At 66.0% G+C, this 111,198-nt stretch carries 106 protein-coding genes, 3 tRNA genes and 1 riboswitch (2 of these 110 only partly in view); of the genes, 53 read left to right on the top strand and 56 right to left on the bottom strand.

Features of this window, described 5'->3' with window-relative positions:
- Together IB268_RS19480 and IB268_RS31195 are read left to right on the top strand one after the other, a co-directional pair.
- A protein-coding gene (locus IB268_RS19480) for a sugar kinase (protein ID WP_192354654.1) crosses the window boundary here: on the top strand, positions 1 to 314 show its 3' end. 619 nt of this gene lie to the left of the window's left edge; the window shows 314 of its 933 coding nt (coding positions 620-933); its start codon lies beyond the left edge, outside the window; its stop codon occupies positions 312 to 314.
- Positions 315 to 542: 228 nt separating this feature from the next.
- Complete coding sequence (locus tag IB268_RS31195; RefSeq protein ID WP_255423380.1) at positions 543 to 671, top strand: hypothetical protein; 129 nt, start codon at positions 543 to 545, stop codon at positions 669 to 671.
- A 90-nt stretch (positions 672 to 761) separates the two neighbouring features.
- On the opposite strand, the gene IB268_RS19475 is transcribed toward IB268_RS31195, so the two are convergent.
- Positions 762 to 1,730, bottom strand: coding sequence for a LysR family transcriptional regulator (locus IB268_RS19475; protein ID WP_119449706.1), 969 nt, complete (start codon positions 1,728 to 1,730; stop codon positions 762 to 764).
- Positions 1,731 to 1,954: 224 nt separating this feature from the next.
- Between IB268_RS19475 and IB268_RS19470 the strand changes: the two genes are divergently transcribed.
- The gene (locus IB268_RS19470) at positions 1,955 to 2,890 is read left to right on the top strand and encodes a glycosyltransferase family A protein (RefSeq protein WP_054457409.1); all 936 of its coding nucleotides are present in this window, start codon (positions 1,955 to 1,957) and stop codon (positions 2,888 to 2,890) included.
- A gap of 44 nt (positions 2,891 to 2,934) precedes the next feature.
- Here IB268_RS19470 and IB268_RS19465 read toward each other — a convergent pair whose 3' ends face one another.
- From IB268_RS19465 to IB268_RS19400, 14 genes are all read right to left on the bottom strand, one after another.
- Positions 2,935 to 3,684: an ABC transporter ATP-binding protein gene (locus IB268_RS19465; RefSeq protein ID WP_192354653.1), complete on the bottom strand. Its 750-nt coding sequence runs from the start codon at positions 3,682 to 3,684 to the stop codon at positions 2,935 to 2,937.
- Positions 3,684 to 5,477, bottom strand: coding sequence for an ATP-binding cassette domain-containing protein (locus tag IB268_RS19460; protein ID WP_192354652.1), 1,794 nt, complete (start codon positions 5,475 to 5,477; stop codon positions 3,684 to 3,686). Before IB268_RS19460 ends, IB268_RS19465 begins: the two co-directional genes overlap by 1 nt.
- Positions 5,474 to 6,514: a branched-chain amino acid ABC transporter permease gene (locus IB268_RS19455; RefSeq protein ID WP_192354651.1), complete on the bottom strand. Its 1,041-nt coding sequence runs from the start codon at positions 6,512 to 6,514 to the stop codon at positions 5,474 to 5,476. The genes IB268_RS19460 and IB268_RS19455 overlap by 4 nt, the downstream gene beginning before the upstream one ends.
- Before the next feature lie 238 nt (positions 6,515 to 6,752).
- Positions 6,753 to 7,904, bottom strand: coding sequence for an ABC transporter substrate-binding protein (locus IB268_RS19450; protein ID WP_054457402.1), 1,152 nt, complete (start codon positions 7,902 to 7,904; stop codon positions 6,753 to 6,755).
- A gap of 190 nt (positions 7,905 to 8,094) precedes the next feature.
- Positions 8,095 to 8,823, bottom strand: coding sequence for an SDR family NAD(P)-dependent oxidoreductase (locus IB268_RS19445; RefSeq protein ID WP_059371593.1), 729 nt, complete (start codon positions 8,821 to 8,823; stop codon positions 8,095 to 8,097).
- A 50-nt stretch (positions 8,824 to 8,873) separates the two neighbouring features.
- Complete coding sequence (locus tag IB268_RS19440) at positions 8,874 to 9,659, bottom strand: cyclase family protein (protein WP_054457398.1); 786 nt, start codon at positions 9,657 to 9,659, stop codon at positions 8,874 to 8,876.
- Positions 9,660 to 9,702: 43 nt separating this feature from the next.
- Positions 9,703 to 10,944 carry an SDR family NAD(P)-dependent oxidoreductase gene (locus tag IB268_RS19435; protein ID WP_175181118.1) on the bottom strand — a complete coding sequence of 414 codons (1,242 nt, stop codon included), beginning with the start codon at positions 10,942 to 10,944 and terminating at the stop codon, positions 9,703 to 9,705.
- Complete coding sequence (locus IB268_RS19430) at positions 10,941 to 12,107, bottom strand: thiolase family protein (RefSeq protein ID WP_192354650.1); 1,167 nt, start codon at positions 12,105 to 12,107, stop codon at positions 10,941 to 10,943. Before IB268_RS19430 ends, IB268_RS19435 begins: the two co-directional genes overlap by 4 nt.
- Complete coding sequence (locus IB268_RS19425; protein WP_175213829.1) at positions 12,104 to 13,738, bottom strand: AMP-binding protein; 1,635 nt, start codon at positions 13,736 to 13,738, stop codon at positions 12,104 to 12,106. The genes IB268_RS19430 and IB268_RS19425 overlap by 4 nt, the downstream gene beginning before the upstream one ends.
- A 9-nt stretch (positions 13,739 to 13,747) precedes the next feature.
- Positions 13,748 to 14,239 (bottom strand): aromatic-ring-hydroxylating dioxygenase subunit beta, encoded by a 492-nt coding sequence (locus tag IB268_RS19420; protein WP_054457391.1) that lies wholly within the window; start codon positions 14,237 to 14,239, stop codon positions 13,748 to 13,750.
- Positions 14,236 to 15,555 (bottom strand): aromatic ring-hydroxylating dioxygenase subunit alpha, encoded by a 1,320-nt coding sequence (locus IB268_RS19415; RefSeq protein ID WP_054457389.1) that lies wholly within the window; start codon positions 15,553 to 15,555, stop codon positions 14,236 to 14,238. Before IB268_RS19415 ends, IB268_RS19420 begins: the two co-directional genes overlap by 4 nt.
- A 23-nt stretch (positions 15,556 to 15,578) precedes the next feature.
- Positions 15,579 to 16,556, bottom strand: a complete 978-nt coding sequence (locus IB268_RS19410) for a PDR/VanB family oxidoreductase (RefSeq protein ID WP_054457387.1) — start codon at positions 16,554 to 16,556, stop codon at positions 15,579 to 15,581.
- A 26-nt stretch (positions 16,557 to 16,582) separates the two neighbouring features.
- The gene (locus IB268_RS19405) at positions 16,583 to 18,127 is read right to left on the bottom strand and encodes an indolepyruvate oxidoreductase subunit beta family protein (protein WP_054457385.1); all 1,545 of its coding nucleotides are present in this window, start codon (positions 18,125 to 18,127) and stop codon (positions 16,583 to 16,585) included.
- Positions 18,128 to 18,140: 13 nt separating this feature from the next.
- Complete coding sequence (locus tag IB268_RS19400) at positions 18,141 to 20,363, bottom strand: indolepyruvate ferredoxin oxidoreductase subunit alpha (RefSeq protein WP_192354649.1); 2,223 nt, start codon at positions 20,361 to 20,363, stop codon at positions 18,141 to 18,143.
- A gap of 370 nt (positions 20,364 to 20,733) precedes the next feature.
- On the opposite strand from IB268_RS19400, the gene IB268_RS19395 reads away from it, so the two are divergent.
- The 6 genes from IB268_RS19395 (at position 20,734) to IB268_RS19370 (ending at position 26,959) form a co-directional block, all read left to right on the top strand.
- Entirely contained in the window at positions 20,734 to 21,231 is a 498-nt protein-coding gene (locus IB268_RS19395; protein WP_054457381.1) for a MarR family winged helix-turn-helix transcriptional regulator, read from the top strand.
- A 188-nt stretch (positions 21,232 to 21,419) separates the two neighbouring features.
- On the top strand, positions 21,420 to 22,991 hold the full coding sequence (locus tag IB268_RS19390; protein WP_054457379.1) for an ABC transporter substrate-binding protein: 1,572 nt from the start codon (positions 21,420 to 21,422) through the stop codon (positions 22,989 to 22,991).
- 84 nt (positions 22,992 to 23,075) lie between these two features.
- Complete coding sequence (locus IB268_RS19385; protein WP_054457377.1) at positions 23,076 to 24,065, top strand: ABC transporter permease; 990 nt, start codon at positions 23,076 to 23,078, stop codon at positions 24,063 to 24,065.
- Positions 24,065 to 24,979 carry an ABC transporter permease gene (locus IB268_RS19380; protein ID WP_054457374.1) on the top strand — a complete coding sequence of 305 codons (915 nt, stop codon included), beginning with the start codon at positions 24,065 to 24,067 and terminating at the stop codon, positions 24,977 to 24,979. Before IB268_RS19385 ends, IB268_RS19380 begins: the two co-directional genes overlap by 1 nt.
- A 7-nt stretch (positions 24,980 to 24,986) precedes the next feature.
- Positions 24,987 to 25,967: an ABC transporter ATP-binding protein gene (locus IB268_RS19375; protein ID WP_192354648.1), complete on the top strand. Its 981-nt coding sequence runs from the start codon at positions 24,987 to 24,989 to the stop codon at positions 25,965 to 25,967.
- Complete coding sequence (locus tag IB268_RS19370) at positions 25,964 to 26,959, top strand: ABC transporter ATP-binding protein (protein ID WP_054457369.1); 996 nt, start codon at positions 25,964 to 25,966, stop codon at positions 26,957 to 26,959. Before IB268_RS19375 ends, IB268_RS19370 begins: the two co-directional genes overlap by 4 nt.
- Before the next feature lie 58 nt (positions 26,960 to 27,017).
- Here IB268_RS19370 and IB268_RS19365 read toward each other — a convergent pair whose 3' ends face one another.
- Positions 27,018 to 27,551, bottom strand: a complete 534-nt coding sequence (locus tag IB268_RS19365; protein WP_054457367.1) for a hypothetical protein — start codon at positions 27,549 to 27,551, stop codon at positions 27,018 to 27,020.
- 137 nt (positions 27,552 to 27,688) lie between these two features.
- Positions 27,689 to 28,486 carry a helix-turn-helix transcriptional regulator gene (locus IB268_RS19360; RefSeq protein ID WP_192352509.1) on the bottom strand — a complete coding sequence of 266 codons (798 nt, stop codon included), beginning with the start codon at positions 28,484 to 28,486 and terminating at the stop codon, positions 27,689 to 27,691.
- A gap of 100 nt (positions 28,487 to 28,586) precedes the next feature.
- Here IB268_RS19360 and IB268_RS19355 point away from each other — a divergent pair, with 100 nt between their 5' ends.
- From IB268_RS19355 to IB268_RS19340, 4 genes are all read left to right on the top strand, one after another.
- Complete coding sequence (locus IB268_RS19355; protein ID WP_192352510.1) at positions 28,587 to 29,507, top strand: DMT family transporter; 921 nt, start codon at positions 28,587 to 28,589, stop codon at positions 29,505 to 29,507.
- Between the two features lie 106 nt (positions 29,508 to 29,613).
- Positions 29,614 to 31,287, top strand: a complete 1,674-nt coding sequence (ettA, locus tag IB268_RS19350; RefSeq protein WP_054457363.1) for an energy-dependent translational throttle protein EttA — start codon at positions 29,614 to 29,616, stop codon at positions 31,285 to 31,287.
- Positions 31,288 to 31,411: 124 nt separating this feature from the next.
- Positions 31,412 to 31,945, top strand: a complete 534-nt coding sequence (locus tag IB268_RS19345) for an isochorismatase family protein (RefSeq protein WP_125471667.1) — start codon at positions 31,412 to 31,414, stop codon at positions 31,943 to 31,945.
- A gap of 191 nt (positions 31,946 to 32,136) precedes the next feature.
- Complete coding sequence (locus tag IB268_RS19340; protein WP_042796532.1) at positions 32,137 to 32,361, top strand: glycine zipper 2TM domain-containing protein; 225 nt, start codon at positions 32,137 to 32,139, stop codon at positions 32,359 to 32,361.
- Positions 32,362 to 32,445: 84 nt separating this feature from the next.
- Here IB268_RS19340 and minE read toward each other — a convergent pair whose 3' ends face one another.
- The 4 genes from minE to IB268_RS19320 form a co-directional block, all read right to left on the bottom strand.
- Positions 32,446 to 32,703 (bottom strand): cell division topological specificity factor MinE, encoded by a 258-nt coding sequence (gene minE, locus IB268_RS19335; RefSeq protein WP_006217654.1) that lies wholly within the window; start codon positions 32,701 to 32,703, stop codon positions 32,446 to 32,448.
- Between the two features lie 3 nt (positions 32,704 to 32,706).
- Positions 32,707 to 33,522 carry a septum site-determining protein MinD gene (minD, locus tag IB268_RS19330; protein WP_041652327.1) on the bottom strand — a complete coding sequence of 272 codons (816 nt, stop codon included), beginning with the start codon at positions 33,520 to 33,522 and terminating at the stop codon, positions 32,707 to 32,709.
- Positions 33,523 to 33,663: 141 nt separating this feature from the next.
- Positions 33,664 to 34,530, bottom strand: coding sequence for a septum site-determining protein MinC (minC, locus tag IB268_RS19325; protein ID WP_054457360.1), 867 nt, complete (start codon positions 34,528 to 34,530; stop codon positions 33,664 to 33,666).
- A 160-nt stretch (positions 34,531 to 34,690) separates the two neighbouring features.
- The gene (locus IB268_RS19320; RefSeq protein WP_054457358.1) at positions 34,691 to 36,457 is read right to left on the bottom strand and encodes a glutamine--tRNA ligase/YqeY domain fusion protein; all 1,767 of its coding nucleotides are present in this window, start codon (positions 36,455 to 36,457) and stop codon (positions 34,691 to 34,693) included.
- A 136-nt stretch (positions 36,458 to 36,593) separates the two neighbouring features.
- Here IB268_RS19320 and IB268_RS19315 point away from each other — a divergent pair, with 136 nt between their 5' ends.
- On the top strand, positions 36,594 to 37,937 hold the full coding sequence (locus IB268_RS19315; protein ID WP_054457356.1) for a cytochrome ubiquinol oxidase subunit I: 1,344 nt from the start codon (positions 36,594 to 36,596) through the stop codon (positions 37,935 to 37,937).
- Entirely contained in the window at positions 37,934 to 38,986 is a 1,053-nt protein-coding gene (locus tag IB268_RS19310) for a cytochrome d ubiquinol oxidase subunit II (protein ID WP_054457351.1), read from the top strand. Before IB268_RS19315 ends, IB268_RS19310 begins: the two co-directional genes overlap by 4 nt.
- A 30-nt stretch (positions 38,987 to 39,016) precedes the next feature.
- On the opposite strand, the gene recQ is transcribed toward IB268_RS19310, so the two are convergent.
- The gene (recQ, locus tag IB268_RS19305; protein WP_054457350.1) at positions 39,017 to 40,846 is read right to left on the bottom strand and encodes a DNA helicase RecQ; all 1,830 of its coding nucleotides are present in this window, start codon (positions 40,844 to 40,846) and stop codon (positions 39,017 to 39,019) included.
- Positions 40,847 to 40,940: 94 nt separating this feature from the next.
- Positions 40,941 to 42,245, bottom strand: coding sequence for a hypothetical protein (locus tag IB268_RS19300; RefSeq protein WP_054457347.1), 1,305 nt, complete (start codon positions 42,243 to 42,245; stop codon positions 40,941 to 40,943).
- 217 nt (positions 42,246 to 42,462) lie between these two features.
- Here IB268_RS19300 and IB268_RS19295 point away from each other — a divergent pair, with 217 nt between their 5' ends.
- From IB268_RS19295 to IB268_RS19275, 5 genes are all read left to right on the top strand, one after another.
- Positions 42,463 to 43,164 carry a response regulator gene (locus tag IB268_RS19295; RefSeq protein WP_054457345.1) on the top strand — a complete coding sequence of 234 codons (702 nt, stop codon included), beginning with the start codon at positions 42,463 to 42,465 and terminating at the stop codon, positions 43,162 to 43,164.
- A complete protein-coding gene (locus IB268_RS19290) occupies positions 43,164 to 44,726 on the top strand; it encodes an ATP-binding protein (protein ID WP_054457343.1) in 1,563 nt (520 codons plus the stop codon). Before IB268_RS19295 ends, IB268_RS19290 begins: the two co-directional genes overlap by 1 nt.
- An 88-nt stretch (positions 44,727 to 44,814) precedes the next feature.
- Positions 44,815 to 45,888, top strand: coding sequence for a Holliday junction branch migration DNA helicase RuvB (gene ruvB, locus IB268_RS19285; protein WP_054457342.1), 1,074 nt, complete (start codon positions 44,815 to 44,817; stop codon positions 45,886 to 45,888).
- Between the two features lie 109 nt (positions 45,889 to 45,997).
- Entirely contained in the window at positions 45,998 to 46,963 is a 966-nt protein-coding gene (locus IB268_RS19280) for a threo-3-hydroxy-L-aspartate ammonia-lyase (RefSeq protein WP_054457340.1), read from the top strand.
- Positions 46,964 to 47,065: 102 nt separating this feature from the next.
- Positions 47,066 to 47,974, top strand: a complete 909-nt coding sequence (locus IB268_RS19275) for a complex I NDUFA9 subunit family protein (protein ID WP_175181127.1) — start codon at positions 47,066 to 47,068, stop codon at positions 47,972 to 47,974.
- 7 nt (positions 47,975 to 47,981) lie between these two features.
- Here IB268_RS19275 and ruvA read toward each other — a convergent pair whose 3' ends face one another.
- The 6 genes from ruvA to IB268_RS19245 form a co-directional block, all read right to left on the bottom strand.
- Entirely contained in the window at positions 47,982 to 48,554 is a 573-nt protein-coding gene (gene ruvA, locus IB268_RS19270) for a Holliday junction branch migration protein RuvA (protein ID WP_013391723.1), read from the bottom strand.
- A 125-nt stretch (positions 48,555 to 48,679) separates the two neighbouring features.
- Positions 48,680 to 49,228, bottom strand: a complete 549-nt coding sequence (gene ruvC, locus IB268_RS19265) for a crossover junction endodeoxyribonuclease RuvC (RefSeq protein ID WP_054457336.1) — start codon at positions 49,226 to 49,228, stop codon at positions 48,680 to 48,682.
- A complete protein-coding gene (gene purH, locus IB268_RS19260) occupies positions 49,228 to 50,817 on the bottom strand; it encodes a bifunctional phosphoribosylaminoimidazolecarboxamide formyltransferase/IMP cyclohydrolase (RefSeq protein WP_192354647.1) in 1,590 nt (529 codons plus the stop codon). Before purH ends, ruvC begins: the two co-directional genes overlap by 1 nt.
- A gap of 101 nt (positions 50,818 to 50,918) precedes the next feature.
- Positions 50,919 to 51,158, bottom strand: coding sequence for a helix-turn-helix domain-containing protein (locus IB268_RS19255; protein WP_006217670.1), 240 nt, complete (start codon positions 51,156 to 51,158; stop codon positions 50,919 to 50,921).
- Positions 51,159 to 51,194: 36 nt separating this feature from the next.
- Positions 51,195 to 52,220 carry a tRNA dihydrouridine synthase DusB gene (dusB, locus tag IB268_RS19250; RefSeq protein WP_054457331.1) on the bottom strand — a complete coding sequence of 342 codons (1,026 nt, stop codon included), beginning with the start codon at positions 52,218 to 52,220 and terminating at the stop codon, positions 51,195 to 51,197.
- Between the two features lie 114 nt (positions 52,221 to 52,334).
- Positions 52,335 to 53,504: a UbiH/UbiF/VisC/COQ6 family ubiquinone biosynthesis hydroxylase gene (locus tag IB268_RS19245; RefSeq protein WP_175213835.1), complete on the bottom strand. Its 1,170-nt coding sequence runs from the start codon at positions 53,502 to 53,504 to the stop codon at positions 52,335 to 52,337.
- 79 nt (positions 53,505 to 53,583) lie between these two features.
- Here IB268_RS19245 and IB268_RS19240 point away from each other — a divergent pair, with 79 nt between their 5' ends.
- Positions 53,584 to 54,048, top strand: coding sequence for a hypothetical protein (locus tag IB268_RS19240; protein WP_054457327.1), 465 nt, complete (start codon positions 53,584 to 53,586; stop codon positions 54,046 to 54,048).
- Positions 54,049 to 54,071: 23 nt separating this feature from the next.
- On the opposite strand, the gene IB268_RS19235 is transcribed toward IB268_RS19240, so the two are convergent.
- Complete coding sequence (locus IB268_RS19235; RefSeq protein ID WP_054457325.1) at positions 54,072 to 55,415, bottom strand: aminopeptidase P N-terminal domain-containing protein; 1,344 nt, start codon at positions 55,413 to 55,415, stop codon at positions 54,072 to 54,074.
- 129 nt (positions 55,416 to 55,544) lie between these two features.
- A riboswitch (yybP-ykoY riboswitch) is annotated at positions 55,545 to 55,777 on the top strand.
- Between the two features lie 7 nt (positions 55,778 to 55,784).
- On the opposite strand from IB268_RS19235, the gene IB268_RS19230 reads away from it, so the two are divergent.
- The 5 genes from IB268_RS19230 (at position 55,785) to IB268_RS19210 (ending at position 62,923) form a co-directional block, all read left to right on the top strand.
- A complete protein-coding gene (locus IB268_RS19230) occupies positions 55,785 to 56,789 on the top strand; it encodes a sodium:calcium antiporter (RefSeq protein WP_192354646.1) in 1,005 nt (334 codons plus the stop codon).
- 441 nt (positions 56,790 to 57,230) lie between these two features.
- Positions 57,231 to 57,584, top strand: a complete 354-nt coding sequence (locus IB268_RS19225; RefSeq protein WP_054449923.1) for a hypothetical protein — start codon at positions 57,231 to 57,233, stop codon at positions 57,582 to 57,584.
- Between the two features lie 421 nt (positions 57,585 to 58,005).
- Complete coding sequence (mgtA, locus tag IB268_RS19220; RefSeq protein WP_192354645.1) at positions 58,006 to 60,804, top strand: magnesium-translocating P-type ATPase; 2,799 nt, start codon at positions 58,006 to 58,008, stop codon at positions 60,802 to 60,804.
- A 52-nt stretch (positions 60,805 to 60,856) separates the two neighbouring features.
- Complete coding sequence (locus IB268_RS19215) at positions 60,857 to 61,960, top strand: porin (protein ID WP_192354644.1); 1,104 nt, start codon at positions 60,857 to 60,859, stop codon at positions 61,958 to 61,960.
- Positions 61,961 to 62,047: 87 nt separating this feature from the next.
- Entirely contained in the window at positions 62,048 to 62,923 is an 876-nt protein-coding gene (locus IB268_RS19210; RefSeq protein WP_156337297.1) for a cytochrome c oxidase assembly protein, read from the top strand.
- A gap of 30 nt (positions 62,924 to 62,953) precedes the next feature.
- Here the strand turns inward: IB268_RS19210 and IB268_RS19205 are convergent, their stop codons facing one another.
- Complete coding sequence (locus IB268_RS19205; protein WP_125471652.1) at positions 62,954 to 63,802, bottom strand: MerR family transcriptional regulator; 849 nt, start codon at positions 63,800 to 63,802, stop codon at positions 62,954 to 62,956.
- A gap of 300 nt (positions 63,803 to 64,102) precedes the next feature.
- Between IB268_RS19205 and IB268_RS19200 the strand changes: the two genes are divergently transcribed.
- Both IB268_RS19200 and IB268_RS19195 read left to right on the top strand, forming a co-directional pair.
- On the top strand, positions 64,103 to 65,440 hold the full coding sequence (locus IB268_RS19200) for an FAD-binding oxidoreductase (RefSeq protein WP_225591415.1): 1,338 nt from the start codon (positions 64,103 to 64,105) through the stop codon (positions 65,438 to 65,440).
- Positions 65,441 to 65,525: 85 nt separating this feature from the next.
- Entirely contained in the window at positions 65,526 to 66,971 is a 1,446-nt protein-coding gene (locus IB268_RS19195; RefSeq protein WP_192329766.1) for an amino acid permease, read from the top strand.
- Positions 66,972 to 66,999: 28 nt separating this feature from the next.
- Here IB268_RS19195 and galU read toward each other — a convergent pair whose 3' ends face one another.
- Positions 67,000 to 67,851, bottom strand: a complete 852-nt coding sequence (galU, locus tag IB268_RS19190; RefSeq protein WP_119449691.1) for a UTP--glucose-1-phosphate uridylyltransferase GalU — start codon at positions 67,849 to 67,851, stop codon at positions 67,000 to 67,002.
- Positions 67,852 to 67,908: 57 nt separating this feature from the next.
- Between galU and IB268_RS19185 the strand changes: the two genes are divergently transcribed.
- Entirely contained in the window at positions 67,909 to 69,435 is a 1,527-nt protein-coding gene (locus IB268_RS19185; protein WP_054449936.1) for a M48 family metalloprotease, read from the top strand.
- A 36-nt stretch (positions 69,436 to 69,471) separates the two neighbouring features.
- Here the strand turns inward: IB268_RS19185 and IB268_RS19180 are convergent, their stop codons facing one another.
- From IB268_RS19180 to IB268_RS19165, 4 genes are all read right to left on the bottom strand, one after another.
- Positions 69,472 to 70,572 (bottom strand): YheT family hydrolase, encoded by a 1,101-nt coding sequence (locus IB268_RS19180; RefSeq protein WP_192354643.1) that lies wholly within the window; start codon positions 70,570 to 70,572, stop codon positions 69,472 to 69,474.
- 17 nt (positions 70,573 to 70,589) lie between these two features.
- Complete coding sequence (locus IB268_RS19175; protein ID WP_054449940.1) at positions 70,590 to 71,012, bottom strand: nuclear transport factor 2 family protein; 423 nt, start codon at positions 71,010 to 71,012, stop codon at positions 70,590 to 70,592.
- A gap of 37 nt (positions 71,013 to 71,049) precedes the next feature.
- A complete protein-coding gene (locus IB268_RS19170; RefSeq protein ID WP_054449942.1) occupies positions 71,050 to 71,265 on the bottom strand; it encodes a zinc-finger domain-containing protein in 216 nt (71 codons plus the stop codon).
- A gap of 77 nt (positions 71,266 to 71,342) precedes the next feature.
- A complete protein-coding gene (locus IB268_RS19165) occupies positions 71,343 to 72,263 on the bottom strand; it encodes a branched-chain amino acid transaminase (protein ID WP_192354642.1) in 921 nt (306 codons plus the stop codon).
- Between the two features lie 196 nt (positions 72,264 to 72,459).
- Between IB268_RS19165 and IB268_RS19160 the strand changes: the two genes are divergently transcribed.
- The 3 genes from IB268_RS19160 to IB268_RS19150 all read left to right on the top strand — a co-directional run bounded on the left by IB268_RS19160 (position 72,460) and on the right by IB268_RS19150 (position 75,340).
- The gene (locus tag IB268_RS19160) at positions 72,460 to 73,209 is read left to right on the top strand and encodes an AzlC family ABC transporter permease (RefSeq protein WP_059371643.1); all 750 of its coding nucleotides are present in this window, start codon (positions 72,460 to 72,462) and stop codon (positions 73,207 to 73,209) included.
- Complete coding sequence (locus IB268_RS19155) at positions 73,206 to 73,541, top strand: AzlD domain-containing protein (protein ID WP_054449947.1); 336 nt, start codon at positions 73,206 to 73,208, stop codon at positions 73,539 to 73,541. The genes IB268_RS19160 and IB268_RS19155 overlap by 4 nt, the downstream gene beginning before the upstream one ends.
- A gap of 323 nt (positions 73,542 to 73,864) precedes the next feature.
- Positions 73,865 to 75,340 (top strand): DEAD/DEAH box helicase, encoded by a 1,476-nt coding sequence (locus IB268_RS19150; RefSeq protein ID WP_156337298.1) that lies wholly within the window; start codon positions 73,865 to 73,867, stop codon positions 75,338 to 75,340.
- Between the two features lie 81 nt (positions 75,341 to 75,421).
- Here IB268_RS19150 and IB268_RS19145 read toward each other — a convergent pair whose 3' ends face one another.
- Entirely contained in the window at positions 75,422 to 75,805 is a 384-nt protein-coding gene (locus IB268_RS19145) for a thioredoxin family protein (protein WP_054449951.1), read from the bottom strand.
- A 63-nt stretch (positions 75,806 to 75,868) separates the two neighbouring features.
- Between IB268_RS19145 and IB268_RS19140 the strand changes: the two genes are divergently transcribed.
- The 3 genes from IB268_RS19140 (at position 75,869) to IB268_RS19130 (ending at position 78,560) form a co-directional block, all read left to right on the top strand.
- Positions 75,869 to 76,678, top strand: coding sequence for an EI24 domain-containing protein (locus IB268_RS19140; RefSeq protein WP_054449954.1), 810 nt, complete (start codon positions 75,869 to 75,871; stop codon positions 76,676 to 76,678).
- A 34-nt stretch (positions 76,679 to 76,712) separates the two neighbouring features.
- Positions 76,713 to 77,528 (top strand): molybdopterin-binding protein, encoded by an 816-nt coding sequence (locus IB268_RS19135; RefSeq protein WP_054449956.1) that lies wholly within the window; start codon positions 76,713 to 76,715, stop codon positions 77,526 to 77,528.
- Between the two features lie 168 nt (positions 77,529 to 77,696).
- Positions 77,697 to 78,560 (top strand): IclR family transcriptional regulator, encoded by an 864-nt coding sequence (locus IB268_RS19130; protein WP_119449688.1) that lies wholly within the window; start codon positions 77,697 to 77,699, stop codon positions 78,558 to 78,560.
- Positions 78,561 to 78,641: 81 nt separating this feature from the next.
- Here the strand turns inward: IB268_RS19130 and IB268_RS19125 are convergent, their stop codons facing one another.
- A complete protein-coding gene (locus IB268_RS19125) occupies positions 78,642 to 79,619 on the bottom strand; it encodes a tripartite tricarboxylate transporter substrate binding protein BugD (RefSeq protein WP_054449960.1) in 978 nt (325 codons plus the stop codon).
- 376 nt (positions 79,620 to 79,995) lie between these two features.
- Here IB268_RS19125 and phaP point away from each other — a divergent pair, with 376 nt between their 5' ends.
- Positions 79,996 to 80,574, top strand: a complete 579-nt coding sequence (phaP, locus tag IB268_RS19120) for a TIGR01841 family phasin (RefSeq protein WP_054449962.1) — start codon at positions 79,996 to 79,998, stop codon at positions 80,572 to 80,574.
- Positions 80,575 to 80,723: 149 nt separating this feature from the next.
- Here phaP and IB268_RS19115 read toward each other — a convergent pair whose 3' ends face one another.
- The 5 genes from IB268_RS19115 to IB268_RS19095 all read right to left on the bottom strand — a co-directional run bounded on the left by IB268_RS19115 (position 80,724) and on the right by IB268_RS19095 (position 84,906).
- Entirely contained in the window at positions 80,724 to 81,764 is a 1,041-nt protein-coding gene (locus tag IB268_RS19115; protein ID WP_119449687.1) for a quinone-dependent dihydroorotate dehydrogenase, read from the bottom strand.
- Positions 81,765 to 81,831: 67 nt separating this feature from the next.
- A complete protein-coding gene (locus tag IB268_RS19110; RefSeq protein ID WP_054449966.1) occupies positions 81,832 to 82,569 on the bottom strand; it encodes an arginyltransferase in 738 nt (245 codons plus the stop codon).
- 42 nt (positions 82,570 to 82,611) lie between these two features.
- Positions 82,612 to 83,385 carry a leucyl/phenylalanyl-tRNA--protein transferase gene (gene aat, locus IB268_RS19105; protein WP_054449968.1) on the bottom strand — a complete coding sequence of 258 codons (774 nt, stop codon included), beginning with the start codon at positions 83,383 to 83,385 and terminating at the stop codon, positions 82,612 to 82,614.
- On the bottom strand, positions 83,382 to 83,963 hold the full coding sequence (locus IB268_RS19100; protein ID WP_192354641.1) for an NUDIX hydrolase: 582 nt from the start codon (positions 83,961 to 83,963) through the stop codon (positions 83,382 to 83,384). The genes aat and IB268_RS19100 overlap by 4 nt, the downstream gene beginning before the upstream one ends.
- Before the next feature lie 10 nt (positions 83,964 to 83,973).
- Entirely contained in the window at positions 83,974 to 84,906 is a 933-nt protein-coding gene (locus IB268_RS19095) for a LysR family transcriptional regulator (protein ID WP_175213841.1), read from the bottom strand.
- Between the two features lie 130 nt (positions 84,907 to 85,036).
- Between IB268_RS19095 and IB268_RS19090 the strand changes: the two genes are divergently transcribed.
- On the top strand, positions 85,037 to 85,438 hold the full coding sequence (locus tag IB268_RS19090) for a DoxX family protein (RefSeq protein ID WP_125471643.1): 402 nt from the start codon (positions 85,037 to 85,039) through the stop codon (positions 85,436 to 85,438).
- A 97-nt stretch (positions 85,439 to 85,535) separates the two neighbouring features.
- Positions 85,536 to 86,000, top strand: coding sequence for a nuclear transport factor 2 family protein (locus tag IB268_RS19085; protein WP_156337299.1), 465 nt, complete (start codon positions 85,536 to 85,538; stop codon positions 85,998 to 86,000).
- A 9-nt stretch (positions 86,001 to 86,009) separates the two neighbouring features.
- Here the strand turns inward: IB268_RS19085 and IB268_RS19080 are convergent, their stop codons facing one another.
- From IB268_RS19080 to IB268_RS19070, 3 genes are all read right to left on the bottom strand, one after another.
- Positions 86,010 to 86,600 carry a DUF2946 family protein gene (locus IB268_RS19080; RefSeq protein WP_054449975.1) on the bottom strand — a complete coding sequence of 197 codons (591 nt, stop codon included), beginning with the start codon at positions 86,598 to 86,600 and terminating at the stop codon, positions 86,010 to 86,012.
- 2 nt (positions 86,601 to 86,602) lie between these two features.
- Positions 86,603 to 86,938 carry a hypothetical protein gene (locus tag IB268_RS19075; protein ID WP_225591437.1) on the bottom strand — a complete coding sequence of 112 codons (336 nt, stop codon included), beginning with the start codon at positions 86,936 to 86,938 and terminating at the stop codon, positions 86,603 to 86,605.
- Between the two features lie 101 nt (positions 86,939 to 87,039).
- The gene (locus IB268_RS19070; protein WP_054449977.1) at positions 87,040 to 87,951 is read right to left on the bottom strand and encodes a LysR family transcriptional regulator; all 912 of its coding nucleotides are present in this window, start codon (positions 87,949 to 87,951) and stop codon (positions 87,040 to 87,042) included.
- A gap of 98 nt (positions 87,952 to 88,049) precedes the next feature.
- Between IB268_RS19070 and IB268_RS19065 the strand changes: the two genes are divergently transcribed.
- Together IB268_RS19065 and IB268_RS19060 are read left to right on the top strand one after the other, a co-directional pair.
- Positions 88,050 to 89,024 carry a D-2-hydroxyacid dehydrogenase family protein gene (locus IB268_RS19065; protein ID WP_054449979.1) on the top strand — a complete coding sequence of 325 codons (975 nt, stop codon included), beginning with the start codon at positions 88,050 to 88,052 and terminating at the stop codon, positions 89,022 to 89,024.
- Complete coding sequence (locus tag IB268_RS19060; RefSeq protein WP_192354640.1) at positions 89,021 to 89,479, top strand: hypothetical protein; 459 nt, start codon at positions 89,021 to 89,023, stop codon at positions 89,477 to 89,479. Before IB268_RS19065 ends, IB268_RS19060 begins: the two co-directional genes overlap by 4 nt.
- Before the next feature lie 100 nt (positions 89,480 to 89,579).
- Here the strand turns inward: IB268_RS19060 and IB268_RS19055 are convergent.
- From IB268_RS19055 to IB268_RS19045, 3 genes are all read right to left on the bottom strand, one after another.
- Positions 89,580 to 89,653 (bottom strand) — tRNA-Cys (locus IB268_RS19055).
- Between the two features lie 55 nt (positions 89,654 to 89,708).
- Positions 89,709 to 89,784 (bottom strand) — tRNA-Gly (locus IB268_RS19050).
- Positions 89,785 to 89,934: 150 nt separating this feature from the next.
- Positions 89,935 to 90,573 carry a ProQ/FINO family protein gene (locus IB268_RS19045; RefSeq protein WP_192354639.1) on the bottom strand — a complete coding sequence of 213 codons (639 nt, stop codon included), beginning with the start codon at positions 90,571 to 90,573 and terminating at the stop codon, positions 89,935 to 89,937.
- Positions 90,574 to 90,628: 55 nt separating this feature from the next.
- Here IB268_RS19045 and IB268_RS19040 point away from each other — a divergent pair, with 55 nt between their 5' ends.
- Complete coding sequence (locus tag IB268_RS19040; RefSeq protein ID WP_175181143.1) at positions 90,629 to 91,012, top strand: hypothetical protein; 384 nt, start codon at positions 90,629 to 90,631, stop codon at positions 91,010 to 91,012.
- Here IB268_RS19040 and IB268_RS19035 read toward each other — a convergent pair.
- Positions 91,001 to 91,636 carry a hypothetical protein gene (locus IB268_RS19035; protein ID WP_125471636.1) on the bottom strand — a complete coding sequence of 212 codons (636 nt, stop codon included), beginning with the start codon at positions 91,634 to 91,636 and terminating at the stop codon, positions 91,001 to 91,003. The genes IB268_RS19040 and IB268_RS19035 overlap by 12 nt on opposite strands.
- 458 nt (positions 91,637 to 92,094) lie before the next feature.
- Here IB268_RS19035 and IB268_RS19030 point away from each other — a divergent pair, with 458 nt between their 5' ends.
- A complete protein-coding gene (locus IB268_RS19030) occupies positions 92,095 to 95,028 on the top strand; it encodes an autotransporter outer membrane beta-barrel domain-containing protein (RefSeq protein ID WP_192354638.1) in 2,934 nt (977 codons plus the stop codon).
- Positions 95,029 to 95,200: 172 nt separating this feature from the next.
- Here the strand turns inward: IB268_RS19030 and IB268_RS19025 are convergent, their stop codons facing one another.
- Entirely contained in the window at positions 95,201 to 95,815 is a 615-nt protein-coding gene (locus IB268_RS19025; RefSeq protein WP_054449988.1) for a hypothetical protein, read from the bottom strand.
- Positions 95,816 to 95,926: 111 nt separating this feature from the next.
- Positions 95,927 to 96,002, bottom strand: a tRNA-Gly gene (locus IB268_RS19020).
- Between the two features lie 321 nt (positions 96,003 to 96,323).
- Between IB268_RS19020 and IB268_RS19015 the strand changes: the two genes are divergently transcribed.
- The 10 genes from IB268_RS19015 (at position 96,324) to IB268_RS18970 (ending at position 104,841) form a co-directional block, all read left to right on the top strand.
- Positions 96,324 to 97,058 (top strand): succinate dehydrogenase/fumarate reductase iron-sulfur subunit, encoded by a 735-nt coding sequence (locus IB268_RS19015; RefSeq protein WP_054449990.1) that lies wholly within the window; start codon positions 96,324 to 96,326, stop codon positions 97,056 to 97,058.
- 1 nt (position 97,059) lies between these two features.
- Positions 97,060 to 97,395 (top strand): succinate dehydrogenase, encoded by a 336-nt coding sequence (locus tag IB268_RS19010; RefSeq protein ID WP_054449992.1) that lies wholly within the window; start codon positions 97,060 to 97,062, stop codon positions 97,393 to 97,395.
- Positions 97,392 to 97,736 carry a succinate dehydrogenase gene (locus IB268_RS19005; protein WP_054449994.1) on the top strand — a complete coding sequence of 115 codons (345 nt, stop codon included), beginning with the start codon at positions 97,392 to 97,394 and terminating at the stop codon, positions 97,734 to 97,736. Before IB268_RS19010 ends, IB268_RS19005 begins: the two co-directional genes overlap by 4 nt.
- 1 nt (position 97,737) lies before the next feature.
- A complete protein-coding gene (locus tag IB268_RS19000) occupies positions 97,738 to 99,477 on the top strand; it encodes an L-aspartate oxidase (protein ID WP_175213856.1) in 1,740 nt (579 codons plus the stop codon).
- Positions 99,478 to 99,489: 12 nt separating this feature from the next.
- Positions 99,490 to 100,425 carry a fumarate hydratase gene (locus tag IB268_RS18995; RefSeq protein ID WP_054449999.1) on the top strand — a complete coding sequence of 312 codons (936 nt, stop codon included), beginning with the start codon at positions 99,490 to 99,492 and terminating at the stop codon, positions 100,423 to 100,425.
- Positions 100,419 to 101,099, top strand: coding sequence for a fumarate hydratase C-terminal domain-containing protein (locus IB268_RS18990; protein ID WP_054450001.1), 681 nt, complete (start codon positions 100,419 to 100,421; stop codon positions 101,097 to 101,099). Before IB268_RS18995 ends, IB268_RS18990 begins: the two co-directional genes overlap by 7 nt.
- Positions 101,100 to 101,148: 49 nt before the next feature.
- Complete coding sequence (locus tag IB268_RS18985) at positions 101,149 to 101,982, top strand: amidohydrolase family protein (RefSeq protein ID WP_192352521.1); 834 nt, start codon at positions 101,149 to 101,151, stop codon at positions 101,980 to 101,982.
- A gap of 52 nt (positions 101,983 to 102,034) precedes the next feature.
- On the top strand, positions 102,035 to 102,907 hold the full coding sequence (locus IB268_RS18980; RefSeq protein ID WP_054450007.1) for a LysR substrate-binding domain-containing protein: 873 nt from the start codon (positions 102,035 to 102,037) through the stop codon (positions 102,905 to 102,907).
- 170 nt (positions 102,908 to 103,077) lie between these two features.
- Entirely contained in the window at positions 103,078 to 104,079 is a 1,002-nt protein-coding gene (locus tag IB268_RS18975; RefSeq protein WP_119452067.1) for a tripartite tricarboxylate transporter substrate binding protein, read from the top strand.
- Positions 104,080 to 104,085: 6 nt separating this feature from the next.
- On the top strand, positions 104,086 to 104,841 hold the full coding sequence (locus tag IB268_RS18970; RefSeq protein ID WP_306650015.1) for a sulfite exporter TauE/SafE family protein: 756 nt from the start codon (positions 104,086 to 104,088) through the stop codon (positions 104,839 to 104,841).
- A 12-nt stretch (positions 104,842 to 104,853) separates the two neighbouring features.
- On the opposite strand, the gene IB268_RS18965 is transcribed toward IB268_RS18970, so the two are convergent.
- Positions 104,854 to 106,383 carry a CoA-acylating methylmalonate-semialdehyde dehydrogenase gene (locus IB268_RS18965; RefSeq protein WP_192354637.1) on the bottom strand — a complete coding sequence of 510 codons (1,530 nt, stop codon included), beginning with the start codon at positions 106,381 to 106,383 and terminating at the stop codon, positions 104,854 to 104,856.
- Between the two features lie 119 nt (positions 106,384 to 106,502).
- Between IB268_RS18965 and IB268_RS18960 the strand changes: the two genes are divergently transcribed.
- Positions 106,503 to 107,468 carry a LysR family transcriptional regulator gene (locus IB268_RS18960; RefSeq protein WP_175159444.1) on the top strand — a complete coding sequence of 322 codons (966 nt, stop codon included), beginning with the start codon at positions 106,503 to 106,505 and terminating at the stop codon, positions 107,466 to 107,468.
- On the opposite strand, the gene IB268_RS18955 is transcribed toward IB268_RS18960, so the two are convergent.
- The 3 genes from IB268_RS18955 to IB268_RS18945 all read right to left on the bottom strand — a co-directional run.
- Positions 107,465 to 108,466: a tripartite tricarboxylate transporter substrate binding protein gene (locus IB268_RS18955; protein ID WP_192354636.1), complete on the bottom strand. Its 1,002-nt coding sequence runs from the start codon at positions 108,464 to 108,466 to the stop codon at positions 107,465 to 107,467. The genes IB268_RS18960 and IB268_RS18955 overlap by 4 nt on opposite strands.
- A gap of 62 nt (positions 108,467 to 108,528) precedes the next feature.
- Complete coding sequence (locus IB268_RS18950; RefSeq protein ID WP_192354635.1) at positions 108,529 to 110,160, bottom strand: thiamine pyrophosphate-binding protein; 1,632 nt, start codon at positions 110,158 to 110,160, stop codon at positions 108,529 to 108,531.
- A 113-nt stretch (positions 110,161 to 110,273) separates the two neighbouring features.
- Positions 110,274 to 111,198: the 3' portion of a catalase gene (locus tag IB268_RS18945; protein WP_175181146.1), read on the bottom strand. The gene runs 533 nt beyond the window's last position; 925 of the gene's 1,458 nt are visible here — the last part of the coding sequence; its start codon lies beyond the right edge, outside the window — the gene reads right to left on this strand; it ends in the stop codon at positions 110,274 to 110,276.

Raw genomic sequence — 111,198 nt, 5'->3', positions numbered from 1 at the left:
CGCTGGACTGGATCCGCGATGCCGGCGCCACCGGCGTGGTGGTGCTGAAGCTGGGCAAGGACGGCTCCATCATTGACGACGGCCAGCGCCGCGTACCCGTGGCCGCCTTGCGCGTGGATGCGGTGGACGCGACCGGCGCGGGCGACTGCTTCGCCGGCAGCCTGTTGGCGCGCCGTTGCCTGGGAGACTCCTGGGAAGACGCCGTGCGTTACGCCAATGCCGCGGCGGCCTTGTCCACGCTGGGCTATGGCGCGGTGGATCCGCTGCCGCGCAAGGAACAGGTGCTGGATCGGCTGAAGAGCCTTTCCGGCTGATTGCAGGAGGGGCGTGGACGGGTGCGGGCGCCTATTCAGGCTGACCGGGCGGCGTTCCGTCCCGCATTTTGATTGCTTCAGGCGCGAACGTGGCGGAAACGCCGCATTTTTCCGTCGCTGGCGCCGTCAGGGCATTTCAGGCTAAAATGCCAAGTTACCCGAATTTTCCGCCAGCCCAGTTTCCGGTTGTGCGGGCAACATTTCCGCAAATTCAACAGGAGAATCAACATGGCTGAACGCAAACGCGTGCGTCGCAACACCCTGGAACGTCGTTGCCTGGGCAAGGCTTTCAAGCGCTTGTTCGTCACGTCGCCCAAGGGCGTTTTCAAGATGCTGGAAAAGATCAAGCGCGTCTAAGTGACGCGTCCGGCCGCAGTCCAGGCTCGGCCAGATCAAAAAAACCGCTCGGTGCGCCGAGCGGTTTTTTTTTGTCCTGCGGGGGCCAGCCTATTTCTTGTCCTGGGGCGGACCGAGCTTGGGCCGGATGAAGTCCATGAAGGCCCGGGTCTTGGCCGGCTGGATGCTGGACGGATACACCACGTAGATCGAGATCGGATCCACCGACCAACCTGGCAGCACCCGCTTGAGCGAATTGCGCTTGATGATGGGCTCCAGCGCCAGGCAATGCGGCATGCGCGTGATCGCCAGATCCAGGCCCGCCAGGGTGCCCGCGATGCTCATGTTGTTGGCCGCCAGGTGGCCGCTGACCGGCACGCGTTCGCTGACCGCGCCGCGGCGCAGCGTCCAGTGCGAATGCGCCTCGTCGATGGTGGTGCGCAGGCACTGGTGCTGGGTGAGATCCGCCGGCGTCTTGGGCTCGCCGTAGCGTTCCAGGTAGCGGTCGGAGGCATACAGGTAGTTGTTCAGGGAGACCAGCTCCTGCACGACCGCCCCGCTGTGCATGCCCCGGTTGCCATTCAGATCGGCGGCGCTGGCCGACGCCAGCGGGTAATCCGCATTGCTGCCAAAGCGCAGCACGATGTCGAACGGCGTGCCTTGCGCGTCGGAGGCCGTCATCATGCTCAGATCGAACTCGCATTCCACTTCCGGATAGCGGTCGGTGAAATCATTGATGGTTTCTGGCAACAGCCAGATCGCCAGGCTGTAGGGCATGGATACCCGGAGGTTGCCGGACGGACCGCCAGACAGGGATTGCAGCTGCTCGTGCGCCAACCTGGCTTCGTCGATCAGGCCCTGGCAGCGCCGCATATAGGCCGCGCCGGCTTCGGTGAGGTCGAGGCGGCGCGTGTTGCGGTTGATCAACCGCAGGCCGATGGCGCGCTCCAACTCGTTGATGCGGCGCGATAAAGTCGAGGTCGGCATGTTCAGCGCGCGCGCCGCCAGGCTGAAGCTCTTGCGCTTGGCAACCTCCACGAACAAGGCGATGTCATTGAGCTGGACGGTCGAAGCTTCCATAGGCATTCCGGTTTTGGCCGCCCGAGTGTACGCCACTACGGAGTGCGTCCCAAGGCAACTACGGCTTCGCGAAGTCCCGCGAATTGCAGTTTTTGTCAGATTTGATTGCAAATTTGAGGCCGATGGGGCCGGTACGCGCGAGCATATCCCCTAAACTTCAGGCGAAAACACCAAAACCAAGACCGCAGCGCTTGCTCGACGCATCGCAAAGGGGCTCAGTGGGCATGACCGACACACCAACTTTATTCACTGTTTTAACGCCCACCTACAATCGGGCGGGCACGCTGCACCGGGTATATGAATCCCTTTCCCGGCAGACTTTCCGGGATTTCGAATGGGTCGTGGTGGACGACGGTTCCACCGACAACACCCACGAATCGATCCTGGACTGGCAGGCGCGCGCCGATTTTCCCATCCGTTATTTCTGGCAGAACAACCGCCACAAGAAAACCGCCTTCAACCGTGGCGTGCGCGAGGCGCGCGGCGAACTCATCGTCGCGCTGGACAGCGACGACGAAATGCCGCCCGATGCCCTGGCCACATTCAAGGAGGCCTGGGACAGCATTCCGCCGGCGCGGCGCGAATCCTACGTGGCCGTAACGGGCCTGTGTGCGCGTCCCGATGGCAGCATCGTCGGCGACCGCTATCCGCAGGACGTGTTCGACAGCACGGCGGTGGATGTCTATTTCCGCTATCGCATCAAAGGCGAGAAATTCGGCTGTATGCGCACCGACATTCTCAGGAAGTATCCCTTCCCCGAGGATGTCGCGGGCTTTGTGCCCGAAAGCCTGGTGTGGTGGGCGATTGCGCGGGCGGGGTATCTCAGCCGCTTCATCAACCGCGTGGTGCGGACTTACCACGACACGCCCGGCGGCCTGAGCCAGGGCGCGGTTTCCGTGGGCAACAATGCCCAAGGCCTGTACCTGCTGGCCTGGGACGTGTTGCAGCATCACCTGGAATTCTTCCGCTACCGGCCGCGCGAATTCATCATGGCCGCGATCCGCTACACGCGCTTTCGGCTGCATCTGAAGCATTCCGGCGTGCCGACGGCGGTGCAAGCCTACAAGCTGACCAATCCCATGGCGAAGTTCATGGTCGCGGCCCTGTGGCCGCTGGGCTATGCCATGTACCGCCGCGACAGACGCCGCGGCGTGGCCTGAAGCCTGCCAAGCTGGCAGGCCCTTGGCAGGCTTCTGCCGGCGTTTCAGGCGGGCGTTGAGGCAGCGGCTCCGTGCCCCAGTCCCAGATACACCTCGACCACGCGCGGGTCTTCCGCCACCTGGGCGGCCGGGCCTTCCAGCGTGACGGCGCCTGTTTCCAGCACATAGGCATAGTCCGCCACCTGCAGCGCGGCGCGGGCGTTCTGTTCGATCAGCAGGATGGACACGCCCATCTCGCGCAAGCGCGTGACGATGCGGAACACTTCGCGCACGATGCGCGGCGCTAGGCCCAGGCTGGGCTCGTCCAGCATCAGGAGCTTGGGCTTGGCCATCAGCGCGCGGCCCACCGCCAGCATCTGGCGTTCGCCGCCGGATAGCGTGCCGGACAGCTGGGCGCGGCGCTCCTTCAAGCGCGGAAACAGTTCATAGACCTCGGCCAGCGTCTGGTCCTGGTCGCGCAGGCCGCTGCGGAAGCGGTGGAACGCGCCCAGCATCAGATTGTCTTCCACCGTCATCTCGGCGAACAGCTCGCGCTTCTCAGGCACCAGGTTCATGCCGGCCGCCACCATTTCCTCGATCTCGGCATGCTCCTGGACCTTGCCGCCAAAGACGATCCGGCCGCTGGACGGCAGCACGCCCATGATGGCAGACAGCAAGGTGGTCTTGCCGGCGCCGTTGGGGCCGATTACGGTCACGATCTGGCCTTCGCCTACTTCCAGGCTGACGCCCGAGACGGCCTCGACCTTGTCGTAGGCCACGCGCAGGTCGCGCACTTCCAGCAGTTTCGCGCTCATCATTCCACTCCGCCCAGATAGGCTTCAAGCACCGCGGGGTTGTTCTGGATCTCGGCGGGGAGGCCTTCGGCGATCTTTTCGCCGAAGTCCATGACCACCACGCGGTCCACCAAGCCCATCACGAAGTCCATGTCGTGCTCCACCAGCAGGATGGCCATGCCTTCGGCGCGCAGCTTCTTCAGCAATTCGGCCAGCTCGCATTTTTCCTGGTAGCGCAGGCCGGCGGCGGGCTCGTCCAGCAGCAGGATGCAGGGGTCGGACGCCAGCGCGCGGGCGATTTCCAGGATGCGCTGCTGTCCCAGGGCCAGCGAGCCAGCCTCGTCGTGCAGATGCTTGCCCAGGCCCACGCGCTCGACCTGGCGGGCGGCTTCGGCCAGCAGGCGCGCTTCCTCGGCGCGGTCCAGCCGCCAGGCGGCAGGCAGCACGCCGCGATGGCCGCGCAGATGCGCGCCGATGGCCACGTTCTCCAGCACGCTCATGCGGCCCAGCAGGCGCACGTGCTGGAAGGTGCGCGACAGGCCCAGCCGCGCGATGCGGCGCGCGCCGACGCCGGCCACGGAATGGCCCAGCAGCGTCACCGTGCCGGAAGTCGGCGTGTCCACGCCCGAGATCTGGTTGAACATGGTGCTCTTGCCCGCGCCGTTGGGCCCGATCAGCGCCAGGATGTCGCCTGCGCGGATTTCCAGGTTCATGGCGTTGTTGGCGACCAGGCCGCCGAACTTGCGGGTCACGTCCACGGCCTTGAGCACCACCTCGCCGCGCGGCGGCATGGGCTTGCGCGGCAGCGGCTCGGCGTTCATGTCCAGCTTGCGCTGTTGCTTCTTCACCGGCACGCAGCGCGTCAGCACCGGCCACAGGCCGCTGCGGGCGCGGTGCAGCAGCAGCACCATGCCGAAGCCGAATACGATCACCTCGAAGTTGCCGGTCTGGCCCAGCAGTTTGGGCATCCAGTCCTGCAGCCATTGCTTGAGCACGGTGAAGACGCCCGCGCCGACCAGCGCGCCCCAGACCTGTCCCGCGCCGCCGATGACGGTCATGAACAGGTACTCGATGCCCATCTGCAGGCCGAAGGGGTTGGGGTTCACGAAGCGCTGCATGTGCGCGTACAGCCAGCCCGAGGCGCAGGCCTGCAGCGCGGCGATGATGAAGATCACCATGCGCGAGCGCGCGGTATCCACGCCCATCGATTCGGCCATCACGCGGCCGCCCTTGAGCGCCCGGATGGCGCGGCCCTCGCGCGAATCCAGCAGGTTCTGCGTGGACCATACGGCCACCAGCAGGAAGGCCCAGATCAGGTAGTAGATGTTGTCGCCCTGGTTCAGCGTCCAGCCGAACAGGTTGATGGCGGGAATGTCCGGGATGCCGGTGTGGCCGCCCAGGCCCTCCACCGAGCCGAAGACGAAGTACAGCGACAGGCCCCAGGCGATGGTGCCCAGTGGCAGGAAATGCCCCGACAGCTTCAGCGTGATCGCGCCCAGCAGGTAAGCGATGACCAGCGTGAGCAACAGCCCCGCCAGCAGGGTCAGCCAGGGCGATGCGCCCAGCCATGCCAGCCAGGACGGCAGCGTGTCCGAGCGGGTGGTCAGCAACGCCGTGGTGTAGGCGCCCACGCCCACGAACGCGGCCTGCCCGAAACTCGTCAGTCCGCCGACGCCGGTCAGCAGCACCAGGCCCAGCGCCACCATGGCGTACAGGCCGATGTAGTTCAGCAAGGTGACGTAGAACGGCGGCAGCGCCAGCGGCGCCAGGGCCAGCAGCGCCAGGAATGCGAAGAGGATGTGGCGCGGGTTCATTCGTCTTCTTCCTCGACGTGATGGCTTTTCAGTGAACGCCAGAGCAGCACGGGGATGATCAGCGTGAACACAATGATTTCTTTGTAGGCGCTGGCCCAGAACGAGGAGAAGGCTTCGATCAGGCCGACCAGGATGGCGCCGGCCGCGGCTAGCGGATAGCTCACCAGGCCGCCGATGATGGCGCCCACGAAGCCCTTCAGGCTGACCATGAAGCCGGAGTCGAAGTACATGGTGGTGATGGGCGCAATCAGGATGCCCGACACCGTGCCGATCAGCGCAGCCAGGAAGAACGTGGCCTTGCCGGCGAAGATCGGCGAAATGCCCATCAGCCGCGCGCCCAGCCGGTTGAAGGCGGCTGCGCGCAGGGCCTTGCCGTACATCGAGCGTTCAAAGAACTGGTAGAGCACGACGATGAGCAAGGCCGACACCGCCACCACCCACAGCGCCTGGCTGTTGACGTTCAACGGCCCCAGCGCCAGGCTGGCGTCGCTGAAGGGCGCCGTGCGCGCGCCTTCCGCGCCGAAGGCCAGCAGCCCCAGGCCCACCAGCGCCAGGTGCACGGCAATGGAGACGATCAGCAGCACCAGCGTCGAGGCCGACGCGATGGGCTGGTAGAACAAGCGGTACAGCTGCGGTCCCATCGGCACCAGCAGCAGCAGCGTCAGCAGCGCCTGCGCCGCCATCGGCAGCTGGGCCAGCGGCAGGTTGTAGAGCAGCGCGGCCAGCACCAGCGGATAGGCCACCTTGACCGCCATGCGCCAGACGCCGCGGTTGCGCCCGGGGCGCTTGCGCCGCGCCAGCAGATCGGCGCCGACCTCGGCCAGCGCGAAGGCAAACAGCAGCCACACCAGCAGCACCGGCTTGCCGGCCTGCAACGCGGCCATGGTGAGCGCGCCGAACGCGACGAACTCGCCTTGCGGGATGAACAGCACGCGGGTGACGGTAAAGACCAGCAGGATGGACAAGGCCAGCAGCGCATAGATGGCGCCGTTGGTGATGCCGTCCTGCCCGAGTATCAGGGCAATCTGAGCATTCATGCGAAATTCCGGGTAAGACAGACAAGCACGCCAGGCACCTCATTCCCCATCCGCGCGCCCACGGAGCAAACTCTGCGCATCCTCGGGATGCCGCGGAGCCGGCTTTGCCGGTCCGCAGGCATGCCCCCTGGGGGGAAGCGCGGAGCGCTTCGGGGGGAGTCCACCTTGCGGAGCCGGGCTCTGCCGGTCCGCAGGCATGCCCCCCTGGGGGGGAAGCGCGCAGCGCTTCGGGGGGGGACTATTTCACCAATGTCCAGGCGCCGTCCTTGACGGTGATGAGCTCGCGGCCGCGGTCGTCAAAGCCGCTGTGGTCGGCGGCCGTCATGTTGTAGACGCCTTGCGTGCCAACCAGCTCCTTGGTCTGTTCCAGCGCATCGCGCAGCGCGTTGCGGAACTCCTTGGTGCCCGGCTTGCCGGCCTTTTCCGCCAGCGGCACGGCCTTCTCAAGCAGCAGGCCGGCGTCATAGACGTTGGCGCCAAAGGTGGCGGGCTTGGAGCCGTTGAGCTTTTCGTAGGCGGCGATGTAGTCCGAAGCGACCTTCTTGGACGGGTTGCTGTCCGGCATTTCCGGCAGCACCAGCATCAGGCTGGCGGCCAGCACCGTGCCTTCGACCTTCTTGCCGCCCAGCTTCAGGAAGTCGGGCAGGGCCGCGCCGTGGGTCTGGTAGAACTTGCCCTTGTAGCCCTGGTCGAACAGGGTGGTCTGGGGCAGCACGCTGGCGGCGCCGGGGGCGGCCACCAGCACGGCGTCCGGCTTGGCGGCCAGGATCTTCAGCGCCTGGCCCGTGACCGAGCTGTCAAAGCGCAGGTAGCGTTCGTTGGCGGCGATCTTGATGCCCTTTTCGGCGGCCATGCCCGAGAAGACCTTGTACCAGTTCTCGCCATAGGGATCGTTCAGGCCGATGAAGCCGACAGTCTTGATGCCGGTCTTGGCCATGTGGTCGACCAGCGCGCGCGCAATGATGTCGTCGTTCTGCGTGGTCTTGAAGACCCACTTCTTCTGGTCGTTCATGGGCAGCACGACGGCGGCGGTGCCCACGGGCGCCAGCATCGGCACGCCGGCTTCCGCCGCGAACTGGATCACGCCCATGGCGTTGGGCGAGCCCGACGGGCCGATCAGCGCGTCCACGTTCTGCTCCGAGATCAGCTTCTTGAAGGCCGTCACCGAGTTGGTGGAATCGCTGGCGTCATCCAGCGAGATGTATTCCACGGTCAGGTCGCCGATTTTCTTCGGCAGCAGCGGCACGGTGTTCTTCTGGGGAATCCCCACCAGGGCCGTCGGGCCGGTGGATGAAGTGACGACGCCGACCTTGACTTGGGCCAGGGCGGGCAGGGCGAACAGCGCGGCTACCGCGGCGGCAGCGGCCAGGGGGAGTTTCTTCGACAGCATGGCAAAACCTCCGGATAGGGAGCAGGGTGGGGGTGCGGCTGGAAAACGGAGAAAACGGGTACTTCTGTGCTTGCTTGGTTTGCTTTAATACTTGTTGCTTAAACTTTCTGTGCGCAGGCTCGCACTGTAGACCTGGTCCGCAGTGCTTACCTATCCGTCAAAACCCGAAGCGGGCTCGCGCGACGCGTGTTCAGATGGTGATGGAGCTGACGCTGGCGCCGCCGCAGACGAACAGCGTCTGGCCGGTGACGAAGCTGTTGGCGGGATCCGAGAAGAACATGACGGCGCGCGCCACGTCGTCGGAACGCCCCAGACGCTTGACCGGTATGCCGGCCGCCAGCTGCTTTTCGCGCTCGCTGCCGGGCTCGATCACCTCGTAGAACATGTCGGTCTGGATCGGACCGGGAGCCACCACGTTGACCGTGATGCCATAAGGCGCCAGCTCCAGCGACCAGGTGCGCGCCATGCCCACCATGCCGGCCTTGGTGGCCGAATAGGCAGTGCGGGTCGGCAGGCCCAGTGCGCCGCGCGAGGACATCATCACGATGCGGCCGAACTTGCGCTCCTGCATGCCGGGCAGGGCGGCCTGCACCAGGCTGATGGCCGCGCCCAGGTGGATCTGGGTCAGGCCGTGCAGTTCTTCCTGCGTGACCTGCGGCAGCAGGTTGGGCCAGATGACGCCGGCGTTGTGAATGACGTGGCTGATGGGGAACCTGGCAGCGGCTTCGGCGCCCGCTTGCGCGGTGGCCTCGGCGTCCAGCAGGTCCACCTGCACGTTGTGCAGGCGCGGGTGGCTGAAGTCGGCGGCACGGCGTGCCATGGAAATCACTTCGTAGCCCGCGTCCAGCATGCTGCGGCAGATTTCGGCGCCGATGCCGGCGCTGCCGCCGGTGACGATGGCGACGTTGGTGTGCGTCATGGGTATCCCCCTGTTGTCGTTGTCGTGAGGCCGGCTCTGGGGCGGCCTGCTCAGGCCTTGGGCGCCAGCGCCAGCACGCGCAGCGGGCTGCCCGAGCCGCTGCGGATCTTGAGCGGCGCAGAGAAGATCACCGCGCCGGTGGGCGGCAGCTGGTCCAGGTTGGTCATGCATTGCAGGCCGTAGCGGTTGTTGCCATGCATGTAGTAGTGGCAAGGATAGGGGGGATCCAGGTGCTGCGCCTGGCCCGCGTCGGTGCCGACCGACTCGGTGCCGAAACCGTGCACGTCGCGTTCCTTGATCAGCCAGGGCACCACTTCAGCGTCCGGGCCGGGCGAGTGCGCGCCGTCTTCCTGCTGGTTCAGGTAATCGGCGGGCTTGGCGCGCTTGGACCAGTCGGTGCGCATCAGCACCCAGGAACGCGCGGGAATGCGGCCATGCTGCTCTTCCCATTTCTTCACGAAGTCGATGGTCAGCAGGAAATCGGGGTTGTCGCGCGACTCGGCCGAGCAGTCGATGACGCAGGCGCTGGCGATGAAGGCTTCCACCGGAATGGTGTCGACGGTGTTGTCCGGCTGGTCCTTGCCCGTGACCCAGTGGGCCGGCGCGTCAAAGTGGGTGCCGGTGTGTTCGGAGCACGAGAAGTTGTTCCAGTACCAGGCGGGGCCGCGCTCGTCGTAGCGCGAGATCTCCTCGATGCGGAACGGCCAGGCCTGGCCGAATTCCGGCGGCAGCACGATGGTCGGGAATTCCGGCGTCAGCGTTTCGGTCAGGTCCACCACGCGGATGCGGCCGGACATCAGTTCGGCCATGAATTGGGCAAGAATGTTTTGGCTCATGTGCTGTTCCTCTAGGTTCGTACGTTGTCGGGGCGGCGGGCCGTCAGGCTCCCAGCTCCCGTTCCAGTCCCTTGGGGTTTTCCGCCAGCCGGGCGCGGAATTCCTGCGCGACATCGCCGACGTAGACGTCCTCGATGCCGTCCTTGAGCGCGCGCACGATGGCGGCCGCGATCGCGGCAGGCGCCACGCGCGGGGGCGGCGTGCGCTGCTCCCATTCGTGATCCACCGGCCCGGGGAACACGTTCACCACCCGCACGCCCGCGCCGCGCATCTCGGCGCGCAGGCATTGCGCCAGGGACAGCGCAGCCGCCTTGGACGCCGACCACATGCCGCGCGACGGCAGGTTCATGTGGGCGTAGATGGACAGCACGTTGACCCAGGCCGTGGCGCTGTTCACGCCGTCCGCCGCGCGTCCGCACAGGGCCGGGCCGAAGCTCTGCGCCAGGCGCATCAGCCCCAGCACGTTCACGTCCATGGCGTCGCGCGCCGTGTTCACGTCCTTGCGGTTCAGCAGCCCGCCTTCGCGTTCCAGGTCGGCGGTGTTCACCAGGATCTCGACCTTGCCGCCGATGGAGGCGGCGGCGCGCTCGACTGAATCGGTATCGGTCACGTCCAGCACCACCGCCTGCACCCGCGGGTCTGCCGCCAGGGCCGCGTAGGCGGCGTCGCGCTTCCAGGCTTGCGGGTCGCCCAGGAACACGGTCGGGCAGCCGGCGTCCAGCAGGGCGCGCGCCACGGCCTGGCCCACCGCCGACTTGCCGTCGGTGACGAGCGCGCGGCGGAACTTCGGATCGCAAGAGGTTTCGCGCAGGGTCTTGTCGTCTTCCATGTTGGGCGTATTCCTTTCAGGCAGGGCGATCATCACGGCCTGGCCGCTGCGGTCCAGCTTCAGCGCCAGGCGCACGCGGTCGCCGTCGGCGCAGTCCTGGTGCACATGCGCCACCACGGATGGGCCGGCAGTCATGCGCACCGTGCCCACGCGCCAGGGCAGGCGTTCGCGGAAATACAGGTCGTTGCTGTGATGCAGGGTGGTGCTGACCAGCAGCACGCCGCTGGGATCGGCAGGCCGCCAGGGCAGATGCTCGGACAGGCAATGGCCGCAGACTTCGCGGGGCGGATACTGGACCGCGCCGCAATCGGCGCAGGTCTGCAGGTCGAAGCGGCCCTCGGCTGCGGCGGCGGTCAGCCCAAGCGCGCTGCGGCTGCGCCAGCCCGGCGGCAGCGTCGGCTGGCGGGTGCGGGCGATCGGGTTCTTGCGGGGCGGCTTGGCCAAGGGTTCGGTCATGCGTGGCTCCCCAGGATGGCCGCGGCCGTGCACAGCCCGCGGTCGTAATTGATCATGCCGAAGCCGCTCACCATGCCGAGGCGGGCGTCGGGCACTTGCGTGCCGCCGGCCGTGCCGCTCAACTGGCGCAGCGCTTCGACCATGCCCAGATAGCCGCCGGCGGCGCCGGCCTGGCCCACGGACAACTGGCCGCCGTTGGTATTGAAGGGAAAGCTGCCGTCCACGGTGAAGCTGTTGTTGCGCACGAAGTCGGGGGCCGCGCCCTTCGGGCAGAAGCCCAGGTCTTCGATCTGCATCAGGTTGATGACGGGATAGTCGTCGTAGGCCTGCAGGAAATCCATGTCGCCGGGCTGGACGCCGGCCTGGCCGTAGAGTTCGTCCAGGTCCACGGTCCAGCCGCCGCGGGTCTGGATCGGGTCCTCGATCCAGGCGTTGTGGCGTTCGATGGTGGAGAGGATGCGGGCGTAGGGCAGGTTCAGCGCGCGCGCCCGGTCTTCGCTCATGACCAGGAAGCCGTCGGCGCCGGCGCAGGGCATCACGCAATCGAACAGGTGTATCGGGTCGGTGATGACGCGGGCGTCCAGGTACTGGGCGAGCGTCAACGGCTTCTTCATCAGCGCGTGCGGATAGCGCAGGGCGTTGTCGCGCTGCGCCACGCAAAGCTTGCCGAAGTCCTCGCGGGTGGCGCCGGTCGCGCGCATGTAGTTGGCGGTCAGCAGCGCGAAGCTGGCGTTGGGGCCGCCTGCGCCATAGGGATAGACCGCGTCCTGCGCGAAGCGCGAGAACTGGCTGACCGTGTTGCGGAACGAGTCCACGTGGTTGGTGTCGCCTGCGATGCAGGCCACGATGCTGGCGTCGCCGGCCTGCACGGCGCGGGCCGCGCGGCGCAAGGCGGCCACGCCGCTGGCGCCGCCCATGGGGATATGGTCCAGCCAGCGCGGGCTCATGCCCAGGTGCTGCACCAGGCCGACGGCGGTGTCGGGCGCCAGGGTGAAGCTGGACACGCAGAGGCCGTCCACCTCGGTCTTGGCGATACCGGCCTGGCGGATCAGCGCGCCCAGCGCCCGTCCCAGCCACCAGTGGGCCGCATGGGTGGAATAGCGTTCATACGGAATCGTGACGGGCAGGGCCGCCACCACGCCGTCATAGCCCAGGCGGTTCATCGCGCGGGCTCCTGGCGCTTCTTCATGTGGCCGGTGTCCACGCAGCGGGCCGTGCCGGGCAGCGTGGGCGCCAGGGCTTTCATTTCGCCGCGCTGGATCTTGTTGGTGGTGGTCAGCGGCAGGCTGTCGACGAAGGCGACGTAGCCGGGGGCCTTGTAATAGGCCAGCTGCTCCAGGCTCCATTGCACGATGCTGCGGGCGGCCTCGGCCATTGCGACGCCCTCGGCCGGCAGGCTTTCGGGCACCACGCAGGCCAGCACTTCGTCGCCGCGCACGGCGTCGGGCACCGCGGCGACCGCCACGGCCTTCACCAGCGGGTGCTGCAGCAGCACGCTTTCGACTTCCACTGCGGAGATGTTCTCGCCGCTGCGGCGGATGACGTTCTTCTTGCGGTCCACGAAGCGCAGCGCGCCGTCGGCGTCGCGGCGCACGATGTCGCCGGTATGGAACCAGCCGTCCTCCCAGGCCTGGGAGGTCGCGTCCTGGTCCTTGAGGTAGCCGGCGAAGAATCCGTAGCGCGGGTCATCGCCGGCGTGGCGCACCAGCAATTCGCCCGGTTCGCCGGCGGCGGCTTCCAAGCCGGAATCAGCGACGATGCGCACCAGCACGTCTTCTTCCTCGCGGCCGAAGCAGCTGCTGCCGATGTGGCGCGGCTCATGGTTGGCGATGATGACGGCGCCCGCGCCAGTTTCGGTCATGGCCCAGGCTTCCAGCAGCGGAAAGCCGAAGCGTTCTTCAAAGGGCTGGTGCAGCTTGCGGTCCACGCCCGCGCCGAAGCCGAAGCGGATGGCGGGCTGCTTATCCCGTGCGGACGGTTCGGCCTTCATCAGGATGGCGGGCATGACGCCCAGGTAGTGCAGCACCGTCGCGCCGGAATCGCGCACGCTGTCCCACCAGGTCTTGGGATGGAAGCGGTCAAGCGGAATCAGGCAGCCGCCGGTCAGGAGCATGGCCATGGCCGAGTACGCCATGGCGTTCATGTGGACCAGGGGCAGCGGCGTCAGCATGCGTTCCTGGCCAGGGCGCAGTTCGCACAAGCCGCCGATGCGCGCGTACCAGCCGCCGGCATGCAGGAAATAGCGGTTGGGCAGGATGCAGCCCTTGGGCCGTCCGGTGGTGCCGGAGGTATAGAGCAGGGCGCATTCGGTCAGGATATCGGGCTCGCTGCCCGCCAGCGGCGCCGCAAAGGGCGCGGCGGGCGGCGTGTCGTCCGGTCCCATCACACGCAGTTCGCGGCCGGCGCGTTCTGCCGCGGCCAGCAGGTCGGCATGGCGTTCCGGCAGGGCAACGGCCAAAGCGATCTCGGAATGCCCCGTCAGGTATTCCAGTTCCGCTGCGCGCAGATCGGGGTTGATGGGCACCACCGACACGCCCAGCGCGTTCAGCGCGAACCAGTGCAGGAAGAACGAGGGGCGGTTCTCCAGCAGCAGGCCGGCGCGGTGGCCGTGGCCGTAGCCGGCGCGCGCATAGGCCGCGCGCAGGGCCTCGATGGACTCGGCGGCCTGGGCGTAGCTTAGTTCGCCTGCGGCGATGCCATAGGCCTGGGCCGTTTCCGGCAGGATGCACAGGAAGGGCTGGGCGCCGTAGCGGGCCGCGGTGTCGCGGAATGCCTGATGGACCGTGGTGCTCACAAGCCGCTCCTACATGAACAATTGGATATTGCCGAAGGCCGCGTCGCAGTTGACGAGGTCCACGCGCTTGAGACGGATGCGCAAGACGCCGTCCTGCTCCACCAGGTGGTGGGTGGTCCAGCCTGCATACAGCGTCTGCGCGTCCTGCCGCGTCTCGACGTAATGGAAGGCGGTGCGTACCACGTGGCGGCCTTCGGCGGGGGCGGCATCGGGATGGCCGTGCTCCACCGTGGGCGCCTGCAGCAAGTGGTGGCAGCGGCTCTTGGGCTGTTGCGAAAACGTGCGCTGGCCGGCCAGCCGCTCCACGCGCACGCGCAGCAGCAGCTTGTCTTCGTACATGAGCGAGGCGTGCAGCTTGGGATCGGTCTGGCCATGGGCCAGCGGCATCCAGTAGTAGCCGTCTTCGGTGTACAGGTTCAGCCAGTCCTCGAAGCGCAGCTCGTCCAGCATGCGCGCCTCGGCGTAGACAAAATCGATCAACTCGCGGTCGCTTGCGCTCATACCGACTCCGGTCCGGTCATGTAGCGGCCCCATGCGCGGTACTGGTTGCGCATCTGCCATTCATTGGTGCCATTGGTGGCGACGTTCTTTTGCCCGACCTCGTCGGGCGAGTAAAGCCGGCCCACGTTGACCCAGTCCCGCGCCCGCGATTGCAGGCCGTCCTGGGCGCGCTCGTACATTTCCAGGTCGTCGTGCCCGACCACGGAGGTCGGCGCGTTGATGAGGCGGTTGTACATGAGCGTGCGTTCCAGCAGCAGGTCGGGCGCGCCCACCAGGCGGAAGGTCCAGGATTCCACCAGCGTGCGGTCGGCTGCGATGGGCTTGAAGACGCGCAGCGTCTGGATCGGGCCCTTGACCATGATGTTGGGGAAGTACACGGTGTTGTGGCGCACGTCGCCCAGGATCTGCTTGGCGCGTTCCTCGCCGTAGGCCGCGACCATGGAGTCCCAGTAGCCCGGAATGCCCGAGTACGAGGCATGGATGGAGTCCGACACGCCGGTATGGCCGTGGCCGTTCTCCCATACGCGGATGCCCATGTTCTCGAAGAACTCGTAAGGCGAGATGAAGGGGGCGAACAACTCGACGGCCATGGGCTTGGGCGTGCCTTCCGGCGCCTGTTCCCAGACCTTCACGGCGGTGCCTGCGGAGGACTCATGCGCCACCATCGGGTGGCAGGTGTCGGTCTGGTTGTCGACCAGCATCTTCCAGTTGCAGCGGTGCATGTAGCGCAGCACGCCGCCGGCGACTTCCAGCCGGCCCTCGGGCGAGCGGTCGACCATGTTGTCCAGGGTGGACAGCGATTCGCCGAAGAAATCCTCGAAGGACTGGCCCTCGGGGTTCAGGCGGCAGAACACGAAGCCGCGATGGTTCTTCACGTCCTTCACGGCAGCCATGCCCTGGCTGGCTTCGCAGTTTTCCAGGCCGGTGTTCTCGTAGCCCTTTTTCAGCGGGATGGACAGCAGGCTGCCGTCGGTCTTGAAGGTCCAGGCGTGGTAGGGGCAACGGAAGAACTTGCCGGTGTTGCCGCAGGCTTCACCCGCCACCATGGTGCCTTTGTGCGGGCAGCGGTTGTGCAGCACCCGCACCGAGCGGTCGCTGTGGCGCACCATCACCACGGGCTGGTTGCCCACTGTGGTGGTGATGTAGTCGCCCGGGTTGGGGACCTGGCTGTCGTGGCCGACGTAGACCCAGGTGTTGGCGTACAGGCGTTCCATCTCCAGCTCGAACAGCTCCTGGTCGATGAACAGATCCTTGTGCACCTCGGTGTCGCGCAGCAGGGCGCGGATGGCGTCGGGGTTGTCGCGGTATTTGGCCATGAGGGCGCTTCCTTGCGTCGGGGCTACAGGTCCAGCACCAGGCGCGCCGATTTCGCGCGCGAGATGCAGATCTGGATGATCTTGCCGCTGGCCTTCTCGGTGTCCGAGAGGTAGTAGTCGCGGTGGTCGGGTTCGCCTTCCAGCACGGTGGCCTGGCAGACGCCGCATTCGCCGCGCTTGCAGTCGTACATCGGGTCGCAGCCTTCCTCTTCCATCACGTCGATGATGGTCTTGTCAGCGGGGATGGTCAGCACCCGGCCCGACTGGCGCAGCTCGACCTCGAAGGGCTGGTCGCCGGCCTGCGGTGCAGCGGTGGCGAAAAGTTCGAAATGGATGTGGGCGTCGGGCCAGTGGCGTGCGTGCGCGCCCTGGATGACTGCGTCGATCAGGCCCTTGGGGCCGCAGACATACAGGTGCTGGCGCGGCGAGGATGCGTCCAGCAGCGCCTGCAGGTCGAAGCGGCAGGACGGATCGTCGTCCGCGTGCAGGCTCAGGTCGTCGCCGGCCAGGGCCTGCAGTTCGGGCAGGAAGGCCAGCTGGTCCTTGCTGCGGCCGCAGTAATGCAGATGGAAGGCGCGTCCCGCGGCCTTGAGCGCCGCGGCCATGGATGCCACCGGCGTGATGCCGATGCCGCCCGCGATCAGCACGACGGGTTCGTCGCCGGCAGGCGATTCGTGCAGCGGGAAATCATTCTTCGGGCCTTCGACATCGAGCGTGTCGCCCTCGGCCAGCGCATGCATGTGGCGCGATCCGCCCTGGCTGGTTTCCTCCAGGCGCACGCCGAGCCGGTACTCCGCGGGCTGCGCGAACTTGCCGGCTTCCGGCGCCAACTGCACCAGCGAATAGCAGCGCGGCTCGCGCAGGCCCGGCACCGTCACCTTCAGGTGCGCGCCCGGTCCGAAGGCAGGCAGGGGGCCGGCGTCTTCGCGCGCCAGCCGGAACGAGCGGATCAGCGGCGATTCCTGCCGGACTTCCCGGACGATGAGTTTCAGTGTCTGCACGGCGTTTGTCCCTATCTTTGCTTGTCTCAGGCCGCCAGCTTTTCAGCCAGCTGGCGTTCCATGGGGCCGCATTTCTCGTTGGCCAGCGCGGTCTCTCGCAGCGAGCGCAGCGTTTCGGCGGCGTCGGGCCGGCCGGCCAGTTGCTCTGCCGCCGCGATCAGCTGGCGGTACTTGCCGCCGCCGCGCACGTGGGTGTCGCTATAGCCTTTGACCAGGCGGCGGCAATTGACGGTTTCGACGGCCAGCGCGTAGTCGCGCGGGACCAGCCGGGCGATCAGGTCCAGCCATTGCGCGAGGCCGGCGGCCTCGGCCTGATGGCGCAGCGTGCTGCGGCGGAAGCGTCGCATGCCGGCCAGCGTGTACAGCATCAGGAAACCGCCCAGCGTGCCGCTCTGCATGCGACGGCCGTGGCCCAGGCGGCGTTCGACGAAGCCGCCGAACGACTTGGAGTTTTCGAGCCAGCGGCCCAGCCCGGCGGGCAAGGTGCCGCAGATCTCCTCCAGGCGCGGATGCATGAATTCGGTGGTGTAGACCAGCTGGTCCGGGCGCGCGCCCACTTCCTGGCGCACGCGGTCGAAACGCGTGGCGCGGGTCTTCAGGTCGGCGACACGGATCACGTCGTCGTAGGCCATGGCCGTGGCCACGTAGCGCGCGGCGGCACAGGTCAGCGCCCATTGCCGGGCCTCGCCGCCATGGGCGGCGTCCAGGTCGCGGATGGCCTTCATGTGGCGCAGGTATTCGGTGGCGTAGGCCAGGTCCTGGAATTCGATCTGGCGGCGCGTGCCCGCGGCCAGCATGGGCTGGGCACAGGCGGGAAAGTCGCGTTTGATCATATCCAGCAGGGCTTGGGCCTTGGCGCTGGCGGCGCGTTCCGGCACGGCGGGCACCGGCCGGGCCAGGTCGATGGGTGCGGGTTGCGCGGGCGCCTGGTCGGCGGATTCGTAGCCCAGCGCGAAGGCGCGCAGGCTGGCTTCCACGCCCAGGCCGGCGCGCCGCACCGTGGCTTCGAAATCGTCGCGCGAGAACGGCAGGGCGCCGCTGCCGGCTACCGCGCCGAACAGGCTGGCGCTGATGACGCTGCCGGCGCGGTCGGCCAGGTCTTGCAGGTCGAAGCAGAGGAAGCGCTTGGCCGCGGCGCGGCCCGCTTCCAGCACCTTGTTGGGATCGGCGATGCCGTTGCCGGGCGCGGATTTTTCGCTGACCGCGTAGCTGCGATGCGACGAAGTGAGTAGCACCGTGCGTTCCGGCGTGACCAGTCCGCGCTGGATGGCGCGCCCGCCTTCCATCAATTCGGCGGCGACCACAAGGTCCACGTCGCCCGGGGTGGGCATCAGCGCCAGCGCGGGCTGGCGGCCGGCGCGTTGCACTTCGGCTTCGGGCAGCAGCTCCAGGTAATAGATGGTGGCGCCGGTGCGCTGGGCCACGCCCGGCACCGAGGTGGTCTGGGCCCACCAGCCGGCGTGCTCGGCCATGTCGACGATCCAGTCGGCCAGCACGCCGCCGCCCTGGCCGCCCATGGCCAGGATGGCGATCTTGATCGGATTGGCTTGTTGCATAGCGGCCGGGTTCATGGAACGGGAATCCTCAGAGGGCGTGGTGGGCCAGGCGCGCGGCGCGGCGGCGTTGCAGGAAGCCGATGACGGCGGTGCGCATGCGCGCCATGAAGCGGTCGCGGCCGGTCGGGTTGTGGACGATATCGGCGCGGTAGAAGGACGGGCAGAGCACCGCGGCATGGGCGACTTCGCCGCAGTTGCCGCAGCCTACGCAACTGCTTTCCACGTGCGCCACCGGATCTTCCTTCAAGGGGTCGCCGCTGTCCTTGACCGTCAGCGACGGGCAGCCCGACAGGCGAATGCAGGCATGGTCGCCGGTGCAGACGTCAGGGTCCACGCCGAAGCGTTCCTTGACCACGCGCTTGCCTTCCTTGACTGCCTTGTTGAACAGCGGCTTGATGCGGCGCTGCTTGTTCAGCATGCATTCCGATTGCGCGATGATGACCTTGGGGCCTTTGATGTCGGTGGTCAGCGCCTCTTCGATGGTGGCGCGCACCTTGGCCACGTCATAGGTGCGGTCCAGCGTGCGCACCCACTTCACGCCCACGCCGCGCACGGCCTGGTCGATGGGATTGTTGGTGGAGCGGTCCGGGTTTTCGGCGCGCGAGGACAGGATGTCCTGTCCGCCGGTGGCCGAGGCGTAGAAGTTGTCGACGATGACGATGACGCCGTCGTACTTGTTGAAGACCGCGTTGCCGATGCCCGAGGACAGGCCGTTGTGCCAGAAGCCGCCGTCGCCCATGATGGAGATGGGGCGCTTGGCGGCCGGCACGTTGAAGGCCGCCGCGCTGGAGGCGCCCAGGCCGTAGCCCATGGTGGTGGCGCCCAGGTTGAACGGCGGCAGGATCGAGAACAGGTGGCAGCCGATGTCGCAGGAAATATGGTGCTGGCCCAGCGTTTCCTGCGCCAAGGTCAGGGCCGAGAAGATAGGCCTTTCCGGACAGCCCGTACAGAAGCCGGCGGGCCGCGGCGGCACGACCGCCGCCAGGCCTTCGACGTGCTTGTGGAAGGTGATGGGCTGCTCGGCCGGACGCGCCGGCTTGGGCCGCGCCACCTCGGTGATCTGGAGCTGGCGTTCCGCGGCCTGGGCATCGGCCAGGGCGGCGGGATGCGTCTGCAGCGATTCCGGGCGTTGCCGCTTGAGGAATTCGCGCAGGCCGTCGCGCATGACCAGGGTGGTGTATTCGCCCGCCATCGGCAGCACGTCCTTGCCGGACAGCTTGGTGTCGATGCCGGCGCGGCGCAGCACGGCGTGCAGGTTCTGTTCGATGTAGTCCGGCTGGCCTTCTTCCAGCAGCAGCACGGCGCGCTTGCCGCGGCAGAAATCGATGACCTCGTCCTCGATGACGGGGTAGGTCACGTTCATGACGTACAGCGGGATGCGGCTGTTGCCGAAGTTGTCGGCCAGGCCCAGCAGCTGCAAGGCGCGGATCACGCCGTTGTAGAGGCCGCCTTGCAGGATCAGTCCGATATCGTCCTGGTCGCCGTCAAAGTGTTCGTTGAGCTTGTGTTCCTTGATGTAGCGGATGGCGGCGGGCCAGCGCTCCTTGATCTTTTCCTGTTCGTGCAGGAAGGAGGCAGGCGGCAGCACGATGCGGCTGGTGTCGCGCGCCGGGCTTTCCAGCGCCTGCGCCAGCGAGAAGGCGGGGCGCTTGTTTTCCTTGGCGATGAAGCGGCCGTGCACGTGGCAGCCGCGGATGCGCAGTTGCAGCATCACGGGCGTCTTGCTGGCCTCGGACAGCTCGAAGCCGTCTTCCACCGCCTTGACCATGCTTTCCAGGTTGGGGCGCGGATCCAGCAGCCAGATCTGCGACTTCATGGCGAACGCGTGCGAGCGTTCCTGCATGATGGACGAGCCTTCGCCGTAGTCTTCGCCCACGATGACCAGCGAACCGCCGGTGACGCCGCCGGAAGCCAGGTTGGCCAGCGCGTCGGATGCGACGTTGGTGCCTACGGTGGACTTCCAGGTGACGGCGCCGCGGATGGGGTACATGACCGAGGCGGCCAGCGTGGCCGCCGCGGTGGCTTCGGAGGCGCTGGCCTCGAAATGCACACCCAGTTCCTGGAGGATGTCGTTGGCGTCGGCCAGCACGTCCATCAAATGCGAGATCGGCGAACCCTGGTAGCCCGCGACGTAGCCCACGCCGGACTGCAGCAAGGCCTTGGTGACCGCAAGAATGCCTTCACCGCGGAACTCTTCGCCCGCGCCGATGCGCAACTGCTGGACTTCTTTTTTGAAAGACCTTTCAGCCATTCTGGCACTCCTTCGCGGCCCGGCCTGCGGGTCTCAATGGTTGCTGCTGCGCAGCATCGTCACGTCGGGAAATTCTCGTCTTAAAAATACTTTAGGAGTCAACGTTTTAGCTGTCAACAAAAAAGATGAAATTTCATGGAAAACAAAAAATATCACGCTAAAACAATGACGTATATACTCGTTGTTCTCTAGGTCGCAGTGCTGTTCCGGCGCTGCGATGGTGCAAAAACGGGTTGCGATTCCGGGTATACCCTGTGCTGCGCAACAGCATTGCGGCACATCATGGCGCGCGTTTGCGCCGGCGTGGTGCAATGCGCATTTCGTCGGGCCGGCGTCGGCCCTGGTTTCCGGTGCGTGGGAGCAAAGCAACATGCGGTTGGACAAGCAGCGGGACACGGACGCGGCGGCGCACAAAGGCCGCTTCGTCGATGGCTATCTGGCCTATCTGCTGGCGCAGGCCAGCCAGCGCATTTCGGCGGAATTCCATCTGCAGGTGAAGGCGGCCGGCCTGTCGGTGACCGAGTGGCGGGTACTGGCCAGCCTGGAGGGCAGTCCCGGTGAAACCATAGGCACGCTGGCGGTGCTGGCGATCACCAAGCAGCCCACCTTGAGCAAGGTGGTGCAGCGCATGGAGGCCGAAGGGCTGGTGGCGCGCACGGGCGTGCGGGCGGACCGGCGGCAGACGCGCGTCTGCATCACCACCAAGGGCACGAATCTGATCGCCGCGCTGTGCGAGCAGGCCTTGCAGCACCAGAAGGCCGTGCTGGCCCCGTTCGGCGAGGAAAAGGCCGCGATGCTGATCGACATGCTGGAGGTGCTGATGACCGAGCACGTGCCGCTGGAATTGTCGGCGCCGGACGAGGAATAGGCGGGGGCGGGGGCGGGCCGCATGCCCAACACTGTTTACTTCGATTATTTTGTTACAAGCTTATGTGTCCCCAATTGGTTCTCCCTCTGTGAAAACCGTCTACGGTACGCATAAACCCTCAATTGACGGAGGTCCTGCGGCTAGGCAATATCGCGCCGGTATTCAGACTACAGTCAGGAGTTGAACCTATGCGCCGCACTTTGATTGCTATCGCGATCGCCGCCGCCGTTGCCGTGCCCACGATCGGGCAGGCCAAGACCTTCCGCTGGGCCGCCCAGGGCGACATCCTCACCTTCGATCCACACTCGCAGAACGAAGGCATGACGATCGCCGCCAACAGCTACGTCTACGAACCGCTGGTGGACTACGACAAGTCCTTCAAGGTCAACCCGCGCCTGGCGACGGAGTGGGAGCAGGTTTCACCCACGCTGTACCGCTTCAAGCTGCGCCCCGGCGTGAAGTTCCATGACGGCGCCGCCTTCACCGCCGACGACGTGGTGTTCTCGATCCACCGCGCCATGGCGCCCACCTCGAACTACAAGGCCTACACCACCGGCATCAAGGAAGCCCGCAAGATCGACGACCTGACGGTCGAGATCGAGACCTCGGCGCCTAACCCGGTGCTGCTGCGCCAGCTGACCAACGTGTTCATCATGAACAAGGCCTGGTCGGAAAAGAACAACGTCGCCAAGCCGCAGGACTTCGTCAACAAGGAAGAGACCTACGCCGCGCGCAACACCAACGGCACCGGCCCCTACAAGCTGAAGTCGCGCGAAGTGGACGTGCGCACGGTGTTCGAGGAAAACAAGGACTGGTGGAACAAGGGCGGCAAGGTCGGCAACGTGACCGAAGTCGTGTTCACGCCGATCAAGCAGAACGCCACGCGTACCGCGGCGCTGCTGTCGGGTGAAATCGACTTCGTGCTGGATCCGGCGGCCCAGGACCTGGATCGCCTGCGCCAGTCGGCCAAGGTCGTGGAAGGCAACGAATACCGCACCATCTACCTGGGCCTGGACCAGAAGCGTCCGGAACTCCAGTATTCCAACATCAAGGGCAAGAACCCGTTCCAGGACATCCGCGTGCGCGAGGCGCTGTATCGCGCGATCGACGTGGACGCCATCAAGCGCGCCGTGATGCGCGGCCTGTCCGCGCCCACCGGCACGATGATCGCGCCGCAGGTGCACGGCTGGGCCCAGCAGCTGCAGGCGCGCGTGCCCTATGATCCGGAAAAGTCCCGCGCCCTGCTGAAGGAAGCCGGCTACGACGGCACGCTGAACTTCACGCTGGATTGCCCGAACAACCGCTACATCAACGACGAAGCCATCTGTCAGGCGGTGGTCGGCATGTGGGCCAAGGTCGGCGTCAAGGCCACCATGAACGCCATGCCGCGCTCCACCTATTTCCCCAAGGTGCAGTCGTTCGACACCAGCGCCTACCTGTTCGGCTGGGGCGTACCCACGTTCGACGCCATGTACACGCTGCAGAACCTGATTCGCACCAAGGGCGAGGGCGCGGACGGCATGTACAACCTGGGCAACTACAGCAACAAGGAACTGGACGTCATCATCGACCGGATCAAGACGGAAACCGATCCGGCCAAGCGTGACGCCGACATCATCACCGTGCTGCAAGGGCACGCCAAGGACTTCGGCCACATCCCGCTGCACGACCAGGTGATTCCCTGGGCCATGCGCAAGAACGTCACGGTCATCCACCGTGCCGACAATCGCCTCGTTGCCGATTGGGTCAAGGTTGACTGATCCAGGCTAATCAAACGGCGGGGCCCGTCAGCCTGTTCATGATGAACAGGCCGACGGGCTTTCGCTGTTTCGCCTTTTCCGCCTATGTTTGCTTTCATACTGCGTCGCCTGTTGCAGGCCGTAGCGGTGATGCTCACCGTCGCGCTACTGGCCTTTGTGCTTTTTCAATATGTCGGCGACCCTGTCACCATCATGCTGGGACAGGACGCCACCGATGCCGAGCGCATCGAACTGCGTGAGCGCCTGGGGCTGAACGAGCCCGCCATCGTCCAATTCGGCCATTTCGTGGCCAACGCCGTGCAGGGCAATTTCGGCATCTCCCTGCGCCAGAGCGAACCCGTATCTTCCTTGCTGAAATCCCGCCTGCCGGCCACGCTGGAGCTGTCCATGGTGGCGGCCTTGCTGGCGCTGCTGGTGGGCGTGCCGCTGGGCGTGTACACCGCGCTCAAGCGCAACAGCTTGCTGTCCCAGCTGCTGCTGGCCGGGTCGCTGCTGGGCGTGTCGCTGCCCACCTTCCTGATCGGCATCCTGCTGATCCTGGTGTTTTCCGTGCAACTGGGCTGGCTGCCCAGCTACGGGCGGGGCGACACCGTCAGCGTGGGCTGGTGGTCATCGGGGTTGTTCACCGCCACGGGCTGGAAGCATCTCATCCTGCCGTCCATCACCTTGTCGCTGTTCCAGATGACCCTGGTGCTGCGCCTGGTGCGTTCGGAAATGCTGGAGGTGCTGCGTTCGGACTACATCAAGTTTGCCCGCGCCCGCGGCCTGAAGCGTCGCGCCATCCACTTCGGCCACGCGCTGAAGAACACCATGGTGCCGGTCATCACCATCACCGGCCTGCAACTGGGCGGCATCATCGCCTTCGCCATCGTCACGGAAACCGTGTTCCAGTGGCCGGGCATGGGCCTGTTGTTCATCCAGGCGGTGCAATTCGCCGACGTGCCCGTCATGGCGGCCTACCTGTGCCTGATTGCGCTGGTGTTCGTGGTGATCAACCTGATCGTCGATCTTTTGTATTTTGTCGTGGACCCGCGCCTGCGTTCCGGGCTGACCCGCGGCGGGGGGGCTCACTGATGCGCGCCGTACTCAAACGCTGGTGGGACAGCGACATTGCCTGGGCCTGGCGCCGGGCGCCCGTGGCGATCATCGCCACCGTGATGCTGGCGCTCCTGCTGATCGGCTCCTTCGGGGCCGGTTGGGTGGCGCCGCACAACCCGTTCGACCTGACCAAGGTGGAACTGCTGGACGCCTTGCTGCCGCCCGCCTGGGAGGCCAATGGCCTGCCGACCTACCTGCTGGGCACCGACAGCCAGGGCCGCGACCTGTACTCGGCCATCCTGTACGGCACCCGCGTGTCGCTCTTGATCGGCCTGGCCTCGGTGCTGCTGTCGATGCTGATCGGCATCGTGCTGGGGCTGATCTCGGGCTACGCGGGCGGGCGCATCGATGCGTTCATCATGCGCATCGCCGACGTGCAGCTGTCGTTCCCCGCCATCCTGATCGCGCTGCTGATCGACGGCGTGGCGCGGGCGGCGGTGCCGCGCGAGCTGCATGAGCTGATCGCGTTCCCGGTGCTGATCGGCGCGATCGCGCTGGCGGGCTGGCCGCAGTATGCGCGCACGGTGCGCGGCTCCACCCTGGTGGAGAAGAACCGCGAATACGTGCAGGCGGCGCGCGTGATCGGCGTGGCCTCGCCGGTCATCATGTTCCGCCACGTGCTGCCCAATGTGCTGGGTCCGGTGCTGGTGCTGGCCACGGTGCACCTGGCCACGGCCATCATCACGGAGGCCACGCTGTCGTTCCTGGGCGTGGGCGTACCGCCGACCGCGCCGTCGCTCGGCACGCTGATCCGCATCGGCAACGACTTCCTGTTTTCAGGGGAGTGGTGGATCACCATCTTCCCGGGTGCGGCGCTGGTGCTGCTGGTGCTGTCGGTCAACTTGCTTGGCGACTGGCTGCGCGATGCGCTCAACCCGCGTCTGAATTGAGGTTTACATGAGCGCATTACTAGAAGTCCGCAACCTGCGCGTGGAATTCCCCACGCGCCGCGGCACGCTGCGCGCGCTGGACGACGTGTCCTTTTCCATCCAGGCTGGCGAAGTCCTGGGCGTAGTGGGCGAATCCGGCGCAGGCAAGTCCCTGACCGGCGCATCCATCATTGGCCTCTTGGAACCGCCGGGACGTATCGCCGCGGGCGAGATCCTGCTGGCGGGCCGCCGCATCGACAATCTGCCCGACGAGCAGATGCGCCGCGTGCGCGGCCGCGAGATCGGGGCCGTGTTCCAGGACCCGCTGACCTCGTTGAACCCGCTGTACACGGTGGGCCGGCAATTGGCGGAAACCATCGTGACGCACCTGGACCTGAGCTGGTCCCAGGCGCGCGAACGGGCGGTGGAGCTGCTGGCATCGACCGGCATTCCGGCCGCGCGCGAGCGCATCGACCACTATCCTCACCAGTTCTCCGGCGGCATGCGCCAGCGCGTGGTGATTGCGCTGGCCCTGGCGGCCGAACCCAAGCTGGTGGTGGCGGACGAGCCCACGACCGCGCTGGACGTGTCGATCCAGGCGCAGATCATCGAACTGCTCAAGCGCCTGTGCCGCGAAAACGGCACGGCGGTGATGCTGATCACGCACGACATGGGTGTGATCGCCGAAACCGCCGACCGCGTTGCGGTGATGTACGCGGGCCGCGTGGCCGAGATCGGCCCGGTGGCCGACGTGATCCACAAGCCCCGCCATCCCTACACGAAGGGACTGATGGGATCGATTCCATCGCTGGAAGGACACTCCGAACGGCTGGTGCAGATCGACGGCAGCATGCCGCGCCTGAACGCCATTCCGCCGGGCTGCGCCTTCAATCCGCGCTGCGACCAGCGCCTGCCGCGTTGCGGCGTCGAGCGCCCGGAGCTGATGGCGGCCGGGACGTCCCGCGCGGCCTGTTGGCTGCACGACAACAACGATAAGGTGGCCGCATGACGACGCCCTTGGTGGAAGTAAAGGACGCCGCGCGCTGGTTCGATGTGTCGCCGCCGTGGCTGGAACGCAAGCTCGCGGGCAAGCCGCGCGTGATGCTGCGCGCCGTGGACGGGGTGTCGTTCGAGATCGCGCGCGGCGAAACGCTGGCGCTGGTGGGCGAATCGGGCTGCGGCAAATCGACCGTGGCGCGCATGCTGGTGGGGTTGTATGGCCTGACCCGCGGCGACATCCGTTTCGACGGCCAGCCGTTGTCGCGCATGTCCGAGCCAGGCGGCCGAGCCTTGCGCAAGCGCCTGCAGATGATCTTCCAGGATCCCTATGCCAGCCTGAATCCGCGCTGGCGCGTGGGCCGCATCATCGCCGAACCCATGCTGACCCACACCACGATGACGCCTGACGAGCGCAGCGCGCGCGTGGGCGAACTGCTCAAGCAGGTGGGCCTGGACCCGGCCGACCAGGGCCGCTATCCACACCAGTTTTCCGGCGGCCAGCGCCAGCGCATTTCGATCGCGCGGGCGTTGGCGGTGAATCCGGAATTCCTGGTGTGCGACGAGCCGACCTCGGCGCTGGATGTGTCGGTGCAGGCGCAGGTGCTGAACCTGATGAAGGATCTGCAGCGCAACCTGGGGCTGACCTATCTGTTCATTTCCCACAACCTGGCGGTGGTGCACCATGTGGCCGACCGGGTGGGGGTGATGTACCTGGGCCGCATGGTGGAGGTGGCGCCGCGCGACGAGCTGTTCGCGCGGCCTCGCCATCCGTACACGCGCATGCTGCTGGAGGCCATTCCCGACATCAACGGCGCGGGCAAGCCGCGCACCGCGGTGGCGGGCGAGGTGCCCAATCCGCTGAATCCGCCGTCGGGCTGCACCTTTCATCCGCGCTGTCCGCATGCGAACGAGCGTTGCAAGTCAGAGGCGCCAGTGGCAATGGCCGCGGGAGTGTCGGTGGTGGCCTGCCACGCGGTGCAGGAAGGGCGGATCTCGGTCTGATCCGCGGACGGCGCGGTTGCGCGGCCATGCCGGCCGCAACCCGCCGCCCGGCCGCGCTTCAGTGGCGGTGGTTGTGGTCGTGAGGATGATCGTGGCCGTGGCCATCCGCATCATCCTCATCGTCCTCATCCGCTTCGTCCTCGTCGTCCTCCGCGTCCGGGTCCTCCGGTACGGGTTCTTCCGTCAGGGCAAACGGCAGCACGTCTTCCAGATTGTCGGACCATGCGGACTCTTCGCCGTCGTGGTCCAGCTTGATGAAGCGCTCGCCTTCGTTCAGCGAGATCTCGATGGCCCAGAGGTAGAGACAGTCGTAGGTGTCGTCGTCGGACTGGGGCAGGCCGCCGCGATTGCCCAGCAGGCGGGCGCCGGCGCCGCCCAGCTGCACGTGGGTCTGGTCTTCGTCGGGCTTGGCGTTTTCGTCCATGGGCACGCCATAGGTCACCCATTCGGTGCCATCATCGCCCAGCACCACTTCGGCCAGCACGGGCTTGCCCAGATAGGCGCTCAAGGCGTCGGCGGTCTTGGCCAGCATGTCCAGCTCGGCGGTGCTGAAATGGGTCAAGGAGGCGGGGGGAGTGGCGGAGGCAGACATGAAGGGGTTCCTGGGCGCGATGAAGCCGCGACGGCACGGCAAGATTCGGGCCCGCTGGCAGGCCCTGGCTACAGCCGTATTGTCTCGCGATCGGCCGCGCCTTGCATCAGGCGCTTGGATGACGCGGTTTTCCGGGGTCAGGGCGCGGGTGCGCCGCCCTGGCTGCGCCTGCGCGCGTTGTCGGGCGATTGACCTGTAAGCCGCTGGAACATGGCGATGAAGGCCGACGGCGTGCTGTAACCAAGCTCGCGCGCCACAGACTGGACCGGCCGGCCCGCGTCCAGCATGCCCAGGGCGCTGACCACGCGCAGCCGCAGGCGCCATTCATTGAACGACATGCCCAGGCGCTGCTGGCAGTGGCGCAGCAGCGTGCGTTCGGTGATGCCGGCCGTGGCGGCCCAGTGCGCGGCGCCGCGCTTATCGCCTGGACTGTCCTGCAGCGCCGACAGGATGGGTGCCAGCAACGGGTCGGAGGTGGAGGGCAGGTAGCTGGCGTAAGCCCGAGCCTGGCGGACCTGGTCGATGACGATCTGCGCCATGCGCCGGTCTTCCGGCGTATCCGGATAGCTGATGCCGCGCTGCTCGAAGTCGCCCAGGATCGCGCGCATGACCGGGCTGATCTCGAGCGTGCACGGTTCCGTGGGCAGGCCGGCGCAGGCCGCGGCGGGGATGTCGATGCAGGCGTAGTGCACTTCGCCTTCGTTCTGGCAGCAATGCTCGACATGCGGCGGTATCCAGATGGCGTACTGCGGCGGCGACAGGTAGGTGACGCCGCGTATGCCGATTTCCATGATGCCGGAGATGGCGAAGTTCAGTTCCGCCCAGGGCGAGCTGTGGCGCTTCATGCCGGAACGCGGCGTGAAATGCAGGATGCGGCAAGCCAGCGGGTAGGGCAGGTGGCTGGCCAGCGCGGGCGCGGAATCGATGGCGGACATGTCGGAACTTCGTCTGGTTTTTTCTGTTTTTCATTATATACATCAGGTCGGACAGATCCTACACTGGCCCTGTCTCATCTACGCCTGTGCATTGCCCCTCATGACCCGCGCTTCCTCTCCGCATATTCCCGCCCGTTATCTGCTTTATCCGTTGCTGGCAGCCTTGATCTGGTCGGTCAACATGATCGTCACCAAGATGGCGGCCAGCGCCATCGCGCCGGCCGCCATCGGCTTCTACCGCTGGGCCCTGGCCGGGGTGGTGCTGACGCCGTTCGTGCTGCCGGGCGTCTGGGCGCAGCGCCGCCAGATTCTGCCCCACCTGCCCAAACTGGCGGTGCTGGGCGGCTTGGGCATGGCCCTGTACCAGGGCCTGGCCTATGTGGCGGCCGCCAGCACCACGGCGACCAATATGGGCATCATCACGGCGATGATTCCGCTGATGACCATCGCGGTGGTGGCGCTGCTGCTGCGCGAACTGCCCTCGGTCATGGCCATGCTGGGTGGGCTGCTGTCGCTGGCGGGCCTGGCGCTGCTGATCGGCGAGGGCGATCCCGCCCGCCTGCTTGAAGTGGGCGCCAACCGCGGCGATCTGCTGATGGGCGTGGGCGCGCTGGCCTATGCGCTATACGGCGTGCTGCTGCGCCGCTGGGCATTGCCGGTGGGACCGTGGCAGTCGCTGTATGTGCAGGTGGCTTTCGGCGTGCTGTTCCAGCTGCCCGCTTTCCTGATGGCGCCGCCTTCACCGCTCAACGGCGACAACCTGCCCCTGGTGCTGTATGCGGCGGTATTCCCGTCGTTGTTCGCGCCCTTCCTGTGGATGCAGGGCGTCAAGCACCTGGGCCCCAACCGCGCCAGCATTTTCCTCAACCTCATGCCGGTGGCCACGGTGGCGATCGCGGCCGTGTTCCTGGACGAAAAGCCCCATCTGTTCCATATCGTCGGCGGGGCGATGGCGCTGGCTGGCGTGATGCTGGCGCAAATGCGCGCCGGCGGCCGGGCGACGCGGCCCAAGGCCGCCTGAAGGGCCGGGTACGCCGCAAGGGCCGGCCATTTGGCGGCGGACATACGCGGGTCAGGGTTCCGGCCTACAATCGACGGTTCATCAGCTATATCTCCTATACGAGCCCATGGCCCAATACGTCTACACCATGAACCGCGTCGGCAAGATCGTGCCGCCCAAGCGGCAGATCCTGCGCGACATTTCGCTTTCGTTTTTTCCTGGCGCCAAGATCGGCGTGCTGGGCCTGAACGGCTCGGGCAAGTCGACGCTGCTGAAGATCATGGCCGGCGTCGATAAGGAAATCGAAGGCGAAGCCATCCCCATGCCGGGCCTGAACATCGGCTACCTGCCGCAGGAACCGCAGCTCAACCCCGAGCACACGGTGCGCCAGTCGGTGGAAGAGGGCCTGGGCGCCGTCGTCTCGGCCAAGAAGCGCCTGGACGAGGTCTATGCCGCCTACGCCGAGCCGGATGCGGATTTCGACGCACTGGCCGCCGAGCAGGCCGAGCTTGAGGCCATCATCGCCGCCGCCGCCTCCAGCGGCGCCGACGACATCGAACACCAGATGGAAATCGCTGCCGACGCGCTGCGCCTGCCGCCCTGGGATGCCATCGTCGGCAAGCTGTCCGGCGGTGAAAAGCGCCGCGTGGCGCTGTGCCGCCTGTTGCTGTCCAAACCCGACATGCTGCTGCTGGACGAACCCACCAACCACCTTGACGCCGAAAGCGTGGAGTGGCTGGAGCAGTTCCTGCACAAGTTCCCCGGCACCGTGGTGGGCGTGACCCACGATCGCTACTTCCTGGACAACGCGGCCGAATGGATCCTGGAACTGGACCGCGGTTATGGCATTCCCTGGAAGGGCAACTACAGCTCGTGGCTGGAGCAGAAGGAAGATCGCCTGAAGCAGGAAGAGGCGTCGGAATCCGCCCGCCAGAAGACCATCAAGAAGGAACTGGAGTGGGTGCGCCAGAACCCGAAGGGCCGCCAGGCCAAGGCCAAGGCGCGTCTGGCCCGCTTCGAGGAACTGTCGTCCTACGAATACCAGAAGCGCAATGAAACCCAGGAAATCTTCATTCCCGTGGGCGAGCGCCTGGGCAACGAGGTCATCGAATTCAACAACGTCAGCAAGGCCTATGGCGACCGCCTGCTGATCGACAACCTCAGCTTCAAGGTGCCGCCCGGCGCCATCGTCGGCATCATCGGCGCCAACGGCGCCGGTAAGTCCACGCTGTTCCGCATGATCGCGGGCCGCGAGCAGCCGGATTCGGGCGAGGTCAACATCGGCCAGACCGTCAAGCTGGCCTATGTCGACCAGTCGCGCGATGCGCTGGAAGACAAGAAGACCGTGTTCGACGCGGTGGCCGACGGCGCCGACCTGCTCACGGTGGGCAAGTTCGAAATGTCGTCGCGCGCCTATCTGGGCCGCTTCAACTTCAAGGGCGGCGACCAGAACAAGGTCGTGGGCCAGCTGTCCGGCGGTGAACGCGGCCGCCTGCACATGGCCAAGACCCTGATCGCCGGCGGCAACGTGCTGCTGCTGGACGAACCGTCCAACGACCTCGACGTCGAAACCTTGCGCGCGCTGGAAGACGCATTGCTGGAGTTCCCCGGCAGCGTCATGGTCATCAGCCACGATCGCTGGTTCCTGGACCGGATCGCCACGCACATCCTGGCCTTCGAAGGCGACTCGCAAGTCGTGTTCTTCGATGGCAACTACCAGGAATATGAAGCCGACAAGAAGCGCCGCCTGGGCGAAGAGGGCGCCAAGCCCAAGCGCCTGCGCTACAAGGCCCTGAAGTAATCGGCGCCTGAAAACGACCCCGGCCTCGCGCCGGGATTTTTTTTGCCGGAGGTATGCTAAGGGCTGTTCAAGGCTTCGTTCTGCGTGAGCCGGCCTTGAGGACTTCTTCCAGGAGCACCGCGCAATGTTGTTGTCCGCTACCGATTCCACCCTGCTGATCGTCGACATGCAAGGGCGCCTGATGCCCGTCATCCATGACAACGAGGCGGTGCTTCGCGCCGCGCACAAGCTTGCGCAGGCTGCGCGACTGCTGGACGTGCCGGTGGTGGCTACCGAGCACCACGCCAAGATGCTGGGGACCACCGTGGAGCCGCTGCGCGAGCAAGTCCAGAGCGCCTTCCAGAAAATGCACTTCTCTTCGGCGCTGGAGCCGGGCTTCGAGGCCTGGTTGCCGGCCGCGCGCAAGACCATCCTGGTGGCGGGCTGCGAGGCGCACATCTGCGTGCTGCAAACCGTGATCGGCTTGATTGACCTGGGCTACCACGCGGTGCTGGTGGCGGATGCGGCGGGCTCGCGCAAGCCGGCCGATCATCACGCGGCGTTGCGCCGCGCGCGTGCGCATGGCGCTGAAATCGTCACGTCCGAGATGGCGATATTCGAGTGGATGCGCACTTGTGAACACCCGCGCTTCCGCGAGGTGTTACGTCTGGTCAAATAGCGGCCGCGCGCTGCAACAATGTCCCTAGGGCGCGCAAAGATTAACTCGCCCTTTGACACAATTCATGGGCAAACTTCACAGCCAGGGCAAGAATATTTTGCGATCCTGAAGGTTCCAGGCCCTTATGGGCGCCGCGCGCTCGCATCCAGTTTCATGCGCGGCTCCCGGGTACGAGAATAGGAACCACAAATATGAAAATCGCATCTCTCTCCAAAATCTGTGTCGCGCTGGCGATGACCGCCGCCATGGCTGGGTGCTCTTCGTGGGACGGCATGAGCCATCGCCAGAAGAGCGCCGTCGGCGGCGCTGCGCTGGGCGGCGTGGCAGGCGCTGTGATCACCAACGGCGGCATCCTCGGAACGGTGGGCGGAGCGGCGATCGGCGGCGTCATCGGCGATCAGGTCGGCAAGCGCTAAGCGTCCGTCGCCCCAAAGCAAATGCCCGGCATCGCCGGGCATTTTTTTTGATTGTGATGCGCGCCAGGGGCGCGCACAGCCGCATCAGGTCTCGTTCTGCGGCATTTCGATCTTGACCTCCAGGACCTCCAGCGTGTCCTGGCGTTCCAGGTGCACTTTGATGTCCTCGGGGTTGATCTTCACGTATTTCGAAATGACGGCGATAAGCTCCTGCTGCAACTGCGGCAGGTAATCGGGCGAGTCGCCGCGGCCCCGCTCGTGGGCCAGGATGATCTGCAACCGTTCCTTGGCGACGGATGCGGAGGTCTTCTTTTGACCAAGCAGAAACGACAGGAAGGACATTGCTTATTTGCCTCCGAACAGGCGTTTCAGGAAACCGGGCTTTTCATAGTCGGTAAAGCGCAGGGCCTTGTCTTCGCCAAGGTAACGGGCCACGACGTCCTTGTAGGCTTCGGAAACGTCGGTGTCTCTGAGGTGGATGGCCGGCAGGCCCTGGTTCGACGCTTGCAGCACCGCTTCGGATTCGGGGATCACACCGATCAGCTTGATGCGCAGGATGTCCTCGATGTCGCCCAGCGACAGCATTTCGCCGTCGACCACGCGCTTGGGGCTGTAGCGCGTCAGCAGCAGGTATTCCTTGACCGGTTCATCGCCTTCCACGGCGCGCTTGGACTTGGCGGCGAGGATGCCCAGGATGCGGTCGGAGTCGCGCACCGACGAGACTTCCGGGTTGGTCACGACCAGCGCGTCGTCGGCGAAATAGGCGGCCATCAGCGCGCCCGTTTCGATGCCGGCGGGCGAGTCGCAGACGATGTAGTCAAAGCCCATGCCCTTGAGGTCATTGATGACCTTTTCCACGCCTTCCTGCGTCAGCGCGTCTTTGTCGCGCGTCTGCGAGGCGGGCAGGATGAACAGGTTTTCGAGCTGCTTGTCCTTGATGAGAGCCTGGTTGAGCGTGGCTTCGCCCTGGATCACGTTGACGAAGTCGTACACGACGCGACGTTCGCAGCCCATGATCAGGTCGAGGTTGCGCAGGCCGACATCGAAGTCGATGACAGCGGTCTTGTGGCCCCGCATCGCGAGTCCCGCAGAAAAACTGGCGCTGGTCGTGGTTTTGCCCACGCCGCCTTTGCCGGAAGTCACCACAACAATGCGTGTCATGACGATCAAACCCTTATGTTCGAATAAATCGCGTTATCGTAAAGCAAAAAGCCCTTGTAAGGCTTCTTACAGGATGTGTTGAAATTTGCGCGGGTGTCTGCGCGTGCGCATTGGCCGCCGCTGGCGGCCAGATTCCGGATATCAAGCCTTGAGGGCTTCGATGCGCAGCGTGTCGCCGTCCAGGCGGACCAGCGCGGGCTGGTTCTGCAGCGTGCGGTCCAGCTTGTCCTCGACCACGCGGTACACGCCGGCCACGGCCAGCAGCTCGGCGTCCAGGTGGGTCGTGAAAATGCGCGCGGAGGTATCGCCGCGTGCGCCGGCCATGGCCTTGCCGCGCAACGGGCCGTAGACGTGGATGTTGCCGTCGGCAATGACTTCGGCGCCCTGGCTCACCATGCCGATCACCACCAGGTCCGTGTGGCGCGCGTAGACGCGCTGGCCGGAACGCAGCGGCTTGGTAATGACCAGCGCCGATGACGAGTGCGGCGCGGCGGGCGTGGGACTGGAGGCCGAGGTGGTGTTGCTGGCTGCGCGCGCGGGCAGCGGTTCGCCCGCGGGTTTGTCGGCGGGCGCTTCCGGTTCGGCGGCTGCTTCGGTGGGAGCTGCCGCGGTTTCGATCGCGGCGGCCGGCACAGAAGGCACCGGCGTGGAGACGTCGTTGGGCGGCGCGGTGTCGATCACTGGCGCGGGTCGGGCCGCGGGCGTGGACAGTTCAACCGGAGTGAGGCCCGCCGCGCGCGCGGATTCCAGATTGGCGCCTTCGGCGACCACGCCGATGGGAGGCAGGTTATGGCCGCGCAATGCCGCCACCAGGGCGGTCCAATCGATTTTTTCCTCGACGCGGCTGGCGTCGACGACCACGGGTTCGTTTTCGAAGAAGCTGCCGGCATCGGCCATGCGCTTGGCCAGGGCGGCGTTCAGGCGTTCGGGGTCGGCGCTGTGCAGGACCACCCGGATGGCATAGAGGGTGGCGCTTTTGAAGTCCAGGGCTAGGGATTCAGTGTTCATCTTGATTGTGGCTGGCGGTCTTGGGGCCGGGAAACGGCGGGCTCGACCGGCTGCGGGGTTCGGGGGATGATAACCCGCCCAGGGGCCGCATGCGCAGGGGGCGGACCCAAAGAAAAAGGCGCCTTTCGGCGCCTATTTCCGGCAATGCGCGCGCGGCGCGTCAGCCTTGCGCCCAGGAGTCGCGCAGGGTCACGATGCGGTTGAGCACCGGCGCTTCGGGGCTGGATTCCTTCAGGTCGGCCGTGAAGTAGCCCAGGCGTTCGAACTGCCAGGTGGCGCCCGGCGTGGCGACGGTGCCCGGCTCCAGCCAGGCCGTGACGGTCAGCTTGGAGTTCGGGTTCAGGCAGGCCAGGAAATCCTTGTCGCCGCCGTCCGGACGCGCGTCGGCGAACAGGCGGTCGTACAGGTGGATCTGGGCGGGCACCGCATGGGCCGCGCTGACCCAGGTGATGTTGCCCTTGACCTTGACGCTGTCGGCGCCCGGCGTGCCGCTCTTGGTTTCCGGCAGGTATTCAGCCTGGACCTCGATGACCTCGCCGGCTTCGTTCTTGGTGAAGCCGGTGCAGCGCACCACGTAGCCGTATTTCAGGCGCACGGTATTGCCCGGGAACAGGCGGAAGTACTTCTTGGGCGCTTCTTCGCGGAAGTCGTCGCGTTCGATCCAGAGTTCGCGCGACAGCGGGAACTCGCGCACGCCGGCTTCGGGATCGTGCGGGTTGCGCGGCGCGGTGCAGATCTCGGTCTGGCCTTCCGGGTAGTTGGTGATGACCAGCTTGAGCGGGTCCAGCACGGCCACCGAGCGCGGGGCGACCGGGTCCAGGTCGTCGCGCACTGCCTGCTCCAGCAGGCTGTAGTCGATGCGCGAGTCGGACTTGGACACGGCGGTGCGGTCGCAGAACAGGCGGATCGAGGAGGGCGTGTAGCCGCGCCGGCGCAGGCCGAAGATGGTCGGCATGCGGGGATCGTCCCAGCCGTCCACGTGGCCTTCGCGCACCAGTTGCAGCAGCTTGCGCTTGCTGGTGACGACGTAGCTCACGTTCAGGCGTGCGAATTCGTACTGGTGGGGCAGCGGCTGCGCCAGCTTGCCGAGTTCGGCCAGGCGCGCCAGGATCCAATCGTAGAACGGACGCTGGTCTTCGAATTCCAGCGTGCAGACGCTGTGCGTGATGCCTTCCAGCGCGTCTTCGACCGGGTGCGCCCAGCTGTACATCGGGTAGATGCACCACTGGTCGCCGGTGCGGTGATGGTGGGCGTGGCGCACGCGGTACATGACCGGGTCGCGCAGGTTGATGTTGGGCGAAGCCATGTTGATCTTCGCGCGCAGCACCAGGCTGCCGTCCGGATGCTTGCCGTCGCGCATTTCGCGCAGCAGCGTCAGCGACTCGGCGGCCGGGCGGTTGCGCCAGGGCGAGTCGGTGCCGGGTTCGGTCAGCGTGCCGCGGTTGGCGCGGATTTCTTCGGGGCTTTGCTCGTCGACGTAGGCGTGGCCGGCCTCGACCAAGGCCTCGGCGAACTCGTACATGTAGCCGAAGTAGTCGCTGGCGAAGTACAGGTTGTCATTGCCGTCGGCCTTCCAGTCGAAGCCCAGCCAGTGCACGGCCTCGATGATGGCGTCGACGTATTCCTGGTCTTCCTTTTCCGGATTGGTGTCGTCAAAGCGCAGATGGCAGACGCCGCCGAAATCGCGGGCCAGCCCGAAGTTCACGCAGATGCTCTTGGCGTGGCCGAGGTGCAGGTAGCCGTTGGGCTCCGGCGGGAAGCGCGTGCGGATGCGGGCCGAATCCAGTCCGCCTTGTTGTTGCAAGGCCGCCGGGCCAGGCTTGCCCGCCCAACGCTTGCCTGCGAAGCGCTGGGCTTCGAGGTCGTCTTGAACGATGTTGAGCAGGAAATTTGATGCGGCAGGGGTCGGCGTCGTGGCGGAGGTCATTCTTGAAAGAATAGGAAAAAGCAGCGACAAAGAGTCAATTTTGCCACGTTCCGCAGGCGGGGCCTTTTTGCTGCCGGTGCAACCGGTTTCAAACTGTCCCCACAGTCATGTAACTGGCTCTACACTACGGGCCATCATGGACATATCCACGTTATCCCTGGCCCGCACGCAGTTCGTGGCCAGCCTGAGCTTTCTGGCGTTTTTCCTGGCCTTCTCCCTGGCGCTCGCCTGGGTACTGCTGTTCTTCAAGATCAGGGCGCGCTGGTCCGGCCAGGGCGGCTGGACCGCCGCGTACCGCTTCTGGGTGCGGATATTCGCCCTGGCCTTCGTGCTGACGCTGGCGGCCAGCGTGCCGGTGCTGATCCAGCTGGGCAGCCTGTGGGCCGGCCTGATGGACAAGATCGGCAACGTGGCAGGCCCCTTGCTTGGCTACGCCATTCTCTCGGTCTTCATCCTCAAATCCTGTTTCCTGGGCGTCATGCTGTTCGGCCAACGCCGTGTGTCGGACGGCGCCCACACGCTGGCCGTGCTGATGGTGGCGGTGGGGCAGCTGGTGGCGGTGTTCTGGGTGCTCGCGCTGCAATCCTGGATGCAGACGCCGGACGGCGCGCTGCTGGTCGATGGACGCTATCAGGTCTATGACTGGATGGCCGTGGTGCTGAATCCCTCCGTGGGCTGGCGCATGGCGGTGGTGATGGTGGGCGCGGCGCTGGCCGCCGCGTTCCTGATGATGGGCGTGACGGCGCTGCAGGCCCTGCGGCGTCCGCTGGGCGACGGCGAGCGCAACGCGTTCAAGACCGCGCTGGTGGTCGCCGTGGTGGGGGCTTTCATGCAGTTGCCGGTCGCGACCGGCGCCGGGCAGATGATTGCCAAGCTGCAGCCCGCCAAGGCCGCTGCCGCCGCGGGCTATTGGGAAAGCGGTGCAGAGCCGCAACTGGTGCTGTTCGCCTGGCCCGATGCACGCGCCCATACCAACGTTGCCGACGTGACCCTGCGCAACATGGGTGGGATGTGGCTGCACCGCAACCAGGACGGCACCTACCGCGGCCTGGACAAGTATTCGGGCATGTTGCCGCCGGTGGCGCTGACCTTCTGGTCGTTGCGCGTGGCGGCAGGGCTGGGCTTGCTGATGCTGGCCGTGGCCTGCGTGACCTTCCTGTGGACGTTCCGGCGCGGGCTGGACCCGTCCACGCTGCCGCCGTGGTGGCAGCGGGTGCTGTGCGGCATGATGTTCTCCGGCGCCATCGCCGTCGTGGCCGGGTGGTGGGTATCCATCCTGGGCTTGCAGCCGTTCGCGGTGAATGGCACCGTCACGCAGTCCGAGGTGCTGGGCATCGTGGCCTCCAGCACCGTGCTGTACGGATTGATCGGCTATGGCGTGCTGTACCTGCTGCTGCTTGCGGCGTTCGTCGGCATGCTGTTCCACGCGGCGCGCTATGGCGTCGTGCCCGTGCGCAAACTGGCTGGAGGTACGCCATGATCGCCATGCTGGCCGCCTCCCAGGGCCTCAACCCCGACGATCCCTCTTTCTGGATGCCGCTGGCCTTCATGGCGCTGCTGTTCGTGGTGATTGCCGCGGGCATGGTGCTGGACGGTTTCGACCTGGGCGTGGGCATCCTGCTGCAACTGGCGCCGGAACACGAGCGCGGCCGCATGATGAGCCTGCTGAGCCCGTGGCGCGACGCCAATGAGTTCTGGCTGCTGCTGGGCATGGGCCTGTTCGCGGCGGCGTTCCCGTTCGCCTGGGGCGCGGTGCTGGGCAAGCTCTACGGACCGCTCACCTGCATGGTGCTGGGCGTGGTGCTGCGCAGCGTCTCGTTCGAGTTCCGCATCCGCGCGCGCAACGAAATGAAGCCGCGCTGGATCTTCGGCTTCTGGGCGGGGTCGCTGATCACCGCTTTCGGCCAGGGCATGCTGCTGGGCCGCATCGCCACCGGCTACCAGTCCGATGCCGGCTACGGCTGGTTCTCCATGTTCGTCGGCCTGTGCGCGGTGGCGGCCTATGTGCTGCTGGGCGCGTCCTGGCTGGTCATGCGGGTGGACGGCGATCTGCAGCGCCGCGCCGCCAACTGGGCCCGCCACGCCATCCGCTGGACGGCGGTGGGCATGGTGGCCATCGCGGTCACGCTGGGTCTGGCCAACGCGGGTATCTTCTACAAATGGAGCAACATCGCCCACCTGAGCCTGGCGGCGACGGTCTGGGTGCTGATGCTGGCGGGTTTCGTCGCAGCCGAAATGCTGCTGGCGCGGTTGCCGGGCAAGGCCGACCGTTTCAGCTGGCTGCCGTTCGTGCTGTGCGTGGCGCTGTTCCTGCTGATGCTCAGCGGCCTGGCCTACAGCCTGTTCCCCTACCTGATCCTGGACGACATGACGCTGTGGGACGGCGCGGGCGCGCTGGGTTCGATGCGTCTGGTGCTGGCCGGAGCGGTGGTGGGCATACCGGTGGTGCTGGTGTTCAATATCCTGGCGTACCGCTCGGTGTTCGGCAAGGAACGCGCCCCGGTGCCGCTGCTGCCGCCGCCGAGCTGATCCGGCCGGGAAGTCCGGCCGGAGCCGTCGTCACAAGACCGGCTTCGCTACCCGCTGCAGGATTTCTTCGCCGTAGGCTTCCAGCTTGCGGGCGCCCACGCCGCTGATGTGGCTCAGCTCGTCCATGGATTCGGGCTGGGCCAGGGCGATTTCGCGCAGGGTCGCGTCGTGGAAGATGACGTAGGCCGGCACCCCGTGGCTCTTGGCCACTTCGCCGCGCCAGGCGCGCAGGGCCTCGAATACAGGTTGCAGTTCGGCCGGCAGGTCGATGGCTGCCGCCTTGGGGCGGCCGCTGCCGCTCTTGCCCGAGCGCGGTTTCTTTTCGGATTCCCGGCGCAGCATCAATTGGCGTTCGCCCTTGAGCACGGCGCGGCTGCCTTCGGTCAGGGCCAGCGTGCCGTAGCCTTCGTGGTCCACCGTCAGCAGGCCTTGCGCCAGCAATTGGCGCAGCACGCCGCGCCAGGCGGTGTCGCTCAGGTCCGCGCCCACGCCGAATACGCTCAGCGTTTCGTGGCCGTGCTGCTTGGTGCGGTCGGTGACCTTGCCGCGCAGGATGTCGATGATGTGGCCGGCGCCATAGCGCTGGCCGCGTTCCTTCCACAGGCGGTAGACGGCGGACAGCACCTTCTGCGCCGCGACCGTGCCGTCCCAGGCCTGCGGCGGTTCCAGGCAGACGTCGCAATTGCCGCAGGCCGTGATCTGCTGGCCGAAGTAGGCCAGCAGACGCACGCGCCGGCATTCCACCGTTTCGCACAGCCCCAGCATGGCGTCCAGCTGCTGGCCCAGGCGGCGGCGGTAGGACTCTTCGCCCGGCGATTCGTCGATCATGCGGCGCTGCTGCACCACGTCCTGCAGGCCATAGGCCAGCCAGGCCGTGGCAGGCAGGCCGTCGCGGCCGGCACGGCCGGTTTCCTGGTAATAGCCTTCCACGGACTTGGGCAGGTCGATGTGCGCCACGAAGCGCACGTCGGGCTTGTCGATGCCCATGCCGAAGGCGATGGTGGCCACCATGACCACGGCGTCCTCGCGCAGGAAGCGCGCCTGGTTGGCGGCGCGCACCTGCGCGCTGAGGCCGGCGTGATAGGGCATGGCGTCGATGCCCTGGTTGCACAGGAACTCCGCGGTCTCTTCCACGCGGGCGCGCGACAGGCAATAGACCACGCCCGATTCGCCTTCATGATCGGTCTGGATCATTTCCAGCAATTGCTTGCGCACCTCGTTCTTTTCGATGATGCGGTAGCGGATGTTGGGGCGGTCGAAGCTGGAAACGAAGTGGCGCGCATCGTCCAGCGACAGGCGCTGGGCGATTTCGCGGCGGGTGTCGGCGGTGGCGGTCGCGGTGAGCGCGATGCGCGGCACGTCGGGCCAGCGCTCGTGCAGCATCGACAGGCCCAGGTATTCAGGGCGGAAGTCGTGGCCCCACTGGGACACGCAGTGGGCCTCGTCGATGGCGAACAGCGCGATGCGGCCGCGTTCCAGCAATTGCAGGCAGCGGTCGGTCAGCAGGCGTTCGGGCGCCACGTACAGCAGGTCCAGCTCGCCGGCCAGGAAGGCCTGCTCGACGTCGCGGGCCACCCGCCACTCCTGCGTGGAGTTGAGGAAGGCCGCGCGCACGCCCAGTTCGGTCAGGGCGTCGACCTGGTCCTGCATCAGCGCGATCAGGGGCGACACGACGATGCCGGTGCCTTCACGGACCAGGGACGGAATCTGGTAACAGAGCGACTTGCCGCCGCCCGTGGGCATGAGGACCAGCGCGTCGCCGCCGTCGATCACCTGTTCGACAATGGCTTGCTGGTCGCCGCGGAAGGATTCGTAACCGAAAACGCGCTGCAACACGCCGAGGGCGCGCGCGTCAGACATGGGGGTAGGCCGGGAGCATCATGGCAGGGATTTTAAGCCGCAATTCCGCCGGACCTTTTCCGGCAGGGAGATTTCTGTCCTGACCGCGGTCTGCCTACCAGCTCAGCCAGGTGCCGCGCATGAAGGTATCGACGGGCATGCTGAGGTTGGCGCGCCATTCGTAGTTGCCGGAAATGATGTCGCGGTCCGCGCCCACGGCCAGCTTGACCTTGGGCGCGACGAACATGCTGTGCGACAGGCCCACGCGCTGTTCGGCCAGCTCGGAGCCTTCCCGCAACCCCGAATAGGTGCCGCTGAGCACGCCCCAGCCGGTGATGGGGACGCCGGCGGAAAGCGTGTTGCGGGTGTGCGCCGCCGAAACCCCGCCGCCCGAGTAGCTGGACAGGTCGCCGTAGCCCGCGCCGACCTGCTCGTTGGAATAGCCCAGGTTGACGGCGTCGGCCACGGCCACGTTGTAGTCGAAGCGATAACGCCACGCGCTGGCCGCGTCGAAGGTGCTTTGCGTGGCCCCGGCGCGGAAGGTTCCATAGTCGCCCGCGGCGTAGGTGGTACCCATGCCGCGCGTCGTCAGCGACGGCGCGCTTTGCATCTGGCCCTCCACGGTCAGCGCCGGCGTAAGGCCGTAGCGCACGCTGCCGCTGCCTACCGGGTCGCCGTAGTCCACGGCCCCGGAACTGGCGGCCGGGTCCATGCGGTTCAGGCGGCCCAGCGACGAGGAATAGCCGAAGCTGCCTTCCGGGGCCGTGGCGCCGGATCCGGCCCAGTTCGAGATCTGCAGCCCGCCCACCGGCGCGCCGCTGCCCCAGGCGGGCGCCCTGGCGTCGATGTTGCCGACGGCGACGGAGGGGCCCGAGGTATTGCGGTAGACCCAGTTGCGGTTGCCGCCGTAGCGCAGGCCATCCTGGCTGCTGGCGGAGGCGAACCAGGGCCGGGAAGCGCGCGACACGCCAGAGATCATGACCACGGGTATGCGGGGCAGGTCGCCATCCTGGAGGGTGAGCGAGTAGTCCGGCGCAGGGTCTTCGGGCGTCGCGAGCACGGTGCAATCCTGCGGAACCGGCGCGGGCTGGGCATCGCCGGACAGTCCCAGTCCGGTGCCGGGGATCAGGTCCGTGTCGCCCGTGCTGTGTACGCTGGTGTCCAGCGCCGGCTCCATGGTCTGCATGTCGCAAGGGGACGGATCCAGCGGCACCGCGCGCGACGCCATCGAGGCTGCGGGGCGCACGGGCATGGGTTGAACCGGGGACAGTATGCCGATGCCGCGCGCAGAGGGCGGAGCGGGCATATAGGGGGACGCCGCAAGCGGATCGCCCAGGGCCGGGGCGATCGGGCAGGCAGAGGCCGCGACCAGCGCGGCGCGCAACAAGGGTTTTCGCCAGAGGAATGCAGGGGCGACCATAGGCACAGTGTAGAAAGGGAGCGCTGCCTTGCCTGTAAACGTTTTTTAGCAAAGCGGACAGAAGGCGGGCCGGGTTCCATTTTAGGGCCAGTCCGCATCGGGCGCTGCGCCGTGGCGGGAAAGCGCTGGTAAACGCGCTCAACATCGTGCAACAGGTATATTTCAGTTGATTTCCCGCCTCTTGCGGCTTGTAGCGGCGGGCCGCACTATGGCATCCATGGACAATCCACACACCAAGCTGCTGGTCGTCGACGACGATCCGGCCCTACGGCAATTGCTGGCCGACTACCTGAACCGGCACGGCTACGACACCCTGCTGGCGCCGGACGCCACCGACCTGTCGTCCCGCATCACCCGCTACGCGCCCGACCTGCTGGTGCTGGACCGCATGCTGCCCGGCGGCGACGGCGCAGACGCCTGCCGCCGCCTGCGCGAGCAGGGCGAGGACATTCCCGTCATCCTGCTGACCGCGCGTGACGAGGCGGTGGACCGCATCATCGGCCTGGAGGCCGGCGCCGACGACTACGTCGGCAAGCCGTTCGATCCGCGCGAGCTGCTGGCCCGCATCGAAGCCGTGCTGCGCCGCAAGCGCGGTCCGTCCGCGCTGACCAAGGACGCGCCGGTCTCGTTCGGTCCCTTCGTGTTCGATCCCTCCACCCGCCAGCTGTCGCGCGAAGGCACGGTGGTCAAGCTGACCGGCGGCGAAATCAATCTGCTGGAGGCGCTGGTGCGCAACGCGGGCAAGCCGCTGTCGCGCGAACGCCTGCTGGCGCTGGCGCGCGACGACGACGCGGGCGAACGCAATGACCGCGCCATCGACATCGCCATCCTGCGCCTGCGCCGGGTCATCGAAGACGATCCCAAGCAGCCGCGCTGGATCCAGACCGTCTGGGGCATTGGCTACCGGTTTTCGCCCTGATGCGCTTTTCTCCTGGCTTCCTGGTGCCGCGTTCGCTGCGGGCAAGGCTCATCCTGCTGATCCTGGGCTCGGTCCTGCTGACGCAGGCGGCCACGCTGGTGACGGTGTCGTACTTCCGGCACAAGTTCATGGAAGACGTGGCCATCGGCTACATCGTCACCACCATCCGCACCTTGCGCGCCGCGGTGTCGCAGGTGCCGGCGGAGGAACGCGCCGACTTCGTGCGCGCCGCCTCGCAGAACCAGTGGCGCCTGTGGTCGCGGGTGCTGCCCGCCGAGGCTAAGCTGCAACGCTTCAATGGCCGCCGCCCGCCGCCGAAGGCCGCCCCGAAGCCGCCGCCTCCGCCGCCCGCGGACATGCAGATACACGGCCCGCCGGCGCCGCCCCCCCCGGAAGTGCGCGACGAGGAGCATGGCGATGAACGCGCCAGCGCCAGGGAAGGCGAGCGCGCGCGCGATCGCGACCGCGAAGAACACAGCCGCCGCTATCAGCCTGAACCGGATGACATCCGCCGCGACCTGCGGGTGCTGGTGCAGCAGCTCAATGAACGTTTGAACGACGGCACGCGCGTGGCGCTGTCGCGCGGACCCACGCCGGAGATCTTCATTTCGCTGGCGCCCAACCCCGCCAGCGAGGACGCGCCGCGCCTGCGCGAATGGCTGGTCATCCCGCTGGACCGCCTGGATCCGCCGGTCGCGACGCCGTTCATCGCCGCCTGGCTGGGCGGCCTGGGGCTGCTGCTGTTGCTGGCGGTGGGTTTTTCCTGGCACATCACGCGTCCTATCACCCGGCTGGCCGACGCGGCCGACCGGTTGGCGGCAGGGCAGCCGCAACGGGTCGAGCCCTCGGGCCCTCACGAAACTCGGGTATTGGGAGAACGCTTCAACGCCATGCTGGATGCGCTGTCCGAATCCGATTCGGTGCGCCGCACGCTGCTGTCGGGCCTGCCGCATGACCTGAAGGGTCCCTTGTCGCGGATGTGGCTGCGCATCGAGCTGGCCGACGACTCCAAGCTGAAGGAGGGGCTGCGCGCGGACCTGCAGGACATGCAGCACATGGTCGACCAGTTCATCGGCTTCGTGCGCGGCACCGACCCGGCCGCCTACCGCTACGCCTCGATGCTGCTGTCCGACTGGCTGACCGAGCGCGTGGGCGCCTGGCAGGGCGCCGGCACCGATATCAGCCTGCGGGCCGGCGACGACGTCGCGACCCTGGTGGTGCAGGCGGACGCCGTGGCGCTGGGCCGCCTGCTGGACAACCTGATCGGCAATGCGCTGAACCACGGCGCGCCGCCGGTCCAGGTCAGTCTGAGGCATGAGGGACGCCACGCGGTGCTGGACGTGGCCGACCATGGCTCCGGCATCGTGCCGGAACGGCGCCAGGAAGCGCTGCGCCCGTTCAGCCGCCTGGACGACGCGCGCACGCGCACCGGCAGCGTGGGCCTGGGGCTGGCGCTGGCCGAGGCCATCGCACGGGCCCATGGCGGCTCGCTGGAGCTGCTTGAGGCGGAGTCTGGCGGGCTGTGCGTGCGGGTCAAGCTGCCGCTGTCCGAGACGCCCTAGGGGCGCCCGCAAGGGCGCTCGCTTCCCCCCTGGGCGGGTCGCGCTACGGTACGATGCATCCTGCTCAGCATTTTGTCGTTTCCGCACCATGGCCATCCAGTCCGATTCGCTTTCCTCCCGTCCCGACGCCCCCCGTATCGTGGCGCCGCAGCCGGTCTCGCCCAACGAGGAGTCGATCGAACGCGCCCTGCGGCCCAAGGCGCTGGACGAGTACGTCGGCCAGCAGCGCGCCCGGGAACAGCTGGAGATCTTCATCGCCGCAGCCAGGAAGCGCGGCGAGGCCCTGGATCACGTGCTGCTGTTCGGTCCCCCGGGCCTGGGCAAAACCACGCTGGCCCACATCATTGCGCATGAAATGGGGGTGCAGCTGCGCCAGACCTCCGGTCCGGTGCTGGAACGCCCGGGCGACCTGGCGGCGCTCTTGACCAACCTGGAAAAGAACGACGTCCTGTTCATCGACGAAATCCACCGCTTGTCGCCCGTGGTCGAGGAAATCCTCTATCCGGCGCTGGAGGACTTCCAGATCGACATCCTGATCGGCGAAGGCCCGGCCGCGCGCAGCGTGAAGCTGGACCTGCAGCCCTTCACCCTGGTCGGCGCCACCACCCGCGCCGGCATGCTGACCAACCCCCTGCGCGACCGCTTCGGCATCGTGTCGCGGCTGGAGTTCTACAACGCCGCCGATCTCGGCCACATCGTCACGCGCAGCGCCGGCCTCTTGAACGCCGGCATCACGCCGGACGGCGCGGCGGAAGTCGCGCGCCGCGCCCGCGGCACGCCCCGCATCGCCAACCGGCTGTTGCGCCGGGTGCGCGATTATGCCGAGGTCAAGGCGGGCGGCACCATCGATGCGGACGTCGCGGGCCGCGCGCTGGCCATGCTGGAGGTGGACCCGCAAGGCCTGGACCTGATGGACCGCAAGCTGCTCGAGGCCATCATCCACAAGTTCGACGGCGGTCCCGTCGGCGTGGACAGCCTGGCCGCCGCCATCGGCGAAGAGCGCGACACCATCGAGGACGTGATCGAGCCCTATCTGATCCAGCATGGCTACCTGCAGCGCACGCCGCGCGGCCGCACCGCCACGCTGACCACCTGGCGCCACCTGGGGCTGACCCCGCCCGCCGGCGCCACGGCGGGCTCCGGCGATCTTTTCGGGAAGTAGGCTGCGGGCAAACCGGACCGTGCCCGGGCGCCGGAGGGCGCCCGAAGCCGGCCGCGGGTTTATCATCCGGAGGTTTTGATTATTCTCCGCGATCAAAGGACCCAAGCCCATGCAGCCCGAATTGCCCACCTATGACGACGTCGTGCGCGCCAGCGAGCGCCTGGCCGGCAACGCGCACCGCACGCCCGTACTGACCTCGGCTACCGCCGATGCGATCAGCGGCGCGTCGGTCTTCTTCAAGTGCGAGAACTTCCAGCGCATGGGCGCTTTCAAGTTCCGCGGCGGCTACAACGCCATCGCCCGCCTGACCCCGGAACAGCGCGCCGCCGGCGTGGTCACGTTTTCGTCGGGCAACCACGCGCAGGCCATCGCACTGGCCTCCAAGCTGCAAGGGGTGCAGGCCACCATCATCATGCCGTTGGACGCCCCGGCCGCCAAGCGCGCCGCCACCGAGGGCTATGGCGGCAAGATCGTCACCTATGACCGCTACACCGAGGACCGCGAGGCGATCGCCCGCCGCATCCATGCGGAAACCGGCGCCACCCTGATCCCTCCCTACGATCACGAAGACGTGATCGCCGGCCAGGGCACCGCCGCCAAGGAACTGTTCGAGGAAGTGGGCGAGCTGGACTACCTGTTCGTCTGCCTGGGCGGCGGCGGCCTGCTGTCGGGATCGGCCCTTTCCGCCTACGCGCTGAGCCCGCGCTGCCTGGTCTACGGCGTCGAGCCCGAGGCTGGCAACGACGGCCAGCAGTCCTTGCGCAAAGGCGAAATCGTCCGCATCCCGGCGCCCAAGACCCTGGCCGATGGCGCCGCCACGACGCACCTGGGCAACCTGACCTTCCCGCTCATCCAGAAGCATGTGCGCGACATCGTCACGGTGACGGACGAACAGCTGGTCACCACCATGCGGTTCTTCGCCGAACGCATGAAGATGGTGGTGGAGCCCACCGGCTGCCTGGGCGCGGCCGCCGTCATGCAGAACGTGGTGCCGGTGCGCGGTGCGCGGGTCGGCGTCATCATCAGCGGCGGCAACGTCGACCTTCCGGCCTACGCCAAGCTGCTGGCGGGCTGAGCCCCTTCTGGCGGCCCCCTTGCGGGCCGCCGCCGCGCGCTTGCGGTTGTCGCGTGTGCAAGGCAGAATCGGGACTGAATCCTGACGAACAGGGGCTGCGACATGCGTATCCTTGTCATCGGCGGCACCGGTTTCATAGGCCGTCATCTGGTAGCGCGGCTATCCGCGGATCAGCATCAGATCGTCGTGCCCACCCGGCTCCACAGCCGCGGGCGCGACCTGCAGATTCTTCCCACCGTGACCTTGCTCGAAGCCGACGTGCACGACGACGCCACGCTGGACGGCCTGGCGCAGGGCTGCGACGCGGTCATCAACCTGGTGGGCATTCTGCACGGCAACGCCGGCCGGCCTTATGGCTCGGAATTCGCGCGGGCCCACGTGCTGCTGCCGCAGCGCATCGCGCAAGCTTGTCGCCGGCAGGGCGTGCGCAGGCTCATCCACATCAGCGCGCTGGGCGCCGATTCCAACGGCGACAGCATGTACCAGCGCTCCAAGGGCGACGGCGAAGCCGCCATCAAGCAGGAATTCCAGGGCAATCAGGACGGCGGCTGGACCATCTTCCGGCCCTCGGTGGTCTTCGGTCCGGACGACAAGTTCACCAATATGTTCGCCGGGCTGGCGCGGTGGCTGCCGGTGCTGCCGCTGGCCGGCGCGCATGTGCGCATGCAGCCGGTCTACGTGGGCGACGTGGTCGCTGCCATCGTCTCGGCCCTGGGCAATACGCACACCTGCGGCAAGACCTATGAACTGGGCGGACCCCAGGTCTACAGCCTGGGCGAGATCGCGCGCCTGTGCGCCGCCTGGAGCGGCCATCCGCGGCCGGTGGTCAGCATGCCGATGGGCGTGGGCCGCATGCAGGCCCGGCTGTTCGAATGCATGCCGGGCACGCCTTTGATGTCGCGCGACAATCTGGATTCCTTGCGCCGCGACAACATCTGCAGCGGGCCGATCGCGCCCGAACTGCACGTGGTGCCGACGGGCCTGGAAGCCGTGGCGCCGCGCTACCTGTAAGCCGGTTTCAGCGCACCAGTGCTTTCAATGCCTGCTTGATGCCGTCGGACACGCCCACGCCTTCGGGCAGCGTCTTCAGCGCCGACAGCGATTCCTTTTCTGAATAGCCCAGCGCCAGCAGCGCGTTCAGGATGTCCGACTGGTTGTCCGGCGCCGCGTGCGGCGAGGCGCCGATGTCCGCGCCCAGTTTGCCCCGCATTTCCAGCAGCAGGCGTTCGGCGGTCTTCTTGCCGATGCCGGGCACGCGCGTCAGGCGGCCCGATTCCTGCAGCGTAATGGCCTGCGCCAGGTCAGCCACCGACAACCCCGACAGCACCGACAGCGCGGTGCGCGCGCCGATGCCGCTGACCTTGATCAGTTCGCGGAAAGCGCTGCGTTCGCCTGCCGAAGCGAAGCCGTACAGGATGTGGGCGTCTTCGCGCACCGTCAGGTGCGTGTAGAGCGTGACGCGCGCGCCCGTGTCGGGCAGCGAGTACAGCGTGCTCATGGGCACGTCGATGTCATAGCCCAGACCGCCCACGTCCACACAGATGGTGGGCGGGAGTTTCTCGATCAGGGTTCCGGTGATGCGTCCGATCATGGTAATGGTGGCCTGGCAATGGTGAGGCCGCTGAATGCGCGGCGGATGCGGGGATTCTATACGCGCGGGCGCGCATGCGGCGGGAACGGGTCCCGCTTCGCGGCAAATCGCGGCGTGCCAGGCGTTCAGCCGATCAGGCGGCCGTTGCGGATGCGGGTCTTGCCGCTCATGCGCAGCGAGGCGCCCAGGCGTTCGAGCTTGTCCTGCAGCGGGCCGGCATGGGCATGGCAGATGGCACAGGCCAGCGCGTCGGCCGAGTCGGGCGCGGGCGCGCCGTCCAGCGACAGCAGGTGCTGCACCATCATCTGCACCTGCTCCTTGGCGGCGCGGCCGGTGCCGACCACGGCTTTCTTGATCTGCAGCGCGGTGTACTCGTGCACGGGCAGCGAACTGTCGGCCAGCGCGCACAGCGCGGCGCCGCGCGCCTGGCCCAGCAGCAGGGTGGAAGCGGGGTTGGTGTTCAGGAAGATGATTTCCAGCGCGGCCACGTCGGGTTGCGTGTCGCGAGCCACCTGGCGCAGATTGTCCAGGATGACCTTGAGGCGTTCGGACAGCGCCAGCGCCGGCGGGACCACGATGGTCCCGCTGGCCACATAGCGCAGCCGCGGGCCGTCGGCATCGATCACACCGAAGCCGGTGCGGCGCAGGCCGGGATCGATGCCGAGGACGCGCATCAGTGGCGGAAGTGGCGGGTGCCGGTCAGCACCATGGCGATGCCGTGCTCGTCGGCTGCGGCAATCACTTCGTCGTCGCGCACGCTGCCGCCCGGCTGGATCACGCAGGTTGCGCCCGCGGCCACCACCACGTCCAGGCCGTCGCGGAACGGGAAGAAGGCGTCCGACGCCACGGCCGAGCCCTTCAGGGTCAGACCGGCGTTTTCCGCCTTGATCGAGGCGATGCGGGCCGAGTCGATGCGGCTCATCTGGCCGGCGCCCACGCCCAGGGTCATGCCGCCGCCCACGAACACGATGGCGTTGGACTTGACGTACTTGGCGACCTTCCAGGCGAATGCCAGGTCGTTCATTTCGGCTTCGGTGGGCTGGCGCTTGCTGACCACCTTGAGCGCGTCGCGCGGCACGTTGTAGGCGTCCGGGCTCTGCACCAGCCAGCCGCCGCCCACGCGCTTGATGTCGAAGGCGTTCTGGCCCGTGCCCATCGGCACTTCCAGCACGCGCACGTTCTTCTTGGCGGCCAGGATGGCCAGCGCGGCGCCGTCATAGGCGGGAGCCAGCAGCACTTCCAGGAACTGCGCGCTCACGGCTTCGGCCGTGGCGGCGTCGACCGGGCGGTTGAAGGCGATGATGCCGCCGAAGGCCGAGGTCGGGTCGGTCTTGAAGGCTTGCTGGTAGGCGCCCAGCGTGTCGGCCGCGACGGCCACGCCGCAGGGGTTGGCGTGCTTGACGATGACGCAGGCGGGCGCTTCGAAGCTGCGCGCGCATTCCCAGGCGGCGTCCGCGTCCGCAATGTTGTTGTAGGACAGTTCCTTGCCCTGCAGCTGGCGGTAGTTGCCCAGCAGGCCAGCCGGACGCTGCGCGTCCACGTAGAAGGCGGCGGTCTGGTGCGGGTTCTCGCCATAACGCAGGGCCTGTTCCTGCTTGACCTGCAGGGTCAGGGTGCCGGGCCATTCATTGCGGGGCGGCACGGCTTCCTGCTTGGGCTCGGCTTCGGCCAGGCTGGTCAGGTAGGCGGCGATGGCGCCGTCGTAGGCGGCGGTGTGGGCGTAGACCTTGGAGGCCAGCGCCAGGCGCAGGCCGTAGGAGGTGTTGCCGCCCTTGTCCATTTCGGCCAGCACGCGCGAATAGTCGACGGGGTCGATCACCACCGTCACGCCGCCGGCTTCGGTGCCGTGGTTCTTGGCCGCCGCGCGCAGCATGGCCGGGCCGCCGATGTCGATGTTCTCGACGGCGTCGGCGAAGGTGCAGTCCGGCTTGGCAACGGTTTCGCGGAACGGGTACAGGTTGACCACCAGCATGTCGATGCGGTCGATGCCTGCCGCCTTGATGGTGTCCATGTGCTCGGCGCTGTCGCGGCGCGCCAGCAGGCCGCCGTGGATTTTCGGGTGCAGCGTCTTGACGCGGCCATCGAGAATTTCGGGCGAACCCGTGTGGGCCGCCACTTCGGTGACGGTCAGGCCGGAGTCGGCCAGCAGCTTGGCGGTGCCGCCGGTGGACAGCAGGCGCACGCCGCGCGCAGCCAGGGCGCGGGCAAATTCAACGATGCCGGTCTTGTCGGACACCGAAAGCAGGGCGGTTTCGATTTTCATGGTGAGGGACGGAGTGGGGCGGGAGCGCCTTTCTCGTTCAGGTCGGATGGGAAATCTGGGGGAGCGGGCGGCGCGATGCGCCTGCCGCCCGCGCGCGAAAGCTATACCTGGATATTGTGCGCCAGCAACTTCTTGCGCAGGGTGTTGCGGGTGATGCCCAGCATTTCGGATGCCCGCGACTGGTTGCCGCCCGACCTTTCCAACGCCACTTCAAGCACCGGGCGCTCCACGCAGCGCATCACCATGTCCCACATGTCGTGGGGTTCGGATTCGCCCAAGTCTTCGAAATAGCGCTCCAGGCTGGCGCGCACGCATTCTTCCAGGACATCTTTCTTGCTCATTTGAGTACAGATATTTTTATGTTGGTGTTGAGGCGGTTATGCCGCCAGCAGGGCTTCTGCGACCGGCGCCGGATGGGATCCGCCGTCGCGCGAGATGAGGTCGAACCAGTCCGACACGGCCCGCCACTGGTCGCGGGTGTTGTCGATCAGATTCATGCGGGCGCAGAACGAATCCGCCCCCGGCAGGCCGTCCAGATACCAGCCTATGTGCTTGCGCGCCGTGCGTACGCCGGTGTGCTCGCCGTAAAACCGGTAATGGTCGTCGAGATGTTCGAGCAGCAGCTCGCGCATTTCCCCATAGGAGGGAGGGGCCAGTGTTTCGCCCGTGCGCAGGTAGTGGTCGATTTCGCGGAAAATCCAGGGACGGCCTTGGGCCGCCCGGCCGATCATGACCGCGTCGGCGCCAGTGTAATCCAGGACGTGCCGGGCTTTTTCGGGCGTAGTGATATCTCCGTTGGCGACAACGGGGATTTTCAGCTCGGCCTTGACGGCGCGGATAGTGTCATATTCCGCCTCGCCCGTATAGAGGTCGGCGCGGGTGCGGCCATGCAGGGTCAGGGCGGCGATGCCGGCGTTTTCGGCCATTTTCGCCACCCGCAGGGCATTGCGGCTTTCGCGGTCCCAGCCCGTGCGGGTCTTCAGGGTCACCGGCACGTCCAGCGGCGCGCAGGCGGATACCACCGCGTCCAGGATGCGGGCGATCTGGTCTTCATGGCGCAAGAGCGCCGACCCGGAGGCCACGTTGCAGACTTTCTTGACCGGGCAGCCCATGTTGATGTCGATGATCCGGGCGCCCTTGCTGGCGTTGAACACCGCCGCCTCCGCCATCATGGCAGGGTCGGCGCCGGCAATCTGCACCGAAATGGGGGCGATCTCGCCGTCATGGTTCAGGCGGCGGGAGGTTTTGACGCTATCCCACAGCTTGGGGTTGCTCGCGGCCATTTCCGAGACGGCATAGCCCGCCCCCAGCTTCTTGCAAAGCTGGCGGAAAGGACGGTCCGTCACGCCCGCCATGGGCGCGACCAGCACGTTGTTGGGAAGGGTCCATTGACCTATGCGCATGCTCACATTTTAACCGGCTCGTTCGCGCCCTCTTTGTCACCTGGAGAACAATTCGTAACAAAGGAAGGCGAAAGCAGACAACCGCCCCCATTATCGGGGGCGGATAGGAAGAGTTCAGGCGCGGAAACCTTGCAGCAGATGCTGCGCCAGCGGCGCGCGCAGCGGAGAGGCCAGATCCATCCCCAATAAGGCCAGACCACAGGCGTGCTCCACCGGCGCCAGGCCGGTCGAGAAGATGCGGGGCATCAGATCGGTCAGGCCGGCGGTGATGAAGCGGTCCACGTGGCGCGCTCCGGCGAATTCCGCCAGGGCGGAGCCGGGATTGACCTCCGGGTGAGCCAGCCAGCCGGCCAGCGTCTGGGCCAGGCGGGCTGCGTCGCGCAGGCCCAGGTTCAGGCCCTGGCCTGCGACCGGATGCAGGGTTTGCGCGGCATTGCCGATGGCCGCCAGGCGGCCGTGCACCTGGGCGCGGCGGGCGCTGAGCGCCAGCGGAAAGACATGCCGGGGCGCCTGGCTGGAAAGCCGTCCCAGGCGGTCGCCGAAGGCGACGGACAGCGCCCGCGAAAACGCGGCATTATCCAGCGCCGCCAGTTCGGCCGCGCGCTCGGGCGCGCTGCACCAGACCACCGAATAGGCGTCCGGGGTCTGCGGATGCGGCAGCAGCGCCAGCGGGCCCTCGGCGGTGAAGCGCTCCCAGGCCCAGCCGCGGCGGGGCAGGGTGGCGTGCGCCGTGGTCAGCACCGCGTGCTGGTCGTAGTCGCGGCGCACGTCGACCGCGCCCGCGCCGTCGGATTGCACCGCCACCCGGCACAGCAGCGTCGTGTCGCCTTGTTCGATGCGCACGCCGTCCGCGTCCTGCATGCCGATCCGGGCGGGCGGGCCCGGCAGCACGGTGACGCCGCAGGCGGCCACGCATTCGTCCAGCTTGGCATGCAGGCCGGAATAGGCGACCACGCTGCCCAGCTGCGGCACGCCGAAATCGGTGTTCTGGATCAGCGTACGGCCCAGCCGGCCGCGTTGCGACACATGGATGTTGCGGATGTCGGCCGAGCGTTCGGGCCAGGCATGCAGCGACTCCAGCAGCACCCGGCTGCCGTGGTTCATGGCCAGCACGCGGGGATCTGTGGCGGGCGCCGCCGCCGACGGCGCGACCGGGGCGGGCGCGCTGGCGGCAAGCAGCGCGATGCGCGCGGGGTCGGGCGCCACGCGCGCCAGCATCAGGGCCAGCACGCGGCCCACCGGGCCCGCGCCTAGAATCGCTATGTCGAAGGCGGATGAAGTCATGCCCGGATTCTAACCGTCCACTACAATCCGCAGCAGCCGGCGCGTCTTGGCGCCGTGGTCCTCTTTTCGGTCGATCGACATGACGCAGCTACAGGCCTCATCCCCGTTGTCCGCAGCTTCCGCCCGCCGCCCGCGCGGCAAGGTCGCGGTCGGGCTGCTGGCCTGCCTGTTCGGGGCGGTGGGGGCGCATTGGTGGTATCTGGGGCGCCGCCACGCCTGGCTGGTGACCGCGTACACGCTGATCAGCCTGTTCTGTGCCGTCAGCTTCTACCCTGTCTGGTACGACAACCCCGCCTTCTTCCTGGTGTTCATACCCATGGTCGACGGGTTCATCGAGAGCGCGGTGTTCTCGTTGATGCCGGACGAGAAATTCGACCGCCTCTACAACGACGGATTGGGCCGGCCGACCCAGACCGGCTGGGGGCCGGTGCTGGTTGCGATCCTGGCCTGCCTGGTCGGCGCCATCGTGTCCATGTTCGCCATCGCCATGGTGGTGGTCTACACCTGGATCGCCATGGGCTGGCTCGACGGCTACGTCTTTTAGCGCGGCTCTGGCGCGCCGCCAGCCTACTCGCGCATCAGCGCTTCGATCTCGCCGGCCTGCACCGGCACGCCGCGGGTGATGAGTTCACAGCCTTCGTCCGTGACCAGCGCGTCGTCTTCGGTGCGGATGCCGATGTTCCAGTAGGCCTCGGGCACGTCGTCAGCGGGCCGCACGTAGATGCCGGGCTCGATCGTCAGCATCATTCCCGGTTCCAGCTTGCGCCAGGGGCGTTCGGCGCCGTGGGCCGGGCCGGGCTGGCGGTAGTCGCCCACGTCGTGCACGTCCAAGCCCAGCCAGTGGCCGGTGCGGTGCATGTAGAAGCGGCTGTAGTCGCCGGATTCCAGCACCCCGTCCAGCGAGCCTTTCAAGAGTTTCAGGTCCAGCATGCCCTGCGCCAGCACGCGCAGGGCGGCCTGATGGCCGTCGTTGAAGCTGCGGCCGGGCGCCGTGGCCTGGGCGGCGGCATCCTGCGCGGCCACCGTCAGGTCGTACAGCGCGCGCTGCGGACCGCTGTAGCGGCCGTTCACCGGGAATGTCCGGGTGATGTCGCTGGCGTAGCTGTCGACCTCGCAGCCTGCGTCGATCAGCACCAGGTCGCCGTCGCGCAACACGGCTTCGCCGGCCGGGTAGTGCAGCACGCAGGCATTGGCGCCGGTGGCCACGATGCTGTTGTAGGCCACCGATTGCGCGCCGTGGCGGCGGAACTCGTACAGCAGTTCGGCCTCGATCTCGTACTCCCGCATGCCGGCGCGGGCGACGCGCATGGCGCGCACGTGGGCGCCGGCGGAGATCTTGGCCGCGCGCCGCATGGCCGCGATTTCCGTGGCGTCCTTGATCAGCCGCATCTCGGCCAGCAGCGGCCGGATGTCCTGTTGGCGCGAAGGCGGCGCATGGCCGCCGCGGCCGGCCTCGCGCGCCGCGGCCAGCCAGCGGTGCAGGCGCCCGTCGCTGCGCTTGTCGCCCGCCAGTGGAGCGTACAAGGTGGCATGGTCCTGCAGCAGCGCAGGCATCAGTTCGTCCAGCGCATCGAGCGGATGGGCGTCGTCGAAGCCGAAATGCGCGGCAGCCGCCTCGGGGCCGAAGCGCTTGCCCTCCCATATTTCATGTTCGATGTGGCGGGGGCGGCAGAAGAGCACGGCGCGGTCGGTCGCACCGGCGGTCAGTACCAGCCAGGCGCCGGGTTCGGTGAAGCCGGTCAGGTAGAAGAAGTCGCTGTCGTGCCGGTATGGATATTCCGCGTCGCGGTTGCGCGTGGCTTCCGGGGCGGTCGCCAGTATGGCGATGCCGCCGCCCTCCGCGCGCATCTGCGCCATCAGGCGTTGGCGCCGCGCGGCGTAAGGGGCGATGTCGTCGGGAGGCAGGCTCATGGCGGACTGGGGCGCGAACCCCGGCAGGGTGAGGATGCCGTTTACTTTACCTGCCATCCCCTGCTTGCGACAGCCCGCAAGGGGCGCACTGAATTCGCTGGACCGCGCAGGCCAAGCTGCTACAATCGCCGCTCTGTCATTGGGGAGTAGCCATCCTTTGTCCCCACAAAGGAGCTAGCGTCAACAGACTTGGTGGTTCAGCGCTGCGCAGCAGCCGCTAGAACTCCATGGCGCTAGTAGCGGTATCCATGCACGGCGGCACCCGCCGCATGGATCAGCCAGGCGAGACCTTTGGCCGCGTTGCGTTCACCCCAGCCGGGCGAGCCGCGACGTCGCGCCAATTGGTTTCTGCTCGTCCGGCTCGCCCATATGTTTCTCACCCTGTTCCTGTTTTTCCTGTCAGCGGCAGTGATCTACTTCGCCTGCGAGTTCTTCGTGAACGGCGTCGAATGGGTCGGCCATCGCTTCCAGCTTGGCGCCACCGCCACCGGCACCGTGCTGGCCGCGTTCGGTACGGCCTTGCCGGAAAGTGCCGTGACCTTCATGGCTGTCGTGTTTGGCGAGACCCCCGAGCAAAAAGACATAGGCGTCGGCGCCGCCATGGGCGGCCCGCTGGTGCTGGCGACGCTGGCGTATGCGGTGGTTGGCCTGGCTCTGTGGCGCTCGCGCCGCGGGCGGGCCACGCAGGCGGACTGTATCAACGCGGACCAGCGCCGGCTGGCCCGCGACCAGGCCTGGTTCATGGGCATCTTCATCTTCAAGGTGGGCCTGGGCCTGCTGGCCTTTGCCTGGAAGCCCTGGTTGGGCATCCTGTTCCTGGCCACCTACGGCCTTTACGTCAAGCGCGAACTCAGCAACGACGAGGAGAGCCTGGACAGCGAGGACCTCGAACCGCTGAAGCTGCGCCCGCGCGACGAGGATCCGAGCATGTTCTGGGCAGTCACGCAGACGGTGCTGGCCCTGGTCGTGATCGCCGGGGCATCGCATGTGTTCGTGAACCAGATCGAGGTGCTGGGCGTGGCGATGGGCGCATCGCCTCATGTGGCCGCGCTGTTGCTGGCGCCGGTGGCGACCGAGCTGCCGGAAATCATGAACGCGCTGATCTGGGTGCGCCAGGGCAAGGAACGGCTGGCGCTGGCCAATATTTCGGGCGCCATGATGATCCAGGCGACCATCCCAAGCGCGCTGGGTATCTTCATGACGCCCTGGCTGCTGGACGGTCCCCTGCTCGCGGCAGGCCTGTTCACGATGCTGTCGATCGGCCTGCTGTGGCTCCGTTTCCGCCGCTCGGCCATGAGCGTGCCGGCGTTGTCGGCCGTGGGGGGCCTGTATGCCGTGTTCGCAGCCTATCTGGGCTGGCATTTCTACGTCTGACGGCGTTTAGTGCGCGGGGCTTGGGGCCCCGCGTTTTTTTTTGCATTCAGGCTCGATTTAGCGCCAAAAGCCTTGTCCATAAGTGGAAACCCGCGTAAAATCTTGCCCGTTATCCATCCCAGGAGCAGTCTTCGTGAATACCGATTCCGGCGAAAGTTGTCGATCTTGCATCGACGTCGCTGTTTAACAGGTCCACGCAGAACTCCGTCTGCCGCAGCCTGTTGAACAGGTTGCGGTTGTATCCCAAGCTCCAGGCGCAAGCCCGGGCAATCGCGCAAGCCAGCGGCTTGCCGGGAAACTCCCCAACATAAACCGCCAGAACCGCCGCTTCAGCCGCAGCGTCAGCGTTCGCGCACGTTTTTCTCGTGCCTGTCCGCCACGCGCAGCGCGCATGCGCGCGTATTCGCGATCACGCTCCCCATTCTTGCAATGGAGGTCGTTATGCGTTTCTTCGACTTGTTCCTACGCCGCGCCGGCGTGGACCGCGCCACCGCCCTGGGCCGCCGCCGCGGCACTTCGCGCCTGACGGTCATCTGTCCGCGCGACGAGCTGGGCGCCTTGCGCAAGCAGATCTGCCTGGACTTCAGCGCCGCCGGCCTGGACGTCTCGCAAGTGCAGATCGACCAGGGCCGGGATCCTGGCATGGCATCCGCCTGCATCACCGTCAATTGCCCCCCGGAGCTGCGGGGCGAACTGATGTCGCAGGCGCGCCGCCTGAGCGCCAATCCCGCCGTGCGCCACGTGCATTTCGGCACCCAGACCACGACGCCGGCCGCGCAGGCCGCGCTGGCCTGAAGCCGCCCTTTCTTCCACAGGAGAGATCATGCCCAGTGCCTTAGACCCCGAGCCTCGATTGCGCCCAGTGCGCGGCGCCGGCATGCCTGTCTGACCTGTCTCCTCGCTGCGAGCCGACAGGCAGGATAGTCATCCTGGCCCGTACGGAGTCCGCAGCCAAGAATCACCGGCCTGGCCCACGTCGCGTGCGCCTCTGCCGCCGGTACCGATTCCTCCGCTAGCTCCCATCCGTTTTCCGCACCCGGCGCATTTCATGCGATCCGGATACCGGCAACATTGCCCCGGCGCCTGCGCACGCCTGTACGCGGCGGTTTGACGGCTTTCTGCGCGAAAGCCGCGGACCGCTGCTGCCCGCGCGCAGCCAGCAGAGGGCAGGGTCGTCCGTGTCTCCAACAACTACACGTACAACCGGAGCACTCCGATGTTCAAGTTTCTCAAGTCCTTCTTTACGTCGGCGGCGGGCCTGCGCCATAGCGCCAGACACTTCCGCCGTTCGCCCATGCCGGAACGCGGCGTCGCGACCGCCGCGGCGTCTTCCGACACCGCGCGCCATGCCAACCGCCAGATGCTGGACCTGTCGCGCATGGGCTTCGGCGCCCTGTTCGCCCTGTTCGGCAGCAGCCGCGGCGGGCTGTCCGAGGCCCAGGCGCAGACCGCGCGCGAACGCTACGGCGCCAACGAGGTCGACCACGAAAAGCCGCTCTCCTGGTACACGCATCTGTGGCTGTCCTATCGGAATCCGTTCAACCTGCTTCTGACCGCGCTGGCGGCGCTGTCCTGGCTCACCGACGTGCGCATGGCCGTGCCTGACGACCAGTCCTGGACGGCGGTATTCATCATCGGCGCCATGGTGCTCATCTCCACCGTGCTGCGGTTTGCGCAGGAACAGCGCTCCAGCCGCGCCGCCGAGGCGCTCAAGGCCATGGTGCAGAACACCGCCACCGTGCTGCGCAGCGACCCGGCGACCCAGGCCGAGGGCGATGCCCGCCGCTATTTCGGCGTGGCGCTGCATGTCAGCGGCTCGCGCCAGATCGAGGTGCCGCTGGCGGAGCTGGTGCCGGGCGACGTGGTGCTGCTGTCGGCGGGCGACATGATTCCCGCCGACTGCCGCATCCTGAATGCCAAGGACCTGTTCATCGCGCAGGCCGCGCTGACGGGCGAATCGCTGCCTGTCGAAAAGTACGCCACGCAGCGCAGCGAGACCGCCAACGCGCTGGAACTTGAGAACATGGCGTTCATGGGTACCAACGTGGTCAGCGGCTCGGGCAGCGCCCTGGTGGTCGCCACGGGCTCGCGCAGCTACTTCGGCCAATTGGCCGGGCGCGTCACGCAGACCAGCCGTGCGCCGACCCAGTTCCAGCAGGGCATCAACCGGGTGAGTTGGGTGCTGATCCGTTTCATGCTGGTCATGGCGCCCATCGTCATGCTGATCAACGGCTTTACCAAGGGCGATTGGATGGAGGCGCTGCTGTTCGCGCTGGCCATCGCCGTGGGCCTGACGCCCGAAATGCTGCCTATGATCGTCACGGCCACCCTGGCCAAGGGCGCAGTGCGCATGTCGCGCCGCAAGGTCGTGGTCAAGCGGCTGGACGCGATCCAGAACCTGGGCGCGATGAACGTGCTGTGCACGGACAAGACCGGCACCCTGACCCAGGACCGCATCGTGCTGGAGCGCCACACCGACGTCTACGGCGCCAGCAGCGACGACGTGCTGGCCTACGCCTATCTCAACAGCTACTACCAGACCGGTTTGAAGAACCTGCTGGATGTGGCGGTGCTGCAGCACGCCGAAGTCGAGCGCAAGCTGGATCTGGCGGCAAAGTACCGCAAGGTCGACGAGATCCCCTTCGATTTTTCCCGGCGCCGCATGTCGGTCGTGGTCAACGAAACCGAGAATGGCCGCGAGCATCACGAATTGATCTGCAAGGGCGCGCTGGAGGAGATGCTGGCGGTCTGCACCCGCCTGCGCGTGGGCCACGAAGAGCATCTGCTGACCGATGCCCGCCGGGCCGACATCCGCCAGGTGACGGCGGACCTGAATCGCGACGGCCTGCGCGTCATCGCGGTGGGCGTCAAGGAAATGCCGCCCACCCAGCAAACCTACGGCGTGGCCGACGAGTCCGATCTGGTGCTGGTCGGATACATGGCCTTCCTGGATCCTCCCAAGGAATCCACCGCCCCCGCGCTCAAGGCGCTCAAGGATTCCGGCATCGAAGTGAAGGTGCTGACCGGCGACGTGGAGCTGGTGACGCAGAAGGTCTGCCGCGAGGTCGATTTCGAGGTGCGCAAGGTCTATCTGGGCGCCGATATCGAGGCAATGGACGAGGCGCAACTGGCCGCCGCCGTGCGCGAGGCCAATGTGTTCGCGCGGCTCACGCCGGCCCACAAGGAGCGCATTGTGCGCAGCCTCAGGGCCCAGGGAAACACCGTGGGCTTCATGGGCGACGGCATCAACGACGCGCCAGCCCTGCGGGCGGCCGACGTGGGCATCTCGGTGGATTCGGCGGTCGATATTTCCAAAGAGGCTGCGGACATCATCCTGCTGGAAAAGAGCCTGATGGTGCTGGAGGACGGCGTCATCGAAGGTCGCAAGACCTTCTGCAACATGCTCAAGTACCTGAAGATGACGGCCAGCTCGAACTTCGGCAATGTCTTCTCGGTCCTGGTCGCCAGCGCCTTTCTGCCGTTTCTGCCGATGCTGCCCATCCACCTGCTGGTGCAGAACTTGATGTACGACATTTCCCAGACCGCAATCCCGTTCGACAATGTCGACGAAGAATTGTTGAAGAAGCCCCAGCAGTGGGACCCTGACGGCCTGGGTCGCTTCATGGTGTTTTTCGGTCCGATCAGCTCCCTGTTCGACATCGCCACCTATGCGCTCATGTGGTACGTTTTCCAGGCCAATACGCCGGAACACCAGACGCTATTCCAGTCGGGCTGGTTCGTCGAAGGATTGTTGTCGCAGACGCTCATCGTCCATATGATCCGCACACGCAAGATCCCGTTCCTGCAAAGCCGCGCCGCGTGGCCGCTGATGGGCATGACCCTGCTGGTGGTGACGATGGGGTTGCTGCTGCCGTTTTCGCCCTTGGCCGAGTACCTCCAGCTGCAGCCGCTGCCGTTGAGCTACTTCCCCTGGCTGGTCGGCATCCTGTTGGCCTATTGCACGCTGACGCAGTTCCTGAAGGGAATCTGGGTCCGCCGCTACGGCTGGCAATAAGTAGATGAGGCCCGCGGCGGGCGCAAGCCCGCCGCGCGATCAGGAGAAACACATGAGAATCGCTACTTTTGCCGCGCTGATGGCAGTGGGCCTGGCCCTTCCCTTGGCGGGTCGCTGCGCCGAGACCGGGCAGGGGCTGACGCTGTACGGGGTGGTGGACGCGGGGCTGGCCGTCACCTCGGTCTCGGGGCAGGGCAGCCACAGCGGGCTGCTCGACGGCGGATTGACCGATACCCTGTGGGGCATGACGGGGGCGGAAGACATGGGCGGGGGCTGGAGCGCCAGGTTCCAGCTGGAAAGCGGCTTCGATCCCTCGTCGGGCAAGCGGGCCGACGACGACCGCTACTTCAATTACGCCGCCTGGGTCGGCCTGGGGCATGACAGCTTCGGCGACCTGCGGTTGGGGCGCCAGCACACCATAGGCCAGGTCTACGGCAATTCCCTGGAAATCGCGTCCTGGAAGGAAATGGGCATGGGTGCCACCTTCAAGGCGTCCGACAACTACCAGCTCAGCAACCTGGTCAATTACTACACGCCGGTATGGCAGGGCTTCCAGGCAGGCATCGGCTATTCCTTCGACGCCGACGACCGCAGCCAGTTCAAAACAGCCAACAACAACCGCGCGCTCAGTCTCGGCCTGAAATATGAGGATGGACCCTTGCTGGCGGTCGCCACCTGGGACCAGCTGCGCCTGGCCGACGCGCCGCCGGGCAGCAACGGACGGCCGCAAGCGGTCCAGCTGGGCGCTTCCTATGACTTCGAGGTGCTGAAGCTGTCCCTGGCATGGTCGCGCCAGCGCAACGGCGATGTCGGGCTGGACGGGGGCGATCCCGACGGACTGGGCATGGGCCTGGGACCGGCTGCCTTCGTGCGCGGCGGCACGGTCGATGCCTGGCTGGTCGGGGCCAGCGTGCCGGTCGGGCCTGGAGCCGTGCTGGTGCAATGGTCGCTGGCCCATCCGGACTGGCATTGGGACAACGGCATGACGGCGCGCAATGCGCAGGTGATGACGCTGGGCTATACCTACAGCCTGTCCCCGCGCACGACGCTCTATGCCTTCGCCGGCTATGCGTCGAACTACACGCTGGACGACCAGTTCGATCCTGCCCATTCCCACACCACGCGGGTGGGCACGGGCATTTCGCACCGTTTCTGAGCGCCGGGGCAGGGCGGGCCGGGGTCAACTACAATCGGCGGGTGCGGCGCATGGCGCCCGTCCTCGTACAGCCCCGACGTTTTCCGGATGGTTTGCATGGATAGTCTCGAATGGCTCATACCCTGGGAGTTCTCTCCCACGCTGGTGGCCTCCTTCCTGGTGGCCATCGTGCTGTTCGTGCGCGGCCAAAAGGTCCATCGCGTGACCGCCGCCCGCAGCATCCTGTTCTGGACCGGCATGGTGCTGCTGTACCTGTCCATGCATACCCGGCTGGACTACTACGCCGAGCGCATGTTCTTCATCCACCGCATCCAGCATCTGGTGTTGCACCATCTGGGGCCGCTGCTGGTGATGGCGGCATTCCCGGGGCAGGTGATGCGCGCGGGCCTGCCCATGCGCTGGCGCATCCGCCTGCGCGACTTCCTGCGCACCGGCGCCGGCCGCGCCACGGTGGCGGTGCTGACCCACAAGATCTTCGTGCCGACGCTGTTTGTTTTCCTGGTGCTCGTCTGGCTGATCCCGTCGGTGCAGTTCTATTCCATGCTGGACTGGCGCCTCTACCGCCTGATGAACTGGTCGGTGGTCATCAGCGGCTTCATGTACTGGAACCTGATCCTGGACCGCAGGCCCGCGCCTCCCGCGGCCATGACGCCGGGCGGCCGGGTCATTTCTCCCGTGCTGACGATGCTGCCGCAAATGGTGGCCGGCGCGGTCATTGCCTTCACTGAAAGCGACATCTATCCGCTGTTCGAACTATGCGGCCGCGCCATCGCCATGTCGGCCCAGACCGATCAGACCATAGGCGGCCTGACCATGTGGATTCCGGCCGCGCTGGTCGAGGTGATCGGCCTGATGGTGGCCCTGGGAACCCTGATGCGCCTGTCGGCCAAGGGGCGCTTGCGCAAGGCGGATCGCGATGCGCTGGCCCGTTCCAAGGCCCGTGCCCGTGCCGCTTCGGCCTGAAAACCGCGGCGGGTGGCATATGCCGTCAGCTTAGAAGCTCTTCGGCGTATTGACCCAGAACAGTTCCACGGTTTGCTCGCCGACGACTTTCCACGAATGAGGCCGTCCGCTCAGGAACGAAATGCTGTCTCCGGCGCGCAAGGTCACGGGCGCCGCCAGATCGACCGTAATGCTGAATTCGCCGGCGATGACGTGTATGCACTCCTCTCCATGGTGCGTATAGGCGCCTTCACTGCGGGCGCCCGGCGCCAGGACCCATTTCTGGCAGTCGAGCGAAGGCAGGCTCGTCGCGAGCTGCAGGATCTGGATGCCCGCGCCGAACGACGGGGCATGTCTTTCCTGGCCCTTGCGCACCACCTCGGCCGCGTTGCGCGACGGCTTGGGCGACACCTCCGACAGGGCTGTCAGCGACGTGCCATAACAGGTGGCAAGCAGCTTCAGGCTGGCGACGGTGGCCCCGCGGCCTGTCCGTTCAAAGGTGGAAATGAAGGACACGGGCAGGCTGGTTTCATCTGACGCTTCTTTCAGCGACAAGTCGGCGCTGCGGCGCGCGGTGCGAAAACGCAGTCCAAGCGCGGCGGCGTCAGCCATTTCACGGGCCTGGGATGCCGTGGCGCCTGAGGCGGTCGAGGGTGGCGCCGCGGACGCTGATCCGGCCTGCGACTCCTCCAGTACGCGACGGATCGCAGGCATGTTCAGGCCGTTGATCTGCCGCAGACGAACGATATGGGATACCCGAGCCAGATCTGCATCTGAATAGATGCGCTGTCCCGTTTCGGTGCGCGCCGGAACGAGGAGGCCGTGTTGCTCCCATAGCCGCAGCGTCGAAATGTTCGTGCCCGTGAGGCGCGCGACGTCGCCGATTCGATACTCAGACATGCGAGTGAAGTTCCTGTGCTGGTGCGGTGGATGGACCAGTGTGGCAGTTCGTACAGAATATATATAGATAAATTATATAAATCCGATCCTTCATGATAGGACCGGACATATCGGGGAAAGCCCCTATTTTTTGCAAAAATCAGCTTCGATAGGATCACAACCTACAGAAATTATGTAGATATATTCAATTCGAGGCGCGGCTGGATTAAAGCCGCTTTGCTCATGATCATTTCACGCCATACAAGCCAAGCCGAACCTTTCCTGCAACGCAGCTTCTGGATGCAGGAGGCGGAGCCCGCCATGCAGGCAAGTGCGCCCATGACCGGTAGCCAGGCCGCCGACATCGTGATTATCGGTGGAGGCTATGTAGGCCTGTGGACGGCGTTGAGCATCAAGGAGCTCAGTCCTTGGTCCAAGGTCGTGGTCCTGGAACGCGACGTTTGCGGCGGGGGCGCTTCAGGGCGCAACGGCGGCATGGTCATGTCCTGGTGGCCGAAAATCGCTTCGTTGCTTGCTTTCGCGGATGCCGACGAGGCGCTGTTCCTGGCCCAGGCCTCGGAACGCGCCATCGATGAAATCGAACAGTTCTGCGGCCGCCATCGCATCGATGCGCACATCCGCCGCGGGGGATGGCTCTGGACTGCCACTTCCGAGGCGCAACAGGAGTCATGGGACGGCACGCTCCAGGCCTGCGCCCGGGTCGGCGCGCGTCCCTTCGAGTACGTACTCCCGGAGGACGTTGCACGTCGAACCGGGTCTCGCATGCACAGGGCGGGCGTGTTCGAGCGCGGCAATGCCACGGTGCAGCCGGCACGGTTGGTGCGCGGTATGCGCAGGGTGGCCCTGGAGCGCGGCATCGTGATCCACGAGAACACGCCGGTGCTGGAGTTGAGCGACGGCTATCCGGCGGTGATCCGCAGCGCCTTGGGCACCATGCTGGCCAAAAGCGTCGTGCTGGCGACGAATGCATGGGCCGCGGCCATTCCTGAAATCTCAAGGCTGATCGTGCCCGTCAACAGTTCCATCGTCGTGACGCAGGCGATCCCCGAGCGCCTGGCTTCCCTGGGCTGGACCGGAGGCGAAGCCATCACCGATTCGCAGTTGATGGTCGGGTATTACCGGACCACAAGAGACGGGCGGATCGCGTACGGCAAGGGTACGGGGGCGCTTTCCCGGGGAGGCGTCATCGACGCCACCTTCAGCCGCCACGAAGAAAGCTGCCGGATGGCGGAACAGGATTTCCGCCGCGCCTACCCGATGCTTGCCGATGTGCGCGTCTCGCATGCGTGGTCGGGCCCGATTGATCGGACTTACGACAGCCTGCCCGTTTTCGGCACCTTGTCCGGTACGGGGCACATCCACTACGGAGTGGGTTGGAGCGGCAACGGCGTCGCTCCCAGCCTGTTGGGCGGCAGGATTCTGGCGAGCCTGGCCCTGGATCGCAACGATTCTTGGCGCCGCTGCGCCCTGGTTGGCCGCAAGCCCAAGCGGTTTCCGCCCGAACCCATCAAGTACTTCGGCGGTTCGCTGGTCCGCAACGCCGTACGCAGAAAGGAAGCGCGCGAAGCGCGGGATCTTGCGCCGCGCTGGCTGGACGCGCTCCTGGCCGGGTTCGCGCCCGCGGGACTTGAAGATTAGGGTCAGGCGCGCCTTGCATCAGGCCTGTGCGGAAAAAAACAAAACAAGCGCGTTCCATACCGGGGGCGCGGTCAAAGGAGAAAGCATGTCTAAGGGTGAGGGACTCAAGGGTGGGCTGCAATCGCGCCACATGACGATGATTTCCATTGCCGGGGTCATCGGCGCGGCCTTGTTTGTGGGGTCCGGCAAGCAGATCGCGCTGGCCGGACCCGCGGCGATCCTGGCTTATCTGGGCGGCGGGATCCTGGTGTTTCTAGTCATGCGCATGCTGGGCGAGATGGCCGTGGCCCAGCCCGATACCGGTTCCTTTTCGACTTACGCGGATCGCGCTATCGGGCGCTGGGCGGGTTTCACCATCGGTTGGCTGTATTGGTACTTCTGGGCGCTGCTGATGGGGTGGGAAGCCTATGTCGCGGGACAGATTCTGCATGGCTGGTTCCCCGTGGCGCCCAATTGGGTCTACGCGCTGCTCCTGACGCTTGGGTTGATAGGCGTCAACTTCATGAACGTCAGGAACTACGGGGAATTCGAGTTTTGGTTCGGCCTGATCAAAGTGGTGGCCATCGTCTTGTTCCTGGTGGTCGGAACGCTGGCGGTTGTGCACCTGTGGCCCTTTGGCGATGCCGGCGGCATGTCCAATCTCGCCGATCGGGGTTTCATGCCCAATGGGCCCGGCGCCGTGGTCACCGCATTGCTGGGCATCATGTTCGCAATGATGGGCGCGGAAGTCGTCACGGTGGCGGCGGGAGAGACCTCCGAGCCCGGTGGCCAAATCGTGAAAGCCATCCGATCGGTGGTCTGGCGGATCTGCCTGTTCTATGTAGGGTCCATCTTTCTGGTGGTTTGCCTGGTGCCCTACGACACGCCCGCCCTGGTCGACCCGACGCGTGGCAGCTACAACGTGGTGCTGGACGCGATGGGCATTCCCTACGCACAATTGATCGTCAACGCCATCGTGCTGACTTCGGTCTGCAGCTGCTTCAACTCGGCGCTTTACGTCTCGTCGCGCATGCTCTATTCATTGGCCCGTCGCGGCGACGCGCATCGCATCATGGCCGTTACTGGCGTTTCGTCCGGTGCGCCGTACGTGGGCGTGGTCATATCCAGCGTGTTCGCATTCGTTGCCGTCTACATGATGGCGACGTCCTCGATGGACCTGTACGACGTCCTCATGCAAACCACGGGCTGCGTAGCGCTGTTCGTCTACCTGACCATCGCATGCTGCCAACTGCGCATGCGGCAGCGCCTGCAGGCTCAGGGAGCCGAACTGAAGTTCAAGATGTGGTTGTTTCCCTGGCTGACCTGGGCGGTCATCCTGTTCATCTGCGCAGCCTTGCTGACGATGGTGCTGGAGGGTACGTACCGCCAGGAGGTGCTGTACACGTCCGCACTGGGCGCCGTGATCGTCCTGATGGGCGTGGCGGCACAGCGCTTTGGCATCGGCGGGCCGAAGGCCCATGAGCCCTCGGCGCGGAAGATTCTGGAACAAGGCTTCAACGGCCGGCGCGAGGCCGCGGCGCTCAAGCCTTGACGCGGCACGAATAGCCGCAGGCTTGCGGCTATTCCGGCAGCAGGCCGTGGTACTTCTTGCCCAGCGCCACGGTGGCCTGGAACATGCCGGCCTTGCTGCCACAGTCGTAGCGCACGCCTTCATAGCGGTGCGCATACACGGCGCGCTCGCGCATCAGCGAGGCGATGCCGTCGGTCAGCTGGATCTCGTTGCCGGCGCCCATCTTGGTCGAGCGCAGGTGGTCGAAGATCGCGGCTTCCAGCACGTAGCGGCCCACCACGGCGAGCGTCGACGGCGCGGCTTCGGGGTCGGGCTTTTCGACGATATGGGTGACGCGTTCCGTGCGGCCGTTGGCGCTGGCCTCTCCCTGGCGGGTGGCCACGATGCCGTACTTGCGGGTATCCGCGCGCGGCACGTCCTGTACGCCGAGCACACTGGCGTTCTGCGCCACGGCCACGTCAATCAGCTGCTTCAGCGCGGGCTGGTCGGAGTCGATCAGGTCATCGGCGAGCAGCACGGCAAACGGTTCGTCGCCCACGGCCGGCGCGGCCGACAGCACCGCGTGGCCCAGTCCCAGCGGGGCCGACTGGCGGATGTAGAGGCAATTCACATGCGCAGGTAGAATGCCCCGCACCATGGCCAAAAGCTCGTGCTTGCCCTTGCTTTCCAGGTCCGATTCGAGTTCCGGCGCGGAGTCGAAGTGGTCTTCGATGGCGCGCTTGTTGCGCCCCGTCACGAAGATGAGATCGGTGATCCCGGCGGCCACGGCTTCTTCCACGGCATATTGGATCAGCGGCTTGTCGACCACGGGCAGCATTTCCTTGGGCATCGCCTTGGTGGCGGGCAGGAAGCGCGTACCCATGCCGGCGACGGGGAAAACGGCTTTACGGACAGGACGCATTGAGACCTCGTTGGGGCTATCGATGAAACATTTTAAGCGCATCGCTATCATAGGCTTATGAACCGCAGGAAAATGCCATCCATTTGCTCGATTGCGAAACGGGGTGCAATCGTCGGGCTGTCCGTGGCCCTGGCCGTCCCAGCCCTCCCCATCGCCGCCTGGGCGCAGCCCGTAGGCCTGCCCTCGATGGGTGCGGCCTCTGCCGCTGAACTGTCCCCTGCGCTGGAGCGCAGCCTGGGCGAGGCCATCATGGCCCAGGGGCGGCGCGACCCGACCTATGTGGACGATTCCGAACTCAGCCAGTACCTCACCACCATGGGGCGCAAACTGGCTGCCTTCGCGCCCGGCGCGGTGCCCGAGGTCGAGATGTTCGGCGTGCGCGACCCCGAAATCAACGCTTTCGCCATGCCCGGCGGCTTCATCGGCGTCAATACGGGACTGATCGTGGCTTCCGCCAGCGAGTCCGAACTGGCGGCGGTGCTGGCGCACGAAATCGGCCACGTCGTGCAGCGCCACATCGCCCGCGGCATGACCCAGCAGAACCAGAACAGCATGGTGATGCTGGCGAGCCTGGCGGGGGCGCTGCTGGCGGCCCTGGCCGGGGGCGGCGGCAACCTGGCGGTGGGCGTGGCGGCATTCGGCCAGGCCGCGGCCATCAACCGCCAGCTGGGTTTTTCGCGCGATGCGGAACGCGAAGCCGACCGGGCCGGGCTGCAGATGCTGACCAAGGCGGGCTACGACGCCGAAGGCATGGCGCAGATGTTCGGGCGCCTGATGAATGCGTCGCGCCTGAATGAAGGCGCGGGCGGCGGCTCATGGGCCAGCACCCACCCGCTGTCCATCGAGCGTATGTCGGACGTGCAGAATCGGGTGCGCAACCAGTCTCCGGTGGCGCGCCACGTGGATAGCGACGACTTCTGGTACATACGCGCCAAGATGCGCGTGGTGCAGGGACGCGACGCGGTCAGCCTGCGCACCGCCGGCCAGCAATTGCAGGACGAGGCCCAGGCCCTGTCGGGCGTACGCAAGTCGGCCGCCTACTACGGCCTGGCGCTGCAGGCGTTCCAGCGCAACAACCTGGCCGAGGCCGAGCGCAACTGGAACCTGGCGTCGGCGGACGGTCGAAGCTCGGCCCAGCTGGCCAAGCTCAGTGTGGATATCGCCCTGGCCCGCAAGGAGTACCCCCGGGCGCTGGAGCTCGCCCAGGCTGGCACCAAGCGCTGGCCCGCCCACCGGGCCCTGGGCATCGCCTACGCCCAGGCGCTGCAAAGCGTCGGCCGCCACACGGACGCGCAGGAATACCTGCGGGCCAAGATCAAGCAATGGGGCAGCGACGAGCCCAGCCTCTACCAGATGCTGGCGCAGAGCGAAGACCGCAACGGCAAGCCCGTGGCCGCGCGCCGCGACCAGGCGCGCTTTTACGTCATGACGGGCGCATACGCCGCCGCGGAATCGCAGCTGCAGCAGGCGCGCAACATGTCCACCGACTTCTACGAGCAGTCTCAGATCGACGTGCAGATCAAGGAAGTGAAGGACAAGCTGGCCGAAGAGCGCCAGTTGCTGGAACGCTTCAAGTCGGGCTGAGCGCCCGGCCGAGCCGGGCAGGGCGCAGGACGCGCCCTACAGGCCGGTTTCGAAGAAGCGTCCCAGCCGCTGGGGCAGCCAGTTCAGGTGGGCGGGGAAGCTGCCGGTCGGAAAACCGGCATGGCCGCCATCGGTAGGCTGATGCAGCAGGATGGTGGACGAGCATTCCTCGGGCGTCGGCAGCGACGCGGCCGGCACGAACGGATCGTTGCGGGCATTGAGCACCAGCGTCGGCACGGATACCTTCGGCAGCCAGGGCTTGCTGGACGCCCGCGTCCAGTAATCCAGCGCATTGCGAAAGCCGTGCATGGGCGCGGTGTACGTGTCGTCGAATTCGCGCAGATCATGCGCATGGGCGATGCGCATGACGTCCACGGCGCCGGGATAGCGGTGCGCCTTCTCCAGCACCTTGTGCTTGAGCGTCTTCAGGAAATGGGCGGTGTAGACCCTGCGGTTGAATATGCCGGTGGATAGCGTCTTGCCGCAGGCCACCAGGTCCAGCGGCACGGACACGCCCGCGCAGGCCGTCAGCCAGCCGGTATCCTCCTGGTGTTCGCCCAGGTATTTGAGCAGGGCGTTGCCCCCCAGCGATACGCCGACCGCATGCCATCGAGCATGCGGGATGCGCTGGCGCACGGTATTCAGCATGAAGCCGACCTCGGCCGAATCACCCGAGTAGTAGGCGCGGGCCAGGCGGTTGGGCACGCCCGAGCAGCCGCGGAAATGCGCGATCACCACGATCCAGCCGCGCGCGCGGAAGTGATGCGCGATGGACTGCGCATAGCGGCTGTTGCTGCCGCCTTCCAGGCCGTGGAACAGGATCAGGGCTGGGGTATCGGGCGTATGCGGCAGGGACTTCCAGTCCGCATCCGTCATCCACCGGGCCGCGGCGGTCTTGCCATTGGCAACCGGACGCTGGCCGCTGACGGGCGCACCGTCGGCGGACTTGTGTGGGAACAGGCCCGGACCGGTCCAATCGAAATCGACAAAGTCGGTGTCGGGCGTGTCCACCCGTTCGCGCACGAATGCGATGCGGTGATACTGCGCGAACAGGGCGGCATAAACCGTCTGGCTGTCGCCTCCGGGCAACCAGGAGGGGACGGGACAGGGCGTTGTATCAAGACGAGCAGCGGCCAACTAAAAATCCACCCGATTCAGTGCAGCATGTCGGGTACGTCGTGCAAGTCGAGCACCCCGGCTTCGGTGGGCGCCGGCGAGGCATGGTGCATGACCATGCGCCAGCCGGTGGGCCCCTTGTGGTAGATGTTGGTGGCGTAGCAATTGGCGAATTGCGTGCCTTCCCGCGTCTGCACCGCCACCTGTTCCACCAGCACGTGCACCGCGCACATCATGCTGAGCATGACCAGCGGGCGCAATGGGCGCACGTGCAGCGGGCCGTTGGCCAGCACCTGCTGCCAGGAATCGTGCACCGCCGAGTGGCCGACGATGCGCAGGCCCCCCGGATGGATGCAGACGACTTCCTCGTCGTCCGCCCAGACTTGCATCAGGCGTACGACGTCCGCCTGGTCGAGGGCTTCGTAGAACGCGTGCTCTGCTTCTTCGGGCGTGGCGAACATGGCGGCGGAAACGGGTGGACGTTGTAGAGCGGGTGACTCAGTGGCCGTGCAATACGGTGCCGGGCTTCAGGCGGTATTCGGCGCCGCAGTAGGCGCAACTGGCGGAGCCGGTGCGGGCCACGTCCAGGAACACGCGCGGATGCATGCTCCAGAGCGGCGCCTTGGGGCCCGGACAGAACACGGGCAGGTCGTCAGCGCCGACCTCGATGACTTCGTGGGGGTGGGGGACGGCGGCCGGAGCAGCAGCGGTCATGGATATTCCTGAAAAAAAACCGGTAATCGGCAGGTTGGGGCAATGATGCGGCCTGGTCATGGACCGGGCCGCGCGGATCAGACTTTACTCAGCCAGTGATGGTACTTCGGGTTGCGGCCATTCACCACGTCAAAAAATGCTTTCTGCAGCCGCTCCGTGATCGGGCCGCGCCGGCCGGAGCCGATCTGGCGGTTGTCCACTTCGCGGATGGGGGTCACTTCGGCGGCCGTGCCGGTGAAGAACGCCTCGTCGGCGATGTAGACGTCATCGCGTGTCAGGCGCTTGGTCACCACGCGCAAGCCCAGGTCGGCGGCCAGCGCATGGATGGTGGAGCGGGTAATGCCGGTCAGGGCGGATGCGATCTCAGGCTCGCAGAGCACGCCGTCCTTGACGATGAAGAGGTTTTCGCCGGAACCCTCGGCCACGAAGCCTTCCGTGTCCAGCAGCAGGGCTTCGTCGTAGCCGTCCTGCAGGGCTTCGGTATTGGCCAGGATCGAATTGGCGTAGGTGGTGGCCACCTTGGCGCGCGGCATCGTGACGTTCACGTGCTGGCGCGCGAATGACGACACCTTGACGCGGATGCCTGCGGACAGCGCCTCTTCGCCCAGATAGGCGCCCCAGGGCCAGGCGGCGATGGCCACGTGCACCCGGGCGCCCTTGGGCGACACGCCCATTTTTTCGGGGCCGTAGAACACCAGGGGGCGCAGGTAGCCGGCTTCCAGCTGGTTTTCGCGCACGACCGTCCGCTGCGCCTCGTTGATCGTGTCGCGATCGAAGGGCATCGGGATCTGGTAGATGTGAGCCGAATTGAAGAGGCGGTTGGTGTGGTCTTCGAGGCGGAAGATGGCGGTGCCGATCTCGGAGCGGTAGGCGCGCACGCCTTCGAATACCGACAGGCCGTAATGCAGGGAGTGCGTCAGGACGTGCGTGGTCGCGTCTTGCCACGGTACGAGCTTGCCGTCATACCAGATGAAGCCGTCGCGGTCTGCCATCGACATGGTCTACTCCCAAGCGCCCAAGAATCCCGAGGCCCGTATTGTATCAAGCAGCGAGGTTACAATACGCCCCTATTCGCGCCCCGGCGCGGCGCCGCCAGGCCCGCGCGTAGTGATCCCGGCGGGCGAACGGGTTGTCGTGCGTTCCTTTTCCTTAGAGTTTCCATGTCGTCCTGTCCGAATCGCCAGGGGCCAGCAGTTGTCCTCTGAATCCGCGCTTCCTGAATCCGAAGACCCCGTCGCGGTCCGCCAGGAGCGTATCGCTGCATTCCGGGCTGGCGTGCACGCCATCGTGCCCGCCCTGATCGCCACCGCAACTTGGGGGCTGGTCACCGGCGTGGCCATGGTCAAGTCGGGCTTGACCGAAACCATGGCGCTGGCCATGACCCTGTTGCTGTACGCGGGCTCGGCCCAACTGACGTCCCTGCCGCTCATCGCCACTGGCGCGCCGCTTTGGCTGATCTTCGCCGCCGGCTGCGTGGTGAACCTGCGCTTTCTCATTTTCGGCGCGGCGCTGCATCCCTATTTCCGCCACCTGTCCTGGCCCAAGCGGCTGGGGCTGGGGTATTTCACGACCGACATGGGCTTCGTGCTGTTCATGCCGCGCTTTGGCGATGCGGCCGTGCGCGGCACCCGCGAGCAGCTCTGGTTCTTCCTGGGCGCCATCGCGCCGGGCTGGTTCGTGTGGCAGACCTCGTCCATCGTCGGCATCTATCTGGGCTCCATGGTGCCCACGGACTGGTCGCTGGACTTTGCCGCGGTGCTGGCGCTGCTGGCCATCACGGTGCCGCTGGCCAACACCAAGCCCATGCTGATTTCCATGCTGGCAGCCGGCGTGGTCGCCTGGACCGGGCAGGTCCTGCCGCTGCGCCTGGGCCTGGCCGCCGCCGTGGTGGCGGGCGTGGTCGCCGGCATTTGGGCCGAACGCTACTTCAAGGCCCGCGCATGACCCTCTGGCCTGCTGAAATCTACGTCTATTCCGCCATCCTGCTGCTGGCGCTGTGCAGTGTGCTGACGCGCGCCGGCTTCATGCTGTTCGGCGACTACATCCCCCTGCCGGAAGGCGTGCGCCGCGCCTTGCGCTACGCGCCCGCCGCCGCCCTGACCGCCATCATCGTGCCCGACCTGCTGCCCTGGAAGGCCGGCCTGGGGCCGGTGTTCGACTACAAGCTGGTCGCGGGCGTACTCGCCATCCTGGTATTCCTGCGCACCCGCAGCGCGGTGCTGGTCATCATCGTCGGCATGCTGGCGCTCTGGGGCCTGCGCTGGCTGGCCGGCTAAGAGTCATTACCCAAAACGTCCATCCAGTGGACGCGGCTGGTATGCCCGGCGGGCGCTTGCTGACAGCGGGCGGAAGGCGTTTGCAATGCCTTTCAGAAGGCGGCTGGACCGTGTGGTAATGCGGCTGCGCTAAAATCATGTTATCCACAGCAATCCGGGCCTGGTACTGCCCTCATAAGTATCGAATCCAGAATGCGCCGCCTGGCCAGCAAGGCAGGATGCAGATTGCGCGTGTTCAGGTTGTTCCGATGCATATGTAGTGCAGTGCGCGTAGCACTCTCGTTTTGTTCTTTTTCACTGGTCCCGGTATCTGCCTAACCCTGATGACTGAATCCACTCAATCCGTAGCACCTGCCGCGCCCGCGCCGACGTTCACCGATTTCGGGCTGCACCCTCTGCTTCTGCAGTCCATCGCCGAAACCGGCTACACCACGCCCACGCCGATCCAGGCGCAGGCCATCCCCGTCGTGGTGGAAGGGCGCGACGTCATGGGCGCAGCCCAGACCGGCACCGGCAAGACGGCCGCCTTTACGCTGCCCATCCTGCATCGCCTCATGCCGCTGGCCAATACCAGCGCATCGCCCGCGCGCCATCCGGTGCGCGCGCTGATCCTGACGCCCACGCGCGAACTGGCCGACCAGGTCTACGAAAGCGTCAAGCGCTACAGCAAGCAGACGCCACTGCGTTCGGCGGTGGTGTTCGGCGGCGTGGATATCGGTCCGCAGAAGGAAGCCCTGCGCCGCGGCTGCGAAGTGCTGGTGGCCACGCCCGGCCGCCTGCTCGACCACGTCGAGCAAAAGAACGTGAACCTGAGCCAGGTCGGCATCCTGGTATTGGACGAAGCCGACCGCATGCTGGACATGGGCTTTCTGCCCGACCTGGAGCGCATCATCCGCCTGCTGCCCGCGCAGCGCCAGGGCCTGCTGTTCTCCGCCACGTTCAGCAATGAAATCCGCAAGCTGGGCCGCTCGTACCTGAATCAACCGGTCGAAATCGAAGTCGCGGCGCGCAACGCCACCGCCAACACGATCACCCAGATCGCCTACAAGATGCCTAGCGACGCCAAGCGCGCCGCGGTCGTGCATCTGGTGAAGTCGCGCGGCCTGAACCAGGTCATCGTGTTTTCCAACACCAAGATCGGCACGGCGAGGTTGGCCCGCGACCTGGAACGCGATGGCGTCAAGGCTGAATCCATTCATGGCGACAAGACCCAGGCTGACCGCATGAAGGCGCTGGAAGCCTTCAAGGCCGGCGAACTGGAAGTGCTGGTGGCTACCGACGTGGCCGCGCGCGGCCTGGACGTGGCTGGCGTGCCTTGCGTCATCAACTACGACCTGCCGTACAACGCGGAAGACTACGTGCACCGTATTGGCCGCACGGGCCGCGCGGGCGCATCGGGCGAGGCCATCGCCTTGTTCACGCCCGACGAAGAACGCTTCCTGCTCGACATCGAAAAACTCATCAAGCGCGAAGTGCCGCGCGGCACCCTGGATGTTCCTGCCGACCTGGTCGCGCGCAGCCACCGCCGCAGCGACGAGCGCCGCGGTTCGTCGTCGCGCGAAGGGCGCGAGGGTCGTGAAAGCCGTGACAGCCGCGGCGACCGCGGCCGTTCGTCCGACCGCCGCTCCGGCTATTCGTCCGGCGCGCCGCGCCAGCCCGTGGACGATTTCTTCCTGAAGCCCTACGAGCCCTCGGCGCCGTCCGCGCCCGCCGAAGAACCGGCGCCCAGGAGCAATGGCGCATCCTCGGGGCCGAAGCGCCAGATCGCCGTCCTGCTGGGCGGCAGCCGCAAGCCCTGAAAGGCGCCGGCATGAAAAAACCCGCAAGCCCTTAGGTCTGCGGGTTTTTTTATGGCTGGCGCGCGTGACGCCCGCTGCGGCTCAGGCGGCCAGCATGCGCGGCAGGTCCGGCAGCGCGGTGGCGACCGCAGGGCTGTTTTCATTCAGGCTTTCGAGCAGGCGTTCCAGATGGCCGATGTGCGGCAGCATGGGGCCGTAGAACACCACCTTCGATCCGATCTGCACCAGCAGCGTGGGGAAGTTCTCCACGTCTTCGTCGCCCAAGAGTTCGGCGTGGTCCTCGATGTCGATCCAGGCGAAGACGTGCCGCGGCATGGCGGCGGCCAGCGCTTGCAGCTTGGGCTTGTATTGCTCGCAGGTGTCGCACCAGGCCGCGCAGAAGCAGGCCACCAGCCAGGCGTCGGGCGATGAGCCCAGCCGCGCGCGCAGCGCGGCCAGGTCGGTATCGGGTACAAGTAGGGACATGTGGGCAGATGAAGGCGTGTTTGACTATCATACCCGGGATGTCTACCCCCTCATTCCTCGTCCATGACTGCTTTGCGCACTGATTCCGCCACGCCCGACAACGGCCGATTTTCCGCTGCCGGGGCCGGCGCCGTAAGCGTGGGCCAGGCGTTCAAGCGCGCCCTGGTGTCCCAATGCCATCCCTCCATGCTGTTCGCGGTGCTGCTGCCGTTCCTGATCGCGCTGGTGGGGGCCCTGTTGCTGCTGTACCTGTTCTGGACGCCGCTGAACGAATGGCTGGCTGCCGAGGCGGCGCGCTGGGACTTCGTCAACCGGGCCGAGGACTGGATGCTGGCGATGGGGCTGTTCTCGCTCAAGGTCTACATGATCCCCGTGATCGCGGTGGCCATCCTGTTACCGGTATCGGGCATCCTCGGCCTGGCGATTGCCGCCGTGTTCGTGATGCCGCTGGTGCTGAACCACGTCGGCAAGCGTGAGTATGTGAGCGTCACGCGGCAAGGCAAGCATGCGACGGCGGTCAGCGTATGGAACGCGATCTGGGTATCGCTGGCCTTTGCCGCGGGCTGGCTGCTGACGCTGCCGCTGTGGCTGGTGCCGCCCATGGCTATCGCCTTGTCGATCTTCTGGTGGGCGTTCGCGTTTTCGCGCATGATGCGCGTGGACGCCATCGTCGAACACGCCAGCCCCGCCGAGCGCAAGCTGATCCTGGAACGCAACAACGGCGGCTTCTGGACCATAGGCCTGATCTGCTCGCTGTTGAACCTGTTGCCGCCCGCGTGGGTCATCCTGCCGGTGTTCTCGGCCCTGGTCTACGCCCACTACGGTCTGGAAGCGCTCAAGCGCTTGCGCGAGGACCGGGTCATCGACGTCTGAATCGCGTCATTCTTCTCAACTTCTGGAATCGGACATGGCCGCAGAATCCGCCGCCCGCCGCATTGGCCTCATCATCGTAGGGGACGAAATCCTCTCGGGCCGCCGTCAGGACAAGCATTTTTCCAAGGTCGTCGAGCTTCTGGGCGCGCGCGGCATGCAGTTGGGCTGGGCTGAAATCGTGCCCGACGACCGCGACACGCTCATCGCCACCTACAAGCGCAGCTTTGCCACCGGCGATGTGGTGTTTTCCTGTGGCGGCATCGGCGGCACGCCCGATGACCACACACGCCAGGCCGCCGCGGCCGCGCTTGGCCTGCCGCTGGCGCTGCACCCGGAGGCCGAAGAGGCCATCGCGCTGCGCACGGCCGAGATGGCTGCCAAGGGGCAGGGCACAGCCGACATGAGCGCGCCGGAAAACCAGCAGCGCCTGCAGATGGGCGTGTTTCCGGAAGGCTGCGAGATCGTCCCGAATCCCTACAACCGCATTCCCGGCTTCTTCATCAAGGACCACACCTTCGTGCCGGGCTTTCCCGTCATGGCGTGGCCCATGCTGGAATGGACGCTGGACACGCGCTATCGTGCGCTGCAGCATGTGCGCGCCCACGCGGAGCATTCCTTCCTGGTATTCAGCATGCCCGAATCGCGTATTACGCCGGCCATGCAGGCCGTGGAAACGCGCTGGCCCGGCGTGCGCGCGTTCAGCCTGCCCAGCGTGGGCGAGGCCGGCGGCACCCCCCATATCGACCTGGGCGTGAAGGGCGAACCGGCCGCGGCAGCCGAAGCGCTGGAGTATTTGCGGGCCGAGGTGCTGCGCCTGGGAGGCAGGCTGGCGCCCCCGCCAGTAGCCTGAAGTCAGGGCCGCACCCGATGTGCGGCCCTTTTTTTGATACAAAAAGCGGTTGCCAAACGCGCCAGTAAATTTCACAATACGGGAAAGAACTGTTTGCTGCAATGCCGCAAGTCCGGTTCCCTAAGGTGGGGCCCTGCAGGCGGCGCGGCTGTCCACGCCCCCCTTTCCATGTCCCGTCTCCCCACTACCCGCAACGCCCTGGACGCCGAGACCGAAGGCGCCTCCGCCCATCCCATCGCCATCCAGGTGATTGAACGCGCCATGCGTCTGCTCGATGCCCTGGCCGCGCAGCCGGATCCGGTAACGCTGAAAGAACTGTCCGCGACCACGGGCCTGCATGCGTCCACCGCGCATCGCATCCTTAACGACCTGGTCGTGGGCCGCTATGTCGAACGCGTCGACAACGGCCTGTATCAGCTGGGCATGCGCCTGCTGGAGCTGGGTTCGCTGGTCAAGGGGCGCCTGAACGTGCGCGAGGCGGCCATTTCCGCCATGCGCTCGCTGCACAAGCTGACCGGGCAGACCATCAACCTGTCGGTCCAGCAGGGCGACGAGATCGTCTACATCGACCGCGCCTGGAGCGAGCGTTCCGGCATGCAGGTGGTCCGCGCCATCGGCGGCCGCGCGCCGCTGCACCTGACCTCCACCGGCAAGCTGTTCCTGTCCACCGCCGATGCGCGCCAGGTCCGGGCCTACGCGCTGCGCACCGGCCTGGCCGGCCACACGCGCAACAGCCTGACCGACCTGGACCGCCTGGAGCGCGAACTGGCGTTAGTGCGGCGCCACGGTTATGCGCGCGACAACGAAGAACTGGAACTCGGCGTGCGCTGCATCGCCGCCGGCATTTTCGACGATACCGGCAAGCTGGTCGCCGGCCTGTCCATTTCGGCCCCCGCCGAGCGCCTGCAGGACGACTGGATCAAGGCGCTGGTCGACACCGCCGCCAGCATCTCGGAAGCGCTGGGCTACGAGCCCTCCGTTTCCACCGGCTTCAACGGTCTGGGCATGGCCGCAGAGGCTCTGCGCCCGTAATCCAGGGCCGGCCTGCAAAAAAAGAAAAGCCCCGGACGGGGCTTTTCTTTTTGCATGCGCCGCCAGGGCGCATGGTTTGGGTTACTGCTGTTCGACGCCAGCCTTCTTGAACAGCTCGCCCCACTGCGGGACTTGCTGCTTGACCTTGGCTTCCAGGGCTTGCGGGTTCGCTTCGGACGTCAGCACCGTCGCGCCCAGCTGCTTCATGCGTTCCTGGAATTTGGGATCGGCCAGGCCAGCCTGCAGGCTCTTGACCAGCTTGTCGACGACGGGCTTGGGCGTGCCCTTCGGCACCCACATGCCATGCCAGATGCCCACTTCGAAGCCCTTGTAGCCGGATTCGTCCATGGTCGGCAGGTTCGGCAGCGTGGGGACGCGCTTCAGGCTGGTGACTGCGTAGGCCTTCACCTTGCCGCTGTCGATCTGCTGGGTGGTGTTGGTGGTCTGGTCGCAGAGCAGGTCCACCTGCTTGCCCAGCAGGTCGTTCATGGCGGGCGCCGTACCCTTGTAGGGGATGGTCAGCAGCTGTACGCCCAGCGCCTCGACCAGCATGGTGCCGCACAGATGGCTGGCGGCGCCGATGCCGGCGTTGGCCAGGGACACCTTGTCCTTGTTCTGTTTGACGTACTCGGCCAGTTCCTTGATGTTGTTGGGCGGGAAGTCCGAACGCGCGATGATGGTCATCGGCACGTCGACCACCAGGCCGATGGGCTCGAAGCTCTTGTAGGGGTCGTACCCCGGATTCTTGTACAGCGAGGGCGCCGTCGAGAAGCCGGCGTGCATCAGCAGGACGGAGTAGCCGTCAGGCTGGGCGCGCGCTACCTGGGTCGTGCCGATGGTGCCGCCGGCGCCGCCCTTGTTCTCGACCACGACCGTCTGGCCCAGGCTCGGCCGCATGGCTTCCGCGAGCGAACGCGCGACGTTGTCCGTCGGGCCGCCAGCGGCGAACGGCACCACCATGTTGATGGGGCGATCCGGATATTCGGCTTGGGCGGCGCCGGCTGCGAGCATGGCGCTGGCCGCGAGCAAGGCCGAAAGCGTGCGGGGGATGAGGGTCATGGAGTCTCCAATTGCAGGGTTTGCTGCGATTTGCTGTTGCGCGCTGACTTGTGGGTTTATTTGTCTGTCATCAGCGTGAAAGCAGTTTAGAAAACAATTGATACGACGTCACTTCGGGTATTTCCTGAATCCTGGGAAACCTTTGTGCTGGATCAAACCCGGACAAGGCATGCACCGTCAAAGTGCAATTCTTTGTTGCGTCGCACAAAAACTCCTTGACAAGGATTTTTCTCAGCCTAGAATGTCAATTGTGCAGTGCATCAAACGGGCCGGCGGTAGCTTGTAGTACCAGTTTCCGCGCACGTTTCTATAGTTCGTCGCAGACAACCATTCCTTATTTGCCGGACAGCCTCCGGCTACCCTGAAGGAGCATTCTATGAGCGCTATCCCGCAACAAGTCCTGGACCGTCAAAAGGCCAGCATCAACACCATCGTGGCCGCCCAGTCGGCCGTGTTCGCCGGCTTCGAAAAGCTGGTCGAGCTGAACCTGAAGGTCGTCAAGGCCACCCTGGACGAAGTCGCCCAGAAGTCGCAGCAAGCCGCTGAAGTCAAGGATCCGCAGGAAGCCGCCGCTTTCGCCTCGGGCCTGCTGCAGCCGGGCGCCGAAAAGGCCATGGCCTACACCAAGCACGTGTACGACATCGTTGCCGGCGTGCAGACCAGCCTGGTCAAGCTGACCGAGGAACAGATCGCCGAAGGCCAGCAGCAGCTGAGCGAAGCCGTCGACCAGTTCTCCAAGAACGCCCCGACCGGCTCCGAAAGCGCCGTTGCCCTGATCAAGTCCTCGCTGGCCACCGCGACCAGCGCCTACGATTCGATGACCAAGGCCGCCAAGCAGGCCGCCGAAGTCGCCGAGTCGAACCTGAATGCCGCCGCCAACGCGACCTTCAAGGCTGCCTCGGATGCCGCCGACGCCGCCACCAAGGTTGCCAGCCGCAGCCGCCGCAGCGCCTAAGTTTTTGGCGCGCAGTGCTGCGCAAACCGCAGTTATGTAGTACTGTTGAGTGACAGAGCAGAGCTGGAATTAGGGCCACCCACCGGGTGGCCCCTTTTTTTGCCTGCTTTTTTCGCTGTACGGCCGGCGGATGCCGGCCGCGTCCGGGCTCAGCGCGCCACGGCGCGCACGCACTCGCCTACCAGCGCCGGGCCGCGGTAGATCAGGCCGGTATAGAGCTGCACGGCGTCGGCGCCCGCATCCATCTTTTCGCGCGCCTGGCGGCCCGACATCACGCCGCCCACGCCGATGATCGCCAGGCTGCCGCCCAGCTTTTCCTTCAGGCGGCGGATGACGGCCAGAGACAGTTCATGCACCGGGGCGCCCGACAGGCCGCCCGCTTCCTCGGCATGCGGTTGGCCGGTGACGGCGTCGCGCGAGAGGGTGGTGTTGGTGGCGATGACGCCGTCGATGCCGTGGCGCGGCAGCGTTTCCGCGATGGAATCGATCTGTTCGTGCGTCAGGTCCGGAGCGATCTTCACCGCCATGGGCACGCGCCGCTGGTGCTGGTCTTCCAGCGCGCGGCGCTTGTCCGCCAGTTGCGCCAGCAGGGCCGACAGTTCGTCGCCGCCTTGCAGCGCGCGCAGGTTCTTGGTGTTGGGCGAGGAAATGTTCACCGTCACGTAGTCGGCATGCGGATACACGCCTTCCAGCCCGATCAGGTAGTCATCCGCGGCGCGCTCGATGGGCGTGTCCGCGTTCTTGCCGATGTTCAGCCCCAGAATGCCGCCTTGCTTGCGCCAGGTGCTGCGCTGCACATTGGCCAGGAAGGCTTCCAGGCCCTGGTTGTTGAAGCCCAGCCGGTTGATCAGCGCATTGGCGCGCGGCAGCCGGAACATGCGCGGCTTCGGGTTGCCGGGCTGCGCGCGCGGGGTCACGGTCCCCACCTCGATGAAGCCGAATCCCAGGTTGCCCAGTGCGTCGATATAGGCGCCGTTCTTGTCCAGGCCCGCGGCCAGCCCGATCGGGTTGGCCAGCTGCAAGCCCATCAGCGTGCTTGGCGCCTTCGGCTGCGCGTGCATGAGCTTGCGGGTGGCACCGCATTCATAGGCGCGTTGCAGGCCCGACAAGGTGACTTCGTGGGCGGTTTCCGCGTCCATGGCGAACAGCGCCGGGCGGGCCAGGGGATAGGCGTGGAAGAGGATAGACATGGGGCGGAATTGTAGAGCGAATTTTGCCGGCCCTGCGCCGCCCCTGGCGCTTCAAAGAAGGGGCGGATCAGGCGGGCGGCAACGCGGGCTGGTCGCCCCACACGCCGTCGACCAGGAACTGGGCCGGATGGAAGCTGGATTTGTAGGACATCTTGCGGCTGTCGGCGATCCAGTAGCCCAGGTACAGCCAGGGCAGGTTCAGCGTGCGGCATTGTTCGATCTGCCACAGGATGCTGTAGGTGCCCAGGCTGCCGGCAATGTCGGGATCGTAGAAGGTGTAGACGGACGACAGGCCGTCGTCCAGCACGTCGATGATGGACACCATGACCAGCTCGCCGGTCTCGTCGCGGAACTCGACCAGGCGGGTGTTGACGCGGCTGGTGAGCAGGAATTGCGCATACTGCGTGCGGCTGTCCTCGTCCATGCCGCCGCCCGGATGGCGGCCCTGCTGGTAGCGCGTGTAGAGCCGGTAGTGCTCGGGCGACCAGGCCAGCTCCGCCACGAATGACTGCAAACCCTGGTGATCGCGCCAGGCGCGGCGCTGGCTGCGATTGGGCGCGAAGCCCGCCGTATCCACGCGCACCGGGATACAGGCGTGGCAGTTGTCGCAATGGGGCCGGTAGGTGAACAGCCCGCTGCGCCGAAAACCTTGCTCCACCAGTTGCGAATACGTCCCTGCGTTGATCAGATGACCGGGCGCGGCAACCTGCGACCGTGCCTGGCGACCCGGCAGATAGCTGCAAGGGTAGGGAGCGGTGGCGTAGAACTGCAGGGTGGAGAAAGGGAGTTCTTTGAGCTGGCTCATCGGAGGTCCCGCAATGCGGCAGCAGGCCCGCAAGGGGAGTGGCTACATATTAACGCCGAACCCCGGGCCCGATGCTGTGTCGGGATGCAAGCGGCCAGCGCTGTCCAGCGTGCCCCGCGCCCACGCGACGGCAGGTAGCGCAGTGGCGGTGCGCACATGCTGCAGGAAAGCGGCGCGCGGGATGGGGCGCGCGCCCAGGCTGGCCAGGTGGCGCGTCTGCTGCTGGCAGTCGATGCGTTGCACGCCTTGCGCGGCCAGATAGCGCACCAGATAGGCCAGCGCGATCTTCGAGGCGTTGGGCGCGCGGGTGAACATGGATTCACCGAAGAACATGCGGCCCAGGCTGATGCCGTAGAGGCCGCCGGCCAGTTCGCCGTCAATCCAGGTTTCGATGCTGTGCACGTAGCCGGCCTCATGCCAGGCGCGATAGGCCTGCTGCATGGCTGCGGTGATCCAGGTGCCGGGCTGACCGTCACGCGGCGCGGCGCATTGCGCCATCACCTCGGCGAAAGCGGTGTCCACGCGTACCTGCACGCGCGGCGCGGCGCCTTGCTCCTGGCTGGCGATCTGCCGCAACAGCTTGCGCAGCGAATGCGAGGGCGCGAAGTCCTTCACGGCGAGCACCATGCGCGGATCTGGGCTCCACCACAGGATGGGCTCGCCCTCGGAGTACCACGGGAATATGCCGTTGGAATACGCCTCGATCAGCCGGGGCGTGGACAGGTCGGCGCCCGCCGCGAGCAGGCCATCGGGATCCGCAAGCGCAAACTCCGCGGGCGGAAAAGGGGTGTCGACGGCGAGCCAGGGCAGTTTCAACGGTGCGATTCTAGGGTGTAGTGGTGGGGGGGATACACGCCCAGCTTGCGGTCTTCAAAGTAGTGCCGCAGCGTCGTGGCCACGGTGCGGAACGCCAGGTCGTCCCAGGGGATCTCGGACTCGTCGAAAAAACGGGCCTCCAGGCTTTCGGGGCCGGGGTCCAGCGCGTCCGACAGCGCATCGGCCAGGTAGAACACGTGCACCTGATCGATCTGCGGCAGGTCGATGACGGTGTAGAGCTCGCCCAGCTTGATGCGCGCGCCGGATTCTTCCAGTGTTTCGCGGGCGGCGCCCTGCGCCGTGCTCTCGCCCAGCTCCATGAAGCCGGCGGGCAGGGTCCAGGTGTTGTAGCGCGGCTCGATCGCGCGCCGGCATAGCAGGACGCGGTTCTCCCAGACCGGCACCGTGCCGACCACCAGCCTTGGATTCTGGTAGTGGATCGCACCGCAGTGATCGCAGATGTCGCGTTCGCGGTTGTCGCCTTCGGGAACCCGGCGGCTGATGGGCGAGCCGCATTGGCTGCAGAAATGCGAACGGCGCGGCGCGGGGAAGTATTCGAGGGGCGATTTTGCGGTCATGGGTACGATTCTAACGGCTGCGGCGGGGGCTGGCGCGCCGGCCCGGAACGGCTGGGGAGGAGGCGCCGAAGCGGCCTTCCAGATGCTCCACGAAGGATCGTACCTTGGGCGACAGAAAGCGCCGGTGCGGGTAGACGGCGTACATGGAGATCGGGGTGTGGGCGTAGTCGGTCAGCAGCGCAATCAGGCGCCCGGCGCGGACGTCGTCGCCCACCAGGAAATCGGGCTGCAGGATGACGCCGTGCCCGGCCAGGGCCGCGGTCCGCAGCACATCGCCGTTATTGGCCCGCAGGGCCGCGTTCACGCGCACCAGATGGGTCACGCCGTCTTTCTCGAAATGCCATTCGTTGCCGGTGCTGGCATAGGCGTAATGCAGGCAGCGGTGCTGCTTCAGTTCCTCGGGCGTCTGCGGCGTGCCATGGCGTTGCAGGTAGTCGGGCGCGGCGCAGACCAGCAACTGCTGCGGCGCCAGCGGCCGCGCGACCAGCGAGGAATCCTGCAGCGGCCCGATGCGCACCGCCACGTCGTAGCCGTCCTCCACCAGGTCCACCACGCGGTCGTTCAGGTCCAGGTCGATGATCACGTCCGGGTAGCGTTGCAGGTACTCGGCTATGGCAGGTCCCAGGTGCAGGATGCCGAACGACACCGGCGCGCTCACCCGCAGCCGGCCGCTGGGCCGTTGGCCCTCGGCCTGCAGCGACAGCTCCAGGTCCGCCACCTCGGCCAGGATGGGCCGCACGCGTTCATAGAAGGCGCGTCCGGCGTCGGTCATGCTCAGTTTGCGCGTGGTGCGGTTCAGAAGGCGCACGCCGTACTTCTGTTCCAGATAGGCGATCTGGCGCGTGACCACGGAACGGGCCTGGCCCATCTTGTCGGCCGCGGCCGCGAATGAGCCCAGTTCCACGACCTTGGCATAGGTCTGCATGGCGGTGTGCGTGTCCAAGATTGTTTCCTATCGGGGAACAATAATTTGCAATTCTGCATGTTTATCTTTGTTTTTGGAATCGCAAGAATAGCGCTCATCAAGAATCTTCCCATCCTGGGCGATTCCCCTACCGCTCTAGGAGAGTGCAATGGTTGATACCCGTACCGCGCCCTATGCCGCGCTGCTGCTGCGCGTGGCGCTCGGCGTCATGTTCCTGGCCCATGGCCTGACCAAGCTGCTGGTGTTCACGCTGCCCGGCACCGCGCAGTTCTTTGCCAAGATCGGCTTCGCCGGCTGGCTGGCATACCCGGTGACGTTTTTCGAGGTCGGCGCCGGCGTGCTGTTGATCCTGGGCGTCGTGCCGCGTTGGGTCGCCGTCATTGCCGTGGTGCAGCTGTTCGTGGCGTCGACGGTGCATTTTCCCAATGGCTGGGGCTTTGGCAATGCCGGCGGCGGCTGGGAGTATCCGATCTTCCTGACCGTGGCTGCGGCCGTACTAGCGTTGCTGGGCGACGGCAAGTACGCGCTGGTAAAGAGCGGCCGCGGCTGATCGCTGCGCGCACCAGACTGTCTACTGCCACGGACGTGGCCGACAGGACGGCCGGACCATAGAATGGCCCGGCCGTTTTTCCATTCCGGAGTTCTCCATGTTCTTCTCCAAGCCTTACTTCAAGCGCGCCGCTGCCGCAGCCATGCTGGCCCTGGCCCTGTCTCCCGCCGTCCATGCGTCCGCCGAACAGGAAGCCGCCAACAAGGCGGCCGTGCTGGCCTTCTACGAAAAGGGCCTGAACCAGAAGGACGCGGATGCCGCCTTGAAGTACGTCGGCGACCGCTATGTGCAGCACAATCCGAATGCGGCGGACGGCCCCGAAGGCTTCCGCAAGTTCATCGCCTTCCTGCGCGACAAGTTTCCGCAGTCACGCAGCGAGATCAAGCGAGTCTTCACCGATGGCGACTACGTGATCCTGCACGTGCATGCGGTGCGCCAGCCCGGCGATCGTGGCAGCGCCATCATCGATATTTTCCGCCTGGAGCAGGGCAAGATCGTGGAACATTGGGACGCGGTGCAGCCCATTCCCGAGCAGTCCGCCAATCCCAACGGCATGTTCTGAACGCGCCGTTCAGGCGCGGGGATTCGCTTCGAAGCCCAATTCCCGCGCCACATCCTTTTGCGCTATCAGCGCCAGCGGCGCGGCCGCATAGGTTCCGGGCAGGACGGCCTGGACTGCGCCACCGGGCGCAAGATCCGCCAGCGCATCCAGCAGCGGGGCGCCGTCCGCCGTGGCCATCTTCTCCAACAGCGGCTGCAGATCGCGGTCCAGCACGATGCCGGCGCCCAGGGGCGTCATCGCATACAGCTGTCCCGCGTCGTCCAGCTTCCACGTATCGACCGAATCGACCGCGACGTTCGTGTGCGTGAGCAGTCGGCGGCTGTCGTCGCTCAGCCGCAGCACATAGGGCGCGGCGTCCAGCCGCAGGAACACGCGCTGCGGACCATTCTGGAAGAACCAGCGGCCCGCTTCATCGTGTTCGTAATTGCGGTTGATGAATTCCAGGATCTGCGTATTGGTGATGGACTCGCCCGGACCGCCTTCGGCTGATTGCCCTTGCGGATGCAGGCGCCAGCGGCCGCGCGCGTCCAGCGACAGCCAGCCGTATACCGCTGGCACGTCGGGCCAGCGGGCTAGCGCGTCCTTCACCGATTGATCCATGTTCAGGGGCGGATGATGATGGGGGGCGGGTTGATGACAATGGCGGGCGCCGGCATCACGGCCACCGGCTGCGGCACCTGCACATAGCCGTGGCGGTAGTCGTCCCGGCATTTGCGCTTTTCCTGGTAGTCGCCATTGCGCTTCCATTTACGCTCGACCTTACAGGCGCCGTCCCAATACTGCTCTTTATACTCGCGCCCGTGGCGATGGCGGTGCTTGTCCGAATCGGCCTGCGCCGCAAGCGGGGCGAGCGTGAGCAATGCCGCCGTGGACAGCGTCAACAACGCGGAGGAGGGGCGGGCTCGAGAGTTCGGAATGGTACGCATAGGGTCCGTCATCAGTTGCAAACGGCGTCACCATAGCAATCATTTGATTGACGGCGCGTAGGGATGCGTAACCAGATGCTGGCAGAAAGCCGCAATCGTACCTGAGCCGCGGTTTACTGCGGCGCGGCAGGGCGCCGTTGCGAGCGTCTTTCGCGCCTTATGAATCCCAAGAGCGCTTCGGCAGCGGGTGAAAGGCTGCTGCCGCGGCGTTGCATCAGCACGAATGCCCGCGACACAGCGGGGCGCACCAAGGGCACGGCCGCCAGCATCGGATAGGCCCCAGGTTGCAGGGCGAGATCGGGAACGATGGCCACGCCCACTCCCGCCGCCACCATGCCCACCGCGGTCGTGCTTCTCTGGACCTCGAAGCGGGCCTGCAAGGCGATGCCCGCGGGCAGTTGATCATCAAGCAGGGGGCGGTTGCTGCTGCCCGCGCCAGGCAGGATCAGCGCTTCGTTCTCCAGCTCGGACCAGGGAACCGCCTTGCGCCGGGCCAGGCGGTGTTCATTTCCGCAAACCAGCACGAAACGGTCGTGCAGGAGTTCCTCGTATTCGATTTCGGGTACGAGTCTGTCCGCGATCCCTATGCCGAACTCGGCGGCGCGGTCCAGAACGGCCTGCTGCACGGCAGCGGAAGAGTGGTCCAGCACGCTGACCCGGTTGTCCGGAAATGCCGAGGCATAGGCTTGCAGCACGCGTGGCAGAAAGCGGACGCCCACCGTCGGCACGCAGGCCATGGTCACGTTACCCGCGAGCGCCTGCCGTTGTTCCCGGATCTGCTGCAGAGCGCTTTCCAGTTCACCCAGCAGGCGCCGCGCCTGCGGCAGGAAGCTGCGGCCCACGGTGCTCAGAGAGAGCGTGCGGGTGGTGCGATCGACCAGGCGTACGCCCAGGTGGATTTCCAGGTTCCGGATGCGGCGGCTCAGCGCCGCCTGCGAGAGGAACAGCGACTCGGCGGCCTTGCCGAAACTTTCCCGTTCAGCCAATGCCACAAATGCTTGAACACCCAGGACGTCCAGTTTCATAGATTTTTTGCATCAATGAACGAAATCATTTCATTTTACGAGGGGCCCCGGGCAGCGTAAAAATTGAGCACTCACTCTCACCCAGCGGGGTACCGCAGATGAAGATCGCTATTCTGGACGACTGGTTCGACACTCTCCGTCGCCTTCCTTGCTATGCCCTCTTGCGAGATCACGAGGTCACCGTCTGGACGGATCACGCCGAAGATACCGATGTGCTCGCGCAGCGCCTCGCCGATACGGAAGCGTTGGTCTTGATCCGCGAGCGCACCACCATACGCCGCGAGTTGATCGAAAAGTTGCCCAAGCTGCGCCTGATTAGCCAGCGCAGCGTCTATCCGCATATCGACGTCGCCGCATGCAGCGACCATGGCGTCCTTGTCTGCTCGGACCTGCACGCCGATACGCCCTCTTATGCCGCGGCGGAGCTGACCTGGGCGCTGGTGCTGGCCGCCATGCGCCAATTGCCGCAGCAGGTGGAGTCCATGCGCCAGGGGCGTTGGCAGTGTGGGGTGGGCCACACCGTGCGGGGCAAGACCATGGGCATCTTTGGCTATGGGCGCATCGGTCGAGTGGTTGCGGGCTACGCGCGGGCGTTCGGCATGCGGGTGCTGGTCTGGGCGCGGCCCGAGTCGCTGCAGCGCGCACGCGAGGACGGGCACGAAGTCGCGGCCTCCAAGCAGGAGTTCTTCGCGTCCTGTGACGTGCTGTCGCTGCATATGCGCCTGGTAGCCGCCACCAAGGGCATCGTCAACGCGGCGGACCTCGCGGCCATGAAGGAAGGATCGTTGTTCGTGAACACCAGCCGTGCCGGACTTGTCGAACCTGGCGCATTGGAGCGGGCGCTGCGGGCAGGCCGTCCGGGTATGGCGGCGCTGGATGTCTTCGAGCAGGAGCCATTGACCGATACCGCGAATCCGTTACTGCAGATGCCCAATGTCCTGTGCACGCCTCACATCGGATACGTGACCTATGAGGAATGGGATCTGCAATTCAAGGACGTGTTCAACCAGATTCTTGCCTTTGCGGCAGGCCAGCCCGTGAACATGGTGAATCCGCAGGTGGCGTCGTCATGAACCTGTCCTTGGAACGCCTGGCGAAGCAGCTGGATCTGGCTGCCGCGAACCAGGAACGCCTGCGACTGGCTTTCGGCCTCGCCTGTGCGCAGCGGGTCGAGTATCTGCTCGAAGAACAGGAGGTCGTGGATTGCCTGGCGAGCCTGGGCCGTTATCTGGGCGGCGCGATCGACCACGAACAGCTGGAGCAGATTTCCAGGCGGGCTGCGAGCCTGGCGAACCAGCACCAGGGATCGAAATCGTTGGACGGCTGCGGCCATGCCGCGGTGTCCGCGACCTATGCGGTTGCCAGCGCCCTGGCCGGCAAGGCGCTGCGCGCAGCCGAATACGCGGCTTACGCAGCGGTTTACGGACAGGGTGGTTACGGCGCCGTGTCTGATCCCGAAGCGTTCAGGGTGGAGTTCGCCTGGCAGACGAAATGTCTGGAGTCCTTGGCTGCCGGTAGGGTTGAATAGTCCGTATCGATGCTGTGGAACGGCGCCTTGTCGTGCGGAGCCCGGCATCTCGGAAAACAAAAAACCCGCAGATTTTCATCTGCGGGTTTCGGAAAATCGCTGGAGGCGCAAGCCGGAATCGAACCGACGTACACGGATTTGCAATCCGCTGCATAACCACTCTGCCATTGCGCCAGCACTTGCAAGAAAAAAGGAAGCGCGGTGTTGGCCGTTGCTTCCTTTTTGTATTTGGAGCGGGAGACGAGTCTCGAACTCGCGACCTCAACCTTGGCAAGGTTGCGCTCTACCAACTGAGCTACTCCCGCGGGGGTACTGCAATTTGGTGTGTTTTCTGACTTGGTTTTCAGAAAGGCCGTGTCCACCAAAGACAGCGATTATACACAGAATTTTGGGCTTGTGTAGCCTGGCGGGGCGGGGAAGTGAAAAATCCCCGCTCGCCGGGCCAAACAATGTCCTCAGGGCGTATCGCTCGATGCCGGCGTTGTGACGGTCGCGGCTTCGGGGGCGGCTTCAGGCGCGGGGGCGTCAGCCGGGGCGTCAGCGGATGCGGCAGCCGGCGCGGCGGCCTTTTTCGCGGGACGAGCCTTGCCGGCCGGCCGGCGCGAAGCCTGGCGGCGCGCGTACGCGGCTTGTTCCGCCGTTACCGTGCCTGCGGGCTGGCCTTGCAGGTCGACGCGAGTGGCGTCCGCGACCATGCTGCTCCAGTAGCGGCTGCCCTTGCACCAGGTGGCGATGGCTTGTTTGAGCTGTTCTTCCGTCATGCCCAGCTTCTCGAGATGCTGGGCCGCGTCGGCCAGGATGCCTTGCTTGAGCGGCAGCTTGGGCGCGGGATTCTTGGGGAAAGCCTGCGGAAAGTGCTTTTGCAGGCGCCAGATGGCCTCGACCGCGGGGTCGACGGGCTCGCGTTTTTGCTGCGCGCGGGCGGCAGCCTTCGCTTGACCCGACTCGCGCTTTTGCTGCGGCCGCGCCGTAGGCTTCGCTTGATCAGGCTCCCGCTTCTTTGTCCGGCCTGCCGCCTTCGGTTGAACCGGCACCGCCTTTTGAGCCTGTGCCCGCAGCTGCTCGCGCAGGTCGGCAAGTTTTTCAAAACCCATTGTTATTTCCAAGACCTCAGATTTGTTCAGGCTGAAGGTTACCGCATGTGCGCGAATGCAGCACAGCCTGGGCGTTACGCGTGTGGCGCCGACGCCATGGCCGCAGGCGTCGGCGGATGCCGGTTTGCCGGCGGATCAGCGTTTGGAAGACGGGCAGGCGGGCTGGCCGGGCACCTGTATGTTTCCCTCGGTTTGCGGCGGGCCGGACCAGGCTGAGTCCGATCGGCGCGACGTCGATGATCTTGCGGTTCAGCGCGAGGCTGTCGATGAGCGCTGTCTGATGCCGTATCGCGGGCGAAACCAGCGTTTCCCTGATGTGGCGTACGCCCAGCTGGCGCCTTGGAAGCTGAAGGAGTCGCGGGCCAACCTTGCCGAGATCGAGCCGGTTGCGGAAGGAGAGGGGCCGCCGTGCAAGGCGACCCGGCTGTCATTGTCGTAAAGCGCATAGCTTGCGCCGTCGCTGGCGTGTTCCGCTGTGATGACGGAGGCGATGTCGTCGACTTCGAGTCCTACCCAGGTCTGCTCGTTGCCAGCCCCTTCGAGCGGCGTATACAGAAACAGATAATCGGTGGCGTCCGCTGTGGTGTCCGCCTAGCCGCGTGTCGTCCACCGCCAGGCGCGTCGAGCCGGGGCCTGCCAGCGTCGTGTAGACGATGCGCGCGTTGGCGGCGGCTACGTCCGCCCGGTTGCGGCGGGTAAGAATCAGCGCCCAATCGTAGGAGTCCGCCCCGTTCATCAGCGGGATGACGTTGACCTGTCCGGTCTGGCCGAAGGTCCTGGGCGTGTGCTGGGCTGGCATGCGGTCGGTGTTGCGCACTGACGAGGAGGCCACTGCCCGGAGCAGCGTTTCGCGCTGATCGAAGAATATCTGCGCGCGGTCAGCGGCGGCATTCATGCGGCGGCGGTAGCTGGAGACCTCGTCACTGAACGACCAGTACATCGACAGCATCGTGCCGATGAGTATGCATGCCTGCAGTGCCATGGCGAGCAGATGCAGCAGGATCATCGGCAATCTGGCGGTTGCCGGCGTGTATCCGTCGGGGAGGCTGGGGGCGGCCATCATGCCAGCGATGGTATGGGCCGGGCCGGGCTTCACGGATAAGAAAATTCTGGAAGCGCGATGGCGCCGGAGGCCTCGTTCCCATACGGCTATGTCAATTTGTTTCCCGATTGTCTCGGAAATCGGGAAATAGTGCGCCAGTTGTGTCGGCGTGGATGGTATCCGACAAGAAAATTTAAATAAATCAGATATTGGTCATTTTATTTATTTTCTACGTGCGGATGGTATCCATATTCAAATTCTGCGATTTTGGATGGTATCCAAGATACTGAATTAATTAATAAAGATGGTATCTATTCATTAATTTTCGATATTGAAAGAAAAGGGGTATAAATTGCCTCCTTTTTTCGCGAAAACTTGTTTCGGTCATTAGGTTTACCTGGTTACTTAATAATACTTTTATAGCGATCCGGTAATGCCTTGGATATCAGATTTATTAATCGACATATGGAGGATTTACGTTGATACACGACACGAAGAAATGGCTGACGGCGACGCTCGCGCTGAGCGCGTCCTACTGCGGTGGCGTTACGGCTGCGGACCTGACGGTTACGTCGGGCAATACGCAGGTGTTCGACGGCTCGGCCAATTTCCCCGGCGGGGTGGATGTCAACGGCGGCACGCTGGTGATCGGCGGCAATGGCGGCGGCTCGGGCGTTACGTTGGGCGGTAACGTCAATGCGAACTCGAACGGCACCGTCGCGGGCTTTGGCTCGATCAATGGCGACCTCAACGTGTCCGGCGCGCGCGTGGCGCCCGGCTATGAAGTCGGCACGCCCACTGGCGTCTCCAACGGCAATCTGGTCGTCAACGGCAACCTGTCGATGAACAATGCCGTGTTCAATTTCGAGACCGGCTACGCGGGGCTGCCGATTACGCAACCCGGCACCGGCGACAACATCACCGTGCGCGGCGATGCCGCCATCAACAACACCACGCTGAACGTCACGGTCAACACCCTGGGCGTCAATGCCGGCTACTACCGGATCCTGTCCTACGGCGGCAATCTGAGCGGCAACGGCCTGACGCTGGGGTCGGTCTCGGGTGATTCCGCCCCTGCCGCGACCATCCAGAACCTGACTGGCGACAAGCAGATCAACCTCATCCTGGGGCCGAGCACGACCAATCTGTGGAACGGCAACGGCGCGGCATCTGCAACCCGCTCGGGCGGCGGCAACGGCACCTGGAGCGCGGCCAGCACCAACTGGAACAGCCCGAGCAATGCCACGGGCGCTCTGCCCGACGGCGGCTATGCGATTTTCACGGGCGCAGCCGGCACGGTGACCGTGGACGGCAGCGCCGGGCCGGTGCGCGTGTCGGGCATCCAGTTCGCCACCGACCGCTATCGCCTGCAAGGCGCTCCCATCACCCTGGTCGGCAGCGGTGGCAACCCGCCCGCGATCGTGGTCGGTGACGGCACCTATGCTTCGGGCCAATTCGTCGACACCATCGACAACCCGCTGCAAGGCACGCAGGGCTTCGTCAAGACCGGCCCGGGCTCGGTGATCCTGACCGCGGACAGCAGCGGCCTCACGGGCCCCATCCTGATCGCCGACGGCGCCCTGGAAATCGACGGCAAGCTGAACGGCCCGATGGACATCGGCCGCGAAGTCGTGCTGGCGGGCGTGGGCCAGGTAGGCACCACCAACCTCTATCCCACCGCGGTCATTTCTCCGGGCAATGACGGCACGCCCATGGGCACGCTCACCGTCAACGGCAACCTGACCTTTGGCCAGAACACCATCTACCGCGTGCACGCCGACCCGGCCAGCAGCCTCAGCGACCGCATCCACGTCACCGGCGTCGCCTACCTCGACGGCACCGTGGCGCATGTGGGGCCAGACGGCAACTATGCGCCGCGCACGACCTACAACATCCTGACGGCCGATGGAGGCATCCAGGGCCAGTTCACCGGCGCTTCGAGCGGATACGCGTTCCTGACGCCCACGCTCAGCTACGACCCGAAGAATGCGTACGTGACCCTGACGCGCAACGACGTGCCGATCGGCAGCATCGGCGGCTCGGGCAACGAGAGCAACGTGGGTGGCGCGCTGGACCAGGAAGAGCCGCCCGCGACGGGCAACGGTTCGTCCTCGAACGGCAACGGCTCGACGTCGACGGGCAATGGCTCGTCTTCTGCCGGCAATGGTTCGACGTCGACGGGCAATGGTTCGTCTTCGGCTGGCAACGGTTCGACGTCGACGGGGAATGGTTCGTCTTCGACCGGCAACGGTTCGTCCACAGCCGGCAACGAAACGCCCCCCGCCGGTAGCGGGTCCTCCCTGGTCGACAGCGGCGTCGCCGCGGGCAAGAACACCGGCGCCAGCCAGGTGGCGGCGGCCGTGCTCGCCATGACGCCGAACGAAGCGCGTTCGGCCCTGAAGATGCTGTCGGGCGAAGCCTACGCCAGCACCGCCAGCGTGCTGCTGAGCCAGGGCGACACCGTGCGCACGCTGCCGCTGTCGCATCTGCGCGGCAATCTCGACGCGCCGGTGCTTGCCGGACGGCCCACGGCCCAACTGGGCGCGCCGTCGTCCGACGCCATGCCGCAAAGCGGCGCCTCGCCGGTTTGGGCGCAAGCGTTCGGCAACTGGAGCAAGTTCGGCAGCGACGGCAACGCGTCCAGCGTGAGCCAATCGTCGGGCGGCCTCTTCGTCGGCGGCGATGGCGCGGTCGGCGGCGGCTGGCGCCTGGGCGCTGCGGTTGGCTACATCGGCAGCCACAACTCGATCGACGACGCGTCCTCGCGTACCAATGTGGACAGCTACACGGCCACCTTGTTCGGCGGACGGAACTTCCAGGCCGGCCCAGGTCACGTCCGGTTCATGGCCGGCGCGGCCTACACCTGGCATGACATCGACGCAAAGCGCGACGTGGCAGCCGGCAGCCTGAACCAGCGCCTCGAGTCGTCCTACCACGCCTCGTCGACGCAGGTGTTCACCGAACTCGGCTACAACCTGCCGCTGGGCGATGCCTACACCATCGAACCCTTTGCCGGGCTGGCATGGAACCAACTGCGCACGCGCGGCTTCGAGGAGTCGGGCGGCACGGCGGCCCTGCACGGGTCCAGCAATTCCGATGACGTGACCAGCACCACGCTGGGACTGCGCGGCGGCTGGGAGTTCGGCTCTGACCGCACGCCGGGCCGTCTGACCGCGTCGCTGGGCTGGCGCCATGCCATGGGCGATGTCAAGCCCAAGCAACAGCTGGCCTTCGAAGGCGGCAGCACGTTCTCGGTGACGGGCGTGCCGATCGCGCGCGACGCCGCGGTGTTGGGCCTGGGCGCAGAAATGGCGATCACGCGCAACACGACGGCCGGCATTGCGTATGATGCGCAGTTCGGCGGCGGCAACCGCCAGCAATCGGGCGTACTCAAGCTGGCTGTGCGCTTCTGATTGGACGCCGCACAGGCACAACAGGCATCGCGATTGCGGCGCCCGTTGTGCCTGTGCGGGTTGGAATCCAGGCCAAATGAAAAGGGGCGAATCGAAAGATTCGCCCCTTTTTCCAGGACTTGCTCAAGAATGCGCGCTGAGCGAGGCCAGGGCGGACGAGACGCAGTTGGTCCTAGCGCTTATCGGCCCCTTGCCATCGCAGATAAGCCGAGCGGGTAACAGCAGACACTGAATCGAGGACTTTCCGGTGATCGACCTGATGCCGCAGCATCAGCCGTGCATCGGCCACGGCGCGGGATTTGCAGAACCAATGGCAACTGTGCTGCAGCAGATACAACTCTGCCGAGAGGTGGTACGCGCGTTCTCTTGCATCCCAGTGGCTCTCGTTGTCCACGACATGGCGCAAGCCGGATGCATGGATGTACAGCAGTTCACGAAAATCCCGTGTCCTTGCAGGAAGAAAGCGCTCGATGTATGGCACGCAGAACGAGAGCGTGCTCACACGGGTAGCCTGCGGACTTTCCTTTTGCATGGCGTCGGCCAGCGACCGTACTTGTGCCGCCACGGCGCGTTCGGTCTGAGCGAAGGTTTCCAGCACCTGTAGCTGGCGTGTTTCGGCGTCTTCGCGGATGGCGCGTGTGTAGCCTTGCGTCAGGGTTTCCATGTGGCGCTCAAGCTGCAAACCGCCCAGATGACGGCCCAGCAGCGCGATGCGGGCGCGCTGGTAGCGCACGCGCAGCACCTGCCATGCAGCGACAAGCACCAGCAGGATCAATGCGGTATCCATTGCCCGTGTTCCTTCATTTTTCAAGCGGCGCAAACCGCAATGAAAAAAGGGCCCGTAGGCCCTTTCTCAAGGATTTTCAGAATTCCGAGAAGGAAGCTGGAAATCAAAATTTGGAGCGGGAGACGAGTCTCGAACTCGCGACCTCAACCTTGGCAAGGTTGCGCTCTACCAACTGAGCTACTCCCGCAATTTCTTGCCTGGAGCCAGCCCCAACTGGGCGGTTCCTGACAAGCGAGGCGGAAGTATACCCAATTTTTCCAAAGATGCACGCTGGCCGCGGAATGCCGCGATGCGGGCCCTCGAAGCGGCGCGCTGACGCTGCTTCGGCGCCCCGGTGGTCGCCATTGATTGAACATGCGGCGGCGCGGCATGCGCCGGATCGCCAGTCCGGCGCTATGAAAACTGGCAAATTATCTTCAAAAAATATCAACCAAATCCATATTGCTTCACTCATACGCGAGATTCAGAATTCTGTTCATGGGCGCAGCCTGTCGCCCGAGGGCGGAAAATGGATACCAAGAACTCCACGAATCAGAGACAACTCACGGTCCGCATTTCCCGGGGAACCGAGGACGGGGCCTACTCCACGTACTCGGTCCCCTGGCGCGAAAACCAGACGGTCCTGGATGTGGTGACCGAAGTCCAGCGCACGCAGGAGCCCAGCCTCTCGTATCGCTACGCCTGTCGCGTCGGCGTGTGCGGGTCCTGTGCCATGACGGTCAATGGCAAGCCGCGCTGGACCTGTCGCACGCATGTGAGCCGCGTCGAGGAAGGCGGCGTGATCGTGATCGAGCCAATGCGCAATATGCCGCGGATCAAGGATCTCGTCGTCGATATGAGCGAGTTCTTCCAGAAGTGGGCGCGCGCCGGGAACACCTTCGTCGGCACAGCTACACGCAACGATCCGCCGGCGTTGGTGTCGCCGCAGAGCAAGAAGCGCAAGCAGGCCGACGCGGCCATCGAATGCATCAATTGCGGCGTGTGCTACGCGGCCTGTGACGTGGTGTCCTGGGACAAGGACTATCTTGGCCCGGCCGCCCTGAACCGCGCATGGACGCTGTACAACGACGAACGACACGCCGACCCCAAGGACGTGCTGCGCAAGGCCACCTCCGGCAGCGGCTGCAATTCCTGCCACTCCCAGGGCAGCTGCATGAAGCACTGTCCGGTAAGCCTCAGCCCCACCGGCAGCATTGCCGGATTGAAGCGCAGCGCCATCTTCAGCCTGCTCAAGGGAGGCTGACATGGAAGCTCGTCTTTTCGCGCTCCAGCGTCTGACGGCGATGGTGATGGCGCCCTTTGTCCTGGTACATGTGGGCCTGGTCATCTATGCCGTGCGCGGCGGCCTGACCGCGGGCGAGATCCTCTCGCGTACCGAGGGCAACTGGTTCTGGATAGTCTTCTACGGTCTGTTCGTCGTGAGCGTCTCGGTCCACGTGCCGATCGGCGTGCGCAACATCCTGATCGAGTGGCTGCAGTTGGGCCGCGGCGCGGCGTCCGCGGTCGGACTGGCGTTCGGCCTGGGACTGCTCATCCTGGGCGTTCGCGCCGTCGCGGCGGTGGGAGGCCTGATGCCATGAGATCCGCGCGCAACCATCAGGCGTACTGGGCTTTCCTGGGGCATCGCATTTCCGGCCTGGCGCTGGCCCTGTTCCTGCCGGCGCATTTCTATGTGCTGGCGATGGCGCTGGACGAAGCGCGGCTGGACGGATTCCTGAAGCTCGCCGACATGCCGGCGATGAAGGTCGGCGAGTGGGGGCTGGTGCTGCTGCTGACCCTGCACATGTTCTTCGGGCTGCGCCTGCTCGCACTGGAGCTGCTGCCTTGGCGTTCGCCGCGGGACGCGCGCGTCGCGTGGATCGGCTGGGGCTTTGCGGTCTCCATGGCGACGGGCCTGGTTTTCATCGCGGGAGTGATCTGAGATGCGGATCGAGAACATCAAGACGGACATCCTTGTGCTGGGCACCGGCGGCGCGGGCCTGTTCGCGGCGCTGCACGCCAAGAAGGCGAATCCGTCGCTGCGCGTGACGGTGACGGTGAAGGGCCTGTTGGGCAAGTGCGGCTGTACCCGCATGGTCCAGGGCGGCTACAACGTCGCGTTGGCCGCCGGCGACTCGGTGGAACGCCATTTCATGGACACCATCGAGGGCGGCAAATGGCTACCGCGCCAGGACCTGGCGTGGCGGCTGGTCGAAGGCGCCGTCGAGCGCGTGCGCGAACTGGAAAACGAGATCGGCTGCTTCTTCGACCGCAATCCCGACGGCACCCTGCATTCCAAGGCGTTTGCTGGCCAGAGCTTCGACCGCACTGTGCACAAGGCAGACCTGACGGGCATCGAGATCATCAACCGGCTCATGGAGCAGGTGCGGGCGCTGGACGTCGATGAACTGGAAGAGCATCGCGCCATCGAACTGATTCCCGCCGCCGACGGCTCTGGTATTTCCGGCGTGCTGTTCATCGACATGCGGACAGGCCTTTACCGCTACATCCAGGCCAAGGCCGTGCTGCTGGCAACGGGGGCGGGGCCGACCATGTACCGCTACCACACGCCTTCGGGCGACAAGACCTGCGACGGCCTGGCCATGGCGCTGCGCTACGGCTTGAAGCTGCGCGACATGGAGATGGTGCAGTTCCATCCCACCGGCCTGCTGGGCGGGCCGGACACGCGCATGACCGGCACGGTGCTGGAGGAGGGCCTGCGCGGAGCGGGCGGCTACCTGCTCAATGGCGACGGCGAGCGCTTCATGGCCAATTACGACAAGCGCGGCGAACGCGCCACGCGCGACGTGGTCAGCCGCGGCATCTACGCCGAAATGCGCGCAGGACGCACGGGGCCGATGGGCGGGGTCTACATCCAGATGAGCCATCTGGGCCCGGACAAGGTGGCCAAGACTTTTCCCGGCATGGTCAACCGATGCAAGGACTGCGGCTTCGATCTGGCGGGCGGCAAGGTGGAGGTGGTGCCGACGGCGCACTACCTGATGGGTGGGGTCGAATTCAATGTGGACGGTTCAACCGCGTCGCCGGGCCTGTATGCGGCCGGCGAGGATTGCGGCGGCGTGCACGGCGCCAACCGCCTGGGTGGCAACGGCGTCGCCAATTCCACGGTGTTCGGCGGCATCGCGGGCGATGCGATGGCGGCCTACGTTGCGAAGTCCGGCCAGTGGCGCGACCCCGACCAGGGCGTCATCGCGCGCGGCATCGAACGCGCCGAGTTCCCGTTTTCCCGGCCCGCGGGCCGTATCCACGAGCTGCGCGACGCGCTCTCGCAAACCATGTGGGACGACGTAGGCGTGCTGCGCCGCCAAGAGGCCATGGCGCATGGCCTGGATGCCATTGCCGGCCACCGCGCCGCCCTGCGCGATATCGGCGTGGCGGACGGCGACCGCCGCTACAACCTGACCTGGCACGACTGGCTCAACCTGGAAAGCCTGGTCGACATTTCCAAGGTCATCACGGTTTCGGCGCTGGCGCGAGAGAACAGCCGCGGCGCGCACTACCGCGAAGATTTTCCCGAAGCTGGCGACCTGCACACCAGCTGCTACACGCGCGTGAGCGCGCAGGACGGCGAGGTGGCGCTGGAGATGGTTCCGGTTTCCTTCGACATCGTAAAACCCGGCGAATCGCTCATCGAGGGCGAGGCGGGCATTCCCCAGAGCTGAGGCACTCCAACCATGAGCATTCCTGTCCAGAAAGTTGAAGAGGCGGCGCTGGAGATCATGCGCCGCGCGGCCATCGAGATTCCGGCCGACTACAAGCGCGGCATCCAGGAGCTGCAGAAGAAGGAAACCGGCAAGCTGCCGCGTTTTGTCATCCACGCCATGGTGGACAACTGGGAAGCCGCCGATCAGGACCGGCGCCCAATGTGCGCCGACACCGGCCTGCCGCGCTACTACGTCAAGGTGGGCAACAACGCCTCGGTCGACAGCGGCTTCGTCGCCGTGGAACGCGCGCTGCGCCACGCCACGGCCGAGGCCACGGTCAGCGTGCCGCTGCGGCCCAACCGCGTGCATCCGCTCTGGCGTACCGACCATAACAACAACGTCGGCATCAATGCGCCAGAGGTCGAATGGTCCTTCGAGCCGGACTGCGACTGGATAGACATCACCACCGTGCACAAGGGCGGGTTGTTCGGCACCGACTACCGCATGCTGTTTCCAGGCGACGGCATAGACGGCATCAAACGCTTCGTGCTGGACACGCTGATCGCCTTCGGCAAGCGCGGGCTGGCCTGTCAGCCGGCCATCGTCGGCATCGGGCTGGGCGGCTCCAAGGACACCTGCATGCAGCTGGGCAAGCAGGCCGCCTGTCTGCGCACGGTCGGGGACCGTAATCCGGACCCCAAGGTGGCGGAGCTTGAATTGGAGCTGATGCAGCTGGGCAATTCCATCGGCATGGGCGCCATGGGTTTCGTCGGCTCCGGCATGGTGGTGGACTGCCATATCGAGTGCGGCTACACCCACACCGGGGGCATGCCCATCAGCCTGCACACTTTCTGCCTGTCTTCGCGCCGCGCCACTGCGCGGATCCATGCCAACGGGGAGATCGAGTACCGCACCGATCCCCAATGGTTCACGCCCTACATGCGCCGGGAGACGGTCGAATGGTAAGCAATGACGACGACATCAAGGTCTTTCATCTGGACCTGCCCGCCAGGCGCGAAGACATCGCCAAGCTGGAACTCGGCTCGGCCGTGTACTTGAACGGCGTGGTCTACACGGCCCGCGAAGGCGTATACAAGAAGGTGCTGGACCAGGGCCTGCCGCTGCCCGTGGACTTGCGCGCCATCAGCAATGTCAACTTCCATTGCTCGCCGGCGGCGGCGCCGGACGGTCGCGGCGGCTACAACGTGGGCGCCGTCACCGCCACCGCCTCGTTCCGATTCTCCAAGTGGATACCGCGTTGGCTGAAAGAGACCGGCTGCCGCATCCTGATCGGCAAGGGCGGGATGCCCGCCGACGATTACAAGCAGGTATTGGCGCCGGGCGGCGCGATCTACCTGACGACCGTGGGCTACGGCACGGGCGCACTTCTGGGCCGGGGCATCAAGCGCGTGCGCGAAGTGCATTGGCTGGACGAACTGGGCATAGCCCAAGCCATGTGGCTGTTCGAGGTCGAAAATTTCGGGCCCTTCATCGTCGAGAGCGACCTCGAAGGAAATTCGCTTTTCGCCCAGCACGCCGAGACCATCAATGCAGGCATCGAGAAACTCTACGCCGGGCTGAAGCCGCCCGCGTTGCACCGCTACGGCGAGACGGACGATCGAAAGGACGAAGTGATGTAGGCGTGCAAGCGCGGCCCGGGTAATTCCACCCCCTGACAAAGAGACTGCAATGATCATCGACTTTAGGCTGCGGCCGCCGGTAGGCGGCTTCCTGGATACGCTGATGTACTCGGCGGGAGAACGTCGCGATGGCTTTACGCGGACGGTGGGCTTCGAGCCCTCGGCCGCGGCGCAGCAGCAATCGATGGCGCTGCTGCTGAAAGAGATGGATGCCGCGCGGATAGACCGCGGCGTGGTCGTGGGACGCCTGGCCGGCGTGCTGGGCAGCGTGTCCAACGAGGACGTGCGAGGCATCGTGGCCGAGCATCCGGGCCGATTCATCGGCGCCGCCTCCATCGACCCCACCGACCGGCGCCGCGCGTGCCAGACCATCAGCCAGGCGCTGGAGGACGGCTTCAAGCTGATCAATATCGAGCCGGGCTCCTACCCGGTTCCCATGTACGCCGACGACAGACGCCTGTATCCGATCTACGGCCACTGCGAGGACCTGGGCGTGCCGGTGATCATGATGGTCGGAGGCACGGCGGGGCCGGACTTGAGCTATTCGGATCCGATACGGACCGACCGGGTGCTGGCGGATTTTCCCGCCCTGAACGTGGTGGTCGCCCATGGCGGGTGGCCCTGGGTCACTGAGATCCTGCACCTGGCGTTCCGGCGCCAGAACCTGTGGCTGTCGCCCGATATGTATTTTTCCCGCATGCCAGGCTGGGAGGAATACGTGAAGGCGGCAGACGGCTTTCTCTCGGACAGGATGCTTTACGCCAGCTCGTTCCCGTTCTGCCCGGTGCAAGGGTACAAAGAGTGGTTCGAGACCTTGCCGATCCGGGAAGATAATCTTGGGAAAGTCATGGGAGGGAACGCGCGGCGGCTGCTTGGCATCTGACGCGGCATACTCCTCCTTTCCGCAATGCCGTCTACACCAGGAACCTTCTTGCATGGATATCCGCACGCTCTACACGCTGATCGCGATTGCAGACCACGGCAGTTTCGCCGAGGCCGGCAATACCATCGGCCTGTCGCTGTCGGCGGTGAGCATGCAGGTTCGCGCGCTCGAGGACGAGCTGGGCATCACTATCTTCGACCGCAGCCGGCGTCCGCCCATCCTCACGGACACGGGGTTGGCGCTGGTGCACCGGGCGCGCGACCTGATCGCGCATTGGGAAAGCATGAGCGCCGCCTTGAAGAAGGGTACTTCGTCGGGATTGCTCAGGCTCGGCAGCGTCCATACCTGTGTGTCGGGCGTGTTGCCGCTGGCGCTGCGGCACCTGCAGAAGCAGGGCCACGGCCTGGAGGTCCATGTCACCACGGGACTCACGCACGACCTGGAGCGCGCCATCTATCACCGCCAGCTGGACGTGGCGATCGTGACCGAGCCCGATGCGCCGCGCTCGGGCCTGGATTTCCTGCCGTTCGTCGAGGAACAACTGGTCGTCATCGCCCACCGCTCGGTCAAGGGCGCCAGCGATCAGGAGATCCTGGAGCAGAATCCCTATGTCCGTTTCAATCGTTCGGCGCGCGTGGGGCATCTGGTGCAGGAAGAGATGGTGCGCAGGCGCATCACCGTGCGTTCGACCATGGAGATCGACAACCTGGAAGGCGTGATCGCCATGGTGGCCAATGGCCTGGGCGCATCGGTGGTACCGGCCTGCCGCGGCAGGAACGAGTTTCCCCCGGGCATCCGCGTCATTCCGTTCGGCTCGCCCACGGTCACTCGTCGCCTGGGCATCCTGGCGCCGAAGGAGAACCCGCGGGCCCATCTTACGCAGTTGTTGCTCGACGCATTGAAGTCAGTCTGTGCCGGCCAGTAGTTCTTAGTCCGGTAGTTCTGTAGTTCAGCAGCCTAGTAGTCCGCAGAAAAACACCGCAACGCCCCAAAAAATCGAGCCATCGGCCCGAGGGTCAGTTGCTGCCTGGCGAATCGTCAGCCGGCCGAAAGCCGACCCGCTACGCCGTCCCGCGAACTGAAGGAGACAAAGCCATGAAGAACCAAACTCAACCCAATATTGCGCGCCGCCGCATCGTCAAGACGCTGGGCTGTGGCCTCGCGCTTACGCCGTTTATCGCCCTTCCGGCGCGAGCCGACTGGCCGGCGGACAAGGTCATACGCATGATCGTCCCGTTTTCGGCGGGCGGGGCCACCGACCTGCTGGGCCGCGCGTTGGCGGCCGAATTGGGCAAGGGCCTGAAGCAGAGCGTAATCGTCGAGAATCGCGCGGGCGCTGGCGGCAGCGTGGGCGCGCAGGCTGTCGCCAGCGCGCCGGCGGACGGCTATACGCTGTTGCTTGCGTCGGGCAGCATGTTCACGGTCAACCAGTTCATCTACAGCAAGCTGCCTTACTCGCTGACGGATTTCAGTCCCATCGGCAAGGTGGCAAACGGACCCATGGTCATCACCGTCAATGCCAACCTGCCGGTCAAGAACACGCGCGAGCTGATCGAGTACGCCCGCGCCAGGCCTGGCAAACTCAGCTTCTCGTCCGCGGGCGTGGGCAGCCAGACGCACATGGCGGGCGAAGCTTTCAGCGATGCGGCCGGGATCGAACTCATGCACGTCCCGTACAAGGGCGAGGGGCCGGCCTACACCGACCTCATGGCGGGCGTGATCGAAGTCGCCGTGGGCAATATCAATGCCATCGTGCCGTTGCTCAAGGGAGGACGCCTGCGGGCGCTGTCGGTGACGGGCAAGGAACGTTCCGCGTTGCTGCCGGACGTGCCGACCACGGCCGAGGATGGAGTGCCGGGGTTCGAGTTCACGGGGTGGTTCGCCCTGCTGGCGCCGGCGGGCACGCCCCAGGCTTCGGTCGACCGGCTGCTGGCCGATGCCAGGACGGCGGTGGCGCAGCCCAACATGCAGCGCTATCTGGCTGACCAGGGGATGTCGGCGACCATCGTGCCTGCCGCCGCGCTCAGGGAGGAGATCGCCAGGGAGTCCGCCAAGTGGAAGGCGCTGGTGGAAAAGAAGAAGATCACCGCAAGCTGAATCCGCATGATGCCGCCCGATACGCTCGCCTTTGCCGCACCCGTCGTCCTTGCCGCCTATGTCGTCTTCGGGATGACGGGATTCGGCGCGGCCATGGTGGCCGTGCCGCTGCTGGTCCAGTTCATGCCCTTGCAGTTCGCGGTTCCGCTGGTGGTGCTGTTCGACCTGGCCTGCACCGCGCTGGTGGGCGGCAGCAACTGGCGGCGCGTTTCCCTGGTCGAACTCAAGCGCCTGTTTCCCTGGCTGCTGCTGGGGATAGGGCTGGGTGTGACGCTGCTGCACAACGCCGGCGCTCGCTGGCCTTTGATCCTGCTGGGCAGCTTCGTGCTGGCGGTGTGCATCAAGGGCCTGCGGGGCGCGCGCGGGGCCAAGCCGTCGGCGCCGCTGAATACTTTCTGGGCCTTGCCGTTCGGCGTGTTCGGCGGCATCTTCAGTGCGCTGTTCGGGACCGGCGGGCCGATCTACACCATCTATCTGTCGCGCCGGCTGGATGCGCTGGACCAGTTCCGCGCCACGATCTCGGTGGTCATCCTGGCCAGCGGCCTCATCCGGGCGGCGGCCTTCGGCGCCGCCGGACTGTATGCGCAGCCGGAAATCCTGTTCGCGGCCGCCGTGCTGCTGCCCGTGGCCCTGATCGGCCTGTACGGCGGATCCCGCCTCAGGGTTCGGGTGTCCCCGGAACTGCTGAAGCGGGCCATCTTCGTTCTGCTCGCGATAGCGGGCGCAGGCGCCATCTATCGCGGATGGGTCTCGCCTGCGTGAGACAGGCTGCCGTTACTTGGCCGTCGGCATGGCGAACTCGGCGCCCTTGCCAATGCTTTCGGGCCAGCGCTGCATGATCGACTTCTGCCGCGTGTAGAAGCGCACGCCTTCTTCGCCATAAGCGTGCATGTCGCCGAACAGGCTGCGCTTCCAGCCGCCGAATCCATGCCAGGCCATGGGCACGGGGATGGGTACGTTGATGCCCACCATGCCAACCTCGATGCGGCGGCCGAACTCGCGCGCGACGTTGCCGTCGCGGGTGAAGCAGGCCACGCCGTTGCCGAATTCGTGGGCATTGATGAGATCCACGGCTTCTTTCAGATCCTTCACGCGCACGCAGCCCAGCACCGGGCCGAAGATCTCTTCCTTGTAGATGCGCATGTCCGGCGTGACGTGGTCGAACAGCGTGCCGCCCATCCAGAAACCGTCGCCGCAGCCTGCGCCTGCCTGAGAACCCTGGAAGCCGCGGCCGTCCACCAGCAGTTGCGCGCCTTCCTGCACGCCCAGATCGATATAGCCGCTGATGCGCTCATGCGCGGTGCGGGTCACGATGGGGCCCATCTCGGCCGCGGGGTTCTCGCCGTCCAGCACCTTCAGCGTCCTGGTGCGTTCGATCAGTCTGGGCAGCAGCCGGTCGGCCACGTCGCCCACCAGCACCGCCACGCTGATCGCCATGCAGCGCTCGCCGGCCGAGCCGTAGCCGGCGCCGATCAGGGCGTCGACCGCCTGGTCGATGTCGGCGTCCGGCATCACGACCATGTGGTTCTTGGCGCCGCCCAGGGCCTGCACGCGCTTGCCATGGCGTGCGCCGGTCTCGTAGATGTAGTTGGCGATGGGCGTGGAACCGACGAAGCTGATGGCTTTCACGTCCGGGTGTTCCAGCAGCGCATCAACCGCCACCTTGTCGCCCTGCACCACGTTGAACACGCCGTCGGGCAGCCCCGCTTCGCGCAGCAGTTCGGCGATGCGCAGCGATGCGCTGGGGTCGGTGGGGCTGGGCTTGAGCACGAAGGTGTTGCCCGCCGCGATCGCCACCGGGAACATCCACATGGGTACCATCACCGGAAAGTTGAACGGCGTGATGCCCGCCACCACGCCCAGCGGTTGGCGCAGCGTCCAGTTGTCGATGCCGGTGGAAACCTGCTCGGTGTGGGCGCCCTTCAGCAACTGGGGAACGCCGCAGGCGAACTCGACGATGTCGATGCCGCGAGTGACTTCGCCTTGCGCATCGCTGAAAACCTTGCCATGCTCGGCGGTGATCAGGTGGGCAAGTTCGTCGCGATGCTTGTTCATCAGTTCAAGAAACCTGAACAGCACGCGGGCGCGGCGGATGGGAGGGGTGTCCGCCCATTGCGGAAATGCCGCCCGGGCGCTGGCCACGGCGCGGTTCACCTCGTCGGGCGTGGCCAGCGCCACCTGCTTGGCGACGGCGCCCGTGGCCGGGTTGTAGACGGGCTGGCGGCTGCCTGTCCCGTCGACGAGGCTGCCGCCGATATAGTGTCCGGCATCGCGGGATTGGGCGCTGGCATTGCTTGCGGTCATGGCTGGCTCCTGGGCTCATGCATGGTGTTCTGGAGCTGGCAATGTCGCGCATTGCCGCCCGGACGTCGAGACCGCAGGGCTGGAATCAGTGTTTGATGTTTCGAACAATGGAGCAAGGCATGACGAAAACCAGGCGTCTGGAAGATCTGTGGTCGCATATCCATTGCCTTGGGGTGCTGGCCGATACCGGCAGCTATACGGCGGCCGCGCGCCGCCTGCAGATCAGCAAGGCGTCGGTGAGCCAGCGCATCGTGGAACTGGAGCAGGCGGCTGGCGTCCCCCTCGTGCGCCGCACCACCCGCAGCGTCGGCCTGACCGAGGCGGGGCAGAGCCTGGTCGACCAGACCGCGGCGGCCTTTCTGCGCATCGAAGAGGGCTTCTCGGCCGTGCGGGACCTGTCCGAGGGGCCGCGCGGCGTGCTGTCCGTGACCGCACCCGTAGCCCTGGGACGTCAGGTCATTGCGCCGCTGATACCCGGATTCCTGAAGAATTTTCCCGACGTGCGGATCCAGCTGGAACTCAGCGACCATCTGGCGTCCCTGGCTACCGAAGGCTTCGACCTGGCCATCCGGCATGTGGCCGGCGTGCCGGACACGCACGTCGCGTCGGTCATCTGCGAGACGCGCTCCGTGCTGGTTGCGGCCCCGGAGTACCTGGCGCAGCACGGCACGCCGAAGACGCCGATGGATCTGGCCGCCCACAATTGCCTGCACTACCTGCGGCGCAGCGGCAGCGCTACCTGGTCGTTCGAGTCGCGTGACGGAGACAAGCGCGTGGCGGTTCCGGTGCGCGGCAGCTTCACCGCGAACAACAGCGAAGTGCTGCGGGAGGTGGCTGCCGGATCCCTGGGGATCGCGCTGGTGCCGGATTTCAGCGCCAACCAGGCCCTGCGCAGCGGAGAGCTGGTCGAGGTCCTGCGCGGGTGGCGCGTGGTGGGCGAATATGCAGAACGGCTGTACGCAGTCAGGCCCTACACGCCGCGCGTGCCGCTGACCGTATCCTCATTCGTCGGTTACCTGCGCGAGGCGATCCCGGCGTCCGCCGGACTTGGCGGACCGCCAGGGGCGGGCAATGAGGCGAGTTAATTGACTTGCAACCCGGCCTTGGCCACAAGGTCGGCATAGATCGCGGCTCCCTGGCTGACGTATTTTTCCGTTTCCGCGGGGGACAGGACGTGGGGGATGCCGCCGAAGTTGGCGTTGCCGGCCATCCACTTCGGATCCTGTGCGATCTGCTTGAGCACGTCGGCCCATTTGGCCACCGCTTCGGGACTCATGCCCGGCGGCCCGAACAGTCCGCTCCAGCCTACGACAGCTTCGAGTTGAGGCAGCCCCAGCTCGCGGGCGGTCGGGATGTCGGGGAACTGCGCCAGGCGGTCGGGCGTGGTCGTCAGCAGGGCGCGCAGCTTGCCGCTGGCAAGTATGCCCGTCATCGAACTCAGGTTATTGCAGGCGAAGTCCGCATCCTTGCTGAGCACCGCCAGCGCGACTTCGTTGCCGCCCTTGTAGGGGACGTTGACCACGGCCTCGGATTTCAGGCCGAGGCTGCTGAGCAGCAACTGCGGCGCAAGATTCTGCACCGTGGCCGGACCGGAATGGCTGTAGTTGAGCTTGCCGGGATGAGCCTTCAAAGCCTGTGCCAGATCGCCGATCGTCTTGTAAGGGCTGTCCGGATGCACCACACAGACCACGGGGTTCAGCTCCAGCAGTCCGATGTACGTGAAGTCCCGGGCGGTATAGGGCGTGGTCTTGGGTTGTAGCGCGGGTAGCAGGACCTGGGAGCCTATCCGGCCGACGAGCAGGGTGTAGCCGTCGGGAGCGGCGTTCTTCACGGCGGCCGAGCCGATCGCGCCGTTCGCCCCGGCCTTGTTGACGACGACCAGCGGCTGGCCAAGCAGGCCTTGCGCGGCGGCGGACAAGTTGCGGGCCGCCATGTCGGCGTCGCCGCCCGCGCTGAACGGCACGATGAGCTGGACGGGTTTGGCGGGATAGGCTTGGGCGGTTGCCAGGCCCGGAAGCGCGGCCAGCATGCAAATCGCGGCGCGAGCGAACGCGCCCGGCCAGAGGCCGGTAGGTCTCATCATGAGAAGTCTCCTGTCGTGCTAAGGGACGAAACCGGACTGCAGCTGGGCTCGATGCTTCGAGGTCAATGACCGGTCGCGGACTGCGTTGATGCGCTGAAAACCGGAGCGGGTTCGCCCGCCAGGGATACGTTGATACATGCGGGCAGCCCGCTGTCCGCCGCCGCGCGCAGCGCGGTGGCGAGGCTGTCGCTGTCCCGGGCGGCGTAGCCGGCTCCGCCAAGCGCCGCGGCGACTTCGTGGTAGCGCGCGGTCGGCGCGAGTTCGCAGCCGATCAGCCTTTGCGGACCGTAGGTGCGCATCTGGATCAAGTGTTCCGCGTTCCAGCGCAGGTCGTTACCGACCACGGCGACGATCGCGGCGCGCTCGCGCACGGCCGTGTCCAGCTCCATCAGGTGAAAGCCCGCCGTGCCGTCGCCCATGAGCACGGCCACGGTGGCCTCTGGTTGTGCGATCTTGGCGGCGATGGCGTAGCAGATGCCTGCGCCTATCGCGCCCGACATGCCGTTGATGATGCGCACCGGCGCCTGGCAGTATGCCTGCGCCCACTGGCCGAATTCGCCGCCGTCGCAGACCAGGATGGGATTGGGGGCGGACGTGAGAAACGCTTGGACCGCTTCACATAGCGCGCGCGGCCCCAATGCTCCATCGGCGCAAGCCGCGGCGCCCAGAGTGTTCCGGTTGCGCAGCGCTTCGTCCACGCGCGCGCGCCACGAGGCGCGCTCGGCCGGGGCTGGCGCCGCTGGCAATGCCGGCAGCACGGTGTAGGGATCGCCCTGCAGGGCCAGAGCCAGGCGGTCGCCCAGCAGGCGGGCCGCGCGTTCCAGCATCGCGGGGTCGGGGTCTATCGCCACGACCCGGGCCGTCTTGCCCAGCGCGCCCGTGCCGCCGAAGCCCAGCGTGAAGTCCAGGCACTTGCCGGCCAGCACGATGAGGTCCGCCTGTGGAATGATCTCGGCCAGGGAGCCCAGGGAAGGGTCCTTCAGGCCGCGCGGGCTTTCCATGGGGATGAGGTGCACGCCTAGCGTTGCTTCCAGCTTCTCGCGAACCGCGCGCATGTGCGGACGCGCTCCGGTGGGGCCTGCCAGCAACAGGGGGCGCTGTGCCGAGTCAAGCAGCGCGGCGAGCTGTTCCAGGCCGGCTGCGTCCACTGCAGCGGGCTCGCGCTTCGGTGTAGTGGCGGGCAGTTCTGCCAAGCCCGTCTCCGCGGTCATCAGGTCGAAGGGCAGGGCCAGATGAACCGGTCCGCGCCGTGGGGCAAGCGCTTGCGCGACCGCGCGGTCGAGCGCGGGATAAAGCTCCTGCACGGTCCGCGGACGCAGCGATAGCTTGGTCAAGGAACGGGTGATGGAAACCTGGTCCAGTTCCTGGAACGCGCCCATGCCGTCTTCACCTACCGAGGAGTCGCCGGAAATGAGGAGCACGGGGCTTTCCGCCTGCGACGCCGAGTAAAGCGGCGCCAGGCCATTGGTGATGCCGGGCGCGGCGGTCAGCATCGCGACGCCAAGCTCGCCGGTGATCTGGGACCAGGCGTCCGCCATGAAGACGGCGGCCGCCTCATGCCGCACATGGATGATGCGGATGCCTGCGTCGATACAGGCATCGTAGAGCGGCATGATCTGATTGCCGGACAGGCTGAAGATGGTCTTGACGCCCAGGCGATGCAGCGTACGGATAATCAACTGGGATCCAAGCACCTGTCTCTCCGCTGGGGCTGCGTCGGCTGTGCGCCGCGCGCCTGTTTTTTACCGGCTATGGGAGAGTTCAGTGTATCGGCTATCCGTGGCGGGTTGGTTGATGTTTTTTGAACCTAGGGGGCGGCCCGCGGACGGTCTTGTTCCGTCTGCGCGACCGCGTCGCGCACGCCTTGCCCATAGGCCGGGTCTGCCCGGGTGCAGTTGGCGATATGGCGTTCGATGACTTCCCTGGAGGCGCCGCGGATCGCGCGCGCGGTGTTCTGGAACAGTCTCTGTTTTTCGTCCGCCGCCATCAACCGGAACAGGTTGCCGGGCTGGGAGTAGTAGTCGGCATCTTCCCTGTGATCCCAGCGGGCCGCAGCGCCGCTGATCTCCAGCGGCGGTTCGGAATAGTCCGGCTGCGCCTGCAGGACGCCATGGCTGTTGGGCGTGTACGCGGGCGTGCTGCCGCCGTTGCCATCCACGCGCATCGCTCCGTCGCGGTGATAACTGTGAAATGGGCAGCGAGGCGCGTTCACCGGGATCTGCGGGTAGTTCACGCCCAGCCGATAGCGCTGCGTGTCGCCATACGAGAACAGGCGACCCTGCAGCATCTTGTCCGGAGAGAAGCCAATGCCGGGCACGATTGCCGCGGGACTGAACGCGGCTTGTTCGACCTCGGCGAAGAAATTCTCGGGGTTTCGATTGAGCTCCAGGACGCCGACTTCGATCAGCGGATAGTCCTTGTGCGGCCAGACCTTGGTCAGGTCGAAGGGGTTGAGATGATAGGTATGGGCTTCGGCGTCGGGCATGATCTGCACATACAGGGTCCAGCGCGGAAACTCGCCGCGTTCGATCGCTTCGTACAGGTCACGCTGATTGCTTTCGCGGTCCGCGGCGATGACCTGACCGGCCTCGGCGTCCGTCAGGTTCTGGATGCCCTGCTGGGTCTTGAAGGTGAACTTGACCCAGAAGCGCTCGCGGGCGGCGTTGATGAAGCTATAGGTATGGCTGCCGAAGCCATGCATGTGGCGATAGCTCTTCGGAATGCCGCGGTCG

The sequence above is a fragment of the Achromobacter sp. ACM01 genome, from assembly GCF_014851745.1.
In the GTDB taxonomy this organism is placed as follows: Bacteria; Pseudomonadota; Gammaproteobacteria; order Burkholderiales; family Burkholderiaceae_B; genus Achromobacter; species Achromobacter aegrifaciens.
This window is presented reverse-complemented; position numbering and strand designations above follow the sequence as displayed.

Excerpts from the sequence above, each read along its gene's own strand:
- IB268_RS19450 (WP_054457402.1), bottom strand. The coding sequence starts at position 7,904 with ATGCTGTCGAAGAAACTCCCCCTGGCCGCTGCCGCCGCGGTAGCCGCG.
- IB268_RS19135 (WP_054449956.1), top strand. The coding sequence starts at position 76,713 with ATGGCCGCAGAATCCGCCGCCCGCCGCATTGGCCTCATCATCGTAGGG.
- IB268_RS19455 (WP_192354651.1), bottom strand. The coding sequence starts at position 6,514 with ATGAATGCTCAGATTGCCCTGATACTCGGGCAGGACGGCATCACCAAC.
- minD (WP_041652327.1), bottom strand. The coding sequence starts at position 33,522 with ATGACACGCATTGTTGTGGTGACTTCCGGCAAAGGCGGCGTGGGCAAA.
- IB268_RS18975 (WP_119452067.1), top strand. The coding sequence starts at position 103,078 with ATGAAGAACCAAACTCAACCCAATATTGCGCGCCGCCGCATCGTCAAG.
- IB268_RS19235 (WP_054457325.1), bottom strand. The coding sequence starts at position 55,415 with ATGAGCCTGCCTCCCGACGACATCGCCCCTTACGCCGCGCGGCGCCAA.
- IB268_RS19195 (WP_192329766.1), top strand. The coding sequence starts at position 65,526 with ATGTCTAAGGGTGAGGGACTCAAGGGTGGGCTGCAATCGCGCCACATG.
- IB268_RS19315 (WP_054457356.1), top strand. The coding sequence starts at position 36,594 with ATGGACATATCCACGTTATCCCTGGCCCGCACGCAGTTCGTGGCCAGC.
- ruvB (WP_054457342.1), top strand. The coding sequence starts at position 44,815 with ATGGCCATCCAGTCCGATTCGCTTTCCTCCCGTCCCGACGCCCCCCGT.
- IB268_RS19070 (WP_054449977.1), bottom strand. The coding sequence starts at position 87,951 with ATGAAACTGGACGTCCTGGGTGTTCAAGCATTTGTGGCATTGGCTGAA.
- IB268_RS19005 (WP_054449994.1), top strand. The coding sequence starts at position 97,392 with ATGAGATCCGCGCGCAACCATCAGGCGTACTGGGCTTTCCTGGGGCAT.
- IB268_RS19465 (WP_192354653.1), bottom strand. The coding sequence starts at position 3,684 with ATGAGCGCGAAACTGCTGGAAGTGCGCGACCTGCGCGTGGCCTACGAC.
- IB268_RS19125 (WP_054449960.1), bottom strand. The coding sequence starts at position 79,619 with ATGACCCTCATCCCCCGCACGCTTTCGGCCTTGCTCGCGGCCAGCGCC.
- IB268_RS19010 (WP_054449992.1), top strand. The coding sequence starts at position 97,060 with ATGGAAGCTCGTCTTTTCGCGCTCCAGCGTCTGACGGCGATGGTGATG.
- IB268_RS19255 (WP_006217670.1), bottom strand. The coding sequence starts at position 51,158 with ATGAGCAAGAAAGATGTCCTGGAAGAATGCGTGCGCGCCAGCCTGGAG.
- IB268_RS19215 (WP_192354644.1), top strand. The coding sequence starts at position 60,857 with ATGAGAATCGCTACTTTTGCCGCGCTGATGGCAGTGGGCCTGGCCCTT.
- IB268_RS19430 (WP_192354650.1), bottom strand. The coding sequence starts at position 12,107 with ATGAACCGCCTGGGCTATGACGGCGTGGTGGCGGCCCTGCCCGTCACG.
- IB268_RS19150 (WP_156337298.1), top strand. The coding sequence starts at position 73,865 with ATGACTGAATCCACTCAATCCGTAGCACCTGCCGCGCCCGCGCCGACG.
- IB268_RS19090 (WP_125471643.1), top strand. The coding sequence starts at position 85,037 with ATGGTTGATACCCGTACCGCGCCCTATGCCGCGCTGCTGCTGCGCGTG.
- IB268_RS19355 (WP_192352510.1), top strand. The coding sequence starts at position 28,587 with ATGACCCGCGCTTCCTCTCCGCATATTCCCGCCCGTTATCTGCTTTAT.
- IB268_RS19280 (WP_054457340.1), top strand. The coding sequence starts at position 45,998 with ATGCAGCCCGAATTGCCCACCTATGACGACGTCGTGCGCGCCAGCGAG.
- recQ (WP_054457350.1), bottom strand. The coding sequence starts at position 40,846 with ATGTCTGACGCGCGCGCCCTCGGCGTGTTGCAGCGCGTTTTCGGTTAC.
- IB268_RS19230 (WP_192354646.1), top strand. The coding sequence starts at position 55,785 with ATGTTTCTCACCCTGTTCCTGTTTTTCCTGTCAGCGGCAGTGATCTAC.
- IB268_RS18955 (WP_192354636.1), bottom strand. The coding sequence starts at position 108,466 with ATGATGAGACCTACCGGCCTCTGGCCGGGCGCGTTCGCTCGCGCCGCG.
- IB268_RS19110 (WP_054449966.1), bottom strand. The coding sequence starts at position 82,569 with ATGAGCCAGCTCAAAGAACTCCCTTTCTCCACCCTGCAGTTCTACGCC.
- IB268_RS19420 (WP_054457391.1), bottom strand. The coding sequence starts at position 14,239 with ATGAGCGCAAGCGACCGCGAGTTGATCGATTTTGTCTACGCCGAGGCG.
- IB268_RS19165 (WP_192354642.1), bottom strand. The coding sequence starts at position 72,263 with ATGTCGATGGCAGACCGCGACGGCTTCATCTGGTATGACGGCAAGCTC.
- IB268_RS19475 (WP_119449706.1), bottom strand. The coding sequence starts at position 1,730 with ATGGAAGCTTCGACCGTCCAGCTCAATGACATCGCCTTGTTCGTGGAG.
- purH (WP_192354647.1), bottom strand. The coding sequence starts at position 50,817 with ATGAAAATCGAAACCGCCCTGCTTTCGGTGTCCGACAAGACCGGCATC.
- IB268_RS18970 (WP_306650015.1), top strand. The coding sequence starts at position 104,086 with ATGATGCCGCCCGATACGCTCGCCTTTGCCGCACCCGTCGTCCTTGCC.
- IB268_RS18980 (WP_054450007.1), top strand. The coding sequence starts at position 102,035 with ATGGATATCCGCACGCTCTACACGCTGATCGCGATTGCAGACCACGGC.
- IB268_RS19115 (WP_119449687.1), bottom strand. The coding sequence starts at position 81,764 with ATGTCTATCCTCTTCCACGCCTATCCCCTGGCCCGCCCGGCGCTGTTC.
- IB268_RS19380 (WP_054457374.1), top strand. The coding sequence starts at position 24,065 with ATGCGCGCCGTACTCAAACGCTGGTGGGACAGCGACATTGCCTGGGCC.
- IB268_RS19130 (WP_119449688.1), top strand. The coding sequence starts at position 77,697 with ATGTCCCGTCTCCCCACTACCCGCAACGCCCTGGACGCCGAGACCGAA.
- IB268_RS19140 (WP_054449954.1), top strand. The coding sequence starts at position 75,869 with ATGACTGCTTTGCGCACTGATTCCGCCACGCCCGACAACGGCCGATTT.
- IB268_RS19040 (WP_175181143.1), top strand. The coding sequence starts at position 90,629 with ATGCAGCACAGCCTGGGCGTTACGCGTGTGGCGCCGACGCCATGGCCG.
- IB268_RS19205 (WP_125471652.1), bottom strand. The coding sequence starts at position 63,802 with ATGTCTGAGTATCGAATCGGCGACGTCGCGCGCCTCACGGGCACGAAC.
- IB268_RS19340 (WP_042796532.1), top strand. The coding sequence starts at position 32,137 with ATGAAAATCGCATCTCTCTCCAAAATCTGTGTCGCGCTGGCGATGACC.
- ruvA (WP_013391723.1), bottom strand. The coding sequence starts at position 48,554 with ATGATCGGACGCATCACCGGAACCCTGATCGAGAAACTCCCGCCCACC.
- IB268_RS18965 (WP_192354637.1), bottom strand. The coding sequence starts at position 106,383 with ATGACCGCAAGCAATGCCAGCGCCCAATCCCGCGATGCCGGACACTAT.
- IB268_RS19065 (WP_054449979.1), top strand. The coding sequence starts at position 88,050 with ATGAAGATCGCTATTCTGGACGACTGGTTCGACACTCTCCGTCGCCTT.
- ettA (WP_054457363.1), top strand. The coding sequence starts at position 29,614 with ATGGCCCAATACGTCTACACCATGAACCGCGTCGGCAAGATCGTGCCG.
- IB268_RS19175 (WP_054449940.1), bottom strand. The coding sequence starts at position 71,012 with ATGTTCGCCACGCCCGAAGAAGCAGAGCACGCGTTCTACGAAGCCCTC.
- phaP (WP_054449962.1), top strand. The coding sequence starts at position 79,996 with ATGAGCGCTATCCCGCAACAAGTCCTGGACCGTCAAAAGGCCAGCATC.
- IB268_RS19025 (WP_054449988.1), bottom strand. The coding sequence starts at position 95,815 with ATGGATACCGCATTGATCCTGCTGGTGCTTGTCGCTGCATGGCAGGTG.
- IB268_RS19470 (WP_054457409.1), top strand. The coding sequence starts at position 1,955 with ATGACCGACACACCAACTTTATTCACTGTTTTAACGCCCACCTACAAT.
- IB268_RS19015 (WP_054449990.1), top strand. The coding sequence starts at position 96,324 with ATGGATACCAAGAACTCCACGAATCAGAGACAACTCACGGTCCGCATT.
- minE (WP_006217654.1), bottom strand. The coding sequence starts at position 32,703 with ATGTCCTTCCTGTCGTTTCTGCTTGGTCAAAAGAAGACCTCCGCATCC.
- IB268_RS19275 (WP_175181127.1), top strand. The coding sequence starts at position 47,066 with ATGCGTATCCTTGTCATCGGCGGCACCGGTTTCATAGGCCGTCATCTG.
- IB268_RS18990 (WP_054450001.1), top strand. The coding sequence starts at position 100,419 with ATGGTAAGCAATGACGACGACATCAAGGTCTTTCATCTGGACCTGCCC.
- IB268_RS19045 (WP_192354639.1), bottom strand. The coding sequence starts at position 90,573 with ATGGGTTTTGAAAAACTTGCCGACCTGCGCGAGCAGCTGCGGGCACAG.
- IB268_RS19360 (WP_192352509.1), bottom strand. The coding sequence starts at position 28,486 with ATGTCCGCCATCGATTCCGCGCCCGCGCTGGCCAGCCACCTGCCCTAC.
- IB268_RS19435 (WP_175181118.1), bottom strand. The coding sequence starts at position 10,944 with ATGACCGAACCCTTGGCCAAGCCGCCCCGCAAGAACCCGATCGCCCGC.
- ruvC (WP_054457336.1), bottom strand. The coding sequence starts at position 49,228 with ATGCGCGTCCTCGGCATCGATCCCGGCCTGCGCCGCACCGGCTTCGGT.
- IB268_RS19200 (WP_225591415.1), top strand. The coding sequence starts at position 64,103 with ATGCAGGCAAGTGCGCCCATGACCGGTAGCCAGGCCGCCGACATCGTG.
- IB268_RS19295 (WP_054457345.1), top strand. The coding sequence starts at position 42,463 with ATGGACAATCCACACACCAAGCTGCTGGTCGTCGACGACGATCCGGCC.
- IB268_RS31195 (WP_255423380.1), top strand. The coding sequence starts at position 543 with ATGGCTGAACGCAAACGCGTGCGTCGCAACACCCTGGAACGTCGTTGC.
- mgtA (WP_192354645.1), top strand. The coding sequence starts at position 58,006 with ATGTTCAAGTTTCTCAAGTCCTTCTTTACGTCGGCGGCGGGCCTGCGC.
- IB268_RS19300 (WP_054457347.1), bottom strand. The coding sequence starts at position 42,245 with ATGGTCGCCCCTGCATTCCTCTGGCGAAAACCCTTGTTGCGCGCCGCG.
- IB268_RS19185 (WP_054449936.1), top strand. The coding sequence starts at position 67,909 with ATGAACCGCAGGAAAATGCCATCCATTTGCTCGATTGCGAAACGGGGT.
- IB268_RS19365 (WP_054457367.1), bottom strand. The coding sequence starts at position 27,551 with ATGTCTGCCTCCGCCACTCCCCCCGCCTCCTTGACCCATTTCAGCACC.
- IB268_RS19155 (WP_054449947.1), top strand. The coding sequence starts at position 73,206 with ATGACCCTCTGGCCTGCTGAAATCTACGTCTATTCCGCCATCCTGCTG.
- IB268_RS19060 (WP_192354640.1), top strand. The coding sequence starts at position 89,021 with ATGAACCTGTCCTTGGAACGCCTGGCGAAGCAGCTGGATCTGGCTGCC.
- galU (WP_119449691.1), bottom strand. The coding sequence starts at position 67,851 with ATGCGTCCTGTCCGTAAAGCCGTTTTCCCCGTCGCCGGCATGGGTACG.
- IB268_RS19085 (WP_156337299.1), top strand. The coding sequence starts at position 85,536 with ATGTTCTTCTCCAAGCCTTACTTCAAGCGCGCCGCTGCCGCAGCCATG.
- IB268_RS18960 (WP_175159444.1), top strand. The coding sequence starts at position 106,503 with ATGACGAAAACCAGGCGTCTGGAAGATCTGTGGTCGCATATCCATTGC.
- IB268_RS19100 (WP_192354641.1), bottom strand. The coding sequence starts at position 83,963 with ATGACCGCAAAATCGCCCCTCGAATACTTCCCCGCGCCGCGCCGTTCG.
- IB268_RS19320 (WP_054457358.1), bottom strand. The coding sequence starts at position 36,457 with ATGACCTCCGCCACGACGCCGACCCCTGCCGCATCAAATTTCCTGCTC.
- IB268_RS19415 (WP_054457389.1), bottom strand. The coding sequence starts at position 15,555 with ATGGCCAAATACCGCGACAACCCCGACGCCATCCGCGCCCTGCTGCGC.
- IB268_RS19405 (WP_054457385.1), bottom strand. The coding sequence starts at position 18,127 with ATGAACCCGGCCGCTATGCAACAAGCCAATCCGATCAAGATCGCCATC.
- IB268_RS19400 (WP_192354649.1), bottom strand. The coding sequence starts at position 20,363 with ATGGCTGAAAGGTCTTTCAAAAAAGAAGTCCAGCAGTTGCGCATCGGC.
- dusB (WP_054457331.1), bottom strand. The coding sequence starts at position 52,220 with ATGCGCATAGGTCAATGGACCCTTCCCAACAACGTGCTGGTCGCGCCC.
- IB268_RS19370 (WP_054457369.1), top strand. The coding sequence starts at position 25,964 with ATGACGACGCCCTTGGTGGAAGTAAAGGACGCCGCGCGCTGGTTCGAT.
- IB268_RS19440 (WP_054457398.1), bottom strand. The coding sequence starts at position 9,659 with ATGAGCCAAAACATTCTTGCCCAATTCATGGCCGAACTGATGTCCGGC.
- IB268_RS19210 (WP_156337297.1), top strand. The coding sequence starts at position 62,048 with ATGGTTTGCATGGATAGTCTCGAATGGCTCATACCCTGGGAGTTCTCT.
- IB268_RS19375 (WP_192354648.1), top strand. The coding sequence starts at position 24,987 with ATGAGCGCATTACTAGAAGTCCGCAACCTGCGCGTGGAATTCCCCACG.
- IB268_RS19310 (WP_054457351.1), top strand. The coding sequence starts at position 37,934 with ATGATCGCCATGCTGGCCGCCTCCCAGGGCCTCAACCCCGACGATCCC.
- IB268_RS19445 (WP_059371593.1), bottom strand. The coding sequence starts at position 8,823 with ATGACGCACACCAACGTCGCCATCGTCACCGGCGGCAGCGCCGGCATC.
- IB268_RS19385 (WP_054457377.1), top strand. The coding sequence starts at position 23,076 with ATGTTTGCTTTCATACTGCGTCGCCTGTTGCAGGCCGTAGCGGTGATG.
- IB268_RS19395 (WP_054457381.1), top strand. The coding sequence starts at position 20,734 with ATGCGGTTGGACAAGCAGCGGGACACGGACGCGGCGGCGCACAAAGGC.
- IB268_RS19075 (WP_225591437.1), bottom strand. The coding sequence starts at position 86,938 with ATGACGGACCCTATGCGTACCATTCCGAACTCTCGAGCCCGCCCCTCC.
- IB268_RS19145 (WP_054449951.1), bottom strand. The coding sequence starts at position 75,805 with ATGTCCCTACTTGTACCCGATACCGACCTGGCCGCGCTGCGCGCGCGG.
- IB268_RS19245 (WP_175213835.1), bottom strand. The coding sequence starts at position 53,504 with ATGACTTCATCCGCCTTCGACATAGCGATTCTAGGCGCGGGCCCGGTG.
- IB268_RS19225 (WP_054449923.1), top strand. The coding sequence starts at position 57,231 with ATGCGTTTCTTCGACTTGTTCCTACGCCGCGCCGGCGTGGACCGCGCC.
- IB268_RS19290 (WP_054457343.1), top strand. The coding sequence starts at position 43,164 with ATGCGCTTTTCTCCTGGCTTCCTGGTGCCGCGTTCGCTGCGGGCAAGG.
- IB268_RS19080 (WP_054449975.1), bottom strand. The coding sequence starts at position 86,600 with ATGGATCAATCGGTGAAGGACGCGCTAGCCCGCTGGCCCGACGTGCCA.
- IB268_RS19390 (WP_054457379.1), top strand. The coding sequence starts at position 21,420 with ATGCGCCGCACTTTGATTGCTATCGCGATCGCCGCCGCCGTTGCCGTG.
- IB268_RS19345 (WP_125471667.1), top strand. The coding sequence starts at position 31,412 with ATGTTGTTGTCCGCTACCGATTCCACCCTGCTGATCGTCGACATGCAA.
- IB268_RS19460 (WP_192354652.1), bottom strand. The coding sequence starts at position 5,477 with ATGAACCCGCGCCACATCCTCTTCGCATTCCTGGCGCTGCTGGCCCTG.
- IB268_RS18995 (WP_054449999.1), top strand. The coding sequence starts at position 99,490 with ATGAGCATTCCTGTCCAGAAAGTTGAAGAGGCGGCGCTGGAGATCATG.
- IB268_RS19240 (WP_054457327.1), top strand. The coding sequence starts at position 53,584 with ATGACGCAGCTACAGGCCTCATCCCCGTTGTCCGCAGCTTCCGCCCGC.
- IB268_RS19000 (WP_175213856.1), top strand. The coding sequence starts at position 97,738 with ATGCGGATCGAGAACATCAAGACGGACATCCTTGTGCTGGGCACCGGC.
- IB268_RS18985 (WP_192352521.1), top strand. The coding sequence starts at position 101,149 with ATGATCATCGACTTTAGGCTGCGGCCGCCGGTAGGCGGCTTCCTGGAT.
- minC (WP_054457360.1), bottom strand. The coding sequence starts at position 34,530 with ATGAACACTGAATCCCTAGCCCTGGACTTCAAAAGCGCCACCCTCTAT.
- IB268_RS19035 (WP_125471636.1), bottom strand. The coding sequence starts at position 91,636 with ATGATGGCCGCCCCCAGCCTCCCCGACGGATACACGCCGGCAACCGCC.
- IB268_RS19170 (WP_054449942.1), bottom strand. The coding sequence starts at position 71,265 with ATGACCGCTGCTGCTCCGGCCGCCGTCCCCCACCCCCACGAAGTCATC.